This is a genomic window from Actinomadura hibisca NBRC 15177 (assembly GCF_001552635.1).
GTDB classification, from domain to species: domain Bacteria; phylum Actinomycetota; class Actinomycetes; order Streptosporangiales; family Streptosporangiaceae; genus Spirillospora; species Spirillospora hibisca.
This window is the reverse complement of record NZ_BCRO01000002.1, coordinates 1-109283: the sequence shown is the minus strand read 5'-3', so window position 1 is coordinate 109283 and position 109283 is coordinate 1. Positions and strand designations below refer to the sequence as shown.

Sequence of the window (109283 nt, the reverse complement as noted above, 5' to 3'; positions counted from 1 at the left end):
GCACCCGGTACCCGGCGCGGCCCGCGGTCTCCCGGTTGGCCAGCGCGAAGACCTCGGCGGGGCCGGTGACGTCGAGAAGGTCGACGTCGGGGAAGACCGCGATGACGACACGGCGTGCGAAGGACATGCCCCTATTCTCGCCAGCACCCTGCGTGGCCGCAATGACGAGTTCCTGTCACATCCGGACATCCGGTCTTACTTGGCGCCGCGCCGGAAGGTCGCGCGGTAGTCCCTGGGGCGCTGGCCGGTGTGCCTGGCGAACAGCGCGGCGAAGGTCCCGGGGTCGTTGTAGCCGATGGCGGCGGAGATGGCGGCGATGGTCCGGTCTGTGGATTCGAGGAGGTGGCGGGCGCGACGGACCCGCGACGCCTGGAGGTATTCGAGCGGGCTCTGACCGGTTTCGTCCGCGAAGCGCCGCAGCAACGTCCGGGTGCTGACGTTGAAGGCGTCCGCCAGCGCGGCGAGGTCGTAGCGGGCGGCGAGGTTCTGGTCGAGGCGTCGCATGACCCTGTGGGAGAAGGTGCTGCCGGGCTGCGGGAGAAGCCGGGTGTCGACGTACGGGGCCTGGGACGTGCGCGCGTCGTCGAGGAGGGTCATCCGCGCGACCGTCCGTGCCACCCCACTGCCGCTGTGTTCGCGGATCAGTTCCAGGGCGAAGTCGTACATGGCGCTGAACGCGGCCGTCGTCGTCACTCCCCTGTCGGTGATCACCAGATGTTCGGGCTGGATGTCGGCGTCCGGGCAGCGTTGCGCGAGGTCGTCGGCGCGGAACCAGGCCGTCGTGGCCCGGCGCCGGTTGAGCAGTCCGGCCTTGGCGAGCAGGAAGGAGCCGACGCAGATCGAGACGACGGCGTTGCCCGTGGCGGCGTGGGACCGGATGACGGCGATCTCGGGGCCGAGGGCGGCGAGCCCGGCGTCCACGCCGGGGCCTGGCGGCAGATCGAACCCCGGCACGACCAGGACGTCGACCTCGCGCGGCGGAGAGACGGCCAGGGCTGTGCCACCCGATGCGGTGACGCGGCGGCGGGGCGAGACGATCGACACCTCGTACCCGGCGCGGTCCGGCCCGGCGGCGTGCGCGGCCATCGTCAGGAGATCGGGGATGCCGAACACCTCGGAGGCGAAGCAGCCCGGATAGGCCAGAACACCGATCCGCAACGCGCTCATGCCCGCCTCCTCGCTGCCGTGCCGCTGGCGAGATTACCCCTGGAGATGGCGATCCGGCCTCTCGTCTCAAGCGGACGCGTCAGGCCACGCTGTCGGCCATGAGCACAACCGACGAACATCTCAACGACCCGATCACGGATTTCTCCCGCTGACGCGTGGACGTGGACGGGGTGGTGAAGACGGTCTACACGGCGGGTTCCGGTCCGGCCGTCGTCCTGATGCCGGAGATGCCCGGCATCAGCCCGCACGTCCTCCGGCTGGCGCGATGGGTGCGGGATGCGGGCTTCACCGTCTACGTGCCTTCGCTCTTCGGGACCGACGGTGCTTACCCCACTGCCGAGGAGGGCACGAAGGTCCTGCGTCGCGCGTGCGTGAGCGCCGAGTTCCGCGCGTTCGCCGGGGGCGGGACCAGCCCGGTCACGACGTGGCTGCGCGGGCTGGCGCGCCAGGCCCACGCCGAGTGCGGCGGTCCTGGCGTCGGCGCGATCGGGTTGTGCTTCACCGGCAACTTCGCGCTCACGATGGCGCTGGAACCGGCCGTCATCGCACCGGTGGTGAACCACCCGTCGCGTCCGTCGGACGATCCCGCCGGACTTGACATGAGCGACGAGGACGCGCGCATGGTCCGGGAACGCATCGAGCGCGACGGCCTGAAGGTCCTCGCCTACCGCTTCGACAACGACCGCTGGTGCACAGGCCAGCGCTTCGCCGCGTACCAGGCGCTGTTGGGCGACGCCTTCGACGGCCGCGTACTGCCGGGCGATTCCGCCCGCTTGGACCCGCCGCCGTTCTTCCGCGACGTGGTCGAGACGCCGCACAGCGTTGTCACCGCCCATCTCGTAGACGATGAAGGACATCCCACGGTGAAGGCCAGAGACGAGATCCTCGCCTTCCTGGCCGAACGCTTGATCCTGCCAGGAGACGGTGAAAGCGACGGCCGCACCCAATAGACGGGCGGCGGTCTCGGCGCATGTCGATCACGCGCCGAGACCGCCGCCCTTCCGCTCTCACAGCGGCCCACATGCCGAGGGGCGGACACACCCGCCCACCCTCGATTCTGACTTCCGCTAAGTGAGCTTAGCGGAAGTCAGCTCACCAGAGCCCGATCCGGCGACTCACTAACTGGAACTTCTTAAATACTGGAAATAGAAAACCAGAAAATATATGCTGGGGACATGAGCGCGACGACCGGTGTGGACGCGGATGAGACCACCGCTGACGTGACACGGCCCTGTGGCTACTGCGGACGGCCCGTCCCCCAGAAGGCAGGACGTGGACGACCCCGCGAGTACTGCCTGGCGACCGACTGCCAGACGAGGGCCAAGCGCGAGCGGGAGTTGCGACGCGGAACGCCCGGCCTGGAAGGCGCGCTGGCTCGCGCAGAGGACCTGTACGAGCGAATGGAGCAGGGGCTGACCGCCGCCCTCGCTCCCCTGGCCCAAGCGCTGGACGCGGAACTGTCACCGCGCGGCGTCGAGGCGCAGATCAGCGCCGTCCGCGCGGAAGCCCAGGCGCAGGTGGCCGCCGCCTTGGCCGAACGCGAAGCCGCCGCCGACCGGGCCGCGCGCGCCGAAGGACTGGCTGAGAAGGCAGAGCAACAGGCCAAGAGCGCCAAGGAACAGGCCCGGCAAGCTGAGCGGGAACGCGCTGAGGCCGTCGAAGCCGCCGCGCAGGCACGCGCCGAAGCCGAGGCTTCCGTGCAGGCCGCTCAGGATGAGGCCGAACGCACCGTCGAGGCGATTCGTGCGGAGGCGGATCGCCTGGTGCGTGATGCCCACGACGAGGTCGCGGACGTGCGAGCAGAGATGGAAGGGGCCCGCGCCGAAGTCCAGGCCACACGCCGGGAAGCCGACGAAGCCCGTTCCGCTGCGGCCGCCGCTGCACAGGACGCCCGCGAGGCACGCGAAGACGCGGCGCTCGCCGACCGCGAGCGCGCCACCGCCGAGGCCCTGACCCAGGCCGCCGAAGACGCACGGACACGAGCCGAGGCCCAAGCCGCTCAGGCGGACGAGCGGGCCGCGCAAGCCGAGACGCGCGCCGCCCAGGCAGAGACCGGACGCGCCGAGGCCATCTCCGAACGAGACGCCGCCCGTGCGCAGTCCGAGGAAGCGCAACGTGCCGCACAACGAGAGCAGGCACGCGCCGAGACGTTCGGCACCGAGGCCGCCGAGCTGCGCGCGGCCGTTGAGCGTCTGCGCGAGGAACTCGGCGAGGTCCGGCTCAACCTGCGCGTCGAGCAGGCCCGCCATGAGGAACTGGCCCGCGAACGCGACGCCGCCCGCGCCGAGGCCGCCGCGCAACGCGAACGCGCCGTCACCGCCGAACTCCACGCCCGGACCGCCAGCCAGGACCCGGCATCACGAGCTTCCGCTGACGAGTCCTGAAGTCAGGGATAAAGCGCTGGACCGGCGGCATGGCCTTCGTTGAGGATGTGTCGCCGGTCTGCGCTTGCCCTACTCGATTGGACTGCCGTGGCGGAAGAAGTGAAGTTCGGGCTGTCCCTGGAACTGCCGTCTCCAGGGAAGATCCGCACGGCCATGGCCGAACTCGACGCCCGGGCACGCGCCGATGACACCTTCGATCCCGTTCGCTTCACCGACGAGGACAACTTCGACACCACCGTGATGACGGGCAGCCGCATCCTGGAAGAGGCCGGGGCGCGGTTCGTCATGAGCGGCTTCGGGAATCCGCGATGGCCGCTCGAACTGTCCTACGACGGATCGATGATCATTGAGGACCTCCCGGACTTCATGGCTGGTCTGGTCGATCTCGACGGTGGCACAGCGACCCTCCATATGGACGGCCAAGGGGTGGAGACCGACCTCGTCTTCCAGACAGCTGGCGAGGATCTGCGCATCACCTGCAACCCGAGGAACTCGTGGCTCAACCCCGACCTCGTCCATCACGTGCCGGAGATCGCCGTGCTGGAGATGTTCGACCGGCTGGCGCGGAACTTCGCACTCAGCCTGGAGATGATGGACGCCGAGGTCGCCGCCCGGCCGCCTTTTCCCAGGTGGCGAACGTTCATATGGCCGGACGAGTCAGGCTGACAGGCCACGGCCTCGGACCAGGGGGAGGAACACTTCATCCACCAGCTCGGTCAGGACCTCGTCCGGCACTTCAGGCAGCAGGTTCAGCAACTGAGGCTCGTCGCTGGTGGCCGCTGGCAGGTCGCGCAGAATCGCGCCCTGCGCCAGGAGCCAGTCACATGGCTGCACCCCGACGATCACGATGCCGGGTGCATCGTCGTGATCGCGAACGTGTACCAGTCGGAGCGAATCCGCCTTCGGGTGGTCTGTTCGCTTCAGTCGAGATACGGCGCGATCCGTCGTGCGACATGTGAGTTGACCGCCGAGTTCACTTCCGTGGTGCGAGTGAGGTACTCCAACCGTGTGAGGCTCGAGTTGATCAAAGCTTGCCGAGCGGACGCGGTGAGCTGAGGCAGCTCGAGGGTGTCACCGGCGTTCACGGAGCCTCCCAAACCAGATACAGAGGATGTACGGGGCATGGGCGGCAGGGGTGACAAAATCTTGGCTCGGTCAGCGGCGCGGGCGGTCAGAGTTCCATGCGGTAGAAGATCTTTGAGGGGCGGGGCTTCATGCCGAGGGCCTCGTAGAACTCGATGGCGTCGGGATTGTCGTCGTCGGTGGTCCACTCGACGCGGCTGCAGTTCTGACGCAGGGCTTCGTCGCGCAGGGCCTTCATGAGGGAAGCGCCGATGCCCTGGCGCTGGTACGACCTGGCGACGTACAGCTCTTTGAGATACAGCGAGGTCGACAGTCCGGCGGCGGGCCACATGACCGAGTAGCTGGCCATGCCGACGAGGGTGTCGGTGTCGAACGCGAGCAGGGCCGAGGCGGATGAGGACTCATTGAAGAGCGCATCATGGACCTGCCGAACCTGTTCGTCGGAGGTTTCTACAGTGTCGTCGCCGTAGAAGGCGTTCAGCTCGACCAGCAGGGCAGCGATGGCTTCGGTGTCCTGGTCGGCGGCGGCCCGGATGGTCACGGCCATGAGTGCTGTTCCTCTTCTGATGTTGTTGTCATCAACAGCTCGTGCAGGTCGCGAGCCGTCGGCGAAGTTCGCTGGGACGGGGTGAGTTCGCCCAAGATCTCATGTCCTCGTGTCGTGAGGATGCCTCGTCGCTGATGATCTGTCAGGGCTTGCAGCGTCTCCAACGCGTGAGCTGTCCCGGTTGTGGAGTCTCCTACGGAGACGAGACAGGTCGCGCGGTCGAGGTGGACCAATGTGCGGTCGAGGAAGTCATCGTCGGGGTAGAGCTCAAGCGCTCGGTCTTGGGCGGTGAGTGCCGGCCCGGTGTCGATGAGGCGGCGGGTGGCGAGGTGTGTGAGGGCGCTGCCTTCGTGGAAGCGGAGCTGTGCCTCGTTGTAGCCGAACGCCGAGGCTGTGATCAGCGGATTCGCCAGCTTTGAGAGCAGGGCTTCGGCGTCATGCACTGCCTCAAGCGTGGCTTCTTGGTCGCTCATTGCTGCATGGGCACGGGCGGCCAAGGCGGCGGCGAGGACCGCGCCGACAGTGGGAACCGCTGTGACCTCCCGCGCAGCCGTCGAGACGTGGACGGCCTCGGCCATGTCTCCGGCGTAGTAGTGCCCGTACGCCTCTTGCGCCAGTACCCACGAGCGAACGGCTGGGTCTCCCGCTTCGACGGCGGCCAGGCGAGCGGTTCGTGCCCAGCCTCGGAACGCTCGGCGGTCGCCGAGCTTGATCAGTGTGAGGCACAGCAGACCCGCCATGTGCGCGGTGACTCGGGACAGGCCACGCAGCGAAGTGACCGACCGGCAGCAGTCCAGACCGGTGAGAAGTTCGGACAGGTCAGCGGTCAAATCTGCGGCCAAGAGAGCGGCGGGACGGTTGCGAGTGGCGCGTCCGTACCGTTGGACGGTTTCTTCCCAGTCCTGTAGAGCGGTGGCGGATATCCCGCCGGTGAAGGTCTTGGTGAGGCGATGCCGCAGACCTTCGAGATGGTCGGTGGTGGCGGCGTCTTCGACACGCAGGGACGGGAAGCGCTTGGCGAGCTCCGTGGCTTCAACGGCGGCTTGCAGATTCCGAAGCGGGATATTGAACAGGACGGCCAGAGCGGGCAGTACCTCGGTCGGGGTGCGGCGGCCGTTCTCCCAACGGGACCACTCGTTCCTGGTGACCGTGGCTTGGCCGGTCCGTCGGCACAGCTCGTCGGCGGCCTGAGCCTGAGACCAGCCTGCGGCTTGGCGGAGGCGACGTAGCAGCGGCCCGATCTGTTCGCTGTGCTGAACGGTCATGGCTGAGTCATTCCTTCTCAGGAGGGGGCCACCTGCCGGCCACCAGGTGGCCGGAGAGGGGCTCCTCCATCATCCGCCGGGAGCGGTGTTCGGTGGAGCCCTGACTGTGTCACCGAACACAAACTCTCCGCTACCGACGTGGAGAAAAACCGACACCGGACACCGCGCCTTGAGGACGAAGCGATGGCGACGCCGATGGCAAGCTCCCAGCAGATGTCGATGCACGAGTTCAACCGCAGGATGCTGGCCGTTCCCGCCAGCGTGGGCCTGGCACGGGACGTGACCGAGGTTCATCTCAACAAGTGGGGACTGGCGCACCTGGCGCGCGATGCGCTGCTGGTGGTGAGCGAGCTGCTGACCAACGCCGTCAACGCGGCTGCGGGGCAGGAGATCGGACTGACGGTGTTCGTGCTGCCGACCGTTCTGGTGATCGAAGTCTCCGACCCCGCGAAGGCGGCTCCTTTGAAACAGCAGCCGGATCTGGAGGCCGAGAACGGGAGGAGATTGCTGATCGTGGAGGCGTGCTCCGAGAGCTGGGGCATCCGGTCGCCGACTGACAGAGAGAAGACCGTCTGGGCGCTGCTGCGGATCGGGTACCGCGGTGCCGACAGGAGCTGAGCCGACCGCCGTGCTGACGTTGCGGATGGCTCTGGAGATAGCCCGGGCCGCCTACGAGGAAGCGCTGCGGGAACTGGGGCTGCCACCCGAAACGATCAAGGCGGCCAGCGTGTTGGCCGCCCGCAAGCTCGCCGAACTCGACGACGATCATCCCGACGAGTCTTAACACTGGAGGAGAAGCGCCGGACCGCCGTAGTGGTGGCGCGCCTGGGACATCTGCCCCGAAACGTCCCTGCCGACGGCTTCCCCTCGGCGGGACCTCTGCATCGCGCGCCCGGGACTGCGGGACCGCGACCGTGGAAGCGCCGCCACTCCTGCGCACGGGGCGTGAGGCTCGGCGGCGGAACGGGAGAGGTCATGAACAGTGGTCGAATGATCGCACCGAGCCGGTGGGGGCGGCGCGCCGTCGCGGTGGCCGTCGCGGTGGTGGTCGGTGGCGGAGGACTGGGCGCCCTGGCGGCGCCCGCACATGCGGAGCCCTCCGGGTGCGTCTACCCGAGAACCATGTGGGGCGTGCAGTGCCCTGAGGGCGACGGCGAGTACCGGTTCAAGATGGTCTGCTGGGTGATGAACACCTGGCCCCGGCGACGCAACGTCGTGTACGGCCCCTGGGTGAAGGCCGGGCCGGGGACGAGCTCGCAGGTGGCCGGCTGCCCCATGAACAACCTGCCGATGACGAAAACCGTCGAGTTCCGCTGACGAAACGCCTCCCGGCCACGGCGGCGACGCAACCACCGACGGACTCGCTACTCTCGATGGGCGCGGCCGGGTCTCCCCAGATCCGGCCGCACCACCGCGTCGGGTTGCATGCGGAACTTGCGGCTAGGCGCTCAGTCGCCGATGGCGATGGGCATGTCGGGATACAGCGTGGCCATGCTGTCGGCGACGCAGTCGGTCACGTTCCGGTCCTTGCCCGGTGCGGAGACGCGGAGGTCGGGCAAGGACGCCTCATGGCCGGTGGTGCCGATGCCCTTGGCGTTCAGGCAGCGCCGGGTGGCGGCCATCAGGTCGGCGGACATGAGGGAGCGGCTGCCTGCGGTGTAGAGCTCGCTGGCCCGCATCAGATGCGCTTGCAGGCACTGCTCGCCTGGTGCGTCCTCCTGCTCCTTTCCGGTCGGACCGCGGTACTCGATCTGCAGTTGCTGGTTGCTCACCGGATCCCAGCCGAGGTTCCGCACCTCTAGGCCATGACGGCTGAGGCAGCCGCTGAAGCGCTGGGCGGCCAGCTCGTACTCGGCTCTGGTCACCTTGCCGTCGGCCAGCAACTGCTTCTGCCTGGTCCGGGCGGTGGCGTACTCCTCGTCCGTCATGCTCGTGGGTGTGCGGTGCTGGGATGTGGAGTGCGTGGACGCGGTGGTGGGGCCGGCTGCGGCCCGGGGGCGAGCCCCCGGGCCGCAGCCGGCCGCGCTCATGACCGGCACCACCGAGACCAGCACGACAGCGGCCAGGCCGCCGAGTCGCATGGTCATGAGCCGGAGCCTGGTTCAGCGGCGGGTCTTGTAGACCCGGCAGTTGGAGCAGCCCTTGTGCTCGCCCTGCCAGATTCGGGTCGAGCCCTGGCGGGATTGCACGGTCATCTGGCTGCGATGGTGGTACCAGCCGTACCAGTGCCCGTCGGTGCGCCGCACGGCGAGCCAGGCGTCCCCCTGGCAGCGCCCGCCGGACTTCTTGGTCGTCGCGGCCTTGCCGTCGGGCCAGGTGTAGCCCTCGTAGGTCGAGCCGCAGTGGCGGGTCCAGCGCTGGTAGTGCACCACCTTCGCGGCGGTGGGGATCGCCGACGGGTTCGAGTGCGCGACCGCGTCGTCGGGCTGGCCGGGCCGGGCGGCCGGGGCCGTGGGGACGGCCGGTGCGAGGGGGGCCGCCTGCGCCGCCGGGGTGACCGCGCCCACCGCGATCGCCGCCATCGCGATGGCCGTCGCCGTTGCTTTCCTCATGCTGCAGCTCCTGTCCTTGGCGGATCCGGCCACGGGGTCGTGGAACCGGTGCCCGCTGCGGAGAACAGTCGGCGCCACCACCGGGGGGCGACAAGCCCGCACGCTGTTCGGGATCATTCGAGGTCGTTCACGAACACCTCGAACAGCCCCCGACCAGGTCGTTCCCGGCCGCCGTCGCGCTGCCGGTCCTGAGATCATCGCTGCATGGCCGAAGCACGCCTGCCCGCTGGGTGGACCCTTCAGCGCATCCGTGCGGTGTCCGGAGACCGGGAGGCCGTCCCGCTTCACACCGGTCGCACCGTCACGTGGTGCGGCTCCCCGGCGATCGGTCCGATGGGACTTCCAGCGATCGTGCTGGGGTTCCACGGCCTGTGTCTCGTGCAGCCGGTCGATGACGCGGGCTGGTACATGGGCAGTCTGAACGATGACGGGAGCATCGACTGTTGGTCGGCCTACGACGACCTCCATGAGGCATTGCGCGGGTTGTGAGCGGCGTCCCTCCGCCGGATGCTGACCGGGTCGACCGGCAACGTCAGCGAGCCCGGCCTCGGACCAGGGGGAGGAACACCTCGTCCACCAGCTCGGTCAGGATCTCGTCCTGCACTTCGGGTCGGCCCCTCAGTGCGTACTCGGCTCGTAGGAGTGTCATCGGCAGTGACGCCACGCGGGGGTGCACTGCTTCTGGGGGTGCTTCGCCTCTTGCCACCGCTCGGCTGAGCAGGGTTAGCCAGGCGGTGTCCATGCTTGTGTCGCCCGCCAGGTCGCGTAGCAGGTTCAGCAGTTGGGGCTCGTCGCTTGTGGCTGCCAGTAGGTCGCGCAGGATCGTCCCTTGTGGTGAGGACCAGGTTTTGTTTGCCTGGCGGAGCAGTTCCAGTGCGTCGCCTCGCAGGGTTCCGGTGTCCGGTACCGGTGTCTTCGTCTTGGCCAGGTGGCGGTAGGCCGCTACGCCCAGGGCCGCTCGGTGGGGCCAGCGACGGTAGATCGTGTTCTTGTTGGTGGCGGCGCGGCGGGCCACCTTGTCCATCGTCATGCCCGCGTAGCCCGACTCGCGCAGTTCCTCCGCCGCGGCCTGGAGGATCGCCTGCTCCAAGGCCGCGCCCCGGCGTCTGGTGGGCTGTCCTGCGTCGGATGCCACGGTCATCCTCCTTGGGTTCCTTCTGCGGCGCGGGTGGGGCGGCCGTCTTGTAGATCATCGCGGCCCAGCAGCGCCATCGCCATCCGCTGGACCGAACGGGTGAAGCGCCGGGGGTCGTCGGGCGGTGTCATGTGGCGGACCAGGTCGCCGTCGAAGACCGCGAGCAGGGCGTGGGCCGTGAAGTCGGCGTCGAGGGCGGCGTCCGTCTCGGCGAACAGGGCGCTCAGGTGGCGGTGCCACGACTGGTAGCTGGGGTCGTTGTACTTGTCATCGGCGCATGCCTGCTCGTGGGCTGAGAACAACACCGCGTTGCCTTCGGCGATCGCTCCGAGGCGGTCTAGGAAGGCCAGTAGTCGTTCGTGTGCGGGCGCTCCGGGGCCCAGGGGGGGCGGGCCCTGGACGATCGCGTCGCGCAGTTCCTGCGATCTCTCCTCCAGCAGCGCCTGCAACAGCCCGGCCCGGCTGCCGAAGCGGCGGTAGACGGTGCCTTTGCCCACTCCTGCCATGGCCGCCACCCGGTCGAGCGACACGTGCTCGCCGCCTCCTTCGGCCAGGAGTTGTTCGGCCGCGCGCAGCACCGCGCCCCGGTTGCGGAGCGCGTCGGCGCGTTCGCCACGTCGTTCGGCCATCGGCACCTCACCAAAGCGGACTAGCAGTCCGTATATGTTACCGTTCCGCCAAGCGGACTGACGGTCCGGTTTACCTCCCTGGAGAGGAGTCTTCGACGTGCGTGCGCTCGTTGTCGATCCCGACGCCCCCGGCTCCCTGCGGCTCGGCACCGCTGCTGAGCCTGTTCCTGCTCTTGATCAGCTCGTTCTTGAGGTGCGGCACATCTCGCTCAACCGTGGTGAGGTGGCCTTCGCCGGTCGGCTGCCTGCTGGGACCGTGCATGGTTATGACGCCGCTGGTGTCGTCGTTCGTGCTGCTGCCGATGGCACCGGGCCCGCTGTGGGTGATCGGGTTGCAGCCTTTGGTGCTGGAGCCTGGGCTCAGCGCATGGCCGTGGACGTCACCGCTGTGGCTGTCGTTCCTGATCACGTTGAGCTCGCCGATGCCGCCGCGCTTCCGATGGCCGGCATTACTGCGTTGCGGACCTTGCGTTCCCGATCTGTTCTGGGGCGTCGGGTGCTCATCACCGGTGCGGCCGGTGGGGTCGGTCGCTACGCCATCCAGCTGGCGGTCCTGGGTGGCGCTCATGTCGTCGCCTCGGTCGGGTCGGCGGGCCGGGCCGAGGGGCTGGCCGAGCTGGGTGCTCATGAGGTGGTGGTCGGGCTGGACGGTATCGACCAGTCTGTTGACCTCATCCTGGACACCGTGGGCGGGCCGCAACTGACCGCCGCCTGGGACCTCCTCGCGCCCGGCGGTGACGTGCAGAACATCGGCTGGGCGTCCGGCGAGCCCGCCGTGTTCGCGCCCTACTCGTTGTTCTCCATCGGCCCGGCCAAGACGATGAGCACGTTCGGCGACGTCCACGAGGTCGGCCCCGACCTGGCCACGCTGCTGGGCTTCGTGGCCGACGGGAAGCTCTCCCCCGAGGTCGACTGGCGCGGCTCGTGGGAGCGCGTCACCGAGGCGGCCCAGGCGCTGCTGGACCGGCGGATCGCCGGTAAGGCGGTCCTGGACGTGGCGGCGGCCGGCTGACGGGTCCCGCTCAGGCGGCCCGGCGCAGCAGCAGGAGGTTGTCGGTGCGGGTGAGGGGCTCGCCGTCGGGGCCGGGCTTGGTCCACTCGAACTCCTCGTCGCGCACCGTCTCCCAGCCGCCTTCGGGCAGGGCGAGCGACTCCAGCACGTCGGCGGTGGTCGGGAACGTCATGTCGTGGTGGCCGTGCCCCTCCGGCCGCTGGTTCCAGGACGGGGCGATCGCGTGGCCCACGACCATCAGCAGGCCGCCCGGAGCGACGGCGTCGGCGGCCCGCCGGAGCATCTTCTCGCGCGGCATCTCGCCCGGCGCGTGCAGGTACTGCGCCGACACCAGGTCGAATTCGCCCTTGGGGAAGGTCTCGCCGAGGTCGTGGCGCTGCCAGTCGACGCGGTCGGCGACGCCCGCCTTGGCCGCCTCCTCGGCCGCCCGGTCCAGCGCGACCTGGGAGATGTCCACGGCCGTCACCTGCCAGCCCTGCTCGGCCAGCCAGATCGCGTCGGCGCCCTCGCCGCTGCCGATGTCCAGCGCGGCGCCCGGCCGCACGCCCGTGATCTCGCGCACCAGCATGGTGTTGGGCCTGCCGCTCCAGATGCGGTCGCTCTCGGAGTAGCGGGCGTCCCAGAACGCGGCGTCCGCGCCGTTGTGCTCGGTCATGGATATCCCCTTTCAGCTGGCAGGGCGTGGTCGCCCGCTGCTCGACGATGCTCACCGATCGCCTGAGGTTTTGACAAACTTCTTTGCCGGAACCGCAAATATGGGGATGGTGGTCATCTGGTCATGGCTGTTTTGAGGCGGGCGGTGTCTCGGGCGGTCCAGCCGTCCGGCGCGGCCACCGCCGCCCAGCCCTCGACCGGGTTGGTGCCGTAGTGGTGGCCGTGCGGGGCGGGGACCTCGTAGGCCATCGCCATGTCCAGCGTCACCTGCCAGAACGTGACCACCGGGAACCAGCGCATCAGCGGCGAGATGTCGGGGCCCAGCGGGTCTTCGAGCCATTCGGGCGAGCGCAGGATCAGGTCGGTCGTCCACCACACCACCGGGTCGGAGGCGTTCAGCAGTTGCACCACGCGGGGGCGCAGCCATTCGTCCGGCGGGCGGGACAGGTCGCGGTCGGGGAACTGGGCCACGCGGACGTTCCGGCCCCGCTGGTACTGCGGCCGCCACACCGGGCTGCCCGCGTCGCGCCGCCTGCGGATCTCGCTGGAGATCGGGCTGAAGTCGGGGGTGCCCGCCAGCAGCGCGCCGTCGGTCTCGGCGAGCAGGCGGCGCAGGCTGCCGTAGGAGCTCTCGATCGCGTACGCGCCCAGGCTCTCGCCGGTCACCAGCAGCCGGGGGCGGCGGTCGGGGGGCAGCGCCGACCAGCGTTCGTGGACGGCCTTCGCCAGCGCGCGCGACGCCCGGACCGCCTTGTCCTTGTCCACCAGGTACGACAACCAGCTCGGGAAGTAGGAGTAGCGCAGCGACACCGTCGCGGTGTCCCCGCCGTACATGTACTCCAGCGGCCTGACCAGCGACTCGTCCACCCAGCCGCTGCCGGTGGTGCCCGCGATCGTCAGGACCTTCCGCTCGAAGGCGCGGGTGCGCTCCAGCTCCCGGACGGCGAGGCGCGCGTCGTCGTCGAACTCCTGGGCCGCGTCGGCGAACGCCTCCGGGCCGCCCGGACTGACGTAGACGCGGATGGGCTGGACGGCCGGACGCCCCGTCTCCCGCTCGATCCGGTCCGGTTCCGGCACCGACCCGATGTAGGTGCGGCCCTCCCGGCCGAGGTCGTCCCAGGTCACCAGCGACGCGGCGCTGCCCGACACCAGCGGCGTGCGGGGCCGGACGACGCCGGGCTTGGTGATGTGGTCGGCCTGGGCGGCGAGGTCGGCGGCGACGTCGACGATCCCGCGCTCGTAGACGACGTCGCGCAGCCCGGCGGTGACCAGCACCCCGCTGATCAGCAGCCCGGACGCCACCGCGACCGGCCGGGGCAGCCGCCGGTCCAGACCCCGGATCAGCGCGCGGGTGGCCAGCCGGACGGCGCGGCCGACGACCAGCAGCAGCCCGCCCAGCGCCACCGCCATCAGCACGATCACCGGCGGGTTCCACGCGTGGTCGGGCGGCAGTCCCTGCAACGCGCGCAACCGCTGCTGCGCGACCGAGCTGGCGGCGACCAGCACCAGCGTCAGCGCCGGGACGACCAGGAAGAACGCCTGCCAGCAGCGTGTCCGCACCCGCGCGGCGGGCGTCCGCCAGGCCAGCGCGCGGACCAGCGTGCTGAGGATCGCGCCGAGCGCGTAGCCGATCACGGCGGTGATGCCGCCGACGACGCCCTGCAGGTACCAGGGCCGGGGCACCAGCGTCGGGGTGACCGAGAACCAGAAGAACACGGCGGCCACGCAGGTGGCGTTCAGGTCGGGCCAGCGCCGCACCAGCCACTCGGGGCTCGGGCGTTCCCAGTAGGGACGCCGGGCGATCCGCGCGACCGTGGACGGCAGGCGGCCGAGCCGGGTCCGCGCACGATCGACGATGGTCACGCTCGGTATTGTTGCAAGCCCTGCGGTCACTTGGAGTGACCGGGGGCGGCTCACCTCCGGCGGTTCACCTCACCAGGCCCTCGCGCCGCATCCAGTCGCGGGCGACGAAGGCCGGATCGCCGCCGTCCACGTCCACCTTGCTGTTCAGCTCCAGCATCACCGGCGTGGTCAGCTTTGGGCTGATCTTGGCGAACAGGCCGGCCAGCTCGGGGTGGGCGCGCAGCACCGGTTCGCGCACGGACACGGCCGGGTTGTAGATCGGGAAGTGCTTGCGGCCGTCCTCCAGCACCTTGAGGCCGAGGCCGGGCAGCCGCCCGTCGGTGGAGGTGACCTCGCCGAAGGTGCAGCGGCCCTGGGCGAGGGCGCTGAAGACGACGCCGGTGGACATCTGCAGCACGTTGCCCGCCGGGACCGAGCGGCCGTACTCCAGGCCGTAGGTCTTGAACATGCCGCGCATGCCGTCGTTGCGGGTGAAGAACTCCGACTCCACGCAGAAGGTGCGCTGCCCGACGGGGACCTTGGCCATGTCCGCCAGGTCCTTCAACCCGTACTTGGCCTGGCTGGCGGGGGTGACGGCGATCGCGTAGGTGTCGTTGAGCGGGGCGGGCGGCGACAACCAGGCGATCTTGTTGCGCTTGAGGTCCAGGTCGCGGACGGCCTCGAACTGCCGGGTCGCGTCGGGGACCGCGTCGCTCTGGCCGAGGTAGGTGATCCAGGCGGTGCCGGTGTACTCCCACATCAGGTCGTTGTCGCCGACGGTGAGGGAGCGGCGGGCCGACACGCTGCCCTGCACGTTGGTGTGGTCCTCGGCCTTGGCCCCGGCGGCGGTCAGCGCCAGCACGGCGATCTTGCCGAGGATGAGCTGCTCGGTGAACTCCTTGGAGGTCACCTTGAGCTTGACGTCCGCCAGCCCGGGAATCGGCCGGATGCCGCCCGGCTCGACGGCCGGGATGAACGCCGACGCCGGTTTCAGCCCGCACCCCGCCAGCGCCGTCGCCAGCAGCGCGGCACACGCGGCCGACAAGGCGGGTTGGGGCCTCGCGCGTCGCATCACAATCCTTTCGGAGCCAGCAGGCGGGCCGCCACCCCGCCCAGCCAGTCGATCAGCAGGGCGAGCAGCGCGATGAGGAAGCAGCCGGTCAGCAGCACCGGCGTGCGCTGGGTCGTCACGCCGGTGGTGACCAGCTCGCCGAGCCCGCCGCCGTTGATGAACGCGGCGATGCTCGCGGTGCCGACCATCAGCACCAGCGTGGTGCGGACGCCCGCCAGGATCACCGGCGCGGCCAGTGGCAGTTCCACCCGGCGCAGCACCGTCAGCGCGGACATGCCGATGCCGCGCCCCGCGTCGCGCAGCGTCGGATCGACCTGCTGGAGCCCGACCATGGTGTTGCGCAGCGCGGGCAGCACACCGTAGGCGACCAGCGCCACCACCGCCGTCCAGAAGCCGATGCCCCACACCACCGCCAGCAGCACGACCACGCCGATCGCCGGGGCCGACTGGCCGATGTTGGCGACCGCCAGCACCACCGGCGTGGCCGGGCGCGCCCAGCGGCGGCTGAGCAGCACCCCCAGCGGGAGCGCGATCACCAGCACCAGCAGCGTGGACATCGCGGTCAGCTCGACGTGCTCCCAGGTCTTGCGCGTCACGTAGCCGGGCGTCAGCACGCGCTGCGCGATGCTGTCGAGGCCGGAGTTGTTGACGTAGACCATCCAGCCGACGCCCGCCACGACGATCAGCAGCGGCTGGAGCAGGGAGCGCCAGGAACGGCCGGTGGGCGCGTGCAGCGCCTCCCGCGACTGCTCGGCGGCGGCCGGGGGCGCGGTCATCGCGCCTCCCCGGCCTCGTGCGCGACCGTCTCGCCCGCCGCGCGCGCCCGCATGTCCCGCAGCGCCTGCTGGAGGGTGCCGAGGGTGACGGTGCCCTGGTAGACGCCGCGCGGGCCGACGACCGGCACCCACTCGTGGTCGATCTGGATGAGCGACTCCAGCGCCTGCTGGAGGGTGTCGCGGGCGCGGATCGGCGGCGCGGTGCCGCTGCCCCGCTCGCCGATCGGGCCGGACGCCCCGGCCAGGTCGTCCAGGGTGATCCAGCGCAGCGGGCGGCGCCCGGCGTCCAGCACGATCGCGAACGAGGTGTCGCCGTTCGCGATGCGTTCGCGCACGTGGGCGGCGTCGTCGCCGGGCCCGGCCTCGGGCACCGCCCGCAGCGCGACGTCGCCGACGCGGCCGAACTTCAGCAGCCGCATCGCCTGGCCGCCGCCGATGAACCGCGCCACGTACTCGTCGGCGGGGTTCAGCAGGATCTCCTGCGGCGTGCCGTACTGCGCGACGCGCGAGCCCTTGTCCAGGATCGCGATCCGGTCGCCGATCTTGAGGGCCTCGTCGATGTCGTGGGTGACGAACACGATGGTCTTGCCCAGCTCCTCCTGGAGCCGCAGCAGCGAGTCCTGGAGGAGCTCGCGGGTGATGGGGTCCAGCGCGCCGAACGGCTCGTCCATCAGCATCACCGGCGGGTCGGCCGCCAGCGCGCGGGCGACGCCGACGCGCTGCTGCTGGCCGCCCGACAGCTCGCGCGGGTAGCGGTCGCGGAACGCCGCCGGGGGCAGGTCCACCAGCTCCAGCAGCTCGTCCACCCGCGCGGCGATGCGCTTCTTGTCCCACTTCAACATCTGCGGGACCAGGCCGATGTTGGTGGCGACGGTCATGTGCGGGAACAGCCCGGCGTCCTGGATGACGTAGCCGATCCGCCGCCGCAGCTCGCCGGGGTCCAGGCCGAGGGCGTCGCGCCCGGCCACGGTGATCTTCCCGGCGGTGGGCTCGATCAGCCGGTTGATGAGCCGCATGGTGGTGGTCTTGCCGCTGCCGGACGGGCCGAGCAGCACCACGATGCGGCCGCCCGGGATCGACAGGGTGACGTCGTCGACGGCGGGCGTGTCCTGCCCGGGGAAACGTTTGCTCACCCCGATCAGCTCGATGCCGGCGGAGTCGTCCCGGTCGGCGGGCACGGCCGGTTCGGTCACGGTGTCAGACACGCAGGCCCCTCGGTGTGGTCAGCCGCCCGAGCAGCAGGAAGCAGGCGTCGAACAGCAGGGCCAGCACGATGATGCCGAGCGTGCCGGCCAGCGTCATGTTGACCGAGTTGGCGCCGCCGAGGCGGCCCAGCCCGGAGAAGATCTGCTCGCCCAGGCCCGGCCCGGACACGTAGGCGGCGATCGCGCCGATGCCCATCGCGAGCTGGGTCGCCACGCGCGCGCCGGTGAGGATGACGGGCCAGGCCAGCGGCAGCTCCACGCGCAGCAGGACGCGGCCGCGCCCCATGCCGAGGCCGCGCGCGGCGTCCACCAGCGTGCGGTCCACGCCGGACAGCCCGACGACGGTGTTGCGCACGATCGGCAGCAGCGAGTACAGCACCAGCGCCGTCACGCTCGGCGCGACGCCCAGCCCCAGCGGGGTGATCAGCAGGCCGAACAGCGCCAGCGAGGGGACGGTGAACAACACGCCGGACGCGCCGGTCGCCAGCGCCGACAACCGTGGGCTGCGGTAGACCAGCAGCCCGATCAGCACGCCGAGGACCAGCGCGAGCAGCACGCACTGGAACACCATGCTCGCGTGTTGCCACGCCTCGAAGACCAGCAGCTCCCGCCGGCTGCGCAGATACTCCCAGAAGCCCACGATTCCTCCGGCGGGTGACTACCCGCCCCGCCCCAGGGGCCACACCTGCCGCCGCCGAGGTTTTCGGTCAGGGAATGCGGACATGCGAATCGTCGCACGTCAGGCCCCGATGTCGGACATGGCCTCTACCGGCCGGGGCCGCTCGGCACGCCGCCCGGAAAGAGGCGGTGAAGGATCGGGTTTCCGGCGCAAACCCATGGTCAAGTCGGCTGCGGCGGGATACGCGGTTTCGCCAGCATTCCAGTGATCCCGGCGCACACCCGTACCGGGACGACCCTGATCGAGGTGAACATGACGACTGCGACCATTGCCGAAGTAACGTTCGACCGGAAGTACCGGCCGCTGTTCCGCGTGGCGGTGACCGGTGGCCGCGACGCGGCCGGGACGGCGGTCCGCGAGTGTCGCGCCGATGGCGCCCTAGCCCGCGCGGCCAGCCGTCACTTCGGCCAGTCCCCGACTTGACCGGCCGCCAAGACGGGCCGGTCGCGGGCCCGGCGGCCGACTTCCGGCTGCCGGACCTGTACGTGCCGTGTCCCGCTCCCCCACACCGCCCCGACGCCGGCCGGCTGCGCGCCGAGGTCTGCGACTGGGCCGAGCACCAGGGCCTGATCGGCCCGCGCGGCCGGACCCGGCTGCTCACCTCGCGGCTGCTGGACCTCGGCATCGGCCTCACCGGCGGCGCCCCGCCCGACCGGGCGGCGGTGCTGCTGAGCTGGTTCCTGTGGGTCCTGCTGCTGGACGACCGTGTGGACGACGGCCCGTGGGCCGACGGCGGCGTGCTGGAGGACTTCGCCGGGACGGCCGTCGCCGTCGTGTGCTCCGACACCACCGCCGGGCCCGCCGACGACCCGATGTTGCGGGCGCTGGCCGGCGACCTGTGGCCGCGCACCGCGCGGCTGGCCGGGCCGGACTGGTGCCAGCGCTTCACCGAGCACTTCGCCCGGCACCTGTGGGCGCAGTGCGTGATGGTGCGCAGCCGCGCGTCCGCCGCCGACCTCGACCTGACCGGGTACGTGGGGCTGCGGCGCGACCTGTTCGGCGCGGACCTGTTCTTCGACCTGTTCGCGGCGGTGGACGGCCTGGACGGGCCCGGCGTGTTCGGCTCGGCCGCCGCGCTGCGCGACGCCGCCGCCGACGTCATCGCGTGGACCAACGACATCTTCTCGGTGGCCAAGGACCTGGCCTTCGGGGAGGGCGCCAACCTCGTCATGCTGCTGCACGACAAGCACGGCGGGACCTGGCAGCGGGCCGTGGACGCCGCCCGCGACATGGTGGTCGGGCGGACCGTGGACTTCCGCGCGGCGGCGGCCGATCCCGCCGTCGACGCGCGCTTCGCCGACCGGCTGGCGGGCGCGATGCGCGCCTCGCTGGACTGGCACCGCGACGTGCCCCGCTACCACTGGCAGGGCGACGGCGGCCAGGAGCGCGCCGGCGCCCGCGTCGACACCCGGCGCACGCCGCCCAGCATGTTGTCGCCCCGCTTCGAGGAGGACCCGTACCCGCTGTACCGGCGGCTGCGCGAGGACTTCCCGATCGTGTGGGACGAGCCGCTCAACGCCTGGCTGGTCAGCAGGCACGAGGACGTGCGGGCCGCGCTGGCCGACCCGTGCTTCACGCCGCGCAACTACGGGTGGCAGCTCGCGCCGATGTTCGGCCGGACCGTCATGCAGATGGAGGACCGCGAGCACGCCGCGCACCGCGCGTTCCTCACCCCGGCCTTCCGGGGCCGCGCGCTGGCCCGCCTCACCGGCTCGGTCGAGCGCGTCGCCGCCGAGCTGGTGGACCGGCTGCGCGCGGACGCGGCCGGGGGCGGGACGGTGGACCTGGCCGCCGGGTTCTGCCAGCAGCTGCCGGTGAACGTGGTGGTGACCGCGCTCGGCCTGCCGTCGCGGGACGTGCCGCTGTTCCAGGAGTGGTACCGGGCGGGCTTCTCCTACCTGGGCAACTACCGGCAGGACCCGGCCACGCTCGACCGCGGGCTGACCTCCCGCGACGAGCTGTACGCCTACCTGGACCCGCACGTGGCCGACCGCCGCGCGCGTCCGGGCGAGGACCTGCTGTCGGTGTTGTGCACCGTGGAGGTGGACGGCGCGCCGCTGCCCGACGACATGATCAAGGGGTTCTGCGGGACGCTGCTGGGGGCGGGCGGCGAGACCACCGACAAGGCGCTGACGTCGCTGCTGGCCAACCTGCTCGACCACCCGGAGATCCTGGCGCGGGTGCGGGACGAGCCGGGCCTGGTCGCGGCGGCGTGGGCGGAGTCGTTGCGCCGCGACCCGCCGGTCCAGGTGGTCCTGCGGCAGACCGCGCGGGCGGCCGAGCTCCCGTCGGGTACGATCCCGGCGGACGCGACGGTGGCGTGCCTGGTCGGGTCGGCCAACCGCGATCCGGAACGGTTCGCCGAACCCGACCGGTTCGACCCCGACCGCACCGACGGCCGGGTGGACCGCGAGTTCACCGGCGCCGCGACGCACCTGGCGTTCGGCGCGGGGCGGCACTTCTGCCTGGGCGCGCAGCTCGCGCGGCTGGAGGCCGAGATCGGCGTGCGGACGCTGCTGGCGGCGCTGCCGGACCTGCGCTGGGCCGACGGGTTCACGCCGGTGGCCAAGGGCCTGCTGACCCGCGCGCCCGAACGGCTGCTGGTCGCGGCCCGGTGATCAACCGGTGATCAGGTGACGTAGACCCCGGCGCGGGCGGCGGCGAACGCGGCGTCCGCGCCGAGGTCGGCCGCCGCCCCGTCCACCGGCTCGCCGCTGATGAACAGCCGGTAGTAGACGGGCGCGACGGCGGCGCGCACCACCTCGGCCGCGTCGGTCCCGGCGGGCAGCTCGCCCCGTCCGACCGCCCGCTCGACCACGGCCGCCGACTGCCGGTGCCGCTCGGCGAAGAACGCCGACAGCGCCCGCGCGGCCACCGGGTTCTGCAGGGCCGCCGCGATGAACGCCGACGACACCGGCCCCATCTCCGGATCGGCGAACCCGGACCGCACCAGCTGCGCGAGCGCGCGCAGGTCCTCGCGCGCCGAGCCGGTGTCGGGGACCGGCCAGGGCTCGCCGGAGGCCAGCTCCAGCGCGTCGGCGACCAGCCCCTCGGCGTTCTTCCAGCGCCGGTAGACGGTGGTCTTGTGCACCCCCGAGCGCGCCGCGACGGTCTCGACGGTCAGCCCCTGGTAGCCCTGCTCGGCCAGCACGGCGAGGGTGGCGGCGCGCACGGCGTCGCGGGTGCGCGCGGTACGGCCGCCGGGGCGCCGCGTGCCGGGGGTGGAGGAAGTCAAAGACAACTCCTGTTGCATTAAGGGCGGGTGTTCGGCATACTCATCTTAACGCGACAAACGTTGCATTAGAAGTCGGACTCTGGAGGAGCGCACCAACCATGGGCCTGTCACCGAACACAGCGACCATTTCCCCCACCGCGCTTCGGAGGCCTGTATTGACCGCTCAGCTCACCGCCCGGGACGTCGTCAAGTCCTACCCCTCGGCTCCCGGCGCACGGCCGGTCCTCGACCGGGTCTCCCTCACCGTCGCCCCCGGCGAGCGCGCCGGGATCGTCGGCGAGAACGGCTCGGGGAAGTCGACCCTGCTCCGGCTGATCGCCGGGGTCGAGCGGCCGGACTCCGGCGAGATCACCGTGCTGGCCGACGGCGGCGTCGGGCACCTGGGGCAGACGCTCGGCCTGCCGCCGCACCTGACCGTGGCCGACGCCATCGACCACGCGCTGGCCGCCCTGCGCGCGATGGAACGCCGGATGCGCGAGCTGGAGGCCGGTCTCACCGAGGCGACCATGGCCGAGTACGGCGACCTGCTCAGCGCGTACGAGGCGCGCGGCGGCTACGAGGCCGACGCCCGCGTGGACAAGGCGCTGCACGGCCTCGGCCTCGCCCGCATCGGCCGCGACCGCGAACTGGGCGGCCTGTCGGGAGGCGAGCAGGCCCGGCTCGGGCTCGCCTGCCTGCTGGCGGCCTCCCCCGAGACGCTGCTGCTGGACGAGCCGACCAACCATCTCGACGCCTCCTCCACCGCCTGGCTGGAAGAGCGGCTGCGCGCGCACCGGGGCACGGTCGTGGTCGTCTCGCACGACCGCGTCTTCCTGGACCGGGTCGCCACCACGATCCTGGAGGTCGAGGACGGCGGCGTCACGCGGTTCGGCGGCGGCTACACCGGCTTCCTGGCCGGGAAGGCGGCGGCGCGGCAGCGCTGGGAGCGCGCGTACGAGGACTGGCGCGCGGAGATCAAGCGGCTGGAGACGTTCGCGGCGACGACCGCGCACCGCGTCGCGGCGGGCCGCGAGATGAAGGACCGCAACAAGATGGCCTACGACCGCAACGCCGGCCGGGTGCAGAGTTCGATCGCGAGCCGAGTTCGCAACGCCGAGGAACGGTTGCGCCGACTCCAGGACGATCCGGTCCCGCGGCCGCCCGAACCGTTGCGGTTCCAGGGCGGGTTCGGCGGCGGGGGCGCGGCCGAGGGCGTCTTGGCCGAGCTGCGCGACGTGCGGGTCGGCGACCGGCTGCACGTGGCCGCGTTGACCGTACAGGCGGGCGACCGGCTGCTGGTCCGGGGCGACAACGGCGCGGGCAAGTCCACGCTGGTGAAGGTGCTGGCGGGGCAGGAGCCGGACGCCGGATCGGTGCGCTGCCGAGGCCGGATCGGCTGCCTGCCGCAGGAGGTGGAGTTCGACCGGCCCGAGCGGACGGTGCTGGCCACCTTCGCCGAGGGCCGTCCCGGCCACGCGGAGGAGCACCGGGCGCGGCTGCTGGCGCTGGGGCTGTTCCGTCCCGAAGCGCTGGACACACCGGTCGGCGCGCTGTCGGTGGGGCAACGACGGCGGCTCGGGCTGGCCCGGCTGCTGACCGAGCGGCACGACCTGCTGCTTCTGGACGAGCCCACCAACCACCTGTCCCTGACGCTGGTGGAAGAGCTGGAACAGGCACTGGCCGACTACCCGGGCGCATTGGTGGTGGTCAGCCACGACCGCGCGCTGAGCGAGCGGTTCACCGGCACCCGGATCGAGATGCAGCGCGGCCGCCTGACCGGCCGCGGAAAGGATGACGCATGACGACGACCAGCACCGAATTCGCGATCCCGGACGGCCGCCCCTACGGCGTCGCCACCGGATCGGACGGCGCGCTGTGGTTCACCCTCGTCCATGACGGGGGCATCGGCCGCCTCACCCCCGAGGGCGATCTCACCGTCCACACGATCGGCGGCGACCCGATGAACATCGTGCGGGGGCCGGACGGCGCACTCTGGTTCACCGAGTTCCAGAACCACCGCATCGGCCGCATCACCGTCGAGGGCGAGGTCGAGCGCTTCACGCCGCCGACGCCCGGCTGCGGCCCGTGCGGCATCACCGCAGGTCCGGACGGTGCGCTGTGGTTCACCGAGATGCACACCGACCGTGTCGCCCGCCTCACCCCCGAGGGCGTGTTCACCGAGTTCGCACTGCCGGTCACCGGCGGTTTCCCCTCGATGATCACGGCGGGGCCGGACGGCGCGCTCTGGTTCACCCTCAACCAGGCGCACGCCGTCGGCCGGATCACCGTGGACGGCGAGGTCACCGTGCACCCGCTGCCCACCGAGGGGGCCGCGCCGGTCGGGATCACCGCCGGGCCGGACGGCGCGGTGTGGTTCGTGGAGATCGGCGCGGGACAGGTCGGCCGCATCACGCCGGACGGCAAGGTGACCGAGTACCCGCTACCCGACCGCGCCGCGCGGCCGCACGCGATCTGCGCCGGACCCGACGGCGCGCTGTGGTTCACCGAATGGGGCACCTCGCGGGTGGGGCGGATCACCGTTGACGGCCGGATCGACACGCACGCGCTGCCCGCGCCGGACTGCGAGCCGCACGGCATCGCGGCCGGGCCGGACGGGGCGTTGTGGGTGGCGCTGGAGAGCGGCGCGCTGGCCCGGGTCACCACGGAAAACGAGTTGGCGTGACCCACGCCGTTCGCTAGAACGGTCCTCATGCTCCGCAAATATCCCCGCACGCGCCATATCGAGGGCTCCCGGTTGCAGCCCGGCGACCACGATCTGAGCGCCGCGCCGTTCCGGGAGCTGTCGGGGCGCTTCCTGGTCGTGGAGGAGAAGCTGGACGGCGCCAACGCCGGGATCAGCTTCTCCTCCGACGGGGAGCTGCGGTTGCAGAGCCGCGGCCACTTCCTGACGGGCGGGCCACGCGAGAAGCAGTTCGGGCCGTTGAAGGCGTGGGCGGCGTCGGTGCAGCACACGTTGTGGGAGCGGCTGGGCGACCGGTACGTGATGTACGGGGAGTGGCTGTACGCCAAGCACACCGTCTTCTACGACGCGCTTCCCCACTACTTCTGCGAGTTCGACGTGCTGGACCAGAGCGACGGCACGTTCCTGTCCACCGAGAGCCGCCGCGAACTGCTCAAGGGCGCTCCGGTCGTGTCGGTGCCGGTGCTGCACGAAGGGCAGGTGTGGAACCTGGCGGAGCTGACGGCGTTCGTCGGGCCGTCCACCTGCCGCACCGGCCGGTGGCGCGACGCGTTGCGCGAGGCCGCCGTCGCGGGCGGCGCCGACCCCGACCGGGTCGTCGCCGAGACCGACGGCGACGACCACATGGAGGGCCTCTACCTCAAGGTGGAGGAGGACGGCCGGACGGTGGGCCGCTACAAGTGGGTGCGGCCCAGCTTCCTCACCGCCATCCTCGACTCCGGCACCCACTGGCAGGAACGGCCGATCGTCGCCAACGGCCTGGCCGACCCGGGGGTGCTGTATGCAGGTGTTTGAGGAACTGTGCCCCGCCCCGCCGCACTGGCAGGTGCCGTGGGACCGCATCCGCTCCGCCTTCGAGTGGGTCCGCCGCCTGGAGGGCGTGCCGCAGGACACGATCCACCACGCCGAGGGCGACGTGTCGGTCCACACGCGGATGGCGTGCGAGGCGCTGGCGGAGCTGCCCGCCTGGCGGGCGCGCCCGGCCGACGAGCGGGTGCGGCTGTTCACCACCGTGCTGATGCACGACGTCGCCAAGCCGTTCTGCACCCAGACCGACGACGCCGGGCGCATCACCGCGCACGGCCACTCGCGGCGCGGCGACCTGATGGTGCGGCGCATCCTGTGGGAGCTGGGCGCGCCCGCGACCTGGCGCGAGCACGTGGCGGCGCTGGTGCGCCACCACCAGGTGCCGTTCTGGGCACTGGAGCGCCCCGACCTGCAACGCATCGTGTTCCGGGCGAGCCTGCTGGCCCGCAACGACGACCTGGTGCTGCTGGCCACCGCCGACATCCTGGGCCGGATCTGCGGCGACACCGCCGAGGTGCTGGAGAACATCGCGCTGTACGAGCAGTACTGCGCCGAGGAGGACTGCCTGGACGCGCCGCGCCGCTTCCCGTCCGACCACGCGCGGTTCTGGTACTTCCGCAAGCCGGGCCGCGACCCCGACTACGCCGCCTACGACGACACGCGGCTGACCGTCACCGTGCTGTCGGGCCTGCCGGGCGTCGGCAAGGACCACTGGATCGCCGCGCACCGGCCCGACGTGCCGGTGGTGAGCCTGGACCGGCTGCGCGCGGAGATGGGCGTGGACCCCGGCGGCGACCAGCGGCCGGTGGTGGCGGCGGCCTACGAGCGGGCGCGCGAGCACCTGCGGGCGCGGCGGCCGTTCGTGTGGAACGCCACCAACGTCTCGCGGATGTTGCGCGAGCAGTGCACCGGGCTGATCGCCGACTACCACGGGCGGATCGAGCTGGTCGCGCTGGAGGCCCCGCCGCAGGTGTTGCGGGCGCGCAACCGGCAGCGGCCCGCGCCGGTGCCCGACGCGGTGATCGACCGGCTGGTGGGGCGCTGGGAGCAGCCCGACCCGACCGAGGCGCACCGGGTGGAGTGGGTGTCCACGGCCTGATCGGTAGGGCCTGATCGGCAGGGCCTGAGCGGCGCACGGCTTGAAGGCGCGGCCTGAGCGGCGGGGCTTGAGCTGTAGGGCCTGATCGGTAGGGCCTGATCGGTAGGGCCTTACCAGCACGGCCTGGTCAGCCTGCCTTCTGCTCGGTCAGGAAGAACTCGGCGAGCGCCTGGGCCATCACCTCCGCCGCGAAGTTGTGGTCCTGGCCCTTGAGCACGCCGTGCCGGGCGTTGGGCAGGGCCGCCGTCACGCCCTGCGCGGCCTTGCGCAGGAACTCCGGGCTCAGCTCGTCCTCCAGCACCAGGGCGGGGGCCGTCACCCGCGCCGCCTCGGTGGTGTCGAGCAAGCCCTGCCCGAGGGCGGCCGCGTCGTAGCGCAGGCTGGGGGCCAGCTTCTCCATGCCCGCCCACCAGGGCTCCCCGCGCGCGCCCTCGATCATCTCGGCGGGCATCCCGACCTGCGACAGGAACAGCGCGGCCGCGTCGCCGCGCCGGTCGTCGGCCAGCAGTTCGTGCAGGCGGGCGACGTACTCCAGGTGGCCGCGCCGGTCCTCCTCGTCGAGGCCGACCGGCGGTTCCCACAACGCCAGTCCCGCGACCGGCACGCCGTGCGCGGCGGCCCGCAGGACCAGCATCGCGCCCGAGGACGAGCCGAACACGTGCGCGCCGCCCCCGGCGGCGTCGATCACGGCGCGCAGGTCGTCGCTCTCCTGGCGCAGGGCGGTGTCGGGGGCGTCGTCCAGCCGGCCGCCGTCACCGCTGTCGCCCCGGCCGCGCCGGTCGTAGTTGAACACGGTGAAGTGCTCCGACAGCAGCGCCGCCAGCCCGTCGTGCATGTGCCGGTCGCAGGTCGCGCCGGTCACCAGCACCACCGCCGGGCCCTCGCCCGTGCGCTCGTAGGCGATGGTGGTGCCGTCCCGCGAAGTCACGGTCTCCATTCGGCCTCCTTTCCCGTCCCATAGTGACCGCCGGGACCGACAGAATTCACCGGCTGGCAGACTCGGGGCATGGAAGCGGAGACGAGCCGGAACGGCTCTGGCCAGGTCGCACTGGTGACCGGCGCGGGATCGGGCATCGGCGCGGCCGTCACCACGGCGCTGCTGGCCGACGGGTGGCGCGTGGTGCTGGCCGGACGCCGCGCCGAGCCGCTGCGCGAGACCGTCGAGAAGGCGGCGGCCCCGGCGGACCGGACGCTGGTCGTGCCCGCCGACGTGACCTCGCCGGAGTCGGTGGACGCCCTGTTCGCCGCCGTCCGCGAGCACTGGGGACGGCTGGACCTGCTGTTCAACAACGCCGGGCGCTTCGGGACGCCCGCGCCGGTGGACGCCTACTCCCACGACGAGTGGCGCGCGGTGATCGACACCAACCTCACCGGCGCGTTCCTGTGCGCGCAGCGGGCGTTCGCGCTGATGCGGGAGCAGGACCCGCAGGGCGGCCGGATCATCAACAACGGGTCGTTGTCGGCGCACACCCCGCGCCCGCAGGCGGTCGCCTACACCGCCAGCAAGCACGCGGTGACGGGACTGACCAAGACGTTGTCGCTGGAGGGCCGCCCGTACCGGATCGCCTGCGGGCAGATCGACATCGGCAACGCCGCCACCGACATGACCACCGGTTTCAGCACCGGCACCGTGCAGGCCGACGGGTCGCGCAGGGCCGAGCCGGTGATGGACGTGCGGGCGGCGGCCGACGCGGTGCGGTACATGGCGGGGCTGCCGCTGGAGGCCAACGTGCAGTTCCTCAGCGTCATGGCCACCACGATGCCGTCCTACGTCGGCCGGGGCTGACGGCGATCCGGCCCGGCCGCTTCCCGGCCGGGCCGGTCAGCGCTCCCAGGGCGGGGTGTGGTCCATCTTCTTGTAGTACTTGGCCAGGTGCTCCTTGACCTGCGGGATCTCGTCCTCGGGGATGTCGACGCCGCCGCGCGCGCCGTCCACGATCCCGCCCGCCGCCATCACCGCGCGCGGGACCACCTTCAGCTTCCCGTCGACCACGTCGGCGATCAGCAGCTTGTAGCTGGTGAAGTTGTCCGGCTTGTCGCCGTCGTACCAGACGTGGGCGTCGCGGTAGGCCGCGTCCGGGGAGTCCTCGGCGTCGGCCCACTCGCGCACGCGCTTCTCGGCGGCCGAGCCGTCCCACTTGCGGTCCTGGTCGGCCAGTGGCAGGTCCTGGAACTTCGTCACGGTCATACCAGCACCGTTCCCCGTGCGCCCGACCGAAACCCCTGCTCAGGAGGGCAATGGGCCACGTCCCAGGCCACGGGGCGGTGAACGCCGGAGAGCCATAGGATCCCGGCATGAACGACAATGAATGGAATGACATCATCCGTTCGGTGGAACAGGGCGAGCCCGGTCCTTGGTCGTGCCCCGAGTGCGACGAGTGCACCGTCGAGTTGGGTCAGCGGTTCAAGCAGCGCAACGTGGTGGAGAACACGCTGATGTGCTTCTCCTGCCAGGCGAAGGTCGTCGCACCCGCCTGAACTCGACCGCACCGGGAGAGGAGGTTGACGAGCATCGGGACGAGTGCTCGTCAACCCCCGTCACGAAGCCGAACGACTCCCGCCGGGAGCCTTGCGTGGCGGTGTCCGGGCGGGCGGCGCGTCACCGTCCGGCGCGCGGCAGCACGATCGACGGCGTGATCGCCAGGCGCAGCCCCAGCCCGGCGTAGGCGACCACCAGCCAGGCGCCACCGGCCAGCATGGCGCCGGTGTCGCCGCCGACGATCTGGCCGCCCATCCCGAAGAAGAACCACAGCCCGGCCAGGAGGAACTGCCAGCGCAGCAGCCCGGTGAAGCGGCCGGTCACCGCGACGGCGATGCCGAGCACCAGCAGGAACACCATCGACAGCGGCCAGCACACGTCGAGCACCACCATCCAGCCGGGCTGGTCCTCGCCGAAGACCACCGCGAGCGCCGACCAGAGCATGGCGGGCACCAGCAGCGCCATCTCCACGACCGGGAACGCGCGGCCCTTGCGCGCGCCGGTGGCGCGGGCGGCCAGCACCAGGGCGATCACCGGCAGCAGGCCGAACTGGAAGGCCAGGCCCCCGGCCACCTCGATCCTGGACATCTCGTCCTGCGACTCGGCGGCGGGCATGGTCGCGACCCAGGTCAGGGCACCGGCGGTCAGCGCCGCGCCGGACAGGCGGGCGCGGCGCAGCAGGGATCGTCCGGCGGGCGGGGCGGTCGTGTCGGGGTCGGTGTGCACGGTCATGGGTCGTCTCCCGGTGCGGTGCGGCGGCGCGGGTCGCCGCCGTCGGCCACTCACGCTCCGGTCCCGCCGTCCCGGGGCGCCAGGGCCGGTGGGGCGGCGCCGTCCCCGGGCCGGTCCCGTTCGGTCCGGGGACCGGTGTCCCGGGGAAGCGGGGACCTGGCTCCCGCGCGGCCGGGACGGGCGGCGGGCGATGCTGGCCGCGTGACCAGTGCTCCCGTGTCCCCACGCGCCGACCGCGGGCGGTCCGCCCTGGCGTTCGGGCTGGCCGCCTACTGCCTGCTCGGCACGGTCGCGACCGTCTGGGCCAACGCCGTCACCGCCCCGGGCGGGCGGCCCGAGCCGCTGGACTGGCCGCACTGGGGCTCGGCGCTGTCGGGCCTGCCGCTGGCGCTCGCGGGGGCGGCGCTGGCGACGCGGCTGCCGCGCCACACGATGACGTGGTTGCTGCTGGCGACCGGGACGGTGGCGGTGACCGACGGCGCCGGCGCGGCCTACGCCACCTGGTCGCTGCTGGAGCACGGCGGCGACCTGCCGTTCACCGCGCTCGCGGTGTTCGTCGGCGCCCGCTTCGGCCCGATGATCAATATGGCGATCCCGGCGCTGGTGTTGTTCTTCCCCGACGGCACGCTGCCCTCGCGCCGCTGGCGGTGGCCGGTGCGGGTGGCGCTCGGCGCGCAGGCGCTGGGCGTGGTGGCGCTGCTGACGATCCCGTGGCGGGTGTTCTCGCCGGGGCCCGTGCCGCCGGTGCTGGCGGGCGTCGCGCTGGACCCGCTCACGCCGCCGCTGCCCGACTGGTTCTGGCCGCTGACGATCCCGCTGTGCCGCGAGTCGTTCGTGGTGGCGTTCGTGCTGGCGGTCGCCGCGTTCGTCGTGCGGTTCCGCGGCGCGGGGCCGGTGCGCCGCGCGCAGCTGCGCTGGATGTTGCTGGCGGTGCTGCTGGACATCGTGCTGGTGGCGGCGGGCGAGGTGGTCGCGGCGCTGGGGTCGCCGGCGGTGGTCTGGTGGGTCGGCGACGCCCTGTTCGTGCTGCTGCACGCGGTGCTCGCGGTCGCGATCATGGTGGCGGTCGCGCGCTACCGGCTCTACGACGTGGACCTGCTGCTGGGCTGGACGCTGCTGTACGCGGGCGTCGCGGCGGCGGTGGTCGCGGTGGACATGGCAGTGTTCGTCGGCGTCGGCACGGTCTTCGACGACCCGCTGGCGGCGGTGCTGGCGGCGGGCGTGGTCGCGGTCGTCTACGGGCCGCTGCGGTTGCGGCTGCAACGCGTGGTCAACCGGGTGCTGACCGGGCGGGGCGAGCCCTACGAGGTGGTGTCGGCGCTGGCACGGCGGCTGGAGGAGACCGTCGAGCCCGACGAACTGCTGCTGGAGGTGGCGCGCGTGGTGGCGGCCTCGTTCCGCTCCCCCTACGTGCGGGTCGAGCTGGACCGCGCCGACGGCCGGACCACGGTGGTCGAGCACGGCCGCCCGCGCGCGGACGCGGTGGTGCTGCCGTTCGGGTACCGCGGCGCACCCATCGGGCGGCTGGCGCTGGTGCCGCGCACCGGGCCGCGGTCGTCGGACGCCGACCAGCGGCTGCTGGCCGACGTGGTGCGGCAGGCCGCGGCCGCCGCCCGCGCCACCGCGCTCACCGAGGAGTTGCGGCGCAGCCGCGAGCAGCTGGTCACCAGGATCGCCGAGGAGCGCCGCCGCCTGCGCCGCGACCTGCACGACGGGCTCGGCCCGTCGCTGGCGGCCGCCGCGCTGAAGATCGAGGCGGCCCGCAACCTGGCGCCCCGCGACGCCGGGGCCGCCGACGGCACGCTGCGCGAGGTGCGCGGCGACCTGGCCGGGGTGCTCGCCGACGTGCGGCGGCTGGTGCACGACCTGCGGCCGCCGTCGCTGGACCGGTTCGGCCTGGCCGGGGCCGTCGAGCGGCAGGCCGACCGGTTCCGCAGCCGCACGCTGCGGGTGACGGTGGGCTGCTCGGGCGACCTGGGCGCGCTGCCCGCGGCCGCCGAGGAGGCCGCGTACCGGATCGTCGGGGAGGCGCTGGCCAACGTGTCGCGGCACGCCCGCGCCGGGAGCTGCGCGGTGCGGCTGTCGGCGGGCGAGGACGCGCTGGAGGTGGAGGTCGTCGACGACGGCCGGGGCGTGCCCGCGAGCGCGCCCGCCGGGGTGGGGCTGGTGGGGATGCGCGAGCGGGCCGAGGAGCTGGGCGGGGACTGCGCGGTCACCGCGCGTCCCGGAGGCGGCACCAGCGTGCGCGCGCTGCTGCCGTACCGACCACGAGCGCACGGGAACGGGAGCCGACGATGACGACCGAGGTACGGCCGCTGCGGGTCGTGCTGGCCGACGACCACCCGGTCTACCGGGACGGGTTGCGGCTGATGCTGGAGTCCACCGGCCGGGTCGAGGTGGCCGGGACCGCCGCCGACGGGCTGGACGCGGTGCTGCTGGCCGAGCGGCTGCGCCCGGACGTGGTGGTGATGGACCTGCGGATGCCCCGGATGGGCGGCGTGGACGCCATCCGCCGGGTGCTGGCGGCGCGGCCCGCCACCGGGGTGCTGGTGCTGACCATGCACGACGATGACGACAGCGTCTTCGCCGCGATGCTGGCCGGGGCGCGCGGCTACCTGGTCAAGGGCGCCGACCAGGAGGAGATCCTGCGGGCGATCACGGCGGTGGCGGGCGGCGAGGTGATCTTCGGCCCGGCGCTGGCGGGGCGGGTCACGGGCTACTTCACCCGGCTGGCGACCGCGCGCACCCACGACGACGACCCGTTCCCGCAGCTCACCGCGCGCGAGCGCGAGGTGCTGGAGCTGGTGGCGGCGGGCCTCGGCAACGCGCGGATCGCCGAGCGGCTGGGGTTGTCGCCGAAGACCGTGCGCAACAACGTGTCCACGGTGCTGGCCAAGCTCCAGGTCGCCGACCGCACCGAGGCCGCCCTCCGGGCCCGCGACGCGGGTTTCGGCCGCTGAACCGGCGCTTGCCGAGGGATAGCCGTTGCCAACGGCGGCAGGACGCCTAGGATCTTCGTGTGCTGCGTCCCGAATTCCCCCTTGTGACCGAGCGGCTGGAGCTGCGCCCGTTCCGGCCCGGCGACCTGGAGGGCCTGCACGCCTACCAGTCGTTGCCGGAGGTCGCGCGCTTCCTGTACTGGGAGCCGCGCGACCTGGAGGAGTCGCGGGTCTTCCTCCAGCAGAAGATGGCCGCCTCCGCGCTGGAGAAGGAGGGCGACTGGCTGGTGCTGGCGGTGGTGTGGCGCGCCACCGGCGCGCTGATCGGCGAGGTCAACCTGCAGTGGCGCAGCCAGGAGCACCGGCAGGGCGAGATCGGCTACATCTTCAATCCGAACTACCACGGCCAGGGGTTCGCGACCGAGGCGGCGGCCGAGGTGTTGCGGCTGGGCTTCGAGGGGCTCGGCCTGCACCGGGTCTGCGGGCGGCTGGACGGCCGCAACGAGGCGTCGGCGCGGGTGCTGGAGCGGCTGGGGATGCGCCGCGAGGCCCACCTGGTCGAGAACGAGCTGGTCAAGGGCGAGTGGACCGACGAGATCGTGTACGCGATGTTGCGGCGCGAGTGGGTCGAGCGCACCTCCCTCGGCTGAGCCGCCGGACGAGGTGCTAGCGCCCGGCCTGGGCGCGCAGGGCGTCGGCCAGTTCGGCGACGGCGTCGCGCAGCGCGTCGGGGCGGCGGATGACGAACGGCCAGCCGAGCCCGGCCAGCATCTGCGCCATCCCGGTCAGGCTCTCCACGCGGGTGGACAGCAGCACTCCCCCGTCGGTCTCGCGGAGCGTGGCGGTGGTGGCGGGGATGCGGCGGCGCGCCTCCGGCAAGCCGGTCTCCAGCAGCACTTCCACCTCGTGGGCGTAGGGGACTCCGGCCAGGGCGCGGGTGACGTCGAGCACGGGGTCGGCGTCGTCGGGGACCTCGAAGGGGATCTCGGTCGGCTCGGCGGCGCGGACGCGGTCCACGCGGAAGGTGCGGGTCTCGCCGCTGCGGTGGTCGTGCCCGGTGACGTACCAGCGGCCGGAGTGGAAGACCAGGCCGTAGGGGTCCAGGTCGCGTTCGCTGTCGTCGCCCTTCCAGGAGCGGTAGCGCATCCGGACGCGGTACCGCGCGCGGGCTGCGGCGGCCAGGGTCAGCAGCGCGGCGGTGCCGGGCGCGGCTCCGGGGCGTTCGGCGAGGGTGAAGCCCAAGGTGTGCTCCAGCGCCTGGACGCGGTCGCGCAGCGCGCTCGGCAGCACCCGCTGCACCTTGGCGAGGGCGCTTTCGGCGGCCTCGCCGGGCAGGCCGACGCGGCGTCCGGCGAGCAGGCCCAGCACCACGGCGGTCGCCTCGTCGTCGGTGAGCATCAGCGGCGGCAGCTTGTAGCCAGGGGCGAGCCGGTAGCCGCCGTAACGGCCGCGTTCGGCGACGACGGGGATGCCGAGGTCAACGAGACGCGCGGCGTAGCGCCGCACGGTGCGTTCGTCCACCTCCAGCCGCCGGGCGAGTTCGGCCCCGCTCATGTGGTGGTGGGCCTGGAGCAGCTCCAGCATCGTCAGGATCCGGGTGGTGGGGTGTGACACAGGACACTCCAGTAATCCGGGCGGTTTCTGTCCGGTATTGATCTTACGATGGTCGTATCCGCTTCAAGGAAAGGCTCTGACATGGCGACTTTCGTACTGGTCCCCGGTTACTGGCTCGGCGCGTGGGCGTGGGAGCGCGTCACCGAGGAGCTGCGGGCCGCCGGGCACGAGGTGCATCCGGTGACGCTGACGGGCCTGGCCGAGCGCGCGGCAGAGGCGACGCCCGAAGTGGACCTGGACACCCACGTCGCCGACGTGCTCAAGGTGCTGGCGGACGGCGACCTGCGCGAGGTGGTCCTCGTCGGGCACAGCGGCGGCATGCTCCCGGTGACCGGCGCGGCCGACCGCGTTCCCGAACGGTTGTCGCGGGTGGTCTACGTGGACAGCGCGCCGCTGCCGTCGGGCATGGCGCAGCACGACTTCAGCGAGCCCGAGCAGCAGGCGGCGGTCGAGAAGCAGGTCGCCGAGGAGGGCGACGGCTGGTTGTTGCCCGCGCCGCCGTTCGACGCCGCCGCCGACCCCGAGAACCACGCGGACATGCCCGAGGAGATGCTGGCGGAGATCCGCGCGCGGGTGACGCCGCAGCCGTTCGCGACCGCCACGCAGCCGCTGATCCGTCCCGAGACGGTGCCGGACACGCCGAAGAGCATGGTGCTGAACACGATCCCGCGTCCCCTGGTCGAGCAGATGATCGCCGCCGGGAACCCGCTGTTCGCGGCGCTGGGCGGGCCGGAGTGGAGCTTCCACGAGCTGCCGACGGGGCACTGGCCGATGTTCTCCAAGCCCGTCGAGCTGGCCCGCCTGCTCGACTCGCTGGCGTCCTGACCCGCCCTGGGCCGCCGCTCCGTCAGCTCTGCTGGTAGACGGCGGCGGCCTCCGCCGGGATGCGCGCGATCGGCACGTGCAGCTCGCCCGCGCCGGGCGGAGGCTGTTCCTGCCAGCGCAGGAACGCCTGCTCGGCCACCGGGCCGGTGGCGCGGGCGGCCAGTTCCTCGACCGCCTCGTCGCCGCCGGAGGCCGCGCGTTCCACCAGTTCCGCAAGCACGGCGAGGACCCTAGCGGCCGGGACCGACACGGCGCTCCGACACGGCGCTGCGGCGCGGGGTCAGGGGGCGGTGAAGGTGCAGGGCAGGCGTTTGAAGCCGTTGATGAAGCTGGACAGCAGGCGGTCGGGTTCGCCGTCGGCGCGGATGTCGGGGATGCGGGTGAACAGCTCGCGGAACATCACGGTGATCTCGCGGCGGGCCAGGTTCGCGCCCAGGCAGAAGTGGGGGCCGGGGCCGCCGAAGCCCACGTGCGGGTTCGGGGAGCGCGTGATGTCGAAGGCGTCGGGGTCGTCGAAGACGCTCTCGTCGCGGTTGGCGGAGTTGTAGAACAGCAGGACCTTGTCGCCCGCCTTGTAGTGGTGGCCGTTCATCTCGTGGTCGCGGGTCAGGTTGCGGCGGAACTGGGTGACCGGCGTGGAGTAGCGGACGATCTCCTCGACGGCGCCGGAGACGCGGCCGTCGAAGTCCGCCAGCAGCAGGTCGCGCTGGTCGGGGTTGTCGGTGAACAACTTCAGGCCGTGCGCGATGGCGGTGCGGGTCGTCTCGTTCCCCGCGACCACCAGCAGCAGGAAGAAGGTGCCGAACTCCTGGGTGGTCAGCCTCTCACCGTCGATGTTGGCGTTGACCAGCGCGGAGGTCAGGTCGCCGGTGGGGTTCCCGGCGCGCTCGCGGCCGAGCCTGGCGGCCAGGCGGTGCAGTTCGCGGCTGGCGAGGGCGACCTTCACCAGGCCGCGGCCGGTGCTCAGCTTGCCCATCTCGGGGGTGATGCCGGTGTACTCGGCGTCGGAGTTGCCGAGCACGATGTTGGTCAGGCGCACCACGCGCGGGTGGAGGGCGTCGGGGATGCCGAGCATGTCGCAGATGACCTCGACCGGCAGCCGCACCGCGACCTTGGCGACGAAGTCGCCGGGGCCGGAGGCGATCAGCTCGTCGACGATGCGGGCGGCGCGGGCCTGGATGTCGTCCTCGGTCTTGGCCAGCATCCGGGGGCTGAACGCGCGGGACACGATGCGGCGGATCTTGGCGTGCCGCGGGTCGTCCATGTTGATCATGGAGTTGATGTACTTGTCCACGAACCCCGGCGAGTCGATCACCGTGGTGGCGTTCGGCTCGCTGCTGAAGATCTGCGGGTTGCGGCTGGCCTCGACGACGTCGGCGTGCCGCACCAGCGCCCAGTAGCCCGCGCCCCCCTTGGTGAAGGGGATCTGCGGATCGGGGAAGCGCACCGGCGCGCCGTGGGCGCGCAGCGCCGCGAAGGCGGCCGCGCGCTCGGTCAGCGGGCGCTCCCAGAAGCGCAGGTCGCTGAGCGGGATCTCGCGGGCCGGGTCCGCCTGCGTCGTCATCGTGTGCCACCTTCCCTGCCGCCTGGCCCCACTGTCGAGTAAGTGAGCGGTTACGGTCAATGGGCGGGCGGTTCCTGTGACTCACGCCACTTCCACGGGAGGAACGCGCGGGCCACGCCCGCCATCGCCAGGCCGAGCCCCCAGCCCGCGATGGCGTCGGTCGGCCAGTGGTAGCCCAGGGTGACCACCGCGACGGCGACGCCGAGCGCCAGGACGTGCGCGGCGATCGCCCAGCGGCGCGACGCCCCGGTCAGCAGCACGATGACCGTCAGGCACGCGGCGGCGTTGGCGGCGTGCCCGGAGGGATAGGACAGGTACCCCTCGGCGAACAGCACGTCGTGGCCGGTGCGCGGCGGGGTGCGGCCGAAGGCGATCTGCCCGGCGCGGATCGCCACCTCGGTGGCCATCAGCCAGATCCCGGCGCGCACCAGCAGCCACAGGTCGCGGCCGCGCCAGGCGGCGAGCACGGCCGCCAGCCCCACCAGGCCGCCGACCAGCCAGTACTGGCCGCCGTTGACGACCGTGCGCCAGAAGAAGTGCCAGGCGCCGGTGCGGGGCGGCAGCCCGCCGGTGAACGCCCAGGCGTCGAAGCGCCGCAGCAGCCCGCCCGCGAGCACGTCGAGGGTGGTGGCCACCGCGAGCGCGGCGGCCACCGCCGGCAGCGTGTACGGCGTGGTCAGGAAGGGAAGGCGCCCGCCCCCCGATCGGAGCACCTGCATGCCTCCGATCCTGCCCTACGCCGCGCGCGGTCGGCCCTTCGCCTCGTCGGCCTGTTGCCGGATCTTGGCATGATGGCGTCGGCGGCCCGCCCGATGAACGCCCGCCATCCGACCACCGGTCGCCGCCCTCGGCGCCGGGCGGTCCCACTACAGTGGCCGCCATGGCCGAACAGGGCGGCGCGGAGGGCGCGGCCGACGACACGACCGCCGCCGCGCTCGCCGAGGCCGACGGCGGGGCCGAGAGCGGGGTGCAGGCCGGCCGGCGCAGGCGGCCCGCGTTCCGGCGGCTGCCCCTGGACCGCCGCCGCGAGGAGATCATCACGGCGGCCATCGAGATCTACGGGCGGCGGCCCGAGCCCGAGGTGTCGATCGACGACATCGCGCTGCTGGCCGGGACCTCCCGCTCCTCCGTCTACCGCTACTTCGACAGCAAGCAGGAGCTGTACGGGGCCGCCGCGCACCGCGTCGGCGCGGAGCTGACCGCGCGGCTCGACCAGGTGGCCGACGGCTCGCCGTCGATGCAGATGGCGACGCGGCTCGGCTTGTACGTCGACTTCCTGGAGACCTACGAGTCCGGCTACGCCGGGCTGCTGGGCATGGGCGGGGCGCAGGCCCCCGACGCGGCGCTGGCGGCGGCGCAGCGGGTGCGCGAGGAGATCTGCGCGCTGACCTACCGCACGTTGCGCATCGACGAGCCCGGCCAGGTCATGCGGACCACGATGCAGTCGTGGATCGCGGGGGTGGAGTGGACCGGCACCGAGTGGCTGCGCACCCGCCGCCCGGCCCGGCCGCAGCTGGAGCAGCTCATGGCCACGCAGTTCGGCACGATGCTGGTCGGCGCGGCGGCGCTGGACCCCGAGATCGCCGAGCGGGTGGCGTGGCTGATGGAGGTCGAGCCGCCGGGGTCGCCGTTCGGGGCGCTGGTGCGGGCCGTCGCGGGAACGTTCGACCGGCGCATGGTGGGCAACCTCGCCAAGTTCCTGGCACACGAGGACGGGGCCGGCTGAACCGTCCCGCGCCGCCGTCCGCGCACACCTCGGAGCACTCACTCTGGCACAATCGCCCCGCTTTTTCTTGTCATCTCCCCCCATAGATCATTTTCTCCGGTACCGGAACACTCGGGACGCATGTCCCGTGCGACCGTCCCGGTCGCCCATCGGCAGCAGGGAGACCCATGACACGCCCGTTCCGTCGCGACGTCCCCGGTACCGGTGCGCGACGGCGCCGCTCGCTGGCCGCCGCCGCGATCGCCGCGGCCACGACGGTCGGAACCACCGTGCTGGTCGCGGCCCCCGCCTCGGCCGCCCCGGTCCGGCCCGCCGACGACGGCGCGCGGATCGTCAAGACCGCCGTCGCGGGGAAGGGCACCCGCGCGGCCGCCGTCGGCGTGCAGCAGGTGGACATCTCGATCCAGTCCCCCGCGCTCGGCAAGACCGTCAAGACCCGGCTGCTGCTGCCCAAGGGGTGGAGCGCCGGTTCGGCCGCGACCTGGCCGGTGCTGTACGCCTTCCACGGCGGGCAGGACGACTACACCTCCTGGACGCGCAACACCGACATCGAGGCGTGGGCGGCGAAGTACAACGCCATCGTGGTGATGCCGGAGGCCAGCAACGGCTCCTACGCCGACTGGTACAACTACGGCAAGGGCGGCACTCCCAAGTGGGAGACCTTCCACACCAGCGAGGTGCGCCAGCTGGTGGAGCGCAACTACCGGGGCGGCGCGCAGCGCGCGGCGATCGGCAACTCCTCGGGCGCGCAGGGCGCGGTCAGCTACGCCGCCCGGCACCCGGGGCTGTTCAAGCACGTGGCGGCGCTGAGCGGGCTGCTGTCGATGCGCTCGCCGGGCATCCCGGCGATGCTGATGTTCACCAACGCGGGCAACAACCAGGACCCGTACGCGATCTGGGGCATCCCGCGCTGGGACGACGCCAACTGGGCCGCGCACGACCCCTACGCGCTGGCGGAGAAGCTGCGCGGCGTGAAGCTGTTCTTCTCGGCGGGCACCACCGGGCGGCCCGGCCCCGGCGACCCGAACGTCGCGCCCTGGGACATCGGCCTGCTCAGCGAGATCGCGATCGGCGCGAACAACAAGGACTTCAAGCGCCGCCTGGACGAGCTGAAGGTCCCCTACACCGCGCACATCTACGGCGACGGCCGGCACAACTGGCCCGCGTGGATCCGCGAGTCGCAGTCGGTGTGGCCGCAGCTGATGGGGTCCATCGGCGCCAAGCCCGCCTGAGCCCCCGCGTCCGGCCGCCCGGCCGTGACGTGCGCGCCCGCCGGTGACGTGGTGACGGCCCGGCATCGCAGCCTCGTTCGCTGCGATGCCGGGCCGTTGTCGTGGGGCCCGCGCCCGGCCCTCGATCGGGCGCGGGCAGGGCGAGGCCGGGCGGGGCTGGGCGGTGGTCAGGCGCCGGTCACGGTGACCGGCAGCGCGCCGTCGAGGTAGGCGCGGCGGCACGCGGTGCGCGAGATCTTGCCGCTGCTGGTGCGGGGCAGGCCGCCGGGCTCGATGAGCACGAAGTCGTGCAGGTGCGCGTCGTGGTGGTGCTTGACGGCGGCGCGCACGGCGGCGGTGACCGCGGCGACGTCCAGCCGCTTGATCGGCACGCGCCGGTTGCGCTCGGCGACCACGACCAGGCGCTCGGTGCCCTCCCCCGCGTCGCCCTCGGCTCCGTCCCCCGTGCCGTCGGTCGTGCCGTCCACGGCGAACGCGGCGACGTACTCGCGGCGCACGCCCTCGTCGGCGTGGTAGGCGGTGTACTCGATGTCCTGCGGGTAGTGGTTGCGGCCGTCGATGATGACCAGGTCCTTGATGCGGCCGGTGACGTAGAGCTGGCCGTCGTACCAGACGCCGAGGTCGCCGGTGCGCAGCCAGGGCCGTTCGGGCAGGTCGCCGCGGGTGCCGGCCAGGGACGCGCCGAAGGTCTCGGCGGTGTCGGCGGGCCGGTTCCAGTACCCGGCGGTGACGTTGGGGCCGTGCACCCAGATCTCGCCGACGTGCCCGTCGGGCAGCCGGACGCGGGAGGCGGGGTCGACGATGGCCAGGTGCTGGCCGTAGGGGGTGCCGCAGCCGACCAGGACGGTGGCGCGCTCGGCGGCGCGGTCGCAGGGCTCGGCGACGCCGCGGTTGAGCGCGTCGCGGTCGAAGGCGGTGGCGGTGGGGGCCTCGTAGCGGGAGGAGGAGGCGACGTAGACGGTGGCCTCGGCCAGCCCGTAGGCGGGGACCTGCACCTCGGCGCGCAGGCCGTTGTCGCGGTAGGCGTCCAGGTAGCGGGTGAGGGTGCCCTCGCGGATGGTCTCGGCGCCGTTCATGAACACCTGGACGCCGCTGAGGTCGAGGGCGGCCTTCTCCTCGTCGGTGACCTTGGTGGACAGGTACTCGTAGGCGAAGTTGGGGGCGCAGGTGAAGGCGTGGTCCTGCTTGCTGAGCAGCTCCAGCCAGCGGATGGGCCGCATGATGAACGCCACCGGGTCCATCAGCACGGCGGGGCTGGCGTAGGCCAGCGGCAGCGCGACGGCGGTGACCAGGCCCATGTCGTGGAACAGCGGCAGCCAGTTGACGCCCGAGGAGACGCGCGGGATGCCGTCGAAGGTGCCCCAGCACTGCTCGGCGTTGACGGCGAAGTTGCCGTGGGTGACCATCACGCCGGCCGGGACGCGGGTGGAGCCGGAGGTGTACTGGAGGTAGGCCAGGTCGTCGGGGGCGACGGGCTCGGCCTCCCAGCGCAGGGAGGTGTCGACGGTGTCGACGGTGAGGATCTGCTTGGGGCGCGGCACGGTGTTCTGGTCGAAGAACGCCTCCACGTGCGGCAGCGCGGGGGTGGTGGTGAGCACGCACTCGGGTTCGGCGTCGCCGTAGACGGCCAGCAGGCGGTCGGCGTGGCCGGGCAGGTCCGGGGAGAACAGCGGGACGGCGATGAGGCGGGCGTACATGCAGCCCAGGAACCCGACGATGTAGTCCAGGTTCTGCGGGGCGAGGATCGCGACGCGCTGGCCGGGGTCGGTGACCGCGCGCAGGGCGGCGGCGACGGCGCGGGCGCGGCGGTCCAGCTCGGCCCAGGTCATGTCCACCGCGACGCCGTCGATGTCGGTGGTGTAGTCCATGTAGGTGTAGGCGCGGTCGTCGGGATAGCTGTCGGCCCAGCGGCCGAGGCGCTCGATGAGCGGGGTGCGGTCCAGGGCGGCGATCGAGGCGGCGGTGGGCGTTCCGGCGGGCATGTCGGTGGGCATGTCGGTAGGCATCGCGAAGCGCTTTCGTTCGGTGGGCGGGGGCGCGGGCGAAGGCGGCCCGCGTGACGGCGCGGCGGTGGGCCGGAGGCGTCAGGTCAGGCGGCGGGCGGCGAGGCGCTGCTCGTCGGGCCAGCGCACGTCCCAGACCCAGCCGAGCCTCTCGAACAGCCAGATGACGCGGGCGCTGATGTCGATCTGGCCCTTCAGGACGCCGTGCCGGGCGCAGGTGGGGTCGGCGTGGTGCAGGTTGTGCCAGGACTCGCCGAAGGAGGGGATGGCCAGCCACCACACGTTGCGCGAGTGGTCGCGGGTCCTGAAGTGCGTCTTGCCGAACACGTGGCAGATGGAGTTGATGGAGAAGGTGATGTGGTCGCCGGCGAACACCCGCAGCAGCCCGGCCCAGAACAGGGCGGTGACCGCGCCGTGCCAGGACCAGGTGAGCAGCGCGCCGAGGCCCATCGGCACCAGCAGCGTGGAGGCGGCGATCAGGACGTAGACGTCGTTGCGCCCCATGAACCGCAGGTCGGGGTCCTTCAGCAGGTCGGGCGCGTACTTGGTGCGGGAGGTGCGCTGCTTGCGGAACAACCAGCCCATGTGCGCGTGGAACAGGCCCTTGGTGAGGCCGATGAGGCCCGGCCCGTACTCCCACGGCGAGTGCGGGTCGCCCTCGGCGTCGGCGTACTTGTGGTGGCGGCGGTGGTCGGCGACCCAGAAGATGACCGAGCCCTGCCACGCCTGGCCGCCCAGGACCGCCAGCACGATGCGCAACCAGCGTTTGGCCTTGAAGCCGCCGTGGGTGAAGTGCCGGTGGTAGCCGACGGTGATGCCGAGGGCGTTGAACGGGTACAGCAGGGCGAAGATGGCGACGTCGGTCCAGCCCAGCCCCCAGCCCCAGAAGAAGGGGACGGCCGCGGCCACGCCGGCGATGGGCGCCACCACGAAGATCACCACGCTGACCCGTTCGACCAGCGGCACGGGTTTGGGCGAGAGGTCGGGCTGTGGTGCTCGGTTGCCAACGTCGGCGACACCCGCTGTCATCTGGGACTCCTCGGCAGGTCGCGGTCGTGCGGGCGGCCGGGTGTGAGGCGGGCCGCCGCGATGTGGGCACGACCGTACGGCCGGGCGACCGGCGGCGGTTACCGCCTCAGCGCATCACTTGCGGCGCGTGGTGTGCGTCCGGTTGACAAGATTGGCGGGCGCGGCGGCGGGGGTCCGGGGCGTCAGTCGCGCTTGCGGCGGCGGAACCTCAGGTGCCGCCGCACGGGTTTGGGCACCTCGGTCAGGGGGTGTTTCTCCACGGTGTAGCGGCGGATGTAGGCGCTGAGGAACGCCTGGAGGCTCGCGCCGACCGGCAGGGCCAGCAGCGCGCCGATGGGGCCGATGACGGCGGTCCCGGCCAGCACGATGCCGAACGCGACGGCGGGGTGCATGTCCAGCGTCCGGGCGGTGATGCGCGGCTGGAGGACGTAGTTCTCGAACTGCTGGTAGGCGACGATGAACAGCAGCGTCCACAACGCGGTGGCGGGGTCCTTGGCCAGGGCGACCAGGACCGGGACGGCCCCGGCCAGGTAGGTGCCGACGGTGGGGATGAACTGGGACACCACGCCCACCCACAACGCCAGCGTCAGCGCGTAGGGCACCTCCAGCAGCGACAGCGCGGCGTAGTGCGCCACGGCCGAGAACGCCGCCAGCAGCGCGCGGGAGTAGATGTAGCCGCCGGTCTTGTCGATGGCGATCTCCCAGGCCCACAACACCTGGCGCTGGCGGTGCGGCGGCAGCAGCGAGCAGACGGTGCGGCGGAACTGGGGGCCCTGCGCCGACAGGTAGAAGGTGAACAGCAGCATGCCGAGGCCCTGGAACAACACGCCCGCGGCGGTCGCGCCGATGCCCCACACGTTCCCGGCCAGCGTCGAGACGTGCTTGGACAGCTCGTCGGAGACGGTGGGCAGCCGGTTGAAGACGGTGTCCTGCGACAGCCGGGTGCCGAAGGTGTCGTTGACCCAGGAGATGACGTCGTCGACGTAGCCGGGGAAGCCGTTGATGAGGTTGGTGGTCTGGGCGACCACCAGCGAGCCCAGCACGCCGACGAACGCGGCGGCGAACACGCCGATGACGACGAACATCACGCCGGTGGCCGCGCCGCGCCGCCAGCCGCGCGCGGCCAGCCAGTTCACCGCCGGTTCGATCGCGAACGCCAGGAACAGCGAGGTCAGCAGCAACAGCAGCAGGCCGCGCAGCCGGTCCAGCAACCACAGGCCCGCCACGAACAGCAGGACGACGGTGCCGAACAGCACGAACGCCCGGGGCAGCCACGGCGGCATCCGCTGGGGAGCCCCCTCGACTCTTTCACCAGGCATTTCCGACATGGCTGGGACCCTAGGGGCGGTCGCGGCCCGCTCCCCGGCCGCCGCGTGCACGGCGGGAGAATCTTTGCCGGGTGTTGCCGCCCGGCTTACAGGGGCTCGGGCCGCGCCAGCACGACCGGGCAGTGCGCGTGGTGCAGGACGCCGTGGCCGACCGAGCCGAGCAGGGCCCCGGCGACCGGGCCGCGCCCGCTCGCGCCGACCACCACCAGGTCGGCGTCCCTGGACGCCTCCGCCAGCACGTGCACGGGGTGGTCCTGGATGGCCAGCTCGGTGACGGTGACGCCGGGGTAGCGCGTGTGCCAGTGCCCGTACTCCTCGCGCAACTGGACGCCCATGGTGCGCTCGGTCTCGCGGACGTCGATCAGGTAGCGGGCCTGCAGGACGCCGGGGTCGATGCGGAAGGCGTGCACGATCTGCAGTTCGACGCCGCGCCGGTGGGCGGTCTCGAAGGCGTACTCCAGCGCCGCCGCCGACTGCTCGGACATGTCCACGCCGACCACGACGCGGCCCTTGCCGCGCGGGTCGCCGTCACCCGGCCAGTCGGCCGGGACCACGGCGACGGGCCCGGCGGCGCGGGCGGTGACGCGCAGGCCGACCGAGCCGAGCACCAGCCCGGCGAAGCCGCCCAGGCCGCGCGAGCCGACCACGGTCAGGCGGGCGTCCTGGGACGCCTTGACCAGCACGCGCGCCGGAGCGTCCAGCTCGACCTGGGTGGTGACGGTCAGGCCGGGCCGCCGCCCCTGGACGAGGGCGCGCGCGGCGGCGACGGCCGCCTGGCCGCTCTCGGCGAGGTGGTGGCCCTGCTCGCCGGACGGCACGGCCGGGACGCCGTAGACCCCGGTGTCGGAGGCGGTGACGATGTGCAGCGGGTGACCGAGGTCGGCCGCCTCGTCCGCCGCCCATTCGACCGCGCGCGTGGCGGCCGGTGAACCATCGGTGCCGACGACGACCGGACGCAATTCCGCATTGCTCATGAGCCCCCCTTGTGCGCTTTTCTCTGATTCCCCGCGCCCGAGGGGGTTACACGGCCGGAACGGGTGCGTCAACGCCGTCCCATTGCAGGGTCCGCGCAGGTCAAAGGGTATGGCTGAGGAACCGGGATTCGAACCTGGATCGCCGCGTCCAGAGCGCGGTGTGCTGCCGTTGCACCATTCCTCATGGACAGCGGCGAGCTCTTACCGCTGCGTGTCCATTGCAGCAGCCGACCGGGTGCGGATCCAAATGGATTTCGCGGTGGTGGCCGGGCGAGGCGGCGGGGATGCGGTGCGCGGGGCGAGCCGGAAGGATGACGGTATGGGTGATGTGTTCACGCACCGGATCCGGGTGCGTTACAGCGAGTGCGACGCGCAGGGCGTGGTCTTCAACGGCCAGTACCTGTTCCTGTACGACGTCGCGGTGACCGAGCTGTGGCGGGAGGTCGTCGGCGACTACGCGGCGATGATCGAGGGCGGTCACGACCTGGTGGTGGCCGAGTCGCGGCTGCGCTACCGGCAGGGCGCGCGGTTCGACGAGCTGCTGGACGTCTCGCTGCCGGTGGCGAAGCTGGGCACCACGAGCCTGGTGGTGCGGCCGGAGTTCCGGGTGGGCGACCGGCTGATCGCCGACGGGGAGGTGCGGCACGTGTTCGTGGACCCCCACACGATGGCGAAGAAGGAGATGCCCGCCGACGTGCGAACGGCGCTGGAGCCGTACGTGGTGGCCGATGCGGACGCCCTGTCCTGACCCGCTTGCCCTGACCTGCCGCCGTCCGGGCGTCCCGCTGGATTGCAGGGACGCCCGGACGGCGGGTGTCAGCTCTCGTCGTCCTCGTCGTCGAAGATCTCGTCCATGACCTCGTCGGCGACCATGCCGCCCGCCACGCCGACCGCGACACCGGCCGCCGCCCCGGCGGCCACGCCCGCCCAGCCGGGCCCCCGCCGCCGGCCGTGCCCCTCGTGGTGGTCGTCGTGATGGCCGGAGTGGTGACCGTGATGACCGTGGTGGTCGTCGTGGTGGAAGCCGTGGCCGGGTGCGTGACCGGGCGCGTATCCGGGGGTGACGGGGCCGCCGGTCAGGGCGTCCAGCCAGGCGGTCAGCTCGGTGGCCCAGTCCACCGCCAGGGCGTCGTCGTGGCCGACCTGGAGGCGGAACACCTGGTCGGACGAGCCGAACAGGCCGGTGCGCCGGTCGGCCTCCAGCACGACGGCGAGGCCGCCGGGCTCGGCGACGAAGGTCAGCTCGACCTCCTCGATCCGGCCGGTGTAGGCGGGCGGCGGATAGAACTCGATCTCCTGGTAGAACGGCAGGCGCTGGGTCACCCCGTACAGGTGGCCGTGCTCGACGTCGGCGCCCTTGAAGGCGAACCCGGCCTGCTCGAACCCGGCCAGCACGTGCTCCTGGGAGGGCAGCGGGACGACCGCGACCGGGTCCAGGTCGCCCTTGTCGACGGCCTTGGCGACCGCCAGCTCGGTGCGCACGCCGATCGCCATGCCGTGCAGCGGCACGCCGTGCAGCTCGGTGAGCGGGGTCTCCCACGGCACCGGCATCCGGAAGGGGATGACGCGGTCGGTGCGGGCCGCCAGCCGGAAGGGTCCGCTGACCTGGAGGCGGTGGAACTCGACCGCGCCGGTGGACTCGCCCTCGCCGTGCTCGACCTCCACGCCGGTGACCAGGGCCAGCGTCACGTGCTGGATCTCGGCGTCGTAGTCGGCGGCGGTGACGCGCACCTCGCCGTCCAGGGTCTGGCCGGGCCGGCAGTGCCCGGTGGCCAGCACGGTGTCGACCTTGGGGCCGCCCACCCCGAGCGCGCCCATCATTCTTTTGAAGACCACGGTGCCTTCCTCTTCGCGTCCGGTCGCGCGCGCCGCCGGTGCGGCGCGCGGCGAGCCAACTATTACACATGTAGTAGTTGGGGGCGAGCGGAAGTCCCTGCGCGGCAGGAGAAGAGGGGGAGGGCGTGCCGTTCCGGGCCGGATCGGCGGGGAAGCGGCGAGAAGGGGAACGGGGCGGGACAGGCGGCCGGCGCTTCGTCGGGCTCAGGTCGCTTCGTTAGGAAACGCTTCCCATGATCTGGAATCAGGTTTCTGCCCGACGTGCCCGGCACAGTTCCCGCACGGTTCGATTGAAGTGGGTCGCGGCGTCGCAGGCAACCGGTTTACGCGGTCGCCGTCCCGCCCGTCGCCGTGCCCGTCGCGGTGGCGGGGGCGAACAGCGACGCGTACACCGCGCGCTCGCCCTCGGTGACGATCTGCCCGGCCAGGTGGGGGCCGGTCACGGTGGACAGGCGCAGGTCCAGGTAGCGGTCCTCCTCGCGGACCTCGACCGGGCCGGTGGGGAGGGCGGCGAGCCGGTCGGCGATCTCGGCGAGGCGGGTGGCGCGGTCGGCGTCCAGTGCGGCGCGCAGCCCGGCGAGCGAGGTCGCCTCGTAGGGCTCGGGGTCGGCGGGCGCGGGTTCGGCCTGCCAGGCGGCCACGCCGTAGGCGAAGCAGACCAGGGCCGTCCACATCTGGGCGAAGTAGACCGGGTCGGGGGCGATCTCCAGTCCGGCGAAGCGGTCGCCGACGAAGAACAGCGCGCCGAGCTGGCCGGGCTGGAGTTCCAGGCGGCTCTGGAACTGGGTGAGCACCGGGCGCTTGCGGGACAGGATCTGTTCCAGGTGGCCGCGCCGGGCCAGGCCGTAGCGGGTGTTGAGGTCGGCGATGTCGGTCCACAGCTTGCTGTAGCCGTTCACGCCGCGCAGTTCCAGGGCGCGGGCGCGCAGTTCCAGGGGCAGCACGAAGAACCACTGGTCGCGTCCGGCCAGCAGGCCGCCCTGGCTCTCCTGGACGCAGGCGGCGTCCTCGAACAGCAGGCTCTGCCCGGCGGCCAGCAGCGCCGAGCGGCACAGGGCGTGGTTCTGGGCGGCGTCCTGGACGTAGCCGATGTGCAGGGGGACGATCGCCACGCCGGTGTCGGCGCCGTTGCGCAGTTCGACCTGGCCGTAGCCGGGGACGCGCGCCAGCTTCAGGCCGCTGCGGGGCGCGACGATGCCGGGGTGGGCGGGGCCGCTGATGGGCACCATGGTCAGCGCGCCGGCGCGCTGGGGGGTGCCCAGGCGGTGCCCGGCCAGGCTGAGCGGGCCGGGCACCAGGGCGGTGAGGTCGCTCATGCGGCGCTCCTGGTCTGGATCCGGGCGGCCTGCCGGTCGAGGGCGGCCAGGCGGGTGTGCAGGGCGGCGCGCAGCCAGGGCTCTCCGGCGGCGCAGTGCCCGAACATCCACGGCAGCAGTTCGGCGAAGTCGTCCTGGTGCCAGAAGCCGCGTTCGGGCAGGGCGGGCGCGGGGCGGCGCAGCGTGAGGTCGTCGCTGCCGGTGAACAGGGCGTGGCAGAACACCACGGGGGTGGTGATGCCGGCGCGCGGCAGGGAGGCGGTCACGCGGGCGAGGTCGCCGGGGAACAGGTTCTCGTAGCCGTCGGAGACGACCGCGACCAGGTCGGGGTCGGTGGCGAGGGCGTCGAGCACGCCGGTGGCCAGGTCGGTGGCGCCGCGCGGGGTGCGCTCGTCGCCGCCGACCTCCACGACCTCCAGCCGCTCGCACAGTTCGGCGAGCACCAGGCGCAGCGCGGCGGCCTGCGACAGCACGGCCCATTCGCGGTCGCCGTAGCCGCGCATGGACGCCGAGGCGTCCAGCACGAGCGCGACCGTGCCGGGGAAGGGCGGCAGGTGGCCGACGGCGTCGCCGAGGTGGCGGTCGAGCGCGGTGTTCAGGTCTCCGGCGGGGCCGCCGCGGTACAGGTGGACCAGGGTGGCGGCGATGTCGCCGCGGTTGGTGGCGGTGACGGTGGCGGGCCGCTCGCGCAGCAGGTCGACGGTGAGGGCGGCCCGGGGCGGTGCGGTGGCGCCGGGGTGCCCGGCGGCGTACAGCGCGCGCACGCGCGGCAGGGCGTGTTCGGGGGCGGCCAGGAAGCGCAGCAGGCGGCGTTGCAGGTAGTCCGAGCCGGTGTCGCCCTCGCCGACGCGGCGGGCGCAGCCGCGTGCGGTGGCCTTGCCGAGGGCGTGCTCGAAGCAGTCGACCAGGGCGGGGCGGCGGGCGGCGATGAGGGCGTCGGCGTCGGGGTGTTCCAGCACGAACCGCAGGATGGCGCGGGTGGTGTGCTTGTGGTTGGCGCGCAGGCGGCGCAGCGCCAGCAGCACGGTGATGACGTGGGCGGGCGGCAGGGCCAGGGCCAGCACGCGGGTGAGGCTGGCCAGGGTGGCGCGGGTGGCGTCGTCCAGCCCGGCCTGGGAGGCGGCCAGCACCTGGAGCAGGACGCGGGCGCGCTGCCAGGGGCGGACGCCGGGGGTGAGCGCCAGCAGGGCGTAGCCCTCGGGGTCGTCGGTGTGGGCGGCGCGGTGGAAGTCCGCGTCGTCCCAGCACAGGGTGCCGCCCCGGGGCAGGCTGACGGGTTCGTCGTGGGTCTCGAAGTGGGCCAGGAGAAGGGGGGTGTCCATATTCGCCTCCGCGAACATGGAGTTTAGGAATCACCGGGAGTGCCCCGACACTCATTTTCCGGTCGGCGGGCCTTCGGGGCGCTCGTCGCCGCCGCCGGGCGGGGTCTTTCCGGCGGCCGGGAGGCCGGTGACCTCCGCCGGGCCGGTGGCGGCGCGGGCGGCCTGGGCCGGGGCGGGGCCGGAGGTGGCCTCGCCCGGCGTGTCGGGCCGGGCGGGCCGGGCGGCGGGTTTGGCGGCGTAGTCGCCGAGGCCCTGCTCGATCAGGTCGAAGGCGCGCTGTGCGGCGTGCTCGACGTCGGCGCGCATCTCCTGGAGGGTCTCCCCCGCCATCTTGCGGCGCAGGACCTCGTTCACCAGGTGCCCCTGCACGGTCATGATCATGGAGGCGGCGACGCGGGGGGCGACGTCGTCGGGTCCGGCGCCGGTCTCCTCGGCCAGCACCTCGGCGAGGTGGTCCTTGGCCTGCTGGGCGATCTCGCGCTGGCGGGCCGTCAGGGCGGGGCTGTCCTGGACGGTGCGGGCCCAGGTCTCGGCGCCCTCGTGGAAGCCGGTCTGGTAGGCGCCCTCGGTCAGGCCCTCCAGGAAGCGGCGGCGGAACAGCGCGACGGCCGACTCGCCGGGGCGGCGGTCGCGGAACTCCCCGGTGACCTGCTCGACGATGTCGGCCTGCCGGTCGAAGAACAGGTCCTCCTTCGTCCTGAAGTAGTTGAAGACGGTGTTCACCGAGACGTCGGCGGCGCGGGCGACGTCGGCGACGGTGACGTTGTCGAAGCCGCGCATCAGGAACAGGCCGGTGGCGATGTCGGAGATGCGGGCGCGGGTCTCGCGCTTCTTGCGCTCGCGCAGTCCGGGCTCGGCGTCGCGGGGTTCGGCCATGCCGGAATTCTAACTGGCCTGGGGTCACTTAAAACTTGGAGTGACTTAAAAATTGTGGTTACCCTAGCGAGGTCTCGTTCCCCCCGATGGAGGTCTCCAGTGATCCAGGCACGCGGGCTGGCCCGCACCTTCCCCACCAAGCACGGCGAGGTCGCGGCGGTCCGCGGCGTCGACCTCGACGTGGCGCCCGGCGAGATCGTCGGATTCCTCGGCCCCAACGGCGCAGGGAAGACCACCACGCTGCGCATGCTGACCACGCTGCTGGCCCCCACCGCCGGGACCGCGACGGTCGCCGGGCACGACCTGCGCGCCGACCCGGCCGGGGTGCGGCGGCGCATCGGCTACGTCGCCCAGACCGGCGGCACCGACCCGGCGACCCCGGTGGGCGAGGAGCTGGAGTTGCAGGCGCGCCTGTACGGGGTGCCCGGCCGCGCCGAGCGGATCGCGAAGTTGTGCGCGCGGCTGGAGCTGGACGGGCTGGCCGCGCGCCCGTCGGCGGCGCTGTCGGGCGGGCAGCGGCGGCGGCTGGACATCGCGCTGGGGCTGGTGCACCGGCCGCCGCTGGTGTTCCTGGACGAGCCGACCACCGGCCTGGACCCGCAGAGCCGCGGCAACCTGTGGGAGCACATCCGGCGGCTGCGCGACGAGGACGGCACCACGGTGTTCCTGACCACGCACTACCTGGACGAGGCCGACGCGCTGTGCGACCGCCTCCTGATCATCGACCGGGGCCGGATCGTCGCCGAGGGCACCCCCGACGAGCTCAAGCGCCGCGTCTCCGGCGACGTGGTGACGCTGGAGCTGGGCGCGGGCGCCGAGCGGGCGCGCGCGGCGCTGGAGGCGCACCCGGCGGTGCGCGAGGCGACGGCCGACGGCGGCACGGTGCGGCTCACCGTCGACAACGGCGACCGGGAGCTGATGGGCCTGGTGCGCGCGCTGGACGCGGCCGGGGTGGAGCTGACCTCGCTGCGCCTGGCGCGGCCCACCCTGGACGACGTCTTCCTCACCGTCACCGGCCGCTCCCTGCGCGAAGCCGCCTGACTTCCCTCTCTGAAAAGGACTCCGTCATGAGCCAGATCGTGCGCGACACCTACCTGATCTTCATGCGGCACCTGCGGCCCACGCTGCGCAACAAGGTGGCGCTGGTGTTCGGGGCGCTGCAACCGCTGCTGTACCTGCTGCTGTTCGGGCCGCTGCTGAAGGACGTGTTCGGCGGGGGCGGCTCCTGGCAGGTGTTCGTGCCGGGCATCCTGATCCAGTTGGTGCTGTTCGGCGCGGGCTTCGCGGGCTTCGGCCTGATCGCCGACCTGCGGTCGGGGGTGGTGGAGCGGCTGCGGGTCACCCCGGTCAGCCGGGTGGCGCTGCTGCTGGGCCGGGTGCTGCGCGACACCGTGGTGCTGGCGGCGCAGGCGCTGCTGCTGGTGGCGGCGGGGGTGGCGCTGGGGTTGCGCGCGCCGGTCGGCGGCGTGGTGGTGGGGCTGGCGTTCGTGGTGACGCTGGCGGTGAGCATCGCCTCGTTGTCATACGTGCTGGCGATGATGACCCGCACCGAGGACGCGTTCGCGCCGCTGCTGTCGACGGTGACGCTGCCGCTGATGTTGCTGGGCGGCATCCTGCTGCCGATGAGCATGGCGCCGGGCTGGCTGGACGTGCTGTCGCGGTTCACGCCGTTCCGGTACCTGGTGGACGCGACGCGGGAGGCGTTCCAGGGCCACTACGCCACGGCGGCGGTCGGCCAGGGGGCGGCGGTGGCGCTGGTGCTGCTGGTGGTGTCGGTGACGCTGGGCGTGCGGCGGTTCCGCCGCGAGAACGCCTGACGGGCCTGCGGCCAGCGCGGGGGCGGGTCAGCGGGTGAGGGCGGCGGCGGGCACCTCGGGGACGGGCACGGGGACGCGCTCGACGACGGCGCGCTGGGCGATGAACGCCCCGGCCAGCACGATCGCGCCGCCGGTGAGCTGGACGGGGGTGAGGCGCTCGCCGAGCGCCGCCCACGCCAGCAGGGTGGCCGCGACCGCCTCGGTGTAGCAGATGGCCCCGGCGACCTGGGCCGACAGCCGGTGCACGGCGGCGACGCCGGTGAGGTAGGCGAGCACGGTGCTGACCAGGATGATCCAGGCGGCCAGCAGCCAGCCGGGCGCGGTGCCGCCGCCGACCGGGACGGCGGCGGGCAGCACCTGCCACGGCAGCGCCCAGGGCGCGGCCAGGGCCGTCAGCGTGACGGCCGCGACCAGCGAGCCGGCGGCGGTGAGCACCAGCGGGTCCACCTCGCCGGCGACGCGGTCGACCAGCAGGAAGTAGGCGGCCTGGCAGGCGGCCGCGCCGAGCCCGGCGGCGAGGCCGAGCGCGTCCAGCGCCAGGCCGTTCCAGACCTGCACCACCAGCGCCAGCCCGGCCATCGCGACCAGCACGCCGAGCACGGCGGTGCGGTGCACCGGGGCGCGGCGCACCAGCCGCAGCCAGGCCAGTACCAGGATGGGGCCGGTGAACTCCAGCAGGATCGCGATGCCGACCGGCAGCCGGGAGGCGGCCACGAAGTACAGCGCCTGGCATCCGGCGACGCCGGTGAGGCCGTAGGCGGCCAGCACCGGGAAGTGCCGGGCCGTGGTGCGCGCCGCGGCGCGGCCGCGCAGCAGCAGCACCAGCGGGACCAGCACCAGCGCGGCCCCGGCGATGCGCAGCCACACCGCCTGCAACGGGGTCAGCCCGGCGTGGATCAGGGCCTTGCCGAACGGTCCCGACGCGCCGAAGCAGATCGAGGAAACCACCGCGAACCCCAGGCCCCAGGCCCGGGTGCGCGCCGCGCCGTCCATCCGTGTCCCCCGCTCCGCCGCCGATGTTCAGGAGCATCGTCGCATAACACTCCTTACACGTCGATGGCGCGGACCGCCCGATCCGGGCGTTCACCGGTGATCGGGGACGGTCCCGGCATCGCCGCCCGGAGCCGCCCGGACCGCCCGTGCCACTACTATTCGCGGGGTGAACTGGCAGGGGGCCGGGGCGGGACCCGGCACGGGCACGGGCGGTACGGGCGGCACGGCCGGGGGCGATCTGTTCACCGCGGTCGAGGGCAACATCCGGGAGCTGGTCGCCTCGCCCTGGTGGCGCGGCGCGCCGCCGCAGCAGCGCGCCGAGCAGATCGCCACGCGCATGTTGTGGGGCGCGGGCGAGTGGTGGCTGTACGGGGCGTGGGGCCGCTGGTACCGGTGCGGCCTGGACGGGGCCTGGCACCCGTGCCCGCCGCCTGCGGACCCGGGCGAGCGCCGGGTGGCGGTGCCCGCCCCGCCGGGCGCGGCGACCCCGCCGGTGCCGCCGCAGCTGTTCCCCACCGGCCCGGACCTGACGGCCGGGCGGATGGCGCCGCTGGGCTTCCTCGGCCCGCTGCCCGACACCGGGGTGGTGGCGCGGGTCTCGCAGGCCATCACCACCGCGCTGGCGGTGCACCCGGCGCAGTTCGCCCAGCAGGACCCGATGTTCCAGCCCGGCACCCCCTCCACCGTCGCGGCCGCCTGGGGCGCGTTGTTGTGGTGCGCGGGCTCGCCGGTGGCGCTGACCGACCACCCGCTGATCGAGTCGTTCGTGCCGTTCCTGACCACGCCCGCCGAGCGGCTGCACTGGATGATGCCGCCGGACTTCGGGACGCTGGCCGGGTACTACGTCAACCGGCTGGGGGCCGGGGACGGCGGCGGCGCGGCGCACATCGCGCGGGTGATGTACGAGGTGGCGGCCGGGTTGCAGGGGGACCGGCGGTTCCGGCCGGGCGCCGACGCGCTGGCGGCGGTGACGGCGGCCTCGCTGCGCAGCGTGCACCAGGACCTGGCGACGGTCCGGTACGGCCCGGCGGCGGTGCTCCAGGAGTGGCGGCGGCGCTGCCCGGCCGAGTTCGCCACCCCGATGGTGCGCGACACCTCGCCCGGGGAGTACCTGCGGCTGGCCCTGTACGACCTCCAGGAGATCGTGGCGCGGCTGACCGGGCCGCTGGCAGTGACCGGGGGCCGCGCCCACGACCGGGCGCGGCACGCGGGGCTGGCCGTGCTGGCGGCCGACCTCCAGGCCGCGCCGGGCGTGCTACCGGCGTTGCAGCCGTGGCTGGACGCCGACAGCGCCCGCGCGCTCCAGGCCGTGCTGACCGACCCGGCGCACCCGCTGCGGGTGTTGTGGCCGCGCGACGGGCGGCTGCCCGAGCCGCTGCGCGGCACCGACGCCGACCTGCTGTCGGCGCTGCTGGCCACCACCTACACCCTGGGGCTGACCTGGTGCCGGCTGGCGCAGGTGCCGCCGCCGGCGACCGGGTTCGCGGTGCCGCAGGCGATCGCGGCGGAGCTGACCAGCCCGGCGCTGCACACCCCGCCCTCCACCGACGAGCTGAGCGCCTGGGACATCATCAAGGCGGCGCGGGCGCACCTGGCGGCCGAGCGGGCCGCCGACGCGCCGGGCGCGCCGCCGGTGCCCGACCGGCCGGTCGCGCCGTCGAGGGAGGAGCCGCCGGAGCCGCCGCCCGCGGTGGCGCCGATAGAGCCGCCCGCCGCGCCGCCGGTGCAGGACCCGGCCGAGCCCGCGATCCAGTCCCCCGTCCCGCCTGTTGTTCCGGCCCCTGTCGCGCCTCCCGTCCCGCAGCCCGTCCAGCCGTACGAGCAGTCATACGGGCCATCGCACGGGCAGCCGCCGGGCCAGCCGTCCGGGCAGGAGGTGGCGCAGGAGCCGCCGCGCATCCCTCCGCCTCCGCCGCCACCCGCGCCGCCTCCGCAGGCGGGCGCGGGCGTGCCGGTGCCTCCGACGCCGCGCGAGGTGCCGCCCGCCGCGCCGACCGCGCCGGTGTGGCCGTCGGCCGACGAGCCCGCGCCCCAGGCCGTCTCCCCGGCTGCGCCCCAGCCCGTGTCACCGTCCGTGCCCCCGCCGGTCGGCGGGCCGGCGGAGGGCGGGGCGGCCGACGCCACGCAGTTCGATCCCGACCCGTTGCGGACCCAGCTCGATCCGCACGCCGCCCCGCCGCCGATCGCGCAGCCGGACCTGCCACCGCCGCCCGCGCCGGTGGCGCAGGTGCCGCCCGCGGTGCCGCCGGTCGCCGGTGACGGCCCGGCCCCGCAGATCGCCGAGGCGTACGGCGTGCGGTTCCTGTGCGGCGCCGACGACATCGGGCGCGTGGTGACCGAGGTGCGGCGGCGCGGCAAGTGGGCCAAGCGGCTGCGCGGCCAGGAGGTGTCCAGCGCGTCGGTCCCGGCGCTGCTGCTGATCGGCGCGCCCTCCAGCGGGCAGCGGCGGCTGGCGCGGATGGCGGCGCGGGCGCTGGCGGAGGTGGAGGTGTCCAGCGGGCAGGTGCACGGCGTGCACGCCGAGGACCTGCGCGCCCGCGGCCCGGAGGGGTTGCGGGAGGCGCTGGACGAGCACGCCGGGCACGTGCTGCTGCTGGAGGGCCTGGACTCGCTGCTGCTGGACGACGCCCAGGGCCGCGCCTACGCCTCGGCGCTGTACCGGGCGCGGCTGGAGGGCGTCAGCGACACCGCGCTGCTGGGGACCTGCGAGCCGGGCCGGGTCGGGGAGCTGTCGGCGGCGTCGCCGGAGCTGGTGGCCGACCTGCGCGCGGTGCGGCTGCCGGACCTGTCGGACCCGCGCCTGGCGGCGGGCCTGCTGGGGCTGCTGGCCGAGGAGCGGCGGCTGCGGCTGGGCACCGACGCGTGGGAGGCGGTGCGCCGCGACCTGGGCGGGCTGCGGGGCCGGGGCCGGCTGACCGGCGCGCGGCTGATCGAGGCGTACCTGGACCGGGCCGCCACCCGGCACCTGGGCCGCGCCGAGGCGACGCAGGCGATCGGCGACGCGGGGGCGCTGGTGTTGTCGGCGGGCGACTTCGCGGGGGTGGCGGCCGAGCTGTCGGGCCCCTGACCCCGCCCGTTTCCGCCCGCCCGTGTTCGCCCGTTCTTGCCCGCCTTGCGCCCGTCCCGCCCGCCGGAGGTCAGGCGGGCGGGACGGGGCCGCCGTTCATGCCGGCCAGCAGGCGGGAGAACCAGACGGTCTTGCCGGCGGGTTCGGGGCGGATGCCGAACTCGGTGGCCAGCGCGCCGACCAGCAGCAGGCCGCGGCCGTCCTCGGCCCAGTCCAGCAGGGCCGGGCCGGGGCCGGGCGGCGCGGGCGCGGCGGGGTTGCCGTCGCCGACCTCGCCGGTGAGCAGGGCGCCGTCCAGGCGCAGCCGGAGGCGGACCGGGCCGGTGCCGTGCAGGATGGCGTTGGTGATGAGCTCGTCCACCATCAGGACGACGTCGTCGATGTCGGCGGGGTCGGGCACCCGCCATTCGCGCAGGGCGCGGCAGGTGAGGTCGCGGGCCCGGGAGGCCGCGCGGGTCTCCGCGGCCAGTTCCCAGGCCGCGAGCCGCGCCTTGTGGGGCGCGCGCCGGTCGTGCTGCGCGGGCCCGTCGATCCCCAGTCCCTTGGTACCCAATGCGCCGACTCCTCACTTGTGCCGCTGCACGCGTCAGCGGTGTCACCGGACGTGTTGCCGAGCGTGTCGCCGGCCGGTGCGCCGCCCGTGGGCGTGGCCGCCGGACCTGACCGGGCCGGGATTTCCCCGTGCCGGCGGCGGTCGGGGGGCATGGGGCCCCTGGCCGCTCCGGCGCCCTGGCGGGCGCCGCCGGTGTCGGTCCGGCGGGGCCGGTTCTCGCTTCCCCGCGTTCGTTCCTCTTGGGAGACGCTCCCGGATCGGGCGCGGTGCACGCGCGCAGGCAACCCTCACCCCGGGGTGAGGTGACCCAGCACACATCGGCAGGGGAACGGTGGAAGGGGCGGGCGGGTGGAAGAGGCACTGCCGGGATGCGGTTAAGCTGGGTGGTGTCGGTGTGGCATGTGTCCCCCGGGCTCTACACAACGCCTTCGAGGAATACCGCCGGGCCCTTGCGGTCCGGGCTGGAGCTTCGTTGTGCCTTTCGCCGTGAGGCGACCACCACACCGGCCTGAACGCCGAGGCCCGGCGAGATCTGATCTCGCCGGGCCTCGGCGTTCGTCGTTTCCAGGGGCGGGTGCGGGGAGCGTGTGCGGGGGGCGTCTGGGTGGGGTGGGGCCCTGTCGGGCGGGCGGGGTCAGGAGAGGGCGTCAGGAGAAGGCGGTGATCACGGCGCCGGCCAGCGCCGTGGCGACGCCGAGCGCGGCGACCAGCACCGCCGCGATCAGGCGGACGCGGCGGCTGCGCCGCGGTCGTCCGAGAGTGGACAGGCGATGGGCCAGCCGCGGTTCGTCCGCGGTGAGCCGGATCTCGATCGCGGCGAGGATCCGCTGCTCCTCCATCGACAGGGCCATGCTCATACCTCCGGGGGCGATCAGGTGTGGTGTTCCTGCCCCGGCTTCAAGATCGTTATCCCCGGGCGACGGTCACCGTTGCGGCACGGCCGGGCGCGCTCTCGTGGTGGAGGCGGTCCAGGGCGGTCACCTGGTAGGTGTAGGTGTGGCCGGGCTTGGCGGTGGGGTCGATGACGCCGCCGCCGCGCACGGTGGCCAGCAGCCGCGCCGGGTCGACCGGGCCGCAGGCCGGGCCCTTGCCGTCGGTGCGGTAGACCGCGTAGTAGGTGGCGCCCTCGGCGGGCCGCCACTGCACGCGCACGCCCTTGTCGTCGTCGGCGACGGCGGTGCCCTGGGTGGCGGCGGGGGCCTTGCCGCCGCCGGTGGGCGCGGCGGGCGGGATGGCGGGGCGGGCGTAGTGGTCGGCGCGCAGGCGGGCGGCGAAGCCCTGCTTGTTGGCGGCGACGTTGGCGGCGCTGAAGTAGACGTCGCCGCGGACCTCGGGGTGGCGGGCGTTGAGGGTCAGGTGGCGCGACAGTTCGGCGGGGTTCTTCCAGGTGGCGTCCTCGCCGACGCGGTAGGCGGCCTGGCCGATGGTGAGCTGCACCTTGGTGCCGGCGACCTGCCTGGACCACCAGTCGACCAGGGTGGCGTAGTCGGCGCGGCGGTCGCCGATGGGCCAGTACAGCTGGGGGGTGACGTAGTCGATCCAGCCTTCGCGGATCCACTTGCGGGTGTCGGCGTACTGGGCGTCGTGGCTCTGCAGGGCGCTGGTGGCCGATCCGGCGGGGTCGGTGCTCTTGTTGCGCCACACGCCGAAGGGGCTGATGCCGAACCGCACCCAGGGTTTGGCGTCGTGGATGCGGCGCGACAGGGAGGAGACCAGCTCGTCGACGTTGCGGCGGCGCCAGTCGGCCAGCTTCATGCCCTTGCCGTAGGTCTTGAAGGTGGCCTGGTCGGGGTAGTCGCCGGTGCCCTCGGGATAGGGGTAGAAGTAGTCGTCGAAGTGCACGGCGTCGACGTCGTACTTGCCGACCACGTCCATGACGGCCTTGGTGGCCAGGTCGCGGACCTGGGGCAGGCCCGGGTCGTACCACATGCCGCCGCCGTACTTGCGGACCCAGTCGGGGTGCTTGCGGGCGGGGCTGTCCGGGGCGAGCTTGTCCAGGTCGTCGTGGCGGGCGACGCGGTAGGGGTTGAACCAGGCGTGGAACTCCAGGTTGCGCGCGTGGGCCTCCTTGACCATGAAGTCCAGCACGTCGTAGCCGGGGTCCTTGCCGGGCGTCCCGGTGATCCACTGCGACCAGGGCTCGTAGGGCGAGGGGTAGAAGGCGTCGGAGTTGGGGCGGATCTGCACGAACACCGCGTTGAGGTTCATGGCCTTGGCGGTGTCGAGCAGCTGCCGGAACCGGGCCTGCTGCTGGGCGGCGGTCCGGTCGCCGTCCTTGGGCCAGTCGATGTTGGCGACGGTGGCGATCCACATGCCGCGCAGCTGGCGGGCCTTGGAGTCGCCGGGGGCGGGGACGCCCTTGCACTCGGCCTGGACGGCGGGCACGGGCGCGCGGCCCGCGTCCTTGCGGGCGCCCTTGCCGTCGTCGCCGCCCATCGCGGGCACGCACGCGGTCAGCGCGCCCGCCGTGAGGGCGGCGGACGCCAGTCGGACACCGGTTCCCGTTCTCCTGCGCCATGCCATAGCGAGCCATTGTTACGCACTCGTTGCCGTGCTACGTACCGAACGGCGGGGCCGGGGTGTCGCGCGGACACCCGTTCTGCCCTGGGGCGGGGCCGGTCCGGCGGCGGGCGCGCCCGTCCCGGCAATCTTGTGATCTGCGGACATAAAGGGCGCGTGAAGATTTTTTCAAACATCCGGTGGCGCGGCTCACATCTAACCAAGTGTTCCGCCCCACGACGCCACGGAGCCGACGATGACCACCACCGAGCCGAACCGCCCGGCCACCGCCCCGACGGTGACGGCGGTGATCCCCACCCTGAACGAGGCCGACAACCTGCGATGGCTGCTGCCGCGGCTGACCGGGGTCGACGAGATCGTCATCGTGGACGGCGAGTCCACCGACGGGTCGGCCGAGATCGCCGCGGCGCTGCGCCCCGACGCCCGGATCATCAGCCAGCCGCCGCGCGGCAAGGGCCTGGCGCTGCAGGCCGGGTTCGCCGCCGCGACCGGTGAGGTGATCGTGATGCTGGACGCCGACGGCAGCATGGACCCTGCCGAGATCCCCTCGTTCGTGGCGCTGGTCGCCCGCGGCTTCGACTTCGTCAAGGGCTCGCGGTACGCGTGCGGCGGCGGGTCGGAGGACCTGACGTTCCTGCGCCGCGCCGGGAACAGGGGCCTGACGGCGCTGGCGAACACGCTGTACCGGACCGGGTGGAGCGACCTGTGCTACGGGTACGTGGCGCTGCGCCGCTCGGCGGTGGACACGCTGCGGCTGCGCTCGACCGGGTTCGAGATCGAGACCGAGATGTGCGTCAACGCCGTCACCACGGGCCTGCGCATCGCCGAGGTCGCCAGCTTCGAGGGCAACCGGCTGTTCGGCGAGTCGCACCTGAACACCTGGCGCGATGGGTGGCGGGTGCTGAAGATGATGGTCGGCAGCCGGGTGCGCCCGGTGCGCGCCGTGCGGCCGGTCCCCTCCCCCGTCCCCGCCGCCGCTCCCGTCGCCGTGGTGTCGGGTGAGGCGGTCGAGCCGGTGGGGCTGCCCGCCGCGGCGGGCGTCGCCGCCTGAGGCCGCTCCGGCTTCTTCCCCCGTGGGGCATCGGCCCCGGACCTCCAGCGGTGGTCCGGGGCCTCGCTCTTTCCCGGGGGTCTTCGAGCGACCGGTAGGCGGTGTCCGGTGGCTGGCGCGCGGTCAGCGGGTGTGGGCGGCGATGCCGGTGCGGCCGGGGGCGATGTGGGGGTGCAGGACCAGGTTCTGGTCGTAGTCGCCGCCGTCCTGGTGGCGGTAGGCGATGGGCGGGGTGTGGGGCAGGTCGTGCAGGCGGCGGCGCAGGCGCTGCGCGTGGTGGCGGTAGTCGTCGTCGGTGAGGCGGTCGGCGCTGGGGATCTCCAGCGGCGGTAGCGCGTCCATGCCGGTGTACCAGAACACCCCGTGCAGCAGGGGCCACAGGACCTCGTCGGTGGGGCCGTTGACGCCGCGGGGGCCGATGCTCTGGGGGCGGGCGCCGATGGTGGTGACGGCCAGGGCGCGCTTGCCGGCCAGGGGGCCGTCGCCGTAGCGGGGGGTGCGGCCGTCGGGGGCGGTGACGCCGAAGGCGAAGCCCTTGACGAACACGCGGTCGAACCAGCCCTTGAGGATGGCGGGGACGCCGAACCACCACAGGGGGAACTGCACGACCAGCGCGTCGGCCCAGGTGACCTTGGCCTGCTCGGCGCGGATCTCCTCGGGCAGGGTCCCGGCGGCGTGGGCGGCGGCCGAGGCGGGCCCGACCAGCAGGCGGCCGGGATCACCATCGGCGCCGGTGCTCGGGCCGGGGTCGTGGCCGTAGTCGCGGCCGGTGACGACGGGGTTCCAGTCCATGGCGTACAGGTCGGATTCGCACACGTCGTGGCCGAGGTCCTTCAGGGTGTGCAGTCCCTCGTCGCGCAGGGCGCCGTTGAGGGAGCGGGGTTCGGGGTGGGCGAAGATCCACAGCACGTTCATCGGTGTCCCCTCCGCTGGTCGGGATGGTTGCTCTGGTGGTCCATCGTGGGCGGTGGGGGGATCGGTCACGAGTGGCCGGTGGGCCATGTTGTGCAAGGATCGGGCCAGGCGGGAGGGGCGCTGGTGGGGGTGTTCTCGGGGGACGGGCGGCATCGGGTGGCGGTGCTGGTGCGGCACGGGGTGCTGCCGATGGAGCTGGGGCTGGTGCACCAGCTGTTCGGGACGGCGGAGTCGGCGGCGGGCGAGGGGTTGTACGAGGTGGTGTCGTGCGCCCCGGAGCCGGGCGCGGTGCGCAGCGACGCCGATTTCGCGGTGCTGGTGGAGCACGGCCTGGAAGCGGTGGCCGAGGCGGACACCGTCGTGGTGGTGGCGTCCCACGAACTGGACGAGCAGGACGGCCTCGAAAGCGGCGCGGACAGCCCGGACGGCCAGAACGGCGCGGGCGGCGCGGGCGGTGCGGGTGGTTCGGTGGCGGGGGTGTTGCGGGCGGCGCACGGGCGGGGCGCGCGGATCGCGGCGATCTGCACGGGGGCGTTCACGCTGGCGGCGGCGGGGTTGCTGGAGGGGCGGCGCGCGACCACGCACTGGCGGTCGGCGGCGTTGTTCCGGCGGCGCTTCCCGGGGGTGGAGCTGGACGCGGACGTGTTGTACGTGGACGAGGGGGCGGTGCTGACGTCGGCGGGCGAGGCGGCGGGCATCGACCTGTGCCTGCACATGATCCGGTGCGACCACGGGGCGGGGGCGGCGGCGTGGGTGGCGCGCCGCACGGTGGTGCCGCCGTACCGGGAGGGCGGGCAGGCGCAGTACGTGCCGCGTCCGGTGCCGGAGCAGGGGGCGTCCTCGACGGGGGCGGCGCGGGCGTGGGCGCTGGAGCGGCTGGAGCGGCCGGTGACGTTGCGGGAGCTGGCGGCGCGGTCGTCGATGAGCGTGCGGACGTTCACGCGGCGGTTCCGGCAGGAGACGGGGTTGTCGCCGGGGCGGTGGCTGGTGCGGCAGCGGGTGGAGCGGGCACGGGAGCTGCTGGAGGGCGGTGACCTGCCGGTGGAGCGGGTGGCGGAGCTGGCGGGGTTCGGGACGGCGGCGTCGTTGCGGATGCATTTGCAGGAGGCGCTGGGGGTGTCACCGAGCGCCTACCGGGCGACGTTCCGGGGCACGCCCGGCGGGTCCGGCGGGCCGGGGGACTGAGCGCGGGGCGGCGTCGCCGCAGGGCGGGGCCACGGGGAGGGCCACGGCGCAGATTCGGGTGAAGGCGCTGGTGGCGGGGTGGGCGACGAGCTGGAGGTCGGGCCGCCGTTCGGTGACGTGGTGCTGGAGGACGGGGACGATCCGCTGGTGCTGGTGAGCGCGGGGATCGGCGTCACGCCGGCGGCGGCGATGCTGGACCATCTGGCGGCCGTGCAACCGGAGCGGGAGGTGTTGTTCCTGCACGCCGACCGGTCCCCCGTCGTGCACGCGCTGCGCGAGCAGGTCGCCGCGTCGCTGGGGCGGATGCCGCGGGCGCATGCCGTGACCTGGTACGAGAAGCCGGGCGGTGTGCGGGGCGGGGGCGTGCTGGAGGGGCGGATCGACGTGGGGGCGCTGCCGGTGCCGCTGCCGGCCAAGGCGCGGGCGTACCTGTGCGGGCCGATCCCGTTCATGCGGGGGGTGCGGCGGGGCCTGCTGGCGGCCGGGGTCGGCGAGGAGCGCATCCGGTACGAGGTGTTCGGTCCCGACCTGTGGAACCAGGCCGACTGAGGGCCCGGCCGGGGCCCGGTCCCGGGGTCAGTCGTCGAGGGGTGCGCGCCACAGCAGCAGGGTGCCGCCGTCGGGGCGGGTGCGGAGGGTCATGGAGCCGCCGAGGTTCTCGGCGCGCTGCTGGAGGTTGCGCAGCCCGCTGCGGCGGCCGGTGGCGGGGATGCCGGTGCCGTCGTCCTCGACGCGCAGGACCAGGTCGTCGCCGATCTCGATGACGACGGTGGCCTGGGTGGCGTGGGCGTGGCGGGCGACGTTGGACAGGGCCTCGTTGACGACGGCGAGCAGGTGTTCGCCGACGTGGTCGGGGACGACGGTGTCGAGCAGGCCGTCGAGGCGGACGGTGGGCGCGAAGCCGAGGTGTTCGGCGGCGGCGTCGGCGATGGTGTGGAGTTTGCTGCGCAGGCTCTCCTGGCCGGGGACGGTCTGGAGGGCGAAGATGGTGGAGCGGATCTGGCGGATGGTGGTGTCCAGGTCGTCGACGGCGCGCTGGATGCGGGCGCTGGCCTCGGTGTTGTGGGCGAGTTTTCCGGCGCTCATGAGGGTCATGGCGGTGGCGAACAGGCGCTGGATGACGGTGTCGTGCAGGTCCTTGGCGATGCGGTCGCGGTCTTCGAGCAGGGCGAGGCGTTCGGCGTCGCGGCGGCGGTCGGCGAGTTCCAGGGCGATGGCGGCCTGCCCGGCGAAGGCCTCCAGGAGGCGTTGCGCGCCGTCGGAGAAGGCGGGGCCGCCGGGGGTGTTGCCGACGGTGATGACGCCCTGCGCGGAGTCGCCGAGGCCCAGCGGCACCACCAGCAGGGGGCCGGCGGCGAGGCCGGCGGGCAGGGCGGCGTCGCGGGCGGCGGCGCGGCCGTCGGCCAGGCGCTGGGGTTGGCCGCTGCGGTAGACGCCGCCGGCGACGCGGTGGTCCAGGGGCAGGCGCAGGCCGAGCAGGTCGGCGGCGCGGTCGCCGTCGGCGGCCTCGACCACGAACGCCTCGGCGGGCTCGTCGGCCAGGGCGACGGCGGCGAAGGCGGCGTCGGTGATCTGGCGGGCGCGGCGGGCCAGCAGCGCCTTGACCTGGTGGGGGTCCAGGCCCGACAGCAGCGCGGTGGAGATCTCGGCGGAGGCTTCCAGCCAGCGCTGGCGGCGGCGTCCCTCCTCGTAGAGGCGGGCGTTCTCGATGGCGACGCCGGCGGCGGTGGCCAGGGCGGTGACGACGGCCTCGTCCTCCTCGTCGAAGACGCCGCCGTCCTGCTTCTGGGTGAGGTAGAGGTTGCCGAACACCTCGTCGCGGACGCGGATCGGCACGCCCAGGAAGGTGCGCATGGGCGGGTGCCCGGGGGGCAGGCCGTGGGATTCGGGGTGTTCGGCGAGGTCGGGCAGCCGCAGCGGGCGGGGGTCCTTGATGAGCAGGCCGAGGATGCCGCGGCCGTGGGGCCAGTGCCCGATCGCGGCGATCTCCTCCTCGCCGACGCCGACGGTGATGAACTCCACCAGCCGCTCGCCGTGCTCGTCGATGACGCCGAGGGCGCCGTAGCGGGCGTCGGCCAGGGTGGTGGCGGCCTCGATGATGCGGTGCAGCACCGAGGCCAGGTCCAGCTCGCTGCCGATGGAGACCACGGCCTCCAGCAGCGCGTGCACCCGGTCGCGGGTGGCGCGCGCCGCCTCCAGCCGGGCCTGCAGCTCGCTCAGCAGGTCGTCCAGGCGCAGCTGGGGCAGGGCCAGTCGGGCACGGTCCGCACCGGGATATTCTGGGGCCACGCGGTCATTATCCCTCCCCCGCCGGGGCGCCGCGCGGCGACGCGGAGGGCCGCCCCCCCGGGGACCACGGGAGGGCCCTACAGATCTTGGGGGACCTTGGTCCCGGGCGCCGGAGGCCTTCGGCTCTTCGCGGTGGCCCGTGACCGGTCCTAACGTCGGACGCGGCGGCCGCCCTCCCCCGGGCCGCGCGAGGAGAGGATCGACCACCATGACCGGCCAGCCCCCCGGCGACGACGCCACCACCACCGCCGACACCGCCGCCGCTGACACCCCTGCTGACACCGCGAGCGCCCGCGGGGTCATCCGGGTGTTCCTGATGGACGACCACGAGGTGGTGCGGCGGGGCGTGGCGGCGCTGCTGTCGGCCGAGGACGACATCGAGGTGGTGGGCGAGGCCGGGACGGCCGACCACGCGCTGGCGCGGATCCCGGCGGCGCGCCCGGACGTGGCGGTGCTGGACGTGCGGCTGCCCGACGGCGACGGGGTGAGCGTGTGCCGCGAGGTGCGGTCGCGGATGCCGGAGGTGGCGTGCCTGATGCTGACCTCCTTCGACGACGAGCAGGCGCTGTTCGACGCGGTGATGGCGGGCGCGGCGGGGTACGTGCTCAAGCAGATCCACGGTTCGGACCTGGTGGGGGCGGTGCGCACGGTGGCGTCGGGGCAGTCGCTGCTGGACCCGCGCAGCACCGCGCGGATGCTGGCGCGGCTGCGCGAGCGGCAGGAGCGCAAGGACCCGCTGGCGGCGCTGTCGGACCAGGAGCGGCAGATCCTGGAGCTGATCGGCGAGGGGCTGACCAACCGGCAGATCGGCGAGCGCATGTACCTGGCGGAGAAGACCGTCAAGAACTACGTGTCCAACCTGTTCGCCAAGCTGAACATGAGCCGCCGCACGCAGGCGGCCGCGTTCGCCGCGCAGCTCAAGGCCGACGCGCGGGGCGACAACGGTCTCGGCGGGCGCTGACCGGCCCCGGCGGGACGTCCGGGCGGACGGGCCCCGGGGAAGGGACCTTGGTCTCTGGTGGCGCGGCGGCGCGGCGGCGAGCCTTGACTCCATGCACTACGACCGCACGCGCTACGACCGTGGGGGCCTTGAGGTCCTGGACGCCGACCAATGCCGGTCCCTGCTGGCGGGCGCGCCGCTGGGGCGGATCGTGTTCACCGACCGGGCGCTGCCGGCGGTCCAGCCGGTCAACTTCTCGATGCGCGGCGGCGACATCGTGATCCGCACCTCGGCGTCGTCGCGGCTGGCCGTGGCGGCGCGCAACGCGGTGGTGGCGTTCGAGGCCGACGAGTACGACGCGGTCACGCGCAGCGGCTGGTCGGTCGTGGTGGTGGGGCACGCCCGCCCGGTGACCGGCGCGGCGGAGCTGGCGGCGCTGGGGGATCTGCCGCTCAGCCCGTGGATCGACGAGGCCGACAGCCTGTTCCTCCGGATCCGGCCCGAGACGGTTTCGGGCCGCCGCATACCGCCGCGCCCCGGCCAGCCCCGCCAGCCCGGACAGCCCGGCCGGAGGGCCGGCGAGGCCGCCGGCTGCCCGGCCGGCTGACCTCCGGTTCCGGCCGTCCCCGGGTGGTGGCCGTCCCTGGCTTCCGGCCGTCCCGACGCGGCGCCGCCCGGTTCCTTGCGCCGCCTCCTTACGCCGCCTGGTTCCTCATGCGGCGCTGTGGCCGAGGGCTTGGCGCACGCCTGCGGCGATCTCCAGGTCCTCGCGGGAGGTGATCACCAGGGTGCGGGTGCGGGCGCCTGCGGCGGTGAGGTCGGTGTCGCCGCTGGCGTGGGCGTTGCGTTCGGGGTCGAGGGCGGCGCCGAGGTGGGCGAGGCCGGCGGTGGCGCGGGCGCGCAGCCGGGGGTCGTGTTCGCCGACGCCGCCGGTGAACACCAGGACGTCCAGGCCGCCGAGGGCGGCGGTCATGGCGGCGGCGCAGGCGCGCAGCCGGTGGTGGTAGACGTCCAGGGCGGTGGCGGCGCGGGGATCGCCGGCGGCGGCGCTCTCGCGGATGCGGCGCATGTCGCCGGTGCCGGCGAGGGCCTGCAGGCCCGAGCGGTGGTCCAGGGCGTCGGCGACCTCCTCGGGCGGGACGCCGTGCTTGATGAGCCACAGCGGGATGCCGGGGTCGATGCTGCCGGCGCGGGTGGCCATGACCAGGCCTTCCAGGGGGGTGAAGCCCATGGTGGTGTCGACGGGTTTGCCGTCGTGGACGGCGGCCAGGGACGCGCCGGACCCGAGGTGGCACACGACGACGCGGCGGGCGGCGGGGTCGTGGTCCAGCAGGTGCGCGGCGCGGCGGGTGGCGTAGGCGTGGGACAGGCCGTGGAAGCCGTAGCGGCGCAGGCCGTAGCGTTCGCGCCAGGGTGCGGGCAGGGCGTAGGTGGTGGCGGCCTCGGGCAGGGCGGCGTGGAAGGCGGTGTCGAAGCACGCCACGACGGGGACGCCGGGCAGGGCGCGGCCGATCTCGCCGAGGGCGTGCAGGGACAGGGGCTGGTGCAGGGGCGCCAGGTCGATGAGGGTGTGGAGTTCCTTGGCGACCTCGTCGTCGACGGTGACGGGGTGGACCAGGTGGGGGCCGCCGTGCACGAAGCGCAGGCCGACGGCGTCGGGGCGGGGCAGGCGCGCGACGGCGGCGGCCAGGCGTTCGCCGGCATGCTCGCCGGCGCTGTCGGGGGCGTCCATGGGCAGCCCGGTCTCGGCGAGCACGGTGTCGTCGGCGTCCAGCAGGCTGAGTTTGAGGCTGCTGGAGCCGGGGTTGACGGTGAGGATCCGCACGGGCGTGGTCCCTTCTCGGTGGGGCCGGTCAGTAGGGCCAGGTCCAGTCGCGGATCTCGGGGGCGTCCTCGCCGTGGGCGCGGGTGTGGGCGCGCAGGGCCAGGCGCCGGTCGGCCATCTGCTGGCGGATGTGGGCGACGCGGCCGCCGAGGGAGGGGACGCGGTCGATGACGTCCATGACCAGGTGGAAGCGGTCCAGGTCGTTGAGCATGACCATGTCGAAGGGCGTGGTGGTGGTGCCCTCCTCCTTGTAGCCGCGCACGTGCAGGTGGTGGTGGCCGTTGCGGCGGTAGGCCAGGCGGTGGACGAGGTAGGGGTAGCCGTGGAAGGCGAAGATGACGGGCTTGTCGGTGGTGAAGATGGCGTCGTACTCGGCGTCGGACAGGCCGTGGGGGTGTTCGGAGTCGGGTTGCAGCCGCATGAGGTCGACGACGTTGACGACGCGGACGCGCAGGTCGGGGAGGTGGCGGCGGAGCAGGTCGGCGGCGGCGAGGGTCTCCAGGGTGGGGACGTCGCCGGCGCAGGCCAGCACGACGTCGGGGTCGGCGCCGCCGTCGGTGGAGGCCCACTCCCAGATGCCGATGCCGCGGGCGCAGTGCAGGACGGCCTGGTCCATGGGCAGCCAGGTGGGGGTGGGCTGCTTGCCGGCGACCACGACGTTGACGTAGTCGCGCGAGCGCAGGCAGTGGTCGCCGACCGACAGCAGGGTGTTGGCGTCCGGCGGCAGGTAGACGCGGACGACCTCGGCCTTCTTGTTCACCACCACGTCCAGGAAGCCGGGGTCCTGGTGGGTGAAGCCGTTGTGGTCCTGGCGCCACACGTGGGAGGACAGCAGGTAGTTGAGGGAGGCGACGGGGGCGCGCCAGGGCAGGTGGCGGGTGACCTTGAGCCATTTGGCGTGCTGGTTGAACATGGCGTCGACGATGTGGACGAACGCCTCGTAGCTGTTGAACAGGCCGTGGCGTCCGGTGAGCAGGTAGCCCTCCAGCCAGCCCTGGCACAGGTGCTCGCTCAGCACCTCCATGACGCGGCCGTGGGGGGCCAGGTGCTCGTCGGTGTCCAGGCGCTCGCCGGTGAAGACGCGGTCGGTGACGTCGAAGACGTCGTCCAGGCGGTTGGAGGCGGTCTCGTCGGGGCCCATGAGGCGGAAGGTGCGGGGGTTGCGGCGGACGACGTCGCGCAGGAAGCGGCCGAGGACGCGGGTGGGTTCGGCGGTGGCGGCGCCGGGTTTGTCGACGGGGACGGCGTGGTCGCGGAAGTCGGGCAGGTCCAGGGGGTGCAGGAGCAGGCCGCCGTTGGCGTGGGGGTTGCCGCTCATGCGGCGGCGGCCGGTGGGGGTGAGGGCGCGCAGTTCGGGGACGGGGCGGCCGTCGTCGTCGAACAGCTCGTGGGGGCGGTAGGACTTCAGCCACGCCTCCAGCTGGGCGAGGTGCTCGGGGTTGTCGCGCACGCCCGACAGGGGGACCTGGTGGGAGCGCCAGGTGCCCTCGACGGGCAGGCCGTCGACCTGCCGGGGGCCGGTCCAGCCCTTGGGGGTCCGCAGGATGATCATCGGCCAGGGGCGGCGCTCGGCGGGCGTGCCCGTTTCCGCGGCGGCGCGGGCGTCGGCCTGGATGGCGGCGATCTCGTCCAGGGCCCGGTCGAGGGCGGCGGCCATCTGGCGGTGCAGCGGGGCGGGGTCGTCGCCGCTGACGACCAGGGGCCGGTGGCCGTAGCCCTCGAACAGGCGCAGCAGTTCGGGTTCGGGGACGCGGGCCAGCACCGCCGGGTTGGCGATCTTGTAGCCGTTCAGGTGCAGGATGGGCAGGACCGCGCCGTCGTGGACGGGGTCGAGGAACTTGGTGGAGTGCCAGCTGGCGGCCAGCGCGCCGGTCTCGGCCTCGCCGTCGCCGACGATGCAGGCCACCACCAGGTCGGGGTTGTCGAACGCGGCGCCGTAGGCGTGCGCCAGGGAGTAGCCGAGCTCGCCGCCCTCGTGGATGGAGCCGGGCGTCTCGGGCGCGACGTGGCTGGGCACGCCGCCGGGGAAGGAGAACTGGCGGAACAGCCGGGCCATGCCGCGCCCGTCCTGGGAGACGTCGGGGTAGACCTCGCTGTAGGTGCCCTCCAGCCAGGCGTTGGCGACCGCGGAGGGGCCGCCGTGGCCGGGCCCCATGATGTAGATCATGTCGAGGTCGCGGGCGGTGATGGCGCGGTTGAGGTGGCTGTAGCAGAAGTTCAGGCCCGGTGAGGTGCCCCAGTGGCCCAGCAGGCGCGGCTTGATGTGCTCGGGCCGCAACTCCTGGCGCAGCAGCGGGTTGTCCAGCAGGTAGATCTGGCCGGCCGACAGGTAGTTGGCGGCGCGCCAGTGGGCGTCGACCAGGCGCAGGTCGTCGTCGGAGGGCGCGGCCGCGGTGCCCGTGGAGGTGCCCGTGGGAGTGCCTGCGGGGGTGCCGGACGTGTCGACGGAGGTGCCGGTGGGCGTGCTGTCGGTGCCGGTGCTGCCGGTGGGGGCGTCGCTCATGGGCGGGGCTCCTTGACGGTGCAGGTGGGCGGCGGGTCGCCGGGGCGGGCGTCCTGGTGGACGCCGTCCTGCCGCCTGGCGCGGTGCGGGTGTGCGTGCGGGTGTGCATGCGGGTGTGCGCAGCGTGGTCTCGGCCTGGGGGCGGGCAGATTTCGGACTTCGAGCGCGTACCCGGCGTTCCAGACGGCCAAACGCCGGGTGCGGAGGGCCGCGCCGCAGCTGGCGGGCCTGTCCCGACGGCCGGGAACGGCGCCCGGGACGGCGGGAGCGCCGGTGCCGCTGGCGTCCATGGGCTGCCCTCCTGTCGTGCGGACGCCTCCAGCTCATCACCGGCCGTGGCCGCGCGGTCAGGGGCGAAGGTCGGTCCGGCAAGGGACCTCTGGCCGGCGGGACGGGGACAAAAAAGGGACCGCCCCCTGGGCGAAGGGGGCGGTCGGGGTGCGCTGCGGCCGCAGTGATCGGTCAGCGCGATCAGCGGACGCGGCCGGTGCGGCCGGGTGGTGCGGCCGGGCGCGGGGTCAGGCGTCGCCGGTGGGGCGGATCACCGCGACGGGGCAGTGGGAGCGGTGCAGCATGGCGTGGCTGACCGAGCCGAGGACCAGGCCGGCGAAGCCGCCGCGGCCGCGCGAGCCCACCACCAGCAGGTCGGCGCGGGCCGACGCGCCGCCCAGGACGCGGGCGGCGGTGCCGTGCACGACCTCGGGCGCCACCGTCACCTCGGGGTACTTCTCGCGCCATCCGGCCAGCGCCTCGGTCAGGACGCGGCTCTCGTCGGCGGCGACGATCTCCGGGTCGTAGACGGCGGGCACGAACCCGGCCGGTCCGCCGGTGGGCATGGGGAAGGTCCAGGCGAGGACGGCGCGCAGCCGCGCGCCGCGCAGCGCGGCCTCCTGGAAGGCGAAGCCGAGCGCGGCGTCGCTTCCGTCCGAGCCGTCGACGCCGACGACGATCTCGCCGTGCGGTCCGCTGCCGTCGCCGCGCACGACCACGACGGGGCCGGGGGCGTGCGCGGCGACCTGCCAGGCCACCGAGCCCAGCACCATCCCGCTCAGGGCGTTGGCGCCGTGGGTGCCGACGACGGTCATGAGCGCCCCCTCGGCGGCCCGGACCAGCGCCTGCGAGGAGGGCCCGGCGACCATGGCGCCGGTCGCCTCCAGGTCGGGGGCGCGGTCGCGGACGCGGGTGAGGCCGCGGTCCAGGGTCTGGCGGCCGCACTCGACCATCCACTCGCGGATCTCGGCGATCTTGGGGTCGGTGCCCGCCTCGGCGGGGTCGCGCAGCAGCCAGGGCAGCACGGCGTGCAGGACCCGGAGGCCGGCGCCGCGGCGGCGGGCCTCGTCGATCGCCCAGTCGAGCGCGGCGGTGCTGAGGTCTGATTCGTCGATGCCGACAAGGATCTGGTTCATACCCGCACGTTAACCGGCCGCAAGTGGCGGAGCGAAGGACCTTGGTCCCCGGCCGCCGGCCGTTGGTCGCCCGGCGGGCGCGACGCCACGGGGGCAGGGTCAGCGGAGGGTGGACAGGCCGCCGTCGACGTGCAGGACCTGGCCGGTGACGTAGGAGGCGCGGGGCGACAGCAGGAACACCGCGGCGTCGGCGACCTCCCAGGCGCTGCCCTGGCGGCCCAGCGGGATGAGGCGGGCGACCTTGTCGCGGTCGGTGTTGCCGGCGGAGGCGGCGCGGCCCATGACGGTGTCGATGAGGCCGGGCGCGACCACGTTGGCGCGGACGCCCTGCGGCGCGCCCTCGGCGGCGATGTGGCGGACCAGGCCGGTCAGCCCCGCCTTGGAGGCGTCGTAGGAGGGGGAGGCGCTGCCGGGCTTGGTGCCGGCCAGCGACCCGACGAACACCAGGGACGCGCCGCCCGCCAGCAGCGGCAGCGCGGCCTTGGCGACCAGGAAGGGGGCGCGCAGGTTGACGGCCAGGACGTGGTCCCAGTCGGCGGTGGCGGTGCCGCCCAGGCCGTAGCCGGCGCCGATGCCGGCGTTGACGACGACGCCGTCCAGGCCGCCCATGCGCGCGGCGGCCTCGGCGACCATGCGGTCGCAGGCGGCGGGGTCGGCGACGTCGGCGGTCAGCACGTGGGCGCGGCCGCCGTCCTCGGTGATCCACTTGACGGTGCCGGCCGCGGCGGTCTCGTCCAGGTCGGCGCAGGCGACCTCGGCGCCCTCGCGGGCGGCGGCGACGGCGATGGCGCGGCCGTTGCCGACGGGGGGATCGGGTTCGTCGCTGGGGCGGGTGCCCGCGCCCACGACGAGCAGGCGACGTCCGTGCAGAAGTCGGTGGTCCGGCATGGCCCCGCACACTAGCCCGAGCCGGGCGTTCTGGACACCCCCGCGCGCAGGAGCCCGCGGCGGCGCGGGCGGGATGGCTAGGGTCGGGGGCATGGACGCCGCCGCACCGCCCTCCGTCCCGTCTTCCCGGTCCTTTTCACCGTCCGGACCGCCCGGCGGGCCGGTGGTGGTGGAGCGCGCCGAGGGGGTGGGCGGCGAGCTGGTGCTGCGCCGCGCGGGCGAGCACTTCGAGATCATCTCCAACGGCGTGTTCCTGATGGACACCCGCAACGGCGAGTCCGAGCGGCTGCTGGTCCGCACGGCGCTGGAGGGGCTGGCGGGCCCGGTGCGGCTGCTGATCGGCGGCCTGGGCGTGGGGTTCTCGCTGGCCGAGGCGGTGGCGCACCCGGCGGTCGCGCGGGTGACGGTGGTGGAGCGGGAACCGGCGGTGATCGCCTGGCACCGCGACGTGCTGCGGCCGTTCTCGCGCGGCGCGGCCGACGATCCGCGGGTGCGGGTGGTGTGCGCCGACCTCGTGGAGTGGATCGGCTCGGGCGACGGGGACACCGGGGAGGGCGACGGGCGGTTCGAGGCGTTGTGCCTGGACACCGACAACGGCCCGGACTGGGTGGTGACGCCGGGCAACGCGCGCCTGTACCGGGGCGCGGGGCTGGCGGCCCTGGCGGGGCGGATGGGCGCGGGCGGGGTGCTGGCGTTCTGGAGCGCGAACGCGGCCCCGGCGTTCGAGGCGGCGCTGCGCGAGCGGTTCGGCTCGGTGGAGGCGCGGGCGGTGCCGGTGCCGCGCGGGGAACCGGACGTGGTGTACCTGGCGCGCAACCCCGGCCCCGACCCCGGCCCTGAATCTGGTCTTTGAACCCGGCGCACGGCCCGGCGCGGAACCCTGGCCCCGCGCGAGGACGCTGCCGGTCCAGGCGTTTGACCAGGGACGACAAACTGCGGGCCTGCGCTTTGGCGGACCGCCCGATCCCCTTCCGTAAGGCGATTCGCTAGGTTTCGCCGTGACACAACGTCTTTGGAGGGTTTTGTGGCTACTGCTCAAGCAGTTCAGCGGCGCGCGGCCGTGCTCGGCGACCTGCTGCCCGGTTCCCTGGCCCGCGACCTGGGCCTGGTCGCGGGCGCGGCCGTGCTGGTCGGCGTCGCCGCGCAGATCGCGGTGCCGATCCCCGGCACGCCGGTGCCGGTGAGCGGCCAGACCTTCGCGGTGCTGCTGGCCGGCGCCGCGCTGGGCCCGGTCCGCGCGGCGCTGGGGATGCTGGTGTACCTGCTGGCGGGCATGGCGGGCGTGCCGTGGTTCGCCGAGGGCACCTCGGGCGCCTCGATGCCGACGCTGGGCTACGTGCTGGGCTTCGTGCTGGCGGCGGCGGTGGTCGGCCGGCTGGCCGCGCGCGGCGGCGACCGGACCCCGCTGCGCACGGTCGGCACGATGGTGCTGGGCACCGCACTGATGTACGCGGTCGGCGTCCCCTACCTGATGGCGTCGCTGGGGGTGGACCTGGGCAAGGCGCTGAGCCTGGGCGTCACGCCGTTCCTGCTGGGCGACGGGCTGAAGGTGCTGCTGGCGGCGGGCCTGCTGCCGGGGGCGTGGAAGCTGCTGGGCACCGGCCGCCGGGCCTGAGCGCCCCAGCGCCTCTGCGAGCGGAACGCGGCGCGGGGACCGTGATGCGGTCCCCGCGCCGCACGCTTTCCACCTGGTGTTTTGCCCGGGGGCGGGGTGCCGGGCGGGAATGCCGCGGGCCCGGCCGCCGTTGCGCAGGGAGGGACGTCCACCGCCCGCCGCGTGTGGCGCACACCTCAGGAGGCGGACCGCCTCCCCTGTTTGAACAGGTTCAACTCTCCCGTATTGTGGCAGGCGTGAAGCTCGCCGTGACCGTTCCGGATCGTCTCGTCGTCCGCACCACCCCGGTCGCCGACCCCGGCGACCTGGTCGCGCGGCTCCCCCACCCCGCCGCGCTGGCCTGGATCCGGCACGGCGAGGGCATCGTGGGCTGGGGCGAGGCGGCACGGCTGCGCCTGCCCGGCGGGGAGGACCGCTTCGCCGCCGCCGACCGGTGGCTGCGCGAGCTGTTCGGCGCGGCCAGCGTCGACGACCCCGTCCAGGTGCCCGGCTCGGGCCCGGTCGCCTTCGGCAGCTTCGGCTTCGACCCCAAGTCCCCCGACTCGGTGCTGATCGTGCCGCGCTGGGTGGTGGGCCGCCGCGACGGCGTGGCGTGGCTGACCACCGTCGGCGCGGACGCCGACCCGCTGGCGCTGGTCCGCGAACCGGCCGCCCCGTCCCGGCTGAGCTGGAGCGACGGCGCGCTGTCGGCGCCCGCCTGGGAGCAGGCCGTCGAACGCGCCGTCGAGCGCATCCGCTCGGGCCGCCTGGGCAAGGCCGTGCTGGCGCGCGACCTGTACGCCCGCGCCGACGAGCCCATCGACGCCCGCGTGCTGCTGCGCCGCCTGGCCGACCGCTTCCCCGGCTGCTACACCTTCTCCTGCGCCGGACTGGTCGGCGCCACCCCCGAACTGCTGATCCGCCGCACCGGCGACCGCGTCGACTCCCTGGTCCTGGCCGGCACCACCGCCCGCGGCGGCGACCCCGAGCAGGACGCCCGCCGCGCCGAGCGCCTGTTCGCCTCCCCCAAGGACCGCCAGGAGCACGCCTACGCCGCCGAGATGGTGCGCGACGCCCTGGCCCCGCTGTGCGCCGAGCTGTCGGTCCCCGACCAGCCCGAACTGCTGCGCCTGCCCAACGTCATGCACCTGGCCTCGGCCGTCCACGGCCGCCTGAACGAGGCCCGCTCGGTCCTGGACGTCGTCGCGGCCCTGCACCCCACGCCCGCCGTCTGCGGCACCCCCACCGACACCGCCCTGGACCTCATCCGCGAGCTGGAGGCCATGGACCGCGGCCGCTACGCCGGCCCGGTCGGCTGGGTGGACGCGCGCGGCGACGGCGAGTGGGGCATCGCGCTGCGCTGCGCCGAGATCGACGGCACCCGCGCCCGCCTGTTCGCCGGCTGCGGCATCGTGGCCGACTCGGTCCCCGCCGACGAGCTCGCCGAGGCGCAGAACAAGTTCCGCGCCATGCAGTACGCCCTCGAAGGCTGACCCCGCCCGGCTTACTTTCCTTGCAAATGGTCCCGCTTTGACCCCGCCTTGACCTGCACGCCCGGATCACGGACGCCCGGAATGCAGTCCTTTGTGTCGTGCTTTATGGTGGTCAACGCCGCTTTGGAACTTGACGGGTGAAGAGGGACCGTGGACGTCGAACGCACCGCCCTGCCGGGCATCGGGCTCCAGCACGTGCTCACCACCGCCCGCGGCCGCCAACTCGGGGTGATCTCCCACCGCAACGGCCGCCGCGACCTGGTCGTCTACGGCAAGGACGACCCCGACACCTGCGTGGCCACCGTCGCCCTGACGCCGGAGGAGGCCAACGCCATCGCCGAACTCCTCGGCACCGGCCGCGTCGTCGAACGCCTCGCCGACCTCCACCGCCAGGTCGAGGGACTGGTCACCGAACAGATCCCCATCACCCCCGGCTCCCCCTACTCCGGCCGCGCCCTCGCCGACACCCAGGCCCGCACCCGCACCGGCGCCTCCATCGTCGCCGTCATCCGCGACGGCCGCGTCCTGGCCAGCCCCCGCCCCGACTTCCTGTTCGCCCCCGGCGACACCGTGATGGTCGTCGGCACCGGCGAGGGCACCGCCGCCGTCGCGGCCATCCTCACCGACGGATAGAGGCCCCCGCCCGTGCACACCGCCGTCCAACTCATCGAACTCGGCGCCATCATCCTCGGCCTCGGACTGCTCGGCGCCGTCTCGGTCCGCTTCTCCATCTCCCCCATCCCCCTCTACCTGCTGGCCGGACTCGCCTTCGGCTCCGGCGGCGTCCTGCCCCTGGGCGCCAGCGAGGACTTCGTCGCCATCGGCGCCGAAGTCGGCGTCATCCTCCTGCTGTTCACCCTCGGCCTCGAATACACCGCCGACGAACTCGTCGGCACCCTGCGCAGCTCCGCCCCCGTCGGCCTCGCCGACCTCGCCCTCAACGCCGCCCCCGGCGTCATCGCCGCCCTGCTCCTGGGCTGGGGACCGGTCGCCGCCGTCGCCATGGGCGGCATCACCTACGTCACCTCCTCCGGCATCACCGCCAAGGTCATCGGCGACCTCGGCTGGCTCGGCAACCGCGAGACCCCCGCCGTCCTGTCGGTCCTGGTCTTCGAAGACCTCGCCATGGCCGCCTACCTGCCCATCCTCACCGCCCTGCTCGCCGGAGCCGGACTCGTCGGCGGCCTCACCGCCCTCGGCATCGCCGCCGTCACCATCACCGTCATCCTGTTCGTCGCCCTGCGCCACGGCCGCCTCGTCGAACGCTTCGTCGCCAGCCCCAGCGACGAGGTCCTGCTCCTGAAGGTCCTCGGCCTCACCCTCCTGGTCGCCGGCATCGCCCAGCAACTCCAGGTCTCCGCCGCCGTCGGTGCCTTCCTCGTCGGCATCGCCCTGTCCGGACCCCTCGCCCACAGCGCCCAGAAACTCCTGGAACCCCTGCGCGACCTGTTCGCCGCCGTGTTCTTCGTCTTCTTCGGCCTGCACACCGACCCCGCCGACCTGCCCCCCGTCCTCGGCATCGCCGCCCTGCTCGCCCTCGCCGGCGTCACCACCAAACTCGGCACCGGCTGGCTCGCCGCCCGCCGCGCCGGCATCTCCACCCCCGGCCGCCTGCGCGCCGGCGCCGCCCTCATCCCCCGCGGCGAGTTCAACATCGTCATCGCCGGACTCGCCGTCGCCGCCGGAACCAACGCCGAACTCGGCCCCCTGGCCGCCGCCTACGTCCTCATCCTGGCCATCGTCGGCCCCCTACTGGCCCGCGCCGCCGAACCCCTCGCCCACGCCCTGGCCACCCGCAAGAACACCGGCACCCCCGCCACCGCCACCGACGACGCAACCGACGACGTCATCGCCGCCCCCGCCCAGGCCGACAACACGGCCGACAACACGGCCGACAACACGGCCGACAACACGGCCGACAGCACCCGCTGACCCCACCCCCGGCCGGCCCGTCGTTGTGCGGGCCGGCCGACCGGGCGATCAACGTTCCGGCTGGCACCCCGGACACCAGAACAGGTTCCGCCCCACCAGCACCTCGGCCCGCACCACGCTCCCGCACACCAGGCACCCCGACCCCGCACGCCGGTACACGTACACCTCACCACCGTGACCGTCCACCCGCGGCGCCCGCCCCATCGCCTCCGGCATGTGCTCCGGCCGCACCGTGTCGATCCGCCCCGTCCGCACACCCTCGGCCATCAGCACCACCAGATCCGCCCAGATCCGCGCCCACTCACCGGCCCCCAGGTCCCGCCCCGCCACCAGCGGATGCACCCCCTGACGGAACAACACCTCCGCCCGGTAGATGTTGCCCGGACCCGCCACCACCGACTGATCCATCAACAACGCCGCGATCGACGTCCGGCTCCGCCGCACCCGCCGCCACGCCCGCTCCGGATCGCCGTCCGCCCGCAACGGATCAGGCCCCAGCCGGTCGTGCAGCACCTTCACCTCACCCGGCTCCAGCAGCTCGCACGCGTTCGGCCCCCGCAGATCCGCATACCCGCCCGCACCCACCAGCCGCAACCGCACCGCCCCCACCGGAGCCGGCACCGGCAACCCCCCGAACGCCACTTTCCCGTAGATCCCCAGATGAACGTGCAACACCCGCTCACCCTCGAACCCCAACAACAGATGCTTGCCATGCGCGTCGGCCTCCAACAGACGGCGGCCGTCCAACCGCGCCGCCCCCTCCGAGAACCGCCCCTGCGGACTCTCGACACGCACGACACGGCCGCCGAACATCTCCCGATGCTCGGCGGCCAAACGATGAATGGTGTGTCCCTCAGGCATAACCGCCCAAGCCTACGCGCCCCCACGACCCCACGCGGCGGAACCCTCCGCAGGCAGGACCCTCAGCCCCGCAGCGGCTCCCCCACCTCGTGCATGTGCCCCAGCGCCTGCCGGTACGACTCGACCATCCCCGTCTCCGTGTACGGCAGCCCCACCCGCTCACAGTGCTCCCGCACGATCGGCTGCAACCGCCGCAACACCGGCCGCGGCACACTCGGGAACAGATGGTGCTCGATCTGGTAGTTCAACCCACCCAGCAACCAGTCATTCACCACACCCCCGCGCACGTTCCGCGACGTCAACACCTGCCGCCGCAAGTGATCCCACTTCTCGTCCGGACCCGGCATCGCCATCCCCTTGTGGTTGTGCGCGAACGCCGCCCCCAGATGCACCCCGAACAACCCCTGGTGCACCATCATCAACACGATCGCCTTCCCCGGCGACAACAACGTGAACGCCAGCACCAGATACCCCACCAGGTGCACCGCCAGCAGCGTCCCCTCCAGCAACCGCTCCCGCCACGCCTTGCCCCGCAGATACAGCACACTGCTGACCTGCAGATTCAACCCCTCCAGCAACAGCAGCGGAAAGAACAACCCCGCCTGGTGCCGGATCAACCACGCCCCCGCGCCCCGACGCCGACCCGCCTGCTCACGCGTCCACGCCAGCACGCCCTCCCCCACATCGGGGTCCTTGTCCACATGGTTCGGATTCGCGTGATGCCGGTTGTGCTTGTCGTTCCACCACCCGTACCCCATCCCCAACATCACATCGCCCAGGAACAACCCCAGCGCCCGGTTCACCCGCGGCGACCTCGCGATCTGACGATGACCCGCGTCATGCCCCAGGAACCCCGTCCGCGTCGACAACAACGCCAGCGGAACCCCCAGCAACACCACCCACCACGACGCCGACGCCCACCCCACCAGCGCCCACACACCCGCCGTCGCCGCCAGGTTCAACCCGATCGCCCGCACGTAGTAACCCCGACGGCGCTCCAGCAGCCCGGCGGCACGCACCCGCTTCGCCAACGGCCCGAAATCACTGGCCGTCCGCACGGGCGGGTCGGTCACGGCGAGGGTCATACAGTCCTCCAGAAGACGAGCCGAAGCGAACAGGGCGGGACGGCCGGGCCAACCCCCGACCAGGCACGGACCGGGCGCGACAGCGCCCACACCACGAACCTAAGGACCCGAGCACCGAGCGGTCGCCCCGCAACGGAGCCATCCACCACCTGGCTCCCAGGTCCCACCCCTCCTCACTCCCGCGAGCTAGACCATCACTGACGGCCTCCAGCCTGACCGCCCACCGCCCCCCGCACACGGGGCCCAGCCCCCCGACACCGGTGGAACAAACCCCCCTTGACAACCCCGCGACCCCACCCCCACCCGACCCCCGGGTAAAGGAAAGGTCACGGCCCCCCGATAAAGTCCCCACCCATGAGCGAGCGCACGCGATGGATCGATCTCGAAGGTGCGGTCAACGTCCGCGACCTGGGCGGACTCCCCACCACCGACGGAGGCACCACCCGCCTCGGCCGCGTCCTGCGCGCCGACAACCTCCAGGACCTCACCGTCACCGACACGCGCCTCCTGCTCGACCACTACCGCCTCAAGAACGTCATCGACCTGCGCAGCGACCCCGAAGTCCACCTCGAAGGACCCGGACCCCTCACCCGCACCCCCTCGGTGACCGTCCACCACCTCTCCCTGTTCTCCGAAGGCGGCCGCCACACCGACGTCGCCGCCGACACCCCCACCGACGGCAACGCCCCCGGAACCGGCCCGGTCGACATCGACAAGGTCCTCCCCTGGCAACAACGCCGCGACCACGGCCCCGAACAGGAACGCTCCACCGGCCACTACCTCGGCTACCTCCGCGACCGCGCCGACTCCGTCATCGCCGCCCTCCGCGTCATGGCCCGCACCGACGGCGCCGCCCTGGTCCACTGCGCCGCCGGCAAGGACCGCACCGGCGTCGTCTGCGCCCTGGCCCTCACCGTCGCCGGCGTCACCCGCCAAGCCGTCGTCACCGACTACGCCCAGACCGGCGAGCGCCTCCCCCAGATCCTCGACCGCCTGCGCGCCAGCGACACCTACGCCGCCGACCTCGACTCCCGGCCCGCCGACAGCCACACCCCGCACGCCGCGATCATGGACAAGTTCCTCACCCGCTTGGACGAGGAGCACGGCGGCGTCACCGCCTGGCTGACCACCCGCGGCTGGACCGACGAGGACACCGCCGCCCTGCGCGCCCGCCTGGTCGACTGAACCGCTCCCCGATTCTGCGCGCTTTTCGTTGTGGAGGTTTTTGGATGGTGGCTGGAGATGGATATCCATCTCCAGCCACCACCTTTACATTGTAAGTTGAGTGCTGAGATAAAAAGGAGGGACGGCTCCGCCGTCCCCGGCGGCGTCCCGCCCCCTCCTCAGCTCGCGAGCAGGCCGCGCACCGCGTGGTGCGCGGCTTGGCGCATCTCGCCGTGCAGCACGGCGTTGCCCTCCCGGTCGGTGCGGGCCTCGATCATCCGCAGCCCCTCCCCCACCAGCGCCTTGGGCAGGTCGGCGGCCGCCTCCAGCCGCTTGTAGGGCAGCCGGTGGGCCGCCGCGACCGCCTCCAGGTCCACCTGGTGCGGGGTGCCGAACACCCGCTCGAACGGGCCGCGCAGCGCCGCCTGCGGCAGCAGCGAGAAGATCCCTCCCCCGGCGTTGTTGACCACCACCAGCGCCAGGTCCGGGCGGCGTTCCTCGGGCCCCAGGATCAGGCCGTTCTGGTCGTGCAGGAACGACAGGTCGCCCAGCAGCGCGTAGGAGCGGCCGCTGTGCACCAGCGCCGCGCCCATCGCGGTGGACACCAGGCCGTCGATGCCGCTGGCGCCCCGGTTGGCCATCACGCGGATGCCGCGCCGGGGCCGCATCACCTGGTCCAGGTCGCGGATCGGCATGGACGCGGCGGTGAACAGCAGCGACCCGCCCGGCAGGCCCGCGACCAGGTCGCGGGCCAGGCGCGGCTCGGTCACCTCCGGGTGGGCGTCCAGCACCTCGTCCACCGCCGAGGCCGCCGCCAGGTCGGCCGCGCGCCAGGACTTCAGCCACGCGTCGTCGCCCGACACCACCGGGATCTCGATGTCCTGGGCGACCTGGGTGGCCGACCGCACCGGGTCGGGCCAGCGCGACAGGTCCGGCGACAGCACGATGTGCTCCTCGGCGCGGCGCAGCAGCGACAGCAGCGGCCGCGACAGGCCCGGCTTGCCGATGGTCACCACCACCTCGGGCCGGTGCCGCTCCACGAACTCCGGCACGCCCAGCAGGAAGTGGTGCGCCGACAGGGCGTGGTCGCCGTAGCGGGCGTTGCCGTTGGGCTCGGCGAGCACCGGCCAGCCCGCCATCGACGCCGCCGCCACGTACCGCTTGACGTTGGCCGCGCCGTCGCCGACCACCAGCACCCCGCGCCGGGTCGGCGGCACGTGCAGCACCGAGCCCGGCGTCGCCGCCCGGATCTTGGTCCAGGCGCCGGTCGCGTCGCCGTCCAGCGGCTCGCACCACGACTCGTCGCCGTCGGGGATCAGCGGCTCGCGGAAGGCGGCGTTCAGGTGCACCGGCCCGGCCACCGGCGCCTGCGCCAGCCCCCAGGCGCGGCTGACCAGCGACCGCCAGTAGGCGACCATGCCGGGCCGGTTCTCCGGCACGCCGATCTCGGTGCTCCAGCGCGCCGCGGTGCCGTACAGCTTGACCTGGTCGACGGTCTGGTTGGCGCCGGTGTCGCGCAGCTCGGGCGGCCGGTCGGCGGTCAGCACGATCAGCGGCACGCCCGACTCGTGCGCCTCGATCACCGCGGGGTGGAAGTTGGCGGCGGCGGTGCCGGAGGTGCAGATCAGCGCGACCGGCCGGGCCGAGCGTTTGGCCATGCCCAGCGCCAGGAACGACGCCGAGCGCTCGTCCACGCGCACGTGCAGCCGCACCCGGCCCGCCTGCTCGGCGTGGTACAGCGCCAGCGCCAGGGGCGCCGACCGCGATCCGGGGGCCAGCACCACGTCGGTCATGCCGCAGCGCAGGAACTCGTCCACCAGGACGGTGGCCAGGGCGGTGGCGGGGTTCATCGACGCGCCTCTTCGATCGTCGCGGGGGTCTGCGGGCCGGCCGGGTCCAGGTGGGCGCGGGCCTGCTCCAGGCGCAGCCGCCAGCGCTCGGCCGTCTCGCCGCCGACCTCCCAGCGGGCCAGGGCGGTCTCGTCCACGGCCGGGCGCCGCACCGCGATCATGCCGTCCTCGGCGACCAGCGGAGCGGCGACCACGTCGTCCTCCAGCAGCGCCATCGTCGCCAGGCCGCAGGCGTAGGGCAGCTCGGGCAGCGCGGCGGCCAGCGCCAGCCCCGCCGCCAGGCCCACCGAGGTCTCCACGGCGCTGGACACCACCACCGGCAGGCCGGTGGCCTCGGCCACGCGCAGCGCCGCCGCGACGCCGCCCAGCGGCTGCACCTTCACCACCGCGATGTCGGCGGCCTCGGCCGCCGCGACCTTCAGCGGGTCCTCGGCGCGCCGGATCGACTCGTCGGCGGCCACCGGCACGTCCACCATGCGCCGCACCCGGGCCAGCTCCTCCAGCGTGGCGCAGGGCTGCTCGGCGTACTCCAGGTCGAAGCGGTCCAGCCAGCGGATCATGCGGGCGGCGTGCTCGACGTCCCAGCCGCCGTTGACGTCGATCCGCACCCGGCCGCCGGGGCCGATCGCGTCGCGCACCGCCTCCACGCGGGCCAGGTCGTCGGCGTCGCCCTGGCCGCGCTCGGCGACCTTCACCTTGGCGGTGCCGCAGCCCGAGGCGCGCACGATCTCGTGGGCGCGCTCCGGCCCGACCGCCGGGACCGTCACGTTGACCGGCACGCGGTCGCGCACCGGCGCGGGCCAGCCGTCGAAGGCCGCCTCCCGCGCCGCCGCCAGCCACCGGGCCGACTCGGCCGGGCCGTACTCGGCGAACGGCGAGAACTCGCCCCAGCCCGCCGGTCCCTGGATGAGCACACCCTCCCGCTGCGTGATACCGCGGAACCGCGTCCGCATCGGGATGGAGTAGACCCGCACCCGCTGACCCCCCTGCCGTGCATGTTCGACGTTTAGTAGTACCACGGGAAACGTGGCCATCCCGGGGTCATGTCCCATTCAACAGCGCCGCGATTCGAACGTGTTCAGCGGGGTCGTCTACGCTGGGCAGATCATGGATCGCCGCCTGCACGCCGTCATCGCGCCGCCCGGACCGCGCCTGTTCGCCGCGCTCGCCGCGGCGCTGGACGGCACCGGCCCGGCGATCTGCCCGCTGTCGCCCGACCTGCCCGCGCCCGCCCTGCGCGCCCTGCTGGACGCCCTGGCCCCGCACGCGGTCGAGACCGCCGACGGCGTGGAGCCCGCCCGGCCGCGCAGCGCCTGCGTCCCCATCGCCGGGATCCCGGTCGACCCCGGCACCGCCGTGCTGATCGCCACCTCCGGCTCCACCGGCACCCCCAAGATCGTCGAGCTGGCCGGGGCCGCGCTGCGCCACTCGGCCGCCGCCACCCTGGACCGCGTCGGCGCCGCGCCCGGCGACCGCTGGTTGTGCTGCCTGCCCACCAGCCACATCGCCGGCGTCCAGGTGCTGGTCCGCGCCCTGGTCGCCGGAACCGAGCCGGTCATCCAGCCCCGCTTCGACCCCCGCGCCGTCATCGGCGCGGGCGCCGACCACCTGGCCGTGGTGCCCACCCAGCTGCGCCGCCTGATCGAGGCCGGAGCCGACCTGTCCGGATTCCGCTCGATCCTGCTGGGCGGCGCGGCCGCCCCGGCGGGCCTGCTGGCGGCCGCCCGCGAGCGCGGCGGCCGGGTGTTCACCACCTACGGCATGAGCGAGACCTGCGGCGGTTGCGCCTACGACGGCGTGCCGCTGGACGGCGTGCGCGTCGCCACCGGCGAGGACGGCCGCATCCGCGTCGCCGGGCCCGTGCTGTTCACCGGCTACCGGCTGCGCCCCGCCCTCACCCGCGAGGTCCGCGACGGCGACTGGTTCCTCACCCAGGACCTCGGCGCGGTCGAGGACGGGCGGCTGCGGGTGCGCGGCCGCGTGGACGACGTCATCAACACCGGCGGCGAGAAGGTCGTGGCGGGCGAGGTCGCCGACGTGCTGGGCCGCCACCCCGGCGTCGCCGAGATCGTCGTGGTCGGCCGCCCCGACCCCGAGTGGGGCCAGCGCGTCACGGCCGTGGTGGTGCCCGCAGGCGACCGCGCCCCGCGCCTGGAGGAGCTGCGCGAGTGGGTGCGCGCCACCCTGCCCGTCTACGCCGCCCCCCACGAGCTCCAGGTGATGGACGCCCTGCCGCTGCTGCCCTCCGGCAAGCCCGACCGCGAACTGCTGCGCCGGGGCTGACGGGGGAGGTCGCGGCCGTTCCCGGGCGTCCCCGGGTCCCCTCGGTCACATCCCGTGTCATCTCCCCCGGACCCGGGCATGACCACCCTGATCACCGGGGGAAGGGCGGCCATGGCCGAACAACAACACGAGAGCAACCTGACGGTCCTGCTGGCCCTGGGCGCGAACCTGGGCATCGCCGTCGCCAAGATCATCGCCGCGGTCGTCACCGGGTCGGCGTCGATGGCCGCCGAGGCCGCCCACTCCATCGCCGACACCTTCAACGAGGTCCTGCTGCTGGTGGGGCTGCGCCGCAGCGGCCGCCCCGCCGACCGCCGCCACCCCCTCGGCTACGGCCGCGAACGCTACATCTGGACCCTGCTGGTCGCCGTCGCCATCTTCGGCATGGGCGCGCTGTTCGCCTTCTACCAGGGCGTGGAGACCCTGCTGGGCCACCGCACCGCCGACGAGGCCGACCCGCTGGTCGGCTACGTCGTGCTGGGGGTGTCGTTCGTGCTGGAGGGGATCTCCTGGCAGCAGGCGGTGCGGCAGGTCCGCGCCGCCGCCCGGGAGGAGGGCCTGCCCTTCCTCGCCTACGTGCGCCGCACCGACGAGCCCACCTCCATCAGCGTGCTGCTGGAGGACTCGGCGGCGCTGCTGGGCCTGCTGCTGGCGTTCGCCGGCCTCGGCCTGCACCAGCTCACCGGCTCGGCGATCTGGGACGGCGTCGGCTCGGTGCTGATCGGCGTGCTGCTGACGGCGGTGGCGCTGGTGCTGGGCCGCATCAACCTGAACCTGCTGGTCGGCAACCAGGCCGACCCGCGGATCGTCACCGACGTGCGCGCCCGGCTCGCCGCGGCCCCGGAGGTGGAGTGGCTGGTGGACATCATCACCATGACCGTCGGCGCCGACCAGGTGCTGGTGTGCGCCCGGCTGGACTTCCGCGACGACCTGACGGCCGCCGACGTGGAGCGGGCCTGCGTGCGCCTGTCGCACGAGCTGCGCGAGCGGCACGAGGAGATCGACGAGGTGTTCCTGGAGCCGGTCCCCCGCGACGACCCCGACCTGCGCGCCCGGGTGGTGGCCCGCTACGGCGGCCCGCTCGGGGAGGTCCCGCCCGGCACGGGCATGGGCGGCACGGGCATGGACGTCGGGCACGCGGCCCCGCCGGAGCCCCCGGAGCCGTCGGCGCGGTAGCGGCCGCGGGGGTTGTCGCGCAGGTCACACCGGGTCTGCGAAACGTTCCGGATGTGCCTTGTGAGACGCTTGTTCCGGTGCCCCGGGAACAAGAACACCGGCGGTGACGTTCCGTCTAGTGCACGCGTCACCAGAGCCGAAATCCTCCGCGTCGCGCCGTCAACCATGAAGGGAGAGGGGTGTCCCATGCCACGAACCGCCGTAGAGACGCCGCTCACGGAGTCGTCGGGCTCCGCACTCGGCGACCTCCTGGAGCGTGGCCGCGCCCAGGGGCGCCTCTCGCTCGACGAGGTCCGCAAAGCGTTCGAGGCCGCCGGGATCAGCCCCGCCCAGGGCCGGTCGATCCTGCGGGAGCTGTCGGAGAACGGGATCAGCCTCGCCAGCGAGGACGAGTCCGCCAAGCGCAAGCCCGCCGCGCGGACCGCCGCGACCAAGGGTAAGGCCAAAACGGAGTCCGGGAGCACCGCCAAGGGCAAGGCCGCCAAGAGCGCCGAGGGCGCCGAGGGCGAGGAGGCCGCCCAGCCCACCGCCCTGAAGGCCCCCGCCGCCCGGCGCGCCGCCCGCAAGGGCGCGGTCAAGGCCGCCCCCGAGCCCGCCGACGTCGACGCCGAGGACACCGACGCCGAGGACTCCTTCGAGGTCACCGAGGTCGAGTCCGCCGAGCCCGAGATCGCCGACCTGGACGACACCTCTACGGCCATGGGCGACTCGGTGCACACCTACCTCAAGGCCATCGGCCGCCGCCAGCTGCTCACCGCCGAGCAGGAGGTCGACCTGGCCAAGCGCATCGAGGCCGGGCTGTACGCCGAGCACAAGCTGGAGACCGAGAAGCTGACCCCGCAGGCCCGCATGGACCTGGAGTGGGTGGCCGCCGACGGCCGCCGCGCCAAGTCCCACATGCTGGAGGCCAACCTGCGGCTGGTGGTGTCGGTCGCCAAGAAGTACTCCGACCGCGGCCTGTCGCTGCTGGACGTGGTGCAGGAGGGCAACCTCGGCCTGATCCGCGCGGTGGAGAAGTTCGACTACTCCAAGGGCTACAAGTTCTCCACCTACGCGATGTGGTGGATCCGCCAGGCCATCCAGCGCGGCTTCGCCGACTCGGCCCGCACGATCCGGCTGCCGGTGCACGTGCTGGAGATGCTGAGCAAGCTGAGCCGGGTCGAGCGCGACATGCACCAGCGGCTGGGCCGCGAGCCCACCCCCGAGGAGCTGGCGGTGGAGCTGGACAAGAGTCCCGAGCAGGTCCGCGAGCTGCTGCGCACCAGCCGCCAGCCGATCAGCCTGGACTCCACCATCGGCGAGGACGGCGAGACCCGGATCGGCGACCTGATCGAGGACACCGACAGCCCCGAGGCCGCCGAGCTGGTGGACCGCCAGCTGATGGCCGACCAGCTGCGCCGCACGCTGGACATCCTGTCGCCGCGCGAGGCCAAGATCATGGCGATGCGGTTCGGGCTGTACGACGGCACGCCGCGCACCCTGGACGAGATCGGCAAGGCCCTCGGGCTGACCCGCGAGCGCATCCGCCAGCTGGAGAAGGAGTCGCTGTCCAAGCTGCGCCACCCCAGCAACGCGCGGCCGCTGCTGGACTTCGCGGTCTGACGGTGTGAGCCGGACGATGTGAGCCGGACGATGTGAGCCGCTGCGAGGCCCGCCGGAGATGTTCCGGCGGGCCTTGCGCGTTCCTCCCCCCTTTCCCGCCCGAAAGCGGGAGGATTCGCACATGACGGTCATCACCGATGCCCAGCGCGCCGCGCTCGCCGACGAGCTGGAGTCGCGCGGGTCGCCGCTGTGCGACTGCGCGGCGGCGGGCCCGGCGGTCGGCGCGGTGTCGGGCGCGGCGGTGGCCCACCACTGCGGCTGCGCGGCGGTGCGGGCGTCGGCGCTGGCTCGGCGGGCGGCCTCGCGCACCCGGCACGCCCGCGAGTGCGGCTGCGACGCCGCCGACCGGGAGGCGGCGCTGTACTGGGAACCCCGGCTGGCGGGGCCGCGGCCGGGCGGCGTCCCGGGCCCGGGGGCCTGCTAGCGAGCCACCCGTCAGGGCACTTTCAGGGCACATGGCGCGGCGTTTTCGGTGGTGGCGGCCGCTAGTCGCCCCGGCGGAACTCCAGGACGGCCACGCCCATCAGGCCCACGCCCATGGCCGCCACCAGCAGCACCTCCAGCCAGACCGGCACGTGCCACCCGTTCCAGGTGACGCCGGGGTTGAAGGTGCGCGCCAGGGCCGGGGCGACGTCCGTGGGCGAACACGGCCTGGCGCAGGGGGTCGACGGCGTAGGTGAGCGGGTTCAGGCGCGTCAGCACGCTCAGCCAGGCGGGCAGCCCGTTCAGCGGGTACAGGGCGCCCGAAAGGAACATCATGGGCATCATGGCCATCTGCATGACGGCGAAGAACGACTGCATGGTCCTGATGCGGGCGGCCAGCATCACCCCGAACCCGGTCAGCGCGAACGCGCCCAGGAACATCAGCCCCAGCATCTGGAGCAGCAGCAGCGGGTCGTAGGGGACGCCCGCCAGCCCGGCCAGCGCCAGGATCACCGTGCCCTGCAGGGTGGCCACCAGCGCGCCGCCGAAGCACTTGCCGACCACGATCGCCGCGCGGCTGACCGGCGCGACCAGCATCTCGCGCAGGAACCCGAACTCGCGGTCCCACACGATCGACCCGGCCGAGAACATGGCCGTGAACATCACCGACATGGCGCAGACGCCGGGGAAGATGAAGGTCTTCAGGTCGATCCGGCCGTCGGCGCCGCCGCCGCGCGCCATCAGGTTCGACAGCCCGGTGCCCATCACCAGCAGCCACAACACCGGCTGGACGAGCCCCGACACCAGGCGCATCCGGTCGCGCCAGAACCGGATGAGCTCGCGGTGCAGCACGATCTTCACGGCGCGGGCGTCGTGCCGCACGCTGCGTTCGGGCACCCGGACCCGGACCACGGGCGCCTGTCGTGTCGCGGTCCCCATCGGCGGTCCTCCCCGTCGTCGGTCCCCGGCGGTCCCCGCGCCGCCGCCCTGCCGCCGTCCAGCAAACCACCGCGCGGGGCGGACGTCAGCCCGATATCGCCGCCGGAGCCGGCCGGGCCCCACCAAGGGCGGACTTGACCAGCGCATGGCCGTAGCAATCCGAACCAGCGGGAACCGCCACGTTGACAGAAATTCGTGACATCGACGAATGTTCGAGAGGAAGCGGCATGCTCAACGCCCTGCGCAAGAAGGGTCTGTCCTCACGCGTGATGTACGCCATGGGGTTCGGGTCGATCGGTCTGACCGTGGTGTCGTGGATGGCGTCCAAGAAGATGGAGGCGGCCGGCGTCGACCGCGCCGACCGCTGGGGCCTGTTCATCGGCGAGTGGGCGCCGACGTTCTTCGCCCTCGGCACCGCCATGCGGCTGGAGGAGCAGTGGGGCGACACCGGTCCCCACGAGGCGATGGCGCACATGAAGGACACCGTCAAGGACAAGGCCCGCGACGCGGTGCCGACCGGCTGACCGGGCGCGGAGGCGGCGATGAGCGAGCAGCGGCCCGAACGCCACGACCGCGACGATCCGGGTCGCGGCGCGCACTCCGGCTGGGAGGAGACGCCCCGGGACCGGGTCGTCCCCGGGACCGGCAGCGCCACCGAGGGCTACGAGACCGAGGGCGGCACCCGGCACGGCGTGCCGCTGGAGGGCGTCGAGGACGACGATCCCGACCGGCCGGACACCGTCTGAGCAGCAACCGAACACCGAAACTGAACACCGACCGGGCGCCGCGTGACGCGGCGTCGGGGAACGGCGAAGGCCGCCCCGCCTCCTTCAAGGAGGCGGGGCGGCCTTACTTTCCGCCCGCGTTCTATCCCCTGCGCAGCCTGGATCCGCCCTTGGCGGGCCGGACGCCGCGCTTGCGGAGCTGACGCCGGATCTGCGCGCCGGTGAAGGGGGTGACCTCGGCGAGCTGGTCGGTGGTGCGGCCGTCCCGGGCGGCGGCCTCGATGGCCTGCCACAGGTCGTCGAGGGCCGCCTCGGCCTCGGCCTGGGCCTTGGCGTGGCGGGTTGCGGCGAGTTCGACCTTGGCGTCTGCCTGTTCTGCGGCCATGGGGACCAACGTACCGGCTCCGGTTCCGCCACCTCGCAAGCGGGTCATATGCCGCATAGCGGTCACTTTGGGTTGCAATGAGATAACGAGCGGTAACCATCTCGCCCCCGCGCGCGTCTCATCGGTTCGAACCTCCCGACGCCTCGCCCCTAGGAGACCGCCATGGTCAGGACCCTCCCCCTCACCGCCGGCGCGCTGGCCCTCGCCCTCGCCGCCACCGCCTGCCAGCCCCCGGCCGACCAGGCCGCCTCGGGCGACTCCGGCGCGAGCGGCAAGCCCGCGCAGCGGCAGGCCGCGGCCGCCGGGATCGGGCAGCCCGCCAAGGACGGCAAGCTCACCTTCAGGGTCACCAAGCTGGCCACCAGGACCACCCGCATCGGCGACCAGTACGTCGGCGCCGACCCTCAGGGCAAGTTCGTCCTGGTCAGCCTCTCGGTCACCAACCACGCCAAGGAGGCGCAGACGTTCATGGGCTCGGCCCAGAAGCTGCTGGCGGGCGGCAAGGAGTACAGCGCCAGCGACGAGGCCGCGGTGTGGCTGGAGTCGTCCAAGTCGCTCTACGAGCAGATCAACCCCGGCAACAGCGTCAAGGGCGTGGTCGTGTTCGACGTGCCCCGCGACGTCAAGCCGTCGGTGCTGGAGCTGCACGACTCGCCCTTCTCCGGCGGCGTCCGCGTCAACGTCAGGTAGCCCGGCCCGGCCGCCGCTGGGAGGCGACTCTCAGCGGCGGCCGCGCATGGCCATGCGCATCCAGTCGGTGGCCGAGCCCTCGGCGTCGCGGATGGTGGAGCCGGTGAACTTCATGAACACATCGTCCAGCGAGGGGCGGGACACGCTCACCGACACGATCGGCACGCCCAGCTCGGCGAACAGGCGCGGCACGAACGCCTCCCCCGAGGGCACCGCGAACGTCACCACGCCCTCGGCGAGGGTCGCCTCCAGGTCGAAGCGCTCGCGCAGCGCCGCGATCGCGGCGGTGTCGTCGGCGGTGCGGATCTGCACCCGGTCCTTGCCGACGCCCTCCTTCAGCGCGCCGGGGGTGTCCAGCGCCACGATCCGCCCCGAGTCCATGATCGCGATCCGGTCGCAGTACTCGGCCTCGTCCATGTAGTGAGTCGTGAGGAAGATCGTGATCTGCTCGGCGTCCTTCAGGTGCCGGATGTACTCCCAGATCGAGGCGCGGGTCTGCGGGTCCAGGCCCACCGTCGGCTCGTCCAGGAACAACACGCGCGGCGAGTGCAGCAGGCCCCGGGCGATCTCCAGGCGGCGCTTCATGCCGCCGGAGTAGGTCTCCACCCGGTCGCCGCGCCGGTCCCACAACCCCACCATCTCCAGCACCTGCCGCATCCGGTCGGCGGTCAGGGCGCGCGGCACCCCGTACAGCTCGGCGTGGAAGCGCAGGTTCTGCTCGCCGGTCAGGTAGCCGTCCAGGGTCGGGTCCTGGAACACCAGGCCGATGTTGCGGCGCACGTCGTCGCGCTCGGCCACCACGTCGTGCCCGGCCACCCGCGCGCGGCCCGCGCTGGGGCGCAGCAGGGTGCACAACATGTTGATGGTGGTGCTCTTGCCCGCGCCGTTGGGGCCCAGGAACCCGAACACCTCGCCGGGACGCACCGAGAACCCGATGCCGCGCACCGCCTCCACGTCGCCGAACCGCTTCACCAGGCCGTCCACCTCGATGGCCGGTCGCTCGTCCGACATGCGTCCCCCCGGAGTGGCGTTGGTCAGCCGTCCCACGCTAGGAGCGGCCCGTTCCGAGCGTCAAGGCCGTTTCCGGTACGGGCCGGGGCGGGTCACGACGGGGGCTGCATCACCGAGAACAGGCCGCCCTGCGGGTCGGCCAGCACCGCGAAGCGGCCCACCGGCAGGTCGGCGGGCGGCAGCACCACCGCGCCGCCCAGCTCGGCCGCCCGGACCGCCACCGCGTCGCAGTCGGCCACCGCGAAGTAGACCGCCCAGTGCGGGCGCGCCTCCGGCGGCCAGCGGCCGTCCATCAGCACCATCCCGGCCACCGGCGTGCCCGCCCCGGTCTTCCACTCGGTGTAGTCGGTGCCCTCGAAGGTGTAGCCCGCGCCCCGCCAGCCCAGCGTCGCGCCGTAGAACGCCGTCGCGGTCCCGGCGTCGCGCGTGGCCAGCTCGCTCCAGGTGTAGGCGGCGGTCTCGTCCACCACGGCCGCGCCGGTGAAGCCGCCCGGCTGCCACAGGCCCAGGTGCGCGCCGTGCGGGTCGAACACCATCGCGAAGCGGCCCATGCCCGGCACCTCCATCGGGCCCAGGAACACCCGGCCGCCCGCCGCGACGACCGCGCCCGCGGCGGCGTCCACGTCGGCGACCGACACGTAGGTGGTCCACAGCGCCGGGGTGCCGGGCGGGGCCTCGGGGACGTGCAACATCATCGCCGCCACCGGCCGCGCCGGGTCGCCGTCCAGGCTCAGCAGCGTGTGGCCGCGCTCCCGGTCGCCGCCGGGATGGGCGTGCCAGCCGAACAGGCCGGTGTAGAACGCCCCGGCGGCCGCCAGGTCGGGGGTCACCAGGTCCACCCAGCAGGGCGCGCCCGGTTCGTACGAGGTCTTCTCCGGCATGACGGCCTCCCCCTCCAGCCTAGGGCGGCCGTCACCGGGTGTCTCGGACTCCCCTCACGCCACCGGCACCGCCACCGCCGCGCTCAGCCGCGCCTCGTCGAAGCGCCGCAGCACCAGCCGGGCGAGCGCGTCGTGCGCGCCGATCGGCTCGGCCACCACGTCGGCCCCGCACGCCTTCATGCGCTCGTGGAACATCCCCGGCGCCAGCACGTAGGACGCCACCGCGACGCGGCGCGCGCCACGGCGGCGCTGCTCGGCCACCACCTCGGCCAGCGGCGGGCCGTCGGCGGCGACCAGGCCCCACGGCACCGGACGGCGCAGGCGGCGCGACAGCAGGCGCGCGGCGGCACGGACGTCCGCCAGACCCGCCGGATCGGACGAACCGGCCGCGCCCAGCACCACCGCGTCGGCGTCGCGGACGTCCAGGCGGTCGGCCACACGGTCGGACATGGCCGCCGCCAGCAGCGCGTGCGGGCCCAGCGGACGGGCCGTCACCGCGTCGGGGCACCAGCGCTCCACCCGGCCGGGGAAGTCCACCAGCGCGTGGTAGCCGCGCGCCAGGAGGAGTGGCACGGCCACCACCGGGCCGTCGATGCGGTGTAAGGCCGTCTCCAGAACGGGTTCGGCCAGCTCGCCGTAGGACTCGGCCACGCGTAGCCAGGGGCGCAGCGCCCGGACCCGGTCCAGCAACGCCCGCACCGTCTCCGGGCCCGCCGGACGGCGCGTGCCGTGCGCCACCGCCAGCAGCGTCGGCACGCCCTCCTCCGTCACGTCAGCCACGGACTTCCGCCCGCACCGGATCGCACGCCAGCCGGTAACCGCGCTTCACCACCGTCTCCACGATCCCCGACCGGCCCAGCCCGCGCCGCAACCGCGCCACCGCCATCTCCACCGCGTGCTCGTCGGCCTGCGGCCGCGCCTCCCGCAGCCCGCTGCGCGCGCCCTCCCGCGTCCACGGCGCACCCGACGCCATCAACCGGCTCGGCAACACCCCGCACAACTCGGCCCGCGACACCACGTGCCCCGGCCGCCGCGCCAGCGCCCGCAGGATCGCCATCGGCGCGGGCGCGATCGGCCGCAACTGCCCGTCCAGCACCACCGCGTGCCCGCGCAACTCCAGCGCGAACCCCCGCACCTGCAACCGCCGCGCCCGGCTGCGCGGCAGGTCCGCCACCAGCGCCCGCACCAGCGCCCCGATCCGCGCCCGCTCCGGCTGCACCGTCGGCACCCCGCGCTCGGTCAGCGCCCGCGCCGTCACCGGCCCCACGCACGCCGCCACCACGTGGGTCCGCAACGCCTCCAGCAGCGGCTCCTCCAAGTCGTCCTCGGCCGCCACCGCCAGCGTCGCCGACACCGCCGGCGCGCTGGTGAAGGCGATGGCGTCCACCGTCCCGGCCACCGCCTGCCCCACCAGCCGCCGCAACGGCGTCGCGTCGTCGGTGCGCGACCACCGGTACACCGGGATCTCCACCACCTCCGCGCCCGCCGCCCGCAACGCCCCGGTGAACTCCGGCAACTCCTCGCCGTACAGCTGCACCGCCACCCGCGTGCCCACCAGATCCTGCTCCAGCAGGTGCTTCAGCACCGCCGCGCAACTCTCCGGCCCCGGCGACCAGTGCTCCTGCAACCCCGCCGACCGGATCGCGCCCCGCGCCTTGGGACCGCGCGCCAGCAGCGTCGTGCGCTCCAGCCGCGCCACCAGCGCGTCCCGCAGCCCCCACCCGTCGGCGGCCTCCAGCCACGCCCGGAACCCGATCGCGGTCGTCACCACCAGGTGGTCCAGCGGCCGGTCCACGCACTCGCGCGTCACCGCCAGCAGCTCGGCGTCGTCGGCCAGCGGGATCAGCCGGATCGCTGGAGCGTGCACCACCCGCGCCCCGCGCCGCTCCAGCAGCGAGGCCAGCTCCTCGTGCCGGCGGGCCGCGGTCACCCCGACGGCGAACCCCGCCAGCGGCTCACTGTCGGTGCCCATCGGGAACCGCCACCTCCACCCGGTCGCCGGCCGCGCGGCGGATCGCGTAGACCGGCAGCGCCACCGCCGGATCGTCCGCGCAGCGCCCGGTCCGCAGGTCGAACACGTCCTTGTACATCGGCGAGGCCACCACCGGCGCGCCGCCGCGGGTGCCCTGGATGCCGCGCGAGATCACCTGCGCGCCGCTGAAGGGGTCCAGGTTCCCCACCGCGTGCAGCGCGCCGTCGAACGTCCGGAAGATCGCCACCTGGGCGCCCTCCACGATCGCGCACGCGCCCCGCTCGGGGGTCAGGTCGCCGTAGCGGCACACCGCGTGCCAGCGCGACGGCGTCGCGGGCTGTCCTGCTGTCATGGCCGTCTCGGGGGGAGCGGACGGCTCTGCGGTCAACTCGGCGGTCATCGTGCGGCCACCTCCAGGCGGGGTCCGGCCACCAGGACCGGCTTGATCTGATCGCGCTCGGGTTCGAAGGCGATGCTCGGGTCGGGGACGTCGGGGGCGTTCACGAACGACACGAACCGCCGCAACTTGTCCGGATCGTCCAGCGTGGCGCGCCACTCGTCGGAGTAGGACGCCACGTGCCGCTCCATCGCGGCGTCCAGCTCGGCGCACAGGCCCAGCCGGTCCTCCACGATCACCTCGCGGAGGTAGTCCAGCCCGCCGTCCAGCGCCTCCAGCCACGAGGCCGTGCGCTGCAACCGGTCGGCGGTGCGGATGTAGAACATCAGGAACCGGTCGATGTAGCGCACCAGCTCCGCGTCGCTCAGATCGCTGGCGAACAGGTCGGCGTGCCGGGGCCGCATCCCGCCGTTGCCCGCCAGGTACAGGTTCCAGCCTTGCTCGGTCGCGATGATCCCGAAGTCCTTGCTCTGCGCCTCGGCGCACTCGCGCGCGCACCCCGACACCGCCGACTTCAGCTTGTGCGGCGCGCGCAGCCCCCGGTACCGCAGCTCCAGCCGGATCGCCATCGCCACCGAGTCCTGCACCCCGTACCGGCACCACGTCGACCCCACGCACGACTTCACCGTCCGCAACGACTTGCCGTAGGCGTGCCCCGACTCGAAGCCCGCCTCCACCAGCCGCCGCCAGATCTCCGGCAGCTCCTCCACCCGCGCGCCGAACAGGTCGATGCGCTGCCCACCGGTGATCTTGGTGTAGAGGCCGTGGTCGCGCGCCACCTCCCCGATCACGATGAGCTTCTCCGGCGTGATCTCGCCGCCCGGGATGCGCGGCACCACCGAGTAGGTGCCGTTCTTCTGCATGTTCGCCAGGAAGTGGTCGTTGGTGTCCTGGAGCGCCGCCTGCTCGCCCTCCAGGATGTGGCCGTTGCCCAGGCTCGCCAGGATCGACGCCACCACCGGCTTGCAGATGTCGCAACCGCGCCCGCGCCCGTGCGCGTCGATCAGCTGCGTGAACGTCGTGATCCCGGTGACCCGCACGACGTCGAACAGCTCGGCCCGGCTGTGCTCGAAGTGCTCGCACAACGCCTTGCTGACCTCGACGCCCGCCGCCGTCAGCTCCGCGTCCAGCAACTTCTTCACCAGCGGCGTGCAACTCCCGCACGTCGAACCGGCCCGCGTGCAGCCCTTCACCGCCGCCAGCTCGGTCAGCCCCTCGTCCCGGATCGCACACCGGATGTGCTCGGCGCTGACGTTGTTGCAACTACAGATCACCGTCGCGCCCGGCAGGTCTCCCCCCGCCGCCTCGGTCCCGCCGAACAACGCCTGCTCCGGACTGCCCGGCAACTCCGCGCCGATGAACGCCCGCAACGTCGGGTACGACGACGCGTCGCCCACCAGCACCCCGCCCAGCAGCGTGCGGGCGTCGTCGCTGACCACCAGCCGCTTGTACACCCCGGCGACCGGATCGGTGTAGGTCACGTCCAGCGCGCCCTGCTCGGGACCGGCGAACGGGTCGCCGAAGCTCGCCACGTCCACGCCCATCAGCTTCAGCTTCGTCGACAGGTCCGCGCCCTCGAACCGCGCGGCGCTGTCCCCGCCGCCCGCCAGCGCCAGCAACCGGTCGGCCACCACCTCGGCCATGCTGAAACACGGGGCGACCAGCCCGTACACCTGCCCGCCCACCAGCGCGCACTCCCCCACCGCCCACACGGCCGGGTCGGAGGTGCGGCACGAGGCGTCCACCACGATCCCGCCGCGCTCGCCGACCTCCAGCCCGCAGGCCCGCGCCAGCTCGTCGCGCGGCCGCACACCGGCGGAGAACACCACCACGCCCGCCTCGACCGCCGACCCGTCGGCCAGCGCCACCCGCGCGACCGCGCCGTCCGCGCCGGGCTCCAGGCCCGCCATGGGCGTCCCGGCGTGCACGTTCATGCCCAGCGCCTCGATGTGGCGGCGGAGCATCGCGCCGCCGCCCTCGTCGAGCTGGCGCGGCATCAGCCAGGGCGCGACTTCGACGACGTGGGTCTCGACGTCGAGGTTCTGGAGTGCGCGTGCGGCTTCGAGGCCGAGGAGCCCGCCGCCTACGACGATGCCTTCAACCGACTGCCTTGACATAGTAAGGTTTCGGCAGTGGTCGCGGAGGGCGTCCAGGTCCTCGATCGTCCGGTAGACGAAGACGCCGGGCAGGTCGCGGCCCGGCACCGGCGGCACGAACGGCGCCGAGCCCGTCGCCAGCACCAGCGCGTCGTACCCGACCTCGCGGCCGCTCGCCGTGCGCACCGTGCGCGCGGCCCGGTCGATCCCGGCGACGGGGTCGCCGGTCACCATCTCCACCTCCCCGTCATGTGGCGGGTAGGCCAGATCTGCGTCCTCGGTCAGATAGGAGGTCAGCGCCACCCGGTCATAGGCGGGCCGCGTCTCCTCACCGATGACCGTGATCCGGCAGGCGCCGCCGCCGTCCCGGGACCGCAGCGCCTCGACCAGGCGATGCCCGGTCGGCCCGTGCCCGACAACGACCACCCTCATGTGTTCGTCCCCTCCGACGTTCATGGGGACGATCCTCAGCAGGGGCCGTTTCGCGGCTGCGTCCCCTTTGTCACCGCCGTGTTAAAAGCCCCTCACGGTGAGACACCCCTGATGTCAGCGAAACGGGCAGGGAACGGGCAAAGCGCCGGCCCCTGACTCCCGGTTGACGTCCGGGAGTCAGGGGCCGTGGGGAAAGCAGGGTCAGACGGCGGAGACGGAGTCCTGCTCGTCCAGCCACGACACGATGCCCTCCAGCGCGTCGCGGCAGCCGCCGCAGCCGGTGCTCGCGCGCGTCCCGGCGGCGACCTCGTCGGCGGTGCGGGCGCCCTTCTCCCAGCACGCCCGGATCTGCCCCTTGGACACGTTGTTGCAGTGGCACACCGTCGCCGCGTCCGGCATCCGCACCGGCGAGTCGGCGGGCGGCGCGCCGCCCACGCCCGGGAAGAACAGGCTGAGCCGGTCCGACGGCGGCGGCGCGGCGCGGTCGTAGAGCTGGGTCAGGGTGCCGGCGGTGCTGGTCTCGCCCAGCAGGATCGCGCCGACCACCCGGCCCTCGCGGATCGTGACCTTCTTGTAGGTGCCGCGGCTGGCGTCGGCGAAGCTCAGCACCTCCACGTCGGGGTCGTCGTCGCCGTGGTGGGTCTCCCCCATCGCCACCAGGTCCACGCTGGCGGCCTTGAGGCGGGTGATCTGCCGCGCGCCGGTGAAGCGGGCGCGCTCGTCGGCGCCGGTGAGCAGGTCGGCCAGCACCGCCGCCTGCTCCCAGGCGGGCGCGACCAGGCCGTAGACGGTGCCGTCGTGCTGGGAGCACTCCCCGATCGCGCGCACGTGCGGGTCGGTGACCGACCGCAACGTCTGGTCGACCACGATCCCCCGGTCCACCGCCAGGCCCGCCGACCGCGCCAGCGTCGTCTCGGCCTTGACGCCGCAGGCCAGCACCACGACCTCGGCGGGCAGCACCTGCCCGGTGGCCAGCCCGACCCCGGTCACCGCGCCGCCGGCCGCGTGCAGGGCCGTGACGTTGGCGTCCAGGCTGGCGCGGATGCCGAGGCGGCCGAGCGTCCGCGCCAGGACCCGGCCCGCGCCGGGGTCGAGCTGACGTTCCATGAGGTGGCCGGCCAGGTGCACCACCGTGGCCTCCAGGCCGCGCCCGGCCAGGCCCCGCGCGGCCTCGATGCCCAGCAGGCCGCCGCCGACCACCACCGCGCGGCGCGCGCCCTCGGCGGCCTCCAGGATGGCGCGGCAGTCGTCCAGGGTGCGGAACGCCACCGCGCCGCGCGGCAGGCCGTCCTCGGTGCCGGGGATGGGCGGGACGAACGCGGTGCTGCCGGTGGCCAGCACCAGCGTCCCGTACGGCGTGGTCGTGCAGTCGGAGGCGTGGACGAGGCGGGCGGCGCGGTCGATCGCCACGACCTCCACGCCGGGCCGCACGTCCACGCCGTTGCGCTCGTACCAGGCGGGGTCCACCAGGCCGATCTGGTCGGGCGCGGCGACCCCGGCCAGCACGTTGGACAGCAGGATGCGGTTGTAGGGCCGGCGGGCCTCCGCGCCGAACACCGTCACCGGCACCTGGCGGTCGCGGGACCGGATCTCGCTGACCAGCCGCGACCCGGCCATGCCGTTGCCGACGACGACGATGCTCATGAGTTCGCTCCGATGGGGGTGGGGGCCGGTTCCAGACGCACGGGTTCGAGGCGTACCGCGCACACCTTGAACTCCGGCATGCGCGAGGTGGGGTCGAGCGCGGGGTTGGTGAGCAGGTTCGCCCGGCCGCGCCCGGCCCAGTGGAAGGGGATGAAGACGGTGTCGTCGCGGACGGCGTCGGTCAGCCGCGCGGCCACCTCGACGCTGCCGCGCCTGCTGGTGACGCGGACCTGCGCGCCGTCGGCGATGTCCAGCCGCTCGGCCAGGTCGGGGTGCAGCTCCACGAACGGCGCGGGCGCGGCCTCGGTGAGCGCGGCGACCCGGCGGGTCTGCGCGCCGCTCTGGTACTGCGCCAGCACGCGCCCGGTCGTCAGGTGCACGGGGTAGTCGGCGTCGGTCGGCTCGGCCGCGCCCCGGTGCTCGACCGGGACGAACCGGGCGCGTCCGTCGGGGGTGGCGAACCGGTCCAGGAACGGGCGCGGCGTGCCGGGGTGCCCCTCCCCCGGGCACGGCCAGAACACCCCGCCCTCGGCCTCGATCCGCTCGTAGGTGATGCCGGAGTAGTCGGCGAGGCCGCCCGCGCTCGCGGCGCGCAGCTCGTCGAACACCTCGGCCGGCTCGCAGCTCCACTTGCCGGGGGCGTCCAGCCGGTCGGCGAGCGCCGCCAGGATCTCCAGGTCGGTGCGCACCTGCGGCGGCGGTTCGACGGCCCGGCGGCGGCGCAGCACCCGGCCCTCCAGGTTGGTCATGGTGCCCGACTCCTCGGCCCACTGCGCGGTGGGCAGCACGACGTCGGCCAGCAGCGCGGTCTCCGACGGCACGAAATCGGCCACCACCAGCAGGTCGAGGGCGGCCAGCCGCTCCTCCACCGCCGCGGCGCGCGGGGCCGACACCACGGGGTTGGACCCGAACAGCAACATCGCCTTCGGCCCGTCCTCGGTGCCCAGCGCCGACAGCAGCTCGTAGGCCGACCGGCCCGGCCCCGGCAGGGACTCAGGGGCCACGCCCCACACCCCGGCGACGTGCGCGCGGGCGGCCGGGTCGTCGATGCGGCGGTAGCCGGGCAGCTGGTCGGCCTTCTGGCCGTGCTCGCGGCCGCCCTGCCCGTTGCCCTGCCCGGTCAGGCACCCGTAGCCCGAGCCCTCGCGGCCCGGCAGGCCCAGCGCGAGCGCCAGGTTGATCAGCGCGGAGACGGTGTCGGTGCCCGACGCGTGCTGCTCGGCCCCGCGCGCCGTCAGGATGTAGGAGCGTTCGCCGCGTGCCAGCAGCCGCACCGCCTCGCGCATGTGCGGGACGGGCACGCCGGTGATGCGCTCGACGCGTTCGGGCCAGTACCCGTTCACCACCGTCCGCACGGCCTCGAACCCGGTGGTGCGCGCGGCGAGGTAGTCGGCGTCCACCAGCCCGTCCATCAGCGCCAGGTGCACCATCCCGTTGGCCAGCGCCAGGTCGGTACCGGGCGTGGGCTGGAGGTGCAGGTCGGCCAGGCGGGCGGTGACGGTGCGGCGCGGGTCCACCACCACCAGCGCGCCGCCGCGCTCGCGCATGTCGGTCAGGTGCCGCACGAACGGCGGCATGGTCTCGGCGACGTTGCCGCCCGCCAGCAGGATCGCGTCGGCGCGGCCCAGGTCGGTGATCGGGCCGGGCAGCCCCCGGTCCATCCCGAACGCGCGCCCGGACGCCGCGGCGGCCGACGACATGCAGAACCGGCCGTTGTAGTCGATCTGCGAGGTGCCCAGCGCGATCCGCGCGAACTTGCCGAGCTGGTAGGCCTTCTCGTTGGTCAGCCCGCCGCCGCCGAACACCGCCACCGCGTCGGGGCCGTGCGCGGCGCGCAGCCGGTCCACCCCGGCCGCGACGCGCTCCAGCGCCGCGTCCCAGGTGCACGGCTCCAGCGGCGCGCCCCGGCGGGCGCGCATCAGCGGCCGCGTCAGGCGGTCGGGGACGGTCAGCAGGTCGGCGGCGGTCCAGCCCTTCTGGCACAGGCCGCCGCGGTTGGCGGGCACGTCCTGGCGCGGCGCGACCCGCGGCGGCCCGGCGGCCGGTGTCCCGGCGTCCAGCGTCATGCCGCACTGCAACGCGCAGTACGGGCAGTGCGTCGGGGTCTCGGTCATGCCCCGAGACTCCGCAGCGCCGATTTCGCGGCGGCGTCCCGCGTGTGACCCCGATGTTAAAAGCCGCTCACGCGGCGCCGTTCGCCAAGGTCAGGTGACGCGCGCGGCTTCCGGCCGCCGAAAACTGACGATCACGTGTCAAGCGTTGTGAAACAGTGTCAAGCTCTCATCGGAGCCGCCGCACCGGTTCCCGAACGGATTCGCGGCCCGGCGATCATCCGGCTGCCGGATGCGGCCGTCCCCTCCCTCACACGCGCGTGAACGCGTGGTGATCCGGCCTAATCTCGGTACATGCCCGACGCTGCTTACTACGCTTCGCTGCCGCGCACCCGCGGCGCCGCCGCGGCCCTGCTGCTGGACGAGCTGGGCCGGGTGCTGCTGGTCAAGCCCACCTACAAGGAGGGCTGGTTCCTGCCCGGCGGGGTCATCGAGGCGGGCGAGTCCCCGCTGGCCGCGTGCGTGCGCGAGTGCCAGGAGGAGCTCGGCCTGACGCCCCGCCTGGACGGCCTGGTGTGCGTGGACTGGATGCCGGCGCGCGACGGCGTGGTGGACGCCGCCAACATGTTCGTGTTCGCCGGCGCCATCGCCGGCGCCGAGATCGACGCGATCACGCTGCCGCCCGACGAGCTGTCCGACCACGTGCTGGTCGCGCCCGAGAAGGTCCCCGAGCTCGCCCCGCCGCACGTCGCGCGGCGCATGGAGCCGTGCCTGCGCGGCCTGGCCGAGCGCCGGGCCGTCTACCTGGAGGACGGCCTGGCGCCCGCCTTCGGCTGACCCGCCGCCGGCCGGCCGCCGGGTCAGCCGGCCGGGTCAGGCGGGCACGCTGTCGCGGGCCGCCCGGCCCCGGTCCGGATCGGCGACCCGGGCGCAGTGGGCCGAGCAGTACCAGTGCCGGTCCACCTCGACCCCGTGCCCGAGGATCCGGCACTCGCAGTGCTCGCAGATCGGCGCCATCCTCGTGATCGCGCACTCGAACGAGTCGAAGGTGTGGACGCTGCCCTGCGCGTGCACCTCGAAGGACAACGCGTAGTCGTTGCCGCAGACCTCACAGGTCGCCATGCTCTCCCCTTCCCCCGAAGCATCGCGATCACTGTCTACCCGGCCGCGCCGCCCGGTACCCCTGCGACTCTGCACCCCGTGACGCGGCGGAACGCCGGTCGCCGCCGCCCCTGACGGCGGCGACCGGCGCCCCGGAGCGGGTCACACCCCGGCCTCGGCCAGGCTCGCGCGTGCCTCCCCCGTCCGCGCCCGCCGCAGGTAGCAGGCCCAGGTGAGCGCCACGCACACCCCGTAGAAGGCCGCCAGCGTCAGCAGCGCCGGGCCGATGCCGCCGGACTGCTCGATCGAGATCCGGAACGCCTGCTGCACCAGCACGCCGCCCGCCGCGCCGACCGCCGAGATGATGCCGATCGCGGCCGCCGCCGCGCGCCGGGCCCGCGCCACCGCCTCCTCCACCGCCAGCGGGTCGGAAGCGTCGGCCCTGGCCAACTCCCTCGCCCGGAACGCCGCGGGGATCATCTTGTACGTCGAGCCGTTGCCGAGCCCGGTGGCGACGAACACCAGCAGGAACGCCGCCAGGAACAGCGGCCAGCTCCCCGCCCCCACCGCGCCGGCGACCGCGACCACCCCGAGCCCCATCAGGAGGAACGTCACCACCGTCACGCGGGCCCCGCCGAACCGGTCGGCCAGCCACCCGCCCAGCGGCCGCGCCAGCGACCCCGCGAACGCGCCCAGCCAGATGTAGTGCGCGCCCTTCACGTCCGGGAACTGGTTCTTGATCAGCACGCCGAAGCTGAACGAGTAGCCGATGAACGACCCGAAGGTGCCGATGTACAGCACCGACATGACCACCGTCTGCCGGTCGCGGGCGGCGGCCGCCATCTCCCGCACCGTGTACGCCGAGGTCGCCCGGGTCAGGTTGTTCATGAACAGGTAGGCGCACACGGCCGCCGCCAGGATCAGCGGCATCCACACCCACCCGACCGCCACCAGCCCGAACGCCACGATCAGCGGCGGCATCGCCAGCTGCGTCACGCTGGTGCCCAGGTTGCCGCCCGCCGCGTTCAGCCCCAGCGGCAGGCCCTGCCGCGCGGCCGGGTAGAAGTGGGTGATGTTGGCCATCGAGGAGGCGAAGTTCCCGCCGCCGAGCCCGGTCGTCGCCGCGATCAGCAGCAGCGCCCAGAACGGGATGCCGGGGTTCTCGATCGCGTACACGAACGCGCCGCACGGCACCAGCAGCAGCAACGCGCTGACCACGGTGAAGTTGCGGCCGCCGAACCGCGCGGGCGCGAACGTGTAGGGGATGCGCATCGCGGCCCCCACCAGGTTCGGGACCGTCGTCAACCACAACGTCTCCCCCACCGTCAGCGTGATGCCCGCGCCCGGCAGGCTCAGCACCGCGATGCTCCACAACAACCACACCGAGAAGCCCAGGTGCTCGGTGAGGATGGAGAACGCCAGGTTGCGGGCGGCCACCCGCCGCCCGGTCGCCGCCCAGAACCGCTCGTCGTCGGGCTCCCAGTGGTCGATCCAGCGGCCGCCCCGGGACGCTCTCGCCGGTGCGGGGTGGTCGGTCAGCGCCGTCATGCCCTTCCTCCAGGTGTCGAGGGGCGCCCGGACGGGGCGCGTCGCACCCGGAAAACTAGGAAGGGCCCGTTACGCGCGGGGGTGCGCGGTGTGCCCGCGCTGCTACATCCTGCGCACAACCGAAACGCGGCCGTGTGAGACCGGCCCGGCGGAAGGCGACGGGACGCCGGTCAGCCGGAGCGGCGGACCCGGCGCGCGGACAGCCCGGCCGGGACGGCGGGCCAGCGCGGCGACCGGCCCGACGAGCGCAGCACCGCCTCCCACGCGTCGCCCCGGGCCAGCGGCAGGTGCGGCACGCCCCAGTGCCACGCCGACACCAGCAGCCCCGGATCGGCCGGCCGGTAGTCCTCGCCGATCGCGCGCGCCAGGTCCCAGGCGTGCAGGTGCCACTCCACGCAGGCCGCGCCCGCGTGGTCGCCGACGGTGTGCTTGGTGCCCCGGTAGATCAGGTGGGTGCGGTCCCACAGGTCGGGCACCAGGTCGGCGTAGGCCCCCGCCGACACCGTGAACGCCATGACGCGGCCCAGCCCGTGCTCGGCGGGCAGCACCGCCAGCTCGGCGGCGTTCTGCCGGGCCTGCTGGCGGATCAGCACGGCCGTGGCGGCGTCCTGGGCGAACAGCTTGGCCAGCCTGCTGTCGGGCGCGTCCTGGAGGTACTCCAGGTAGTTCTCGGCCACGCAGCGCAGGTGCCCGGCGAGGTCGATCACCTGCCAGTCGTCGCAGGGGGTCGGCGCCGCCCAGTCCTCCACCCGCGCCGCCAGCCCGCGGATCGCCCGCACCCCGTCCTGGTACGACTCCAGGACGCGAAGCCGATCCGGCGGCGTGCGCTCCACGTGTCCAACCCCCCGCTGGTACGGCCCTGCGCCGGGACGCGCCCCGGCCGGCCGCGCTCCCCCTGAGCCAGCGGCCGACGCCGGTACGGGACGCCCGGCGATCCCCCGAGAGGGCAGAATCTCAAACATCGACCTCCGGTGCCACTCGCCGGTCCTGTGTCGGCCGCCCCGAGTGGGGCGGCCGGGAACGGGCGGGCGGCCCGGTGGAAGCGCGGTGGGCGGCGCTACGGCCGCCGGCGGTCAGCTCGCCACCGACCCCGTCACCGCGCGGCTCTCCGATCCCGCCACCGAACCTGCCACGGCCGGAACGGTCCGGTAGCTCAACCGGTGCGCCTCGCGGGCGGTGCGCAGCCGGTCGACCTCGCCGGTCCACGGCCGCACGGCGGGCTTGGCCTTACGCTGCCGGGTCGCGATCTCGGCGGCGCGGCGGGTCTTGGCGTCCGCGCCGGGCGCGGCGTAGCCCTTGGGGCCGATCTCGGCGCGCTCGGCGGCCTCGGCCGCCTCGATGGCGGCGGTCAGCGCCACGTCGAAGGCGACCGTCAGCTCGCGCACCTCGGCCTCGGAACGGTCGGCGGCCTGCGCGGCGCGCAGCGCGCGCTCGGCGGCGGTGGCCTCGTCGAGCCGGTCGCGGTAGGCCCCGGCCAGCCGCCGGTCGGCCTCGTACAGGTCGGCGACGTCCTTGCTCATCCGGCGGCCCAGCGGCATGGCGGTACTCCTCGATAAAGCCGATCTTCACGGTGGTCCGCGCCAAGCGTACGCTCGGCACCGGCGTGTTGTGACGGGGGACACCAAAGTTTCCGCCTTTACGCAGTAAGGTGAGGTCTCATGGTGCGGCAACCCCAGATCAACGCGCAGAACCGGCCCCCGCTCTCCACCGAGCGGATCATCGAGGCGGCCCTGCACATCATCGACGGCCAAGGCCTCGGCCGGCTGACCATGCGGCGGCTCGGCGACGCCCTGGAGGTCGAGGCCATGGCGATCTACCACCACCTCCCCCGGGGCAAGGAGCAGCTCCTGGACGGCCTGGTCGCGCACGTCGGCGCGGCCCCGGCCGACCTGCCGGGCGCGCTGGAGCGCGCGGCGGGCTGGCGCGACGCGCTGCGCCGGTGGGCGCACGACTACCGGGCCCGGCTGCTGGAGCACGCCGGGGTGCTGCCGCTGCTGGTCACCGGCCGCAACCCGGCCGCGCTGGCGGAGACCACCGCCTCGCTGCGGGAGATCCTGCGGCAGGGCGGCCTGCCCGAGGTGCCCGCCGCGGCCGCCGCGCACGCGCTGCTGGCGTTCGTGCTCGGGCACGCGGCGCTGGAGGTGCGCGGCACCGCCGAGGGCGCGGCGGCGCTGCGCGCCACCGAGGGCCCGGTGGACTGGAACACGCGGTTCAGCGCGGGCCTGGACCTGGTGCTGAACGCCGTCAACCCCGGCTGAGCCCCCGGCCGCCCCGTCGGCGGCCCGGCGGCTCCCTGATGGCTCCCCAGCGGCGGCCCGGCGGCTCTCCGGTCGTCCGTCCGGCCCTCAGTCGTCGACGACCAGGACCTCCAGGGCGCGGGCCCCGGGGCCGCCGGGTGCGGTCGGCCCGGTGATCCAGGTGAGCGGCCGGGCCGGGTCCAGGCGCGCCACGGCCTCGGCGAGCGTGCCCACGATCTGGTCGGCGTGCACCACGCACACGTGGTGGCCGGGCACCAGGGCCAGGGCGCGGCGGCCCTGGCCGCGCCCGCCGTCCAGCACCAGCGTGCCGGTCTGCGCGACGGCGGCGGCGCAGCCGGTGACCACGCCGTCCACCGCGAGCGCGTCGAACCCGGCGGCGCCCACGCCGGCCGCCGTGTCGGGCACCGCGCGCACCCCGTCCAGCTCGGCCAGCCACCCGAACGGCAGGTCGGCGGGGACGGCGATGCGCTTGGCCTCGCGCCCCCACAGCGCGGCGGCGATCGCGGTGGGCAGCTCGTCGGCGACCACGTGCCGGACCGGGACGCGGTGCCCGGCGACGCGCTCGATGAACAGCGCGACCACGTCGGCGCGGCCGGGCGCCTGGTCGGGGGCCAGCCGCCGCCGGTAACCGCGCGGCACCTCGACCGGCGTGCCGCGCGCCGGGCCGAGCGCGGCGCGCACCCGCCGCAGCACCTCCTCGCGCGCGTCCGGCCCCAGGGCCGCGTCCGCCGTCCGGTCCGGCCTCACCCTGTCCGGCCTCTTCGGCCTCTCCGGGCTCATCGCGCCCCTCCCCCGGGACGGTCCGCCCACCAGGCGCGGAAGGGGCGCGGCGGCGGCACGGGCAGGTCGCGGGCGTCGGTCCAGCGTCCCAGCAGCCCCAGCACGCCCGGCAGCCGCCGGACGCGCCCGCCGCGCGCCAGCAGCCGCGCCCACCGGGTGCCGCGCCGCAGCGCGGTCTCGTAGCGGCGGCGGTCGGACAACGTCCACGCGACGGTCCGCATCATCGCCAGCTCCGGCGTCGGCACCGGGCGGTGGCGGCGCGACTCCACGACCCGGCCGCGCAGGTGCACCAGGATCTCGGGGATGTCGATGCCGACCGGGCACACCTCCGCGCACGCCCCGCACAGCGTGGACGCGAACGGCAGCGAGGCGTTCGCCGCGCTGCCCACCCCGCGCAGCTGCGGGGTGAGGATCGCGCCGATCGGTCCGGCGCGCACCGGCCCGTAGGGCGCGCCGCCGACGCGCTCGTAGACGGGGCACACGTGCACGCACGCGGCGCAGCCGATGCAGCGCAGCGCGGCGCGGCCGACCTCGTCGGCGAGCGTGCCGGTGCGGCCGTTGTCCAGCAGGACGAGGTGGAACTCGCCGGGCCCGTCGCCGGGGGCGGACCCGGTCCAGGTGGACACCGCCGGGCTGAACCGTCCCGCGCCGCCCGGACCGCCCGCCGAGCGCGGCAGCAGGTGCAGGAACACCTCCAGGTCGCGCCAGGTGGGCACCACCTGCTCGATCCCGGCGACCGCGACCAGCGGGCCGGGCAGCGCCAGGCACGCGCGTCCGGCGCCGGTCTCCTCCAGCAGCACCATCGTGCCGGTCTCGGCCACCATGAAGTCGATCCCGCACACCCCGGCGCGGGCGGCCGGGAGCCGGTCGGGCAGGGGCGTGGCGGTCAGGCCGATCTCGCGCAGCACGGGCGCGTCGGCGCGGACGACCTCGCCCGCGCCCACCAGGCCCCGGACGATCCGGCGGGCCTCGGCGGCGTCGGCGGCCCAGTGCACGATGCCGCCCGCCTCGATGACGGCGCGTTCCAGGTCCTCCAGCAGCGCGTCGAGGTTGAGCAGCGTGCGCTCCCGGACGGCGCTTCCGGCCGCGCGCAGTTCGCCCCAGTCGGGCAGTTCGGCCACCGCCGCCGCGCGCCGCGCCCGGACGGCGGCCACCGAGCCGCGCAGCTCCCCGCGCGAGGCGGGGTCGGCGAGGGCCTCGCGGGCCGCGTCGGCGAACCTCGGCCGCGGGGAGGAGGGGGTCGCTGAAGGGGTCACACCGTCTCCGTCTCGGCGAGGATCTCGGCCAGGTGCATCGTCCGCACCCCGGCGCGCAGACGCGTGAGCGCGCCGCCGATATGGGCGAGGCAGGAGTTGTCCACCGCGCACACCACGTCGGCGGCGGTAGCGCGCACGTGCCGGACCTTGTCGGCGACCATCGCGACCGACACGTCGGCGTTCTTCATGGCGAACGCGCCGCCGAACCCGCAACACTCCCCCGCCTCGGGCAGCTCCACCAGCTCCAGGTCGCGCACCGCGCGCAGCAGCCGCCGGGGCCGGTCGCCCACCTCCAGCGCCCGCAGCGCGTGGCAGGTGGGGTGGTAGGTGACGCGGTGCGGGAAGCGCGCGCCCACGTCGGTGACGCCCAGCACGTCCACCAGGAACTCGGACAGCTCGTGGACCCGCAGGCCCTCGGCGTCGCGGGCCAGGCCCGCGTCCCCTGCGGCGCGGGCGATGCGCGGATAGTCGCGGCGGACGGTGGCCGCGCACGAGGCCGACGGCGTCACCACCACCGGGGCGTCGTCCCCGCCGAACACGGCCGCGAAGCCGCGCGCGAGGTCGGCGGCCTCGCGCTGGTAGCCGCTGGTCCAGTGCACCTGGCCGCAGCACGACTGCCCGGCCGGGAACACCACCTGGTGGCCGAGGCGCTCCAGCAGCCGCGTCACCGCCCGGCCGGTGCCCGGGAACAACGCGTCGTTGAAGCACGCGACGAACAGCGCGACGCGCATGGTGGACGCCCCCTCCTCGCCATGTGCCTTCCCCCGGCGGTCATGCTAGGCCGCGGAGGGGCCGTGGCGAGGGGGAAGACGACAACGCGGATGGCCGATGGGGGACGCGCGCCACAGGTCGCCCGGAAATCCCAGGGAATGTTTGATGATCAGTCGGCGTGTCGTTCTTGGTCCGTTATGCGGGACAGGGCACGCTGGGCACAGCACTCCAGGGTGAGACGGGTCACAGCCCACCGGTACCCCGGTACCAAGGGACAACCGTCCCAACGGGCTATGGCCGCGACGAAGCGAACCGTTCCACACTGGAATGCGTCATAGAGACAACACCCACCACCAGTAGTCGAGACCGGAGGCACGCCGATGTGCCGTCACCAGCCCGCCTGTCCCACGCCCGACGGACCGGACCGCGACGCCGCCCGCACCGTGGCGAGCCACCCCGAGCAGGGGTGGAGCCTGCTGTGCAACGGCGTGGTGCTGTTCGAGGACACCGGTGAGCTGCTGCCCGGCGGAAAGATCGTCGCACCGCACCGGCCGACCGACCTCCTGGTCGTCCCGGCCGCCTGACGCGTTCTCCGCACACCACGGGGGACTAGTCCGAACGGGTGATCTTTCTCGGGGGCACCTTCACCTGCCCGCTCTTCTGGGCCCGACCCGGGCCCGGAAGACACCGCACTCCCACCTTCCTCACTCCCGCCTCCCAGGTCCGGGCGCCCAGCGGCGCAACCACGGCGCGGCCGCCGCGCCCGCCGCCGCCGGGTCCTTGGCCAGCTCGTGCCGCTCGCCCGGCAGCACGACCACCTCGGCGGCGTCGGCCGGGTCCGGCACGCCGAACGGGTCGCGGTCGCCGTTGACGACCAGCACCTCCACGCCCGCCTCCCGCAACTCCCCCACCCGCGACTTCTCCGGCTTGCCGGGCGGGTGCAGCGGGAACGCCAGCGCGATCACGCCCGCCGCCTTCGCCGCGCGGGCCGTCCGGCAGGCCACCCGGGCCCCGTTGCTGCGGCCGCCCTGCACCAGCGGGACGTCACCGAAGCGGGCCCGCAGCGCCGCCACGATCTCCAGCCACGCCTCGTCCTGCTTGACCGCCGACCCCGGCGCGCGCCGCCCCGCCCGGCGGAACGGCTGCAGCACCCGCGCGACCGCGCCGCCGAGCCCCAGCGCGACGTCCCGAACCGCCAGCAGGTCAGGGGCCTCCACCCCGCCATTGGACCCGTGCGTCAACACGAGCAGAAACGCCGGGTCGACAGGCCCGTCCAGGGCCACTTCAGCCAGGCCGTGCGCGGTCTCGATCTCCATGCCGCAACCGTAGCGAAGCCGCCGAGAACCTCAGCCGTCACGCGAATGCCTAACTGG

The 109283-nt window shown here is 73.7% G+C and carries 111 protein-coding genes and 1 tRNA gene (1 of these 112 running past the window's edge); 47 read left to right on the top strand and 65 right to left on the bottom strand.

The features are described from left to right. Both AH6_RS01765 and AH6_RS01760 read right to left on the bottom strand, forming a co-directional pair. A protein-coding gene (locus AH6_RS01765; RefSeq protein ID WP_067472297.1) for a GlxA family transcriptional regulator crosses the window boundary here: on the bottom strand, positions 1 to 127 show its 5' end (the start). It extends 866 nt beyond the left edge of the window; the window shows 127 of its 993 coding nt (coding positions 1–127); the start codon lies at positions 125 to 127; its stop codon lies beyond the left edge, outside the window. Between the two features lie 68 nt (positions 128 to 195). Then, positions 196 to 1167: a GlxA family transcriptional regulator gene (locus tag AH6_RS01760; RefSeq protein WP_067472293.1), complete on the bottom strand. Its 972-nt coding sequence runs from the start codon at positions 1165 to 1167 to the stop codon at positions 196 to 198. A gap of 173 nt (positions 1168 to 1340) precedes the next feature. On the opposite strand from AH6_RS01760, the gene AH6_RS01755 reads away from it, so the two are divergent. From AH6_RS01755 to AH6_RS01745, 3 genes are all read left to right on the top strand, one after another. After that, on the top strand, positions 1341 to 2117 hold the full coding sequence (locus AH6_RS01755; RefSeq protein ID WP_218005674.1) for a dienelactone hydrolase family protein: 777 nt from the start codon (positions 1341 to 1343) through the stop codon (positions 2115 to 2117). A gap of 225 nt (positions 2118 to 2342) precedes the next feature. Further along, the gene (locus tag AH6_RS43285) at positions 2343 to 3551 is read left to right on the top strand and encodes a coiled-coil domain-containing protein (RefSeq protein ID WP_157431203.1); all 1209 of its coding nucleotides are present in this window, start codon (positions 2343 to 2345) and stop codon (positions 3549 to 3551) included. Positions 3552 to 3638: 87 nt separating this feature from the next. Beyond that, on the top strand, positions 3639 to 4217 hold the full coding sequence (locus tag AH6_RS01745) for a hypothetical protein (RefSeq protein WP_157431202.1): 579 nt from the start codon (positions 3639 to 3641) through the stop codon (positions 4215 to 4217). On the opposite strand, the gene AH6_RS01740 is transcribed toward AH6_RS01745, so the two are convergent. The 3 genes from AH6_RS01740 to AH6_RS01730 all read right to left on the bottom strand — a co-directional run bounded on the left by AH6_RS01740 (position 4209) and on the right by AH6_RS01730 (position 6446). Further along, on the bottom strand, positions 4209 to 4397 hold the full coding sequence (locus tag AH6_RS01740) for a hypothetical protein (RefSeq protein ID WP_067472284.1): 189 nt from the start codon (positions 4395 to 4397) through the stop codon (positions 4209 to 4211). The genes AH6_RS01745 and AH6_RS01740 overlap by 9 nt on opposite strands. Before the next feature lie 325 nt (positions 4398 to 4722). After that, entirely contained in the window at positions 4723 to 5181 is a 459-nt protein-coding gene (locus tag AH6_RS01735; RefSeq protein WP_067472281.1) for a GNAT family N-acetyltransferase, read from the bottom strand. After that, positions 5172 to 6446, bottom strand: a complete 1275-nt coding sequence (locus AH6_RS01730; RefSeq protein ID WP_067472278.1) for a helix-turn-helix transcriptional regulator — start codon at positions 6444 to 6446, stop codon at positions 5172 to 5174. Before AH6_RS01730 ends, AH6_RS01735 begins: the two co-directional genes overlap by 10 nt. Before the next feature lie 183 nt (positions 6447 to 6629). Here AH6_RS01730 and AH6_RS01725 point away from each other — a divergent pair, with 183 nt between their 5' ends. The 3 genes from AH6_RS01725 (at position 6630) to AH6_RS01720 (ending at position 7763) form a co-directional block, all read left to right on the top strand. Further along, complete coding sequence (locus AH6_RS01725; RefSeq protein ID WP_083982119.1) at positions 6630 to 7064, top strand: ATP-binding protein; 435 nt, start codon at positions 6630 to 6632, stop codon at positions 7062 to 7064. Next, positions 7048 to 7230, top strand: a complete 183-nt coding sequence (locus AH6_RS43280; RefSeq protein ID WP_157431201.1) for a hypothetical protein — start codon at positions 7048 to 7050, stop codon at positions 7228 to 7230. Before AH6_RS01725 ends, AH6_RS43280 begins: the two co-directional genes overlap by 17 nt. A gap of 206 nt (positions 7231 to 7436) precedes the next feature. Continuing rightward, positions 7437 to 7763, top strand: coding sequence for a hypothetical protein (locus tag AH6_RS01720; protein WP_067472275.1), 327 nt, complete (start codon positions 7437 to 7439; stop codon positions 7761 to 7763). A gap of 131 nt (positions 7764 to 7894) precedes the next feature. Here the strand turns inward: AH6_RS01720 and AH6_RS01715 are convergent, their stop codons facing one another. Both AH6_RS01715 and AH6_RS01705 read right to left on the bottom strand, forming a co-directional pair. Further along, positions 7895 to 8533 (bottom strand): hypothetical protein, encoded by a 639-nt coding sequence (locus tag AH6_RS01715; RefSeq protein WP_157431200.1) that lies wholly within the window; start codon positions 8531 to 8533, stop codon positions 7895 to 7897. Between the two features lie 15 nt (positions 8534 to 8548). Continuing rightward, a complete protein-coding gene (locus AH6_RS01705; RefSeq protein WP_157431199.1) occupies positions 8549 to 8998 on the bottom strand; it encodes a hypothetical protein in 450 nt (149 codons plus the stop codon). 204 nt (positions 8999 to 9202) lie between these two features. On the opposite strand from AH6_RS01705, the gene AH6_RS01700 reads away from it, so the two are divergent. Further along, positions 9203 to 9487 carry a hypothetical protein gene (locus AH6_RS01700; RefSeq protein ID WP_067472263.1) on the top strand — a complete coding sequence of 95 codons (285 nt, stop codon included), beginning with the start codon at positions 9203 to 9205 and terminating at the stop codon, positions 9485 to 9487. 43 nt (positions 9488 to 9530) lie between these two features. Here AH6_RS01700 and AH6_RS01695 read toward each other — a convergent pair whose 3' ends face one another. The 3 genes from AH6_RS01695 to AH6_RS45595 form a co-directional block, all read right to left on the bottom strand. Further along, positions 9531 to 10088, bottom strand: a complete 558-nt coding sequence (locus AH6_RS01695) for a TetR/AcrR family transcriptional regulator (RefSeq protein WP_245679123.1) — start codon at positions 10086 to 10088, stop codon at positions 9531 to 9533. Between the two features lie 47 nt (positions 10089 to 10135). Further along, positions 10136 to 10762 (bottom strand): TetR/AcrR family transcriptional regulator, encoded by a 627-nt coding sequence (locus tag AH6_RS01690; protein ID WP_083982117.1) that lies wholly within the window; start codon positions 10760 to 10762, stop codon positions 10136 to 10138. Positions 10763 to 10832: 70 nt separating this feature from the next. After that, positions 10833 to 11390: a hypothetical protein gene (locus AH6_RS45595; RefSeq protein WP_245679128.1), complete on the bottom strand. Its 558-nt coding sequence runs from the start codon at positions 11388 to 11390 to the stop codon at positions 10833 to 10835. Between AH6_RS45595 and AH6_RS45590 the strand changes: the two genes are divergently transcribed. Beyond that, a complete protein-coding gene (locus AH6_RS45590; RefSeq protein WP_245679126.1) occupies positions 11301 to 11774 on the top strand; it encodes a zinc-binding dehydrogenase in 474 nt (157 codons plus the stop codon). The genes AH6_RS45595 and AH6_RS45590 overlap by 90 nt on opposite strands. A gap of 10 nt (positions 11775 to 11784) precedes the next feature. Here AH6_RS45590 and AH6_RS01680 read toward each other — a convergent pair whose 3' ends face one another. From AH6_RS01680 to AH6_RS01655, 6 genes are all read right to left on the bottom strand, one after another. Continuing rightward, on the bottom strand, positions 11785 to 12429 hold the full coding sequence (locus AH6_RS01680; protein ID WP_067472257.1) for an SAM-dependent methyltransferase: 645 nt from the start codon (positions 12427 to 12429) through the stop codon (positions 11785 to 11787). Between the two features lie 113 nt (positions 12430 to 12542). Then, the gene (locus AH6_RS01675) at positions 12543 to 14291 is read right to left on the bottom strand and encodes an alpha/beta hydrolase (RefSeq protein ID WP_067472254.1); all 1749 of its coding nucleotides are present in this window, start codon (positions 14289 to 14291) and stop codon (positions 12543 to 12545) included. A gap of 64 nt (positions 14292 to 14355) precedes the next feature. Continuing rightward, positions 14356 to 15342 (bottom strand): glycine betaine ABC transporter substrate-binding protein, encoded by a 987-nt coding sequence (locus tag AH6_RS01670; RefSeq protein WP_067472251.1) that lies wholly within the window; start codon positions 15340 to 15342, stop codon positions 14356 to 14358. Beyond that, positions 15342 to 16118 carry an ABC transporter permease gene (locus tag AH6_RS01665; protein ID WP_067472248.1) on the bottom strand — a complete coding sequence of 259 codons (777 nt, stop codon included), beginning with the start codon at positions 16116 to 16118 and terminating at the stop codon, positions 15342 to 15344. The genes AH6_RS01670 and AH6_RS01665 overlap by 1 nt, the downstream gene beginning before the upstream one ends. Continuing rightward, positions 16115 to 17323: an ATP-binding cassette domain-containing protein gene (locus AH6_RS01660; RefSeq protein WP_281180176.1), complete on the bottom strand. Its 1209-nt coding sequence runs from the start codon at positions 17321 to 17323 to the stop codon at positions 16115 to 16117. The genes AH6_RS01665 and AH6_RS01660 overlap by 4 nt, the downstream gene beginning before the upstream one ends. Then, on the bottom strand, positions 17316 to 17963 hold the full coding sequence (locus AH6_RS01655; RefSeq protein ID WP_067472244.1) for an ABC transporter permease: 648 nt from the start codon (positions 17961 to 17963) through the stop codon (positions 17316 to 17318). Before AH6_RS01655 ends, AH6_RS01660 begins: the two co-directional genes overlap by 8 nt. A 291-nt stretch (positions 17964 to 18254) precedes the next feature. Between AH6_RS01655 and AH6_RS45585 the strand changes: the two genes are divergently transcribed. Beyond that, positions 18255 to 18425: a hypothetical protein gene (locus AH6_RS45585; protein WP_245679122.1), complete on the top strand. Its 171-nt coding sequence runs from the start codon at positions 18255 to 18257 to the stop codon at positions 18423 to 18425. Next, a complete protein-coding gene (locus tag AH6_RS41955; RefSeq protein ID WP_245679121.1) occupies positions 18422 to 20620 on the top strand; it encodes a cytochrome P450 in 2199 nt (732 codons plus the stop codon). Before AH6_RS45585 ends, AH6_RS41955 begins: the two co-directional genes overlap by 4 nt. 11 nt (positions 20621 to 20631) lie before the next feature. Here AH6_RS41955 and AH6_RS01640 read toward each other — a convergent pair whose 3' ends face one another. Further along, positions 20632 to 21237, bottom strand: coding sequence for a TetR/AcrR family transcriptional regulator (locus AH6_RS01640; RefSeq protein ID WP_245679120.1), 606 nt, complete (start codon positions 21235 to 21237; stop codon positions 20632 to 20634). Between the two features lie 98 nt (positions 21238 to 21335). Between AH6_RS01640 and abc-f the strand changes: the two genes are divergently transcribed. Genes abc-f through AH6_RS01620 form a run of 4 tightly spaced genes read left to right on the top strand, consistent with a single transcriptional unit; the run spans position 21336 to position 25823 of the window. Continuing rightward, the gene (abc-f, locus tag AH6_RS01635; protein ID WP_083982114.1) at positions 21336 to 23018 is read left to right on the top strand and encodes a ribosomal protection-like ABC-F family protein; all 1683 of its coding nucleotides are present in this window, start codon (positions 21336 to 21338) and stop codon (positions 23016 to 23018) included. Then, the gene (locus AH6_RS01630) at positions 23015 to 23899 is read left to right on the top strand and encodes a Vgb family protein (protein WP_067472231.1); all 885 of its coding nucleotides are present in this window, start codon (positions 23015 to 23017) and stop codon (positions 23897 to 23899) included. The genes abc-f and AH6_RS01630 overlap by 4 nt, the downstream gene beginning before the upstream one ends. Before the next feature lie 27 nt (positions 23900 to 23926). After that, the gene (locus AH6_RS01625) at positions 23927 to 24712 is read left to right on the top strand and encodes an RNA ligase family protein (RefSeq protein ID WP_067472228.1); all 786 of its coding nucleotides are present in this window, start codon (positions 23927 to 23929) and stop codon (positions 24710 to 24712) included. After that, the gene (locus AH6_RS01620) at positions 24699 to 25823 is read left to right on the top strand and encodes an AAA family ATPase (protein ID WP_067472225.1); all 1125 of its coding nucleotides are present in this window, start codon (positions 24699 to 24701) and stop codon (positions 25821 to 25823) included. The genes AH6_RS01625 and AH6_RS01620 overlap by 14 nt, the downstream gene beginning before the upstream one ends. A 127-nt stretch (positions 25824 to 25950) precedes the next feature. Here the strand turns inward: AH6_RS01620 and AH6_RS01615 are convergent, their stop codons facing one another. After that, on the bottom strand, positions 25951 to 26760 hold the full coding sequence (locus AH6_RS01615) for an alpha/beta fold hydrolase (protein WP_067472222.1): 810 nt from the start codon (positions 26758 to 26760) through the stop codon (positions 25951 to 25953). A 69-nt stretch (positions 26761 to 26829) separates the two neighbouring features. Here AH6_RS01615 and AH6_RS01610 point away from each other — a divergent pair, with 69 nt between their 5' ends. Further along, a complete protein-coding gene (locus AH6_RS01610; RefSeq protein ID WP_067472219.1) occupies positions 26830 to 27609 on the top strand; it encodes an SDR family oxidoreductase in 780 nt (259 codons plus the stop codon). 36 nt (positions 27610 to 27645) lie between these two features. Here AH6_RS01610 and AH6_RS01605 read toward each other — a convergent pair whose 3' ends face one another. Beyond that, positions 27646 to 28011: a hypothetical protein gene (locus AH6_RS01605; RefSeq protein ID WP_067472216.1), complete on the bottom strand. Its 366-nt coding sequence runs from the start codon at positions 28009 to 28011 to the stop codon at positions 27646 to 27648. A 107-nt stretch (positions 28012 to 28118) separates the two neighbouring features. On the opposite strand from AH6_RS01605, the gene AH6_RS01600 reads away from it, so the two are divergent. Further along, a complete protein-coding gene (locus AH6_RS01600; RefSeq protein WP_067472213.1) occupies positions 28119 to 28301 on the top strand; it encodes a hypothetical protein in 183 nt (60 codons plus the stop codon). 121 nt (positions 28302 to 28422) lie between these two features. Here the strand turns inward: AH6_RS01600 and AH6_RS01595 are convergent, their stop codons facing one another. Beyond that, positions 28423 to 29034, bottom strand: a complete 612-nt coding sequence (locus tag AH6_RS01595; RefSeq protein ID WP_067472211.1) for a methyl-accepting chemotaxis protein — start codon at positions 29032 to 29034, stop codon at positions 28423 to 28425. 201 nt (positions 29035 to 29235) lie between these two features. Between AH6_RS01595 and AH6_RS01590 the strand changes: the two genes are divergently transcribed. The 3 genes from AH6_RS01590 to AH6_RS01580 are packed head-to-tail and all read left to right on the top strand — an operon-like array spanning position 29236 to position 32623. Further along, positions 29236 to 31332: a sensor histidine kinase gene (locus tag AH6_RS01590; protein WP_245679119.1), complete on the top strand. Its 2097-nt coding sequence runs from the start codon at positions 29236 to 29238 to the stop codon at positions 31330 to 31332. Continuing rightward, the gene (locus tag AH6_RS01585; RefSeq protein ID WP_067472206.1) at positions 31329 to 31994 is read left to right on the top strand and encodes a response regulator; all 666 of its coding nucleotides are present in this window, start codon (positions 31329 to 31331) and stop codon (positions 31992 to 31994) included. The genes AH6_RS01590 and AH6_RS01585 overlap by 4 nt, the downstream gene beginning before the upstream one ends. Positions 31995 to 32053: 59 nt before the next feature. Continuing rightward, positions 32054 to 32623, top strand: a complete 570-nt coding sequence (locus tag AH6_RS01580; protein ID WP_067472203.1) for a GNAT family N-acetyltransferase — start codon at positions 32054 to 32056, stop codon at positions 32621 to 32623. A 16-nt stretch (positions 32624 to 32639) separates the two neighbouring features. Here AH6_RS01580 and AH6_RS01575 read toward each other — a convergent pair whose 3' ends face one another. Next, positions 32640 to 33587 (bottom strand): helix-turn-helix transcriptional regulator, encoded by a 948-nt coding sequence (locus AH6_RS01575; protein WP_067472200.1) that lies wholly within the window; start codon positions 33585 to 33587, stop codon positions 32640 to 32642. Positions 33588 to 33668: 81 nt separating this feature from the next. Between AH6_RS01575 and AH6_RS01570 the strand changes: the two genes are divergently transcribed. Continuing rightward, positions 33669 to 34412, top strand: coding sequence for an alpha/beta fold hydrolase (locus AH6_RS01570; protein ID WP_067472197.1), 744 nt, complete (start codon positions 33669 to 33671; stop codon positions 34410 to 34412). A gap of 22 nt (positions 34413 to 34434) precedes the next feature. Here the strand turns inward: AH6_RS01570 and AH6_RS01565 are convergent, their stop codons facing one another. The 3 genes from AH6_RS01565 to AH6_RS01555 are packed head-to-tail and all read right to left on the bottom strand — an operon-like array spanning position 34435 to position 36695. Beyond that, complete coding sequence (locus AH6_RS01565) at positions 34435 to 34632, bottom strand: hypothetical protein (protein ID WP_157431198.1); 198 nt, start codon at positions 34630 to 34632, stop codon at positions 34435 to 34437. 60 nt (positions 34633 to 34692) lie between these two features. Then, on the bottom strand, positions 34693 to 35976 hold the full coding sequence (locus AH6_RS01560) for a cytochrome P450 (RefSeq protein ID WP_067472192.1): 1284 nt from the start codon (positions 35974 to 35976) through the stop codon (positions 34693 to 34695). Positions 35977 to 36032: 56 nt separating this feature from the next. Next, a complete protein-coding gene (locus tag AH6_RS01555) occupies positions 36033 to 36695 on the bottom strand; it encodes a phosphatase PAP2 family protein (RefSeq protein WP_067472189.1) in 663 nt (220 codons plus the stop codon). Between the two features lie 161 nt (positions 36696 to 36856). On the opposite strand from AH6_RS01555, the gene AH6_RS01550 reads away from it, so the two are divergent. Together AH6_RS01550 and AH6_RS01545 are read left to right on the top strand one after the other, a co-directional pair. Continuing rightward, positions 36857 to 37702: a TetR/AcrR family transcriptional regulator gene (locus AH6_RS01550; RefSeq protein WP_083982127.1), complete on the top strand. Its 846-nt coding sequence runs from the start codon at positions 36857 to 36859 to the stop codon at positions 37700 to 37702. A 167-nt stretch (positions 37703 to 37869) separates the two neighbouring features. Continuing rightward, a complete protein-coding gene (locus AH6_RS01545; protein ID WP_067472186.1) occupies positions 37870 to 38934 on the top strand; it encodes an alpha/beta hydrolase in 1065 nt (354 codons plus the stop codon). A gap of 167 nt (positions 38935 to 39101) precedes the next feature. Here the strand turns inward: AH6_RS01545 and AH6_RS01540 are convergent, their stop codons facing one another. From AH6_RS01540 to AH6_RS01520, 5 genes are all read right to left on the bottom strand, one after another. Continuing rightward, entirely contained in the window at positions 39102 to 40928 is a 1827-nt protein-coding gene (locus tag AH6_RS01540; RefSeq protein WP_245679118.1) for a fatty acyl-AMP ligase, read from the bottom strand. A 90-nt stretch (positions 40929 to 41018) separates the two neighbouring features. After that, on the bottom strand, positions 41019 to 41966 hold the full coding sequence (locus AH6_RS01535) for an acyl-CoA desaturase (RefSeq protein WP_067472183.1): 948 nt from the start codon (positions 41964 to 41966) through the stop codon (positions 41019 to 41021). A gap of 182 nt (positions 41967 to 42148) precedes the next feature. Continuing rightward, positions 42149 to 43294 carry an AI-2E family transporter gene (locus tag AH6_RS01530; RefSeq protein ID WP_067472180.1) on the bottom strand — a complete coding sequence of 382 codons (1146 nt, stop codon included), beginning with the start codon at positions 43292 to 43294 and terminating at the stop codon, positions 42149 to 42151. 86 nt (positions 43295 to 43380) lie between these two features. Then, positions 43381 to 44268: a universal stress protein gene (locus tag AH6_RS01525; protein ID WP_067472177.1), complete on the bottom strand. Its 888-nt coding sequence runs from the start codon at positions 44266 to 44268 to the stop codon at positions 43381 to 43383. 110 nt (positions 44269 to 44378) lie between these two features. Next, a tRNA-Gln gene (locus tag AH6_RS01520) sits at positions 44379 to 44452 on the bottom strand. A 135-nt stretch (positions 44453 to 44587) separates the two neighbouring features. Between AH6_RS01520 and AH6_RS01515 the strand changes: the two genes are divergently transcribed. After that, positions 44588 to 45016, top strand: a complete 429-nt coding sequence (locus tag AH6_RS01515) for an acyl-CoA thioesterase (RefSeq protein WP_067472174.1) — start codon at positions 44588 to 44590, stop codon at positions 45014 to 45016. Positions 45017 to 45084: 68 nt separating this feature from the next. Here AH6_RS01515 and AH6_RS01510 read toward each other — a convergent pair whose 3' ends face one another. The 4 genes from AH6_RS01510 to AH6_RS46430 all read right to left on the bottom strand — a co-directional run bounded on the left by AH6_RS01510 (position 45085) and on the right by AH6_RS46430 (position 49618). After that, a complete protein-coding gene (locus AH6_RS01510; protein WP_067472171.1) occupies positions 45085 to 46104 on the bottom strand; it encodes a sporulation protein in 1020 nt (339 codons plus the stop codon). Between the two features lie 323 nt (positions 46105 to 46427). Next, on the bottom strand, positions 46428 to 47420 hold the full coding sequence (locus AH6_RS46435) for an ARPP-1 family domain-containing protein (RefSeq protein WP_067472168.1): 993 nt from the start codon (positions 47418 to 47420) through the stop codon (positions 46428 to 46430). Beyond that, positions 47417 to 48742, bottom strand: coding sequence for a hypothetical protein (locus AH6_RS01500; RefSeq protein WP_067472165.1), 1326 nt, complete (start codon positions 48740 to 48742; stop codon positions 47417 to 47419). The genes AH6_RS46435 and AH6_RS01500 overlap by 4 nt, the downstream gene beginning before the upstream one ends. Positions 48743 to 48793: 51 nt before the next feature. After that, positions 48794 to 49618: a TetR/AcrR family transcriptional regulator gene (locus AH6_RS46430; RefSeq protein WP_067472162.1), complete on the bottom strand. Its 825-nt coding sequence runs from the start codon at positions 49616 to 49618 to the stop codon at positions 48794 to 48796. 99 nt (positions 49619 to 49717) lie between these two features. Here AH6_RS46430 and AH6_RS01490 point away from each other — a divergent pair, with 99 nt between their 5' ends. Both AH6_RS01490 and AH6_RS01485 read left to right on the top strand, forming a co-directional pair. Beyond that, a complete protein-coding gene (locus AH6_RS01490) occupies positions 49718 to 50659 on the top strand; it encodes an ATP-binding cassette domain-containing protein (RefSeq protein ID WP_067472159.1) in 942 nt (313 codons plus the stop codon). A 26-nt stretch (positions 50660 to 50685) separates the two neighbouring features. Continuing rightward, positions 50686 to 51435, top strand: a complete 750-nt coding sequence (locus tag AH6_RS01485) for an ABC transporter permease (RefSeq protein ID WP_067472156.1) — start codon at positions 50686 to 50688, stop codon at positions 51433 to 51435. Positions 51436 to 51462: 27 nt separating this feature from the next. Here the strand turns inward: AH6_RS01485 and AH6_RS01480 are convergent, their stop codons facing one another. Further along, positions 51463 to 52428 (bottom strand): EamA family transporter, encoded by a 966-nt coding sequence (locus AH6_RS01480; RefSeq protein WP_067472153.1) that lies wholly within the window; start codon positions 52426 to 52428, stop codon positions 51463 to 51465. A gap of 166 nt (positions 52429 to 52594) precedes the next feature. Here AH6_RS01480 and AH6_RS46425 point away from each other — a divergent pair, with 166 nt between their 5' ends. Then, positions 52595 to 55495: a hypothetical protein gene (locus AH6_RS46425; protein ID WP_067472150.1), complete on the top strand. Its 2901-nt coding sequence runs from the start codon at positions 52595 to 52597 to the stop codon at positions 55493 to 55495. 70 nt (positions 55496 to 55565) lie between these two features. On the opposite strand, the gene AH6_RS01470 is transcribed toward AH6_RS46425, so the two are convergent. From AH6_RS01470 to AH6_RS01460, 3 genes are all read right to left on the bottom strand, one after another. Continuing rightward, positions 55566 to 56048 (bottom strand): ATP-binding protein, encoded by a 483-nt coding sequence (locus tag AH6_RS01470; RefSeq protein WP_067472147.1) that lies wholly within the window; start codon positions 56046 to 56048, stop codon positions 55566 to 55568. Between the two features lie 647 nt (positions 56049 to 56695). Further along, positions 56696 to 56899 carry a DUF3040 domain-containing protein gene (locus tag AH6_RS01465; protein ID WP_067472416.1) on the bottom strand — a complete coding sequence of 68 codons (204 nt, stop codon included), beginning with the start codon at positions 56897 to 56899 and terminating at the stop codon, positions 56696 to 56698. Between the two features lie 55 nt (positions 56900 to 56954). Beyond that, entirely contained in the window at positions 56955 to 58571 is a 1617-nt protein-coding gene (locus AH6_RS01460) for a glycoside hydrolase family 10-like protein (RefSeq protein ID WP_067472144.1), read from the bottom strand. A gap of 232 nt (positions 58572 to 58803) precedes the next feature. On the opposite strand from AH6_RS01460, the gene AH6_RS01455 reads away from it, so the two are divergent. Next, positions 58804 to 59619 (top strand): glycosyltransferase family 2 protein, encoded by an 816-nt coding sequence (locus AH6_RS01455; RefSeq protein WP_067472141.1) that lies wholly within the window; start codon positions 58804 to 58806, stop codon positions 59617 to 59619. A 123-nt stretch (positions 59620 to 59742) separates the two neighbouring features. On the opposite strand, the gene AH6_RS01450 is transcribed toward AH6_RS01455, so the two are convergent. Beyond that, positions 59743 to 60534, bottom strand: coding sequence for an NAD(P)H-dependent oxidoreductase (locus AH6_RS01450; protein ID WP_067472138.1), 792 nt, complete (start codon positions 60532 to 60534; stop codon positions 59743 to 59745). 123 nt (positions 60535 to 60657) lie between these two features. Here AH6_RS01450 and AH6_RS01445 point away from each other — a divergent pair, with 123 nt between their 5' ends. Then, positions 60658 to 61719, top strand: coding sequence for a GlxA family transcriptional regulator (locus AH6_RS01445; RefSeq protein ID WP_067472135.1), 1062 nt, complete (start codon positions 60658 to 60660; stop codon positions 61717 to 61719). Positions 61720 to 61797: 78 nt separating this feature from the next. Then, positions 61798 to 62268, top strand: a complete 471-nt coding sequence (locus AH6_RS01440) for a ferredoxin reductase domain-containing protein (protein WP_067472132.1) — start codon at positions 61798 to 61800, stop codon at positions 62266 to 62268. Positions 62269 to 62295: 27 nt separating this feature from the next. Here AH6_RS01440 and AH6_RS01435 read toward each other — a convergent pair whose 3' ends face one another. Next, complete coding sequence (locus AH6_RS01435; RefSeq protein ID WP_067472129.1) at positions 62296 to 64008, bottom strand: sensor histidine kinase; 1713 nt, start codon at positions 64006 to 64008, stop codon at positions 62296 to 62298. Positions 64009 to 64324: 316 nt separating this feature from the next. Between AH6_RS01435 and AH6_RS01430 the strand changes: the two genes are divergently transcribed. Both AH6_RS01430 and AH6_RS01425 read left to right on the top strand, forming a co-directional pair. Further along, complete coding sequence (locus AH6_RS01430) at positions 64325 to 64969, top strand: response regulator transcription factor (RefSeq protein WP_067472413.1); 645 nt, start codon at positions 64325 to 64327, stop codon at positions 64967 to 64969. A gap of 91 nt (positions 64970 to 65060) precedes the next feature. Continuing rightward, complete coding sequence (locus AH6_RS01425) at positions 65061 to 65555, top strand: pyridoxamine 5'-phosphate oxidase family protein (RefSeq protein ID WP_067472126.1); 495 nt, start codon at positions 65061 to 65063, stop codon at positions 65553 to 65555. A 105-nt stretch (positions 65556 to 65660) separates the two neighbouring features. Here AH6_RS01425 and AH6_RS01420 read toward each other — a convergent pair whose 3' ends face one another. The 4 genes from AH6_RS01420 to AH6_RS01405 form a co-directional block, all read right to left on the bottom strand. Further along, positions 65661 to 66773: an acetate/propionate family kinase gene (locus AH6_RS01420; RefSeq protein WP_067472123.1), complete on the bottom strand. Its 1113-nt coding sequence runs from the start codon at positions 66771 to 66773 to the stop codon at positions 65661 to 65663. Between the two features lie 28 nt (positions 66774 to 66801). Further along, positions 66802 to 69276 (bottom strand): phosphoketolase family protein, encoded by a 2475-nt coding sequence (locus AH6_RS01415; protein ID WP_083982111.1) that lies wholly within the window; start codon positions 69274 to 69276, stop codon positions 66802 to 66804. A 518-nt stretch (positions 69277 to 69794) separates the two neighbouring features. Further along, positions 69795 to 70682, bottom strand: a complete 888-nt coding sequence (locus tag AH6_RS01410; protein WP_067472120.1) for a universal stress protein — start codon at positions 70680 to 70682, stop codon at positions 69795 to 69797. Between the two features lie 99 nt (positions 70683 to 70781). Beyond that, positions 70782 to 71570, bottom strand: a complete 789-nt coding sequence (locus AH6_RS01405) for an SDR family NAD(P)-dependent oxidoreductase (RefSeq protein WP_067472117.1) — start codon at positions 71568 to 71570, stop codon at positions 70782 to 70784. Positions 71571 to 71661: 91 nt separating this feature from the next. Here AH6_RS01405 and AH6_RS01400 point away from each other — a divergent pair, with 91 nt between their 5' ends. The 5 genes from AH6_RS01400 (at position 71662) to AH6_RS01380 (ending at position 76589) form a co-directional block, all read left to right on the top strand. After that, entirely contained in the window at positions 71662 to 72423 is a 762-nt protein-coding gene (locus AH6_RS01400; protein ID WP_245679117.1) for a spermine/spermidine synthase domain-containing protein, read from the top strand. 171 nt (positions 72424 to 72594) lie between these two features. Beyond that, the gene (locus AH6_RS01395) at positions 72595 to 73185 is read left to right on the top strand and encodes a biotin transporter BioY (RefSeq protein WP_067472112.1); all 591 of its coding nucleotides are present in this window, start codon (positions 72595 to 72597) and stop codon (positions 73183 to 73185) included. Between the two features lie 236 nt (positions 73186 to 73421). Further along, complete coding sequence (locus AH6_RS01390; RefSeq protein WP_067472108.1) at positions 73422 to 74657, top strand: isochorismate synthase; 1236 nt, start codon at positions 73422 to 73424, stop codon at positions 74655 to 74657. Between the two features lie 150 nt (positions 74658 to 74807). Beyond that, positions 74808 to 75290: a cation:proton antiporter regulatory subunit gene (locus AH6_RS01385; RefSeq protein ID WP_067472105.1), complete on the top strand. Its 483-nt coding sequence runs from the start codon at positions 74808 to 74810 to the stop codon at positions 75288 to 75290. A 12-nt stretch (positions 75291 to 75302) separates the two neighbouring features. Beyond that, on the top strand, positions 75303 to 76589 hold the full coding sequence (locus AH6_RS01380; RefSeq protein ID WP_083982109.1) for a cation:proton antiporter: 1287 nt from the start codon (positions 75303 to 75305) through the stop codon (positions 76587 to 76589). A gap of 48 nt (positions 76590 to 76637) precedes the next feature. Here AH6_RS01380 and AH6_RS01375 read toward each other — a convergent pair whose 3' ends face one another. Both AH6_RS01375 and AH6_RS01370 read right to left on the bottom strand, forming a co-directional pair. Continuing rightward, complete coding sequence (locus AH6_RS01375) at positions 76638 to 77450, bottom strand: Fpg/Nei family DNA glycosylase (protein ID WP_067472102.1); 813 nt, start codon at positions 77448 to 77450, stop codon at positions 76638 to 76640. 62 nt (positions 77451 to 77512) lie between these two features. Further along, positions 77513 to 78535 (bottom strand): fatty acid desaturase family protein, encoded by a 1023-nt coding sequence (locus AH6_RS01370; RefSeq protein ID WP_067472099.1) that lies wholly within the window; start codon positions 78533 to 78535, stop codon positions 77513 to 77515. Between the two features lie 354 nt (positions 78536 to 78889). On the opposite strand from AH6_RS01370, the gene AH6_RS01365 reads away from it, so the two are divergent. Next, positions 78890 to 79720 (top strand): tyrosine-protein phosphatase, encoded by an 831-nt coding sequence (locus tag AH6_RS01365; RefSeq protein WP_067472096.1) that lies wholly within the window; start codon positions 78890 to 78892, stop codon positions 79718 to 79720. A gap of 158 nt (positions 79721 to 79878) precedes the next feature. Here the strand turns inward: AH6_RS01365 and menD are convergent, their stop codons facing one another. Together menD and AH6_RS01355 are read right to left on the bottom strand one after the other, a co-directional pair. Continuing rightward, positions 79879 to 81549, bottom strand: a complete 1671-nt coding sequence (menD, locus tag AH6_RS01360) for a 2-succinyl-5-enolpyruvyl-6-hydroxy-3-cyclohexene-1-carboxylic-acid synthase (RefSeq protein ID WP_067472093.1) — start codon at positions 81547 to 81549, stop codon at positions 79879 to 79881. Next, positions 81546 to 82502 carry an o-succinylbenzoate synthase gene (locus AH6_RS01355; protein ID WP_245679116.1) on the bottom strand — a complete coding sequence of 319 codons (957 nt, stop codon included), beginning with the start codon at positions 82500 to 82502 and terminating at the stop codon, positions 81546 to 81548. The genes menD and AH6_RS01355 overlap by 4 nt, the downstream gene beginning before the upstream one ends. A 154-nt stretch (positions 82503 to 82656) precedes the next feature. On the opposite strand from AH6_RS01355, the gene AH6_RS01350 reads away from it, so the two are divergent. The 4 genes from AH6_RS01350 to AH6_RS01335 all read left to right on the top strand — a co-directional run bounded on the left by AH6_RS01350 (position 82657) and on the right by AH6_RS01335 (position 87034). Beyond that, positions 82657 to 83832 carry an AMP-binding protein gene (locus AH6_RS01350; protein WP_174555064.1) on the top strand — a complete coding sequence of 392 codons (1176 nt, stop codon included), beginning with the start codon at positions 82657 to 82659 and terminating at the stop codon, positions 83830 to 83832. A gap of 78 nt (positions 83833 to 83910) precedes the next feature. Next, positions 83911 to 85008 (top strand): cation diffusion facilitator family transporter, encoded by a 1098-nt coding sequence (locus tag AH6_RS01345; RefSeq protein ID WP_245679115.1) that lies wholly within the window; start codon positions 83911 to 83913, stop codon positions 85006 to 85008. Between the two features lie 186 nt (positions 85009 to 85194). After that, positions 85195 to 86610, top strand: a complete 1416-nt coding sequence (locus tag AH6_RS01340; protein WP_067472087.1) for an RNA polymerase sigma factor — start codon at positions 85195 to 85197, stop codon at positions 86608 to 86610. A 121-nt stretch (positions 86611 to 86731) separates the two neighbouring features. Beyond that, positions 86732 to 87034: a hypothetical protein gene (locus AH6_RS01335; RefSeq protein WP_067472084.1), complete on the top strand. Its 303-nt coding sequence runs from the start codon at positions 86732 to 86734 to the stop codon at positions 87032 to 87034. Between the two features lie 11 nt (positions 87035 to 87045). Here the strand turns inward: AH6_RS01335 and AH6_RS01330 are convergent, their stop codons facing one another. Further along, entirely contained in the window at positions 87046 to 87972 is a 927-nt protein-coding gene (locus tag AH6_RS01330) for an ABC transporter permease (protein ID WP_245679114.1), read from the bottom strand. A 227-nt stretch (positions 87973 to 88199) separates the two neighbouring features. Here AH6_RS01330 and AH6_RS01325 point away from each other — a divergent pair, with 227 nt between their 5' ends. Continuing rightward, entirely contained in the window at positions 88200 to 88496 is a 297-nt protein-coding gene (locus tag AH6_RS01325) for a hypothetical protein (protein WP_067472081.1), read from the top strand. Between the two features lie 18 nt (positions 88497 to 88514). Then, on the top strand, positions 88515 to 88718 hold the full coding sequence (locus AH6_RS01320) for a hypothetical protein (RefSeq protein ID WP_067472078.1): 204 nt from the start codon (positions 88515 to 88517) through the stop codon (positions 88716 to 88718). Between the two features lie 121 nt (positions 88719 to 88839). On the opposite strand, the gene AH6_RS01315 is transcribed toward AH6_RS01320, so the two are convergent. After that, positions 88840 to 89082: a hypothetical protein gene (locus tag AH6_RS01315; RefSeq protein WP_067472076.1), complete on the bottom strand. Its 243-nt coding sequence runs from the start codon at positions 89080 to 89082 to the stop codon at positions 88840 to 88842. 162 nt (positions 89083 to 89244) lie between these two features. On the opposite strand from AH6_RS01315, the gene AH6_RS01310 reads away from it, so the two are divergent. Next, a complete protein-coding gene (locus tag AH6_RS01310; protein ID WP_067472071.1) occupies positions 89245 to 89772 on the top strand; it encodes a DUF4352 domain-containing protein in 528 nt (175 codons plus the stop codon). 30 nt (positions 89773 to 89802) lie between these two features. Here the strand turns inward: AH6_RS01310 and AH6_RS01305 are convergent, their stop codons facing one another. The 8 genes from AH6_RS01305 to AH6_RS01270 form a co-directional block, all read right to left on the bottom strand. Beyond that, complete coding sequence (locus AH6_RS01305; RefSeq protein WP_067472068.1) at positions 89803 to 90783, bottom strand: ATP-binding cassette domain-containing protein; 981 nt, start codon at positions 90781 to 90783, stop codon at positions 89803 to 89805. A gap of 92 nt (positions 90784 to 90875) precedes the next feature. Beyond that, a complete protein-coding gene (locus tag AH6_RS01300) occupies positions 90876 to 91664 on the bottom strand; it encodes a VOC family protein (RefSeq protein WP_067472063.1) in 789 nt (262 codons plus the stop codon). Positions 91665 to 91718: 54 nt separating this feature from the next. Then, on the bottom strand, positions 91719 to 92444 hold the full coding sequence (locus AH6_RS01295; protein ID WP_245679113.1) for a sirohydrochlorin chelatase: 726 nt from the start codon (positions 92442 to 92444) through the stop codon (positions 91719 to 91721). Then, the gene (locus tag AH6_RS01290; protein WP_067472061.1) at positions 92437 to 93636 is read right to left on the bottom strand and encodes a uroporphyrinogen-III synthase; all 1200 of its coding nucleotides are present in this window, start codon (positions 93634 to 93636) and stop codon (positions 92437 to 92439) included. Before AH6_RS01290 ends, AH6_RS01295 begins: the two co-directional genes overlap by 8 nt. Then, a complete protein-coding gene (nirD, locus tag AH6_RS01285) occupies positions 93620 to 94036 on the bottom strand; it encodes a nitrite reductase small subunit NirD (protein ID WP_083982107.1) in 417 nt (138 codons plus the stop codon). The genes AH6_RS01290 and nirD overlap by 17 nt, the downstream gene beginning before the upstream one ends. Continuing rightward, entirely contained in the window at positions 94033 to 96561 is a 2529-nt protein-coding gene (gene nirB / locus AH6_RS01280; protein ID WP_067472398.1) for a nitrite reductase large subunit NirB, read from the bottom strand. Before nirB ends, nirD begins: the two co-directional genes overlap by 4 nt. A 201-nt stretch (positions 96562 to 96762) precedes the next feature. Next, positions 96763 to 98205, bottom strand: a complete 1443-nt coding sequence (locus AH6_RS01275; RefSeq protein ID WP_067472058.1) for an FAD-dependent oxidoreductase — start codon at positions 98203 to 98205, stop codon at positions 96763 to 96765. Next, positions 98202 to 100319, bottom strand: coding sequence for a molybdopterin oxidoreductase family protein (locus tag AH6_RS01270; RefSeq protein WP_067472055.1), 2118 nt, complete (start codon positions 100317 to 100319; stop codon positions 98202 to 98204). The genes AH6_RS01275 and AH6_RS01270 overlap by 4 nt, the downstream gene beginning before the upstream one ends. Positions 100320 to 100610: 291 nt before the next feature. On the opposite strand from AH6_RS01270, the gene AH6_RS01265 reads away from it, so the two are divergent. Next, entirely contained in the window at positions 100611 to 101093 is a 483-nt protein-coding gene (locus AH6_RS01265; protein ID WP_067472052.1) for an NUDIX domain-containing protein, read from the top strand. 36 nt (positions 101094 to 101129) lie between these two features. Here the strand turns inward: AH6_RS01265 and AH6_RS01260 are convergent, their stop codons facing one another. The 4 genes from AH6_RS01260 to AH6_RS01245 form a co-directional block, all read right to left on the bottom strand. Beyond that, on the bottom strand, positions 101130 to 101378 hold the full coding sequence (locus tag AH6_RS01260) for a metallothionein (protein WP_067472049.1): 249 nt from the start codon (positions 101376 to 101378) through the stop codon (positions 101130 to 101132). 141 nt (positions 101379 to 101519) lie between these two features. After that, positions 101520 to 102905, bottom strand: a complete 1386-nt coding sequence (locus tag AH6_RS01255) for an MFS transporter (RefSeq protein WP_067472046.1) — start codon at positions 102903 to 102905, stop codon at positions 101520 to 101522. A 170-nt stretch (positions 102906 to 103075) separates the two neighbouring features. After that, positions 103076 to 103738: a maleylpyruvate isomerase N-terminal domain-containing protein gene (locus AH6_RS01250; RefSeq protein ID WP_067472044.1), complete on the bottom strand. Its 663-nt coding sequence runs from the start codon at positions 103736 to 103738 to the stop codon at positions 103076 to 103078. A 240-nt stretch (positions 103739 to 103978) separates the two neighbouring features. Continuing rightward, positions 103979 to 104443 (bottom strand): plectin, encoded by a 465-nt coding sequence (locus AH6_RS01245; protein ID WP_067472042.1) that lies wholly within the window; start codon positions 104441 to 104443, stop codon positions 103979 to 103981. A 120-nt stretch (positions 104444 to 104563) separates the two neighbouring features. Between AH6_RS01245 and AH6_RS01240 the strand changes: the two genes are divergently transcribed. Beyond that, positions 104564 to 105163 (top strand): TetR/AcrR family transcriptional regulator, encoded by a 600-nt coding sequence (locus AH6_RS01240; RefSeq protein ID WP_067472039.1) that lies wholly within the window; start codon positions 104564 to 104566, stop codon positions 105161 to 105163. An 87-nt stretch (positions 105164 to 105250) separates the two neighbouring features. Here AH6_RS01240 and AH6_RS01235 read toward each other — a convergent pair whose 3' ends face one another. The 3 genes from AH6_RS01235 to AH6_RS01225 are packed head-to-tail and all read right to left on the bottom strand — an operon-like array spanning position 105251 to position 107930. Continuing rightward, positions 105251 to 105910 carry a LutC/YkgG family protein gene (locus AH6_RS01235; protein ID WP_245679112.1) on the bottom strand — a complete coding sequence of 220 codons (660 nt, stop codon included), beginning with the start codon at positions 105908 to 105910 and terminating at the stop codon, positions 105251 to 105253. 29 nt (positions 105911 to 105939) lie between these two features. Then, entirely contained in the window at positions 105940 to 107199 is a 1260-nt protein-coding gene (locus tag AH6_RS01230) for an LUD domain-containing protein (RefSeq protein ID WP_067472037.1), read from the bottom strand. After that, positions 107196 to 107930 (bottom strand): (Fe-S)-binding protein, encoded by a 735-nt coding sequence (locus AH6_RS01225; RefSeq protein WP_067472034.1) that lies wholly within the window; start codon positions 107928 to 107930, stop codon positions 107196 to 107198. Before AH6_RS01225 ends, AH6_RS01230 begins: the two co-directional genes overlap by 4 nt. A 360-nt stretch (positions 107931 to 108290) precedes the next feature. Between AH6_RS01225 and AH6_RS01220 the strand changes: the two genes are divergently transcribed. Further along, positions 108291 to 108494, top strand: coding sequence for a DUF5999 family protein (locus AH6_RS01220; RefSeq protein WP_067472031.1), 204 nt, complete (start codon positions 108291 to 108293; stop codon positions 108492 to 108494). A gap of 120 nt (positions 108495 to 108614) precedes the next feature. Here AH6_RS01220 and AH6_RS01215 read toward each other — a convergent pair whose 3' ends face one another. Beyond that, positions 108615 to 109226, bottom strand: a complete 612-nt coding sequence (locus tag AH6_RS01215) for an alpha/beta hydrolase family protein (protein WP_067472029.1) — start codon at positions 109224 to 109226, stop codon at positions 108615 to 108617. Between the last annotated feature and the right edge of the window lie 57 nt (positions 109227 to 109283).

What these genes read in the sequence shown, in the direction of transcription:
- AH6_RS01260 (WP_067472049.1), bottom strand. Translation starts at nt 101,378, where the DNA reads ATGGCGACCTGTGAGGTCTGCGGCAACGACTACGCGTTGTCCTTCGAG.
- AH6_RS01555 (WP_067472189.1), bottom strand. Translation starts at nt 36,695, where the DNA reads ATGCAGGTGCTCCGATCGGGGGGCGGGCGCCTTCCCTTCCTGACCACG.
- AH6_RS01540 (WP_245679118.1), bottom strand. Translation starts at nt 40,928, where the DNA reads ATGCCCACCGACATGCCCGCCGGAACGCCCACCGCCGCCTCGATCGCC.
- AH6_RS45585 (WP_245679122.1), top strand. Translation starts at nt 18,255, where the DNA reads ATGACGACTGCGACCATTGCCGAAGTAACGTTCGACCGGAAGTACCGG.
- AH6_RS01600 (WP_067472213.1), top strand. Translation starts at nt 28,119, where the DNA reads ATGAACGACAATGAATGGAATGACATCATCCGTTCGGTGGAACAGGGC.
- AH6_RS01355 (WP_245679116.1), bottom strand. Translation starts at nt 82,502, where the DNA reads ATGCGGACGCGGTTCCGCGGTATCACGCAGCGGGAGGGTGTGCTCATC.
- AH6_RS01670 (WP_067472251.1), bottom strand. Translation starts at nt 15,342, where the DNA reads ATGCGACGCGCGAGGCCCCAACCCGCCTTGTCGGCCGCGTGTGCCGCG.
- AH6_RS01760 (WP_067472293.1), bottom strand. Translation starts at nt 1,167, where the DNA reads ATGAGCGCGTTGCGGATCGGTGTTCTGGCCTATCCGGGCTGCTTCGCC.
- AH6_RS01310 (WP_067472071.1), top strand. Translation starts at nt 89,245, where the DNA reads ATGGTCAGGACCCTCCCCCTCACCGCCGGCGCGCTGGCCCTCGCCCTC.
- AH6_RS01665 (WP_067472248.1), bottom strand. Translation starts at nt 16,118, where the DNA reads ATGACCGCGCCCCCGGCCGCCGCCGAGCAGTCGCGGGAGGCGCTGCAC.
- AH6_RS01680 (WP_067472257.1), bottom strand. Translation starts at nt 12,429, where the DNA reads ATGACCGAGCACAACGGCGCGGACGCCGCGTTCTGGGACGCCCGCTAC.
- AH6_RS01525 (WP_067472177.1), bottom strand. Translation starts at nt 44,268, where the DNA reads ATGAGCAATGCGGAATTGCGTCCGGTCGTCGTCGGCACCGATGGTTCA.
- abc-f (WP_083982114.1), top strand. Translation starts at nt 21,336, where the DNA reads ATGGGCCTGTCACCGAACACAGCGACCATTTCCCCCACCGCGCTTCGG.
- AH6_RS01595 (WP_067472211.1), bottom strand. Translation starts at nt 29,034, where the DNA reads ATGACCGTGCACACCGACCCCGACACGACCGCCCCGCCCGCCGGACGA.
- AH6_RS46430 (WP_067472162.1), bottom strand. Translation starts at nt 49,618, where the DNA reads ATGGCCGAACCCCGCGACGCCGAGCCCGGACTGCGCGAGCGCAAGAAG.
- AH6_RS01255 (WP_067472046.1), bottom strand. Translation starts at nt 102,905, where the DNA reads ATGACGGCGCTGACCGACCACCCCGCACCGGCGAGAGCGTCCCGGGGC.
- AH6_RS01455 (WP_067472141.1), top strand. Translation starts at nt 58,804, where the DNA reads ATGACCACCACCGAGCCGAACCGCCCGGCCACCGCCCCGACGGTGACG.
- AH6_RS01405 (WP_067472117.1), bottom strand. Translation starts at nt 71,570, where the DNA reads ATGCCGGACCACCGACTTCTGCACGGACGTCGCCTGCTCGTCGTGGGC.
- AH6_RS01690 (WP_083982117.1), bottom strand. Translation starts at nt 10,762, where the DNA reads ATGGCCGAACGACGTGGCGAACGCGCCGACGCGCTCCGCAACCGGGGC.
- AH6_RS43285 (WP_157431203.1), top strand. Translation starts at nt 2,343, where the DNA reads ATGAGCGCGACGACCGGTGTGGACGCGGATGAGACCACCGCTGACGTG.
- AH6_RS01270 (WP_067472055.1), bottom strand. Translation starts at nt 100,319, where the DNA reads ATGACCGAGACCCCGACGCACTGCCCGTACTGCGCGTTGCAGTGCGGC.
- AH6_RS01460 (WP_067472144.1), bottom strand. Translation starts at nt 58,571, where the DNA reads ATGGCATGGCGCAGGAGAACGGGAACCGGTGTCCGACTGGCGTCCGCC.
- AH6_RS01350 (WP_174555064.1), top strand. Translation starts at nt 82,657, where the DNA reads ATGGATCGCCGCCTGCACGCCGTCATCGCGCCGCCCGGACCGCGCCTG.
- AH6_RS01545 (WP_067472186.1), top strand. Translation starts at nt 37,870, where the DNA reads ATGACACGCCCGTTCCGTCGCGACGTCCCCGGTACCGGTGCGCGACGG.
- AH6_RS01500 (WP_067472165.1), bottom strand. Translation starts at nt 48,742, where the DNA reads ATGGACACCCCCCTTCTCCTGGCCCACTTCGAGACCCACGACGAACCC.
- AH6_RS01215 (WP_067472029.1), bottom strand. Translation starts at nt 109,226, where the DNA reads ATGGAGATCGAGACCGCGCACGGCCTGGCTGAAGTGGCCCTGGACGGG.
- AH6_RS01300 (WP_067472063.1), bottom strand. Translation starts at nt 91,664, where the DNA reads ATGCCGGAGAAGACCTCGTACGAACCGGGCGCGCCCTGCTGGGTGGAC.
- AH6_RS01705 (WP_157431199.1), bottom strand. Translation starts at nt 8,998, where the DNA reads ATGAGGAAAGCAACGGCGACGGCCATCGCGATGGCGGCGATCGCGGTG.
- AH6_RS01415 (WP_083982111.1), bottom strand. Translation starts at nt 69,276, where the DNA reads ATGAGCGACGCCCCCACCGGCAGCACCGGCACCGACAGCACGCCCACC.
- AH6_RS01320 (WP_067472078.1), top strand. Translation starts at nt 88,515, where the DNA reads ATGAGCGAGCAGCGGCCCGAACGCCACGACCGCGACGATCCGGGTCGC.
- AH6_RS01535 (WP_067472183.1), bottom strand. Translation starts at nt 41,966, where the DNA reads ATGACAGCGGGTGTCGCCGACGTTGGCAACCGAGCACCACAGCCCGAC.
- AH6_RS01625 (WP_067472228.1), top strand. Translation starts at nt 23,927, where the DNA reads ATGCTCCGCAAATATCCCCGCACGCGCCATATCGAGGGCTCCCGGTTG.
- AH6_RS01290 (WP_067472061.1), bottom strand. Translation starts at nt 93,636, where the DNA reads ATGGGCACCGACAGTGAGCCGCTGGCGGGGTTCGCCGTCGGGGTGACC.
- AH6_RS01550 (WP_083982127.1), top strand. Translation starts at nt 36,857, where the DNA reads ATGGCCGAACAGGGCGGCGCGGAGGGCGCGGCCGACGACACGACCGCC.
- AH6_RS01430 (WP_067472413.1), top strand. Translation starts at nt 64,325, where the DNA reads ATGGACGACCACGAGGTGGTGCGGCGGGGCGTGGCGGCGCTGCTGTCG.
- AH6_RS01485 (WP_067472156.1), top strand. Translation starts at nt 50,686, where the DNA reads ATGAGCCAGATCGTGCGCGACACCTACCTGATCTTCATGCGGCACCTG.
- AH6_RS01305 (WP_067472068.1), bottom strand. Translation starts at nt 90,783, where the DNA reads ATGTCGGACGAGCGACCGGCCATCGAGGTGGACGGCCTGGTGAAGCGG.
- AH6_RS01220 (WP_067472031.1), top strand. Translation starts at nt 108,291, where the DNA reads ATGTGCCGTCACCAGCCCGCCTGTCCCACGCCCGACGGACCGGACCGC.
- AH6_RS01700 (WP_067472263.1), top strand. Translation starts at nt 9,203, where the DNA reads ATGGCCGAAGCACGCCTGCCCGCTGGGTGGACCCTTCAGCGCATCCGT.
- AH6_RS01375 (WP_067472102.1), bottom strand. Translation starts at nt 77,450, where the DNA reads ATGCCTGAGGGACACACCATTCATCGTTTGGCCGCCGAGCATCGGGAG.
- AH6_RS45595 (WP_245679128.1), bottom strand. Translation starts at nt 11,390, where the DNA reads ATGAGCACCCAGCTCGGCCAGCCCCTCGGCCCGGCCCGCCGACCCGAC.
- AH6_RS01730 (WP_067472278.1), bottom strand. Translation starts at nt 6,446, where the DNA reads ATGACCGTTCAGCACAGCGAACAGATCGGGCCGCTGCTACGTCGCCTC.
- AH6_RS01245 (WP_067472042.1), bottom strand. Translation starts at nt 104,443, where the DNA reads ATGCCGCTGGGCCGCCGGATGAGCAAGGACGTCGCCGACCTGTACGAG.
- AH6_RS01465 (WP_067472416.1), bottom strand. Translation starts at nt 56,899, where the DNA reads ATGGCCCTGTCGATGGAGGAGCAGCGGATCCTCGCCGCGATCGAGATC.
- AH6_RS01615 (WP_067472222.1), bottom strand. Translation starts at nt 26,760, where the DNA reads ATGGAGACCGTGACTTCGCGGGACGGCACCACCATCGCCTACGAGCGC.
- AH6_RS01585 (WP_067472206.1), top strand. Translation starts at nt 31,329, where the DNA reads ATGACGACCGAGGTACGGCCGCTGCGGGTCGTGCTGGCCGACGACCAC.
- AH6_RS01605 (WP_067472216.1), bottom strand. Translation starts at nt 28,011, where the DNA reads ATGACCGTGACGAAGTTCCAGGACCTGCCACTGGCCGACCAGGACCGC.
- AH6_RS01365 (WP_067472096.1), top strand. Translation starts at nt 78,890, where the DNA reads ATGAGCGAGCGCACGCGATGGATCGATCTCGAAGGTGCGGTCAACGTC.
- AH6_RS01720 (WP_067472275.1), top strand. Translation starts at nt 7,437, where the DNA reads ATGATCGCACCGAGCCGGTGGGGGCGGCGCGCCGTCGCGGTGGCCGTC.
- AH6_RS01410 (WP_067472120.1), bottom strand. Translation starts at nt 70,682, where the DNA reads ATGAACCAGATCCTTGTCGGCATCGACGAATCAGACCTCAGCACCGCC.
- nirB (WP_067472398.1), bottom strand. Translation starts at nt 96,561, where the DNA reads ATGAGGGTGGTCGTTGTCGGGCACGGGCCGACCGGGCATCGCCTGGTC.
- AH6_RS01560 (WP_067472192.1), bottom strand. Translation starts at nt 35,976, where the DNA reads ATGACGACGCAGGCGGACCCGGCCCGCGAGATCCCGCTCAGCGACCTG.
- AH6_RS01425 (WP_067472126.1), top strand. Translation starts at nt 65,061, where the DNA reads ATGCACTACGACCGCACGCGCTACGACCGTGGGGGCCTTGAGGTCCTG.
- AH6_RS01265 (WP_067472052.1), top strand. Translation starts at nt 100,611, where the DNA reads ATGCCCGACGCTGCTTACTACGCTTCGCTGCCGCGCACCCGCGGCGCC.
- AH6_RS01725 (WP_083982119.1), top strand. Translation starts at nt 6,630, where the DNA reads ATGGCGACGCCGATGGCAAGCTCCCAGCAGATGTCGATGCACGAGTTC.
- AH6_RS01630 (WP_067472231.1), top strand. Translation starts at nt 23,015, where the DNA reads ATGACGACGACCAGCACCGAATTCGCGATCCCGGACGGCCGCCCCTAC.
- AH6_RS01240 (WP_067472039.1), top strand. Translation starts at nt 104,564, where the DNA reads ATGGTGCGGCAACCCCAGATCAACGCGCAGAACCGGCCCCCGCTCTCC.
- AH6_RS01620 (WP_067472225.1), top strand. Translation starts at nt 24,699, where the DNA reads ATGCAGGTGTTTGAGGAACTGTGCCCCGCCCCGCCGCACTGGCAGGTG.
- AH6_RS01370 (WP_067472099.1), bottom strand. Translation starts at nt 78,535, where the DNA reads ATGACCCTCGCCGTGACCGACCCGCCCGTGCGGACGGCCAGTGATTTC.
- AH6_RS01315 (WP_067472076.1), bottom strand. Translation starts at nt 89,082, where the DNA reads ATGGCCGCAGAACAGGCAGACGCCAAGGTCGAACTCGCCGCAACCCGC.
- AH6_RS01225 (WP_067472034.1), bottom strand. Translation starts at nt 107,930, where the DNA reads ATGCGCGTCGCGCTGTTCGTCGCGTGCTTCAACGACGCGTTGTTCCCG.
- AH6_RS01330 (WP_245679114.1), bottom strand. Translation starts at nt 87,972, where the DNA reads ATGGGGACCGCGACACGACAGGCGCCCGTGGTCCGGGTCCGGGTGCCC.
- AH6_RS01715 (WP_157431200.1), bottom strand. Translation starts at nt 8,533, where the DNA reads ATGACCATGCGACTCGGCGGCCTGGCCGCTGTCGTGCTGGTCTCGGTG.
- menD (WP_067472093.1), bottom strand. Translation starts at nt 81,549, where the DNA reads ATGAACCCCGCCACCGCCCTGGCCACCGTCCTGGTGGACGAGTTCCTG.
- nirD (WP_083982107.1), bottom strand. Translation starts at nt 94,036, where the DNA reads ATGACCGCCGAGTTGACCGCAGAGCCGTCCGCTCCCCCCGAGACGGCC.
- AH6_RS01325 (WP_067472081.1), top strand. Translation starts at nt 88,200, where the DNA reads ATGCTCAACGCCCTGCGCAAGAAGGGTCTGTCCTCACGCGTGATGTAC.
- AH6_RS01530 (WP_067472180.1), bottom strand. Translation starts at nt 43,294, where the DNA reads ATGTCGGAAATGCCTGGTGAAAGAGTCGAGGGGGCTCCCCAGCGGATG.
- AH6_RS01345 (WP_245679115.1), top strand. Translation starts at nt 83,911, where the DNA reads ATGACCACCCTGATCACCGGGGGAAGGGCGGCCATGGCCGAACAACAA.
- AH6_RS01335 (WP_067472084.1), top strand. Translation starts at nt 86,732, where the DNA reads ATGACGGTCATCACCGATGCCCAGCGCGCCGCGCTCGCCGACGAGCTG.
- AH6_RS01340 (WP_067472087.1), top strand. Translation starts at nt 85,195, where the DNA reads ATGCCACGAACCGCCGTAGAGACGCCGCTCACGGAGTCGTCGGGCTCC.
- AH6_RS01735 (WP_067472281.1), bottom strand. Translation starts at nt 5,181, where the DNA reads ATGGCCGTGACCATCCGGGCCGCCGCCGACCAGGACACCGAAGCCATC.
- AH6_RS01480 (WP_067472153.1), bottom strand. Translation starts at nt 52,428, where the DNA reads ATGGACGGCGCGGCGCGCACCCGGGCCTGGGGCCTGGGGTTCGCGGTG.
- AH6_RS01400 (WP_245679117.1), top strand. Translation starts at nt 71,662, where the DNA reads ATGGACGCCGCCGCACCGCCCTCCGTCCCGTCTTCCCGGTCCTTTTCA.
- AH6_RS01610 (WP_067472219.1), top strand. Translation starts at nt 26,830, where the DNA reads ATGGAAGCGGAGACGAGCCGGAACGGCTCTGGCCAGGTCGCACTGGTG.
- AH6_RS46435 (WP_067472168.1), bottom strand. Translation starts at nt 47,420, where the DNA reads ATGAGCGACCTCACCGCCCTGGTGCCCGGCCCGCTCAGCCTGGCCGGG.
- AH6_RS01515 (WP_067472174.1), top strand. Translation starts at nt 44,588, where the DNA reads ATGGGTGATGTGTTCACGCACCGGATCCGGGTGCGTTACAGCGAGTGC.
- AH6_RS01570 (WP_067472197.1), top strand. Translation starts at nt 33,669, where the DNA reads ATGGCGACTTTCGTACTGGTCCCCGGTTACTGGCTCGGCGCGTGGGCG.
- AH6_RS01275 (WP_067472058.1), bottom strand. Translation starts at nt 98,205, where the DNA reads ATGAGCATCGTCGTCGTCGGCAACGGCATGGCCGGGTCGCGGCTGGTC.
- AH6_RS01450 (WP_067472138.1), bottom strand. Translation starts at nt 60,534, where the DNA reads ATGAACGTGCTGTGGATCTTCGCCCACCCCGAACCCCGCTCCCTCAAC.